This is a genomic window from Pectobacterium parmentieri, assembly GCF_001742145.1.
GTDB classification, from domain to species: domain Bacteria; phylum Pseudomonadota; class Gammaproteobacteria; order Enterobacterales; family Enterobacteriaceae; genus Pectobacterium; species Pectobacterium parmentieri.
In genome coordinates this window covers 1,384,113-1,499,455 of the sequence record NZ_CP015749.1, presented here as the reverse complement: position 1 = coordinate 1,499,455, position 115,343 = coordinate 1,384,113, and the positions used below count along the sequence as shown (strand labels likewise).

Genomic DNA, 115,343 nt, shown 5'->3' with positions numbered 1-115,343 from the left:
ATACGCATGCTGATACCCTTTTCGCTTATTTTTAACGAAGGTTATTATTCTCACCCTACTCTGTTATATGAGTTTGCCGAGACCTGCTGCACCCTGTATCCCCGCTTTCACGCGGTAGGAAGAGAGTCTACTCGTCTTCTTGCCACACGCTTTTTCGGGGCGTCTCACTGTAGGCGAACTCATTTATAACGTACTGAAAATGTGATCGATGATCCATAAATAAAATGAATTTCACAGAAAAGCCGAGTTATCACAGGTTCCTCCAGCCTTTTTTGGTCGAAAATCATGCTCTTCTCTGCCTTTTGTAGCATTATTACGGAAGTATTTTTCTGTGCTGTTTCACAAAAACGATGTGTTACAGGGTTGTTAATACGATAAATCATATAAATATCCCTTATGATGGCAAAACAATCATTAACCGTTATTATTAGCACTTTTCTTGTTTCTGGCCGAAGCATTACGGCTTTTCAGCACCATTGAAAATGCTAAAGCACAAGAACTTATTCCGTGCGATAATCAGCCCCATTCCGTTACAGGTTGATTGCTATACCTTAAATAATTCGAGTTGCAGGAAGGCGAAAGGATTTTTTATGAAGCTGAAGACTACTGTTATTGCATCCACATTATTGTTATCACTCTCGGCATTTTCAGCGCAGGCGGCACAGGAACTGACACCTGAGCAGGCAGAATCCCTGCAACCTTTTGAGCGAATTACGTTTAAAGGACGTTTTAACGCAATCAATGAAGCGGTTGCCGCAGCATCAAAACGCGCCGACAAGGCGGGTGCAGCGTCGTTTTATGTGCAATCTATGGATGACGCGAATTCGAGCGGGAACTGGAACGTGACTGTCGACCTGTATCGCAAAGATGCACCAAAAGCGAATCAGGACACCCAATTCCGCACTTTCTACGGTGTAAAAGAACTGCCGAAAGATGTAGCTTACGGGCTGGAACCGTATGACACAGTAACCGTAGGCGGATTTTTCCGTAGCCAGCCTGACGTGAATGATGCCATTGCGAAAGTGGCAAAAGAGAAAAATGCAGATTCGTTCTACATCGTCCGTCAGATTGATGTGAATTCGAATAGTGCCAACCAGAAAGTCACTGCCTACATTTATAAAGCCGATGCTCCGAAGCGCCAGACCCAGAGCACGGACGTCATTCCAGCAGATTCTGATGCGGGTCGCGCTGCGCTTGCTGCGGGTGGTGCAGAGGCCGCTAAGGTAGAAATTCCTGGTGTCGCTAACTCAGGTAGCCTAAGCCGTAACGTAGGTAACTTCTTTGAAACGCAATCATCAAAAGGTGGACGTTACACGGTAACGTTAATGGATGGTTCCAAAATTCAGGAACTGAACAATGCCACAGCGGCTCAGATGGTGCCTTTCGATTCGATTAAGTTCCGCGGTAACTACACTAATATGACACAGGTGTCTGAAGCCGTTGCCAAGCGCGCAGGCGAAAAAGGTGCCAAGTACTACCACATCACCAGACAGTGGGAAGGTAAAGGCAACAACCTCACGATTAGCGCCGATCTCTATAAATAACGGCTGTCGTGTAACCGCTAAAGCTTATAAAAAAACCCGCGATATCGCGGGTTTTTTACTATCAGTAATCAATACGACAGATTATTTGCTGGTATCCAATTCTGGGAAGTTTTTAACCAGATCGTCAATCGCTTTTATTTGTTGCAGGAATGGTTCTAGTTTATCCAGCGGCAGCGCGGATGGGCCATCACACTTCGCGTTAGCAGGATCGGGGTGAGCTTCAATAAACAGTCCCGCCAAACCTACCGCCATACCAGCGCGCGCCAGTTCGGTCACTTGCCCACGACGGCCACCGGATGCTGCACCAAACGGGTCGCGGCACTGTAGCGCATGCGTAACGTCAAAAATTACCGGGGCACCGTTGGAAGCCTGCTTCATAACATTGAAGCCCAGCATATCAACAACCAGATTGTCGTAACCAAAGTTGCTGCCGCGGTCACACAGGATCACCTGATCGTTACCGCCCTCGATAAATTTATCGACGATATTACCCATTTGACCTGGGCTGACGAACTGCGGTTTTTTTACGTTGATCACCGCACCGGTTTTCGCCATCGCTTCTACCAGATCGGTTTGGCGTGCTAAAAACGCAGGAAGCTGGATCACATCAACCACATCCGCAACGGGCTGCGCCTGATGTGCTTCATGCACGTCAGTAATAATTTTTACGCCAAAGGTCTGTTTCAGTTCCTGAAAGATTTTCATCCCTTCTTCCAGACCAGGACCACGGTAAGAGTGAATCGAGGAGCGGTTAGCCTTATCGAATGACGCCTTGAACACGTAAGGAATACCTAACTTCTGCGTGACCGTGACGTAATGCTCACAAATGCGCATTGCCAGATCGCGTGATTCAAGAACATTCATGCCGCCAAACAGTACAAAAGGCAGATCGTTGGCAACGGGGATATCCCCTATCTTGACCACTTTATTCGTCATGCTTTTACCTTTATGTCGGGAAATAAATTAACGCAGCATTACTGCAAAACGGTTTCTTAATGTAAGACTGTTTTTCTAGTGCAAGACAATCTGTTTTTGCTCTATCGAGTGAATCTGTACTTTTATCATTTCACTCACCGGATCTTCCGGGCACTGTTCAACAAAATAGTTGAGATCAGACAGTGCAATATGGTCACAATCCAGTTGAGCATAAATCAGGCCGCGATCGCGGATTTCATAGGGATCGTCCGGGTCAAATTGCAGCACCGCTTCGCTGGCTCGCAACGCCAATTCCATCTGTTTTTCTTCCATCAGCGCGACTTTCAACGTATCGAGCATTTTACGCACGATCATGACATTCTCCGCTTCATCCAGATCTTCATCCAGCAAACGGGTTGACGGGCCGATGTTACCTTTCAGCCAAACTTCCAGCACATGCTCACTCAGCGTATCGCCATTAAGTGGATTGATCAGCCACATTTCTTCGTCGAGCCAGTCGGCACGCAGAATCAACTGCGTCGGGAAAATCACCGGCATTAGCGGCAGGCCAAGTTCGTTTGCGATATGCAGGAAGATGATGCCAAGTGACACGGGCATGCCCTGACGAGATTCCAGTACCTGATCCAACCATAGTGCATCAGACAAGCGATAAACACCGCCGGCACCGCCAAATCCCCAGGTGTGATAAAACAGCTCAATCAGTTTTTCAAGCTGAAGATCTTGCTCAAGGTCGTCAGGAATAACAGTTCGGGCGCTCTCAACCAACTGTTGCAGATTTTGCCGCACATCCTGAGCGGGAAAGTCGCGGCGAATAGCCTGTGAAACCAACACGACACCATCACTTAGCAGTGACTGGTTGAATTCAAAATCAGCAATAGCACTCATAATTATTCCATCAGCAACGGTGATTGGGTCAGTGCTAGCAGCACGACCACACCAAAGCATATTAAAGCAGATACAAACGCTAGCCAGCGAATTTTCTGGCTACGGGGGCGTTTCCCCAAGGCGATAGCGCCAAGAAGGATATAAATGATAACGCCAAACAGTTTTTCCGTCAGCCAGCTTTGCTCAGGCGTAAACGGATAAGTGTGACTCTGAATGATTAAACCAATACCGCTGATCAATAACAAGGTATCGTTAATATGCGGCAGAATTTTAACCCAGCGCTGTTGCAGTAGGGGGGATTGCCGACACAGCCAGAAAAAACGGATGACAAACAGGGAAATACTGATGCCAATCGTTGCCAGATGCAGATATATCGTGGCTGGGTAAAGAGTTATCACGTCCATTGCTCCTAATAATTGATGGTATTCAACCAGCGCCCTAACGACACCCGGTCATTGCCACCATAGTCCTGACAAGTTTCTAGTTGTGTAAATCCTCGCGCCTGCAATAGCTGGCGCACCGCATCACCCTGCTGCCAGCCATGTTCCAACAGCAGCCAGCCACCAACCTCTAAATAGTGCGGAGCAGATTCAATAATGATGCGTAAATCCGCTAACCCGTTGTCGGCAGCAACCAGAGCACTGGCAGGTTCAAAGCGAACATCCCCCTGCGACAAATGCACATCATCGGCATCGATATACGGTGGGTTGCTGGCGATAAGCGCAAAACGCCTGTGTTCAAGTGGAGAGTACCAACTTCCGGGCAAGAAACGGGCGTTGTCGAGCCTCAATTGCTGGGCATTTTTCGTCGCTAACGCCACAGCCTCCGGTTGCAGGTCGACACCCATCACCTGGCAATCGTGTCGTTCACTGGCAATCGCTAACGCGATCGCGCCGGTTCCAGTGCCTAAATCCAACACATCACACGGCGTTTTAGGCAGACGCAACAACGCTTGCTCAACCAGACATTCGGTATCAGGGCGAGGAATCAGCGTAGCAGGCGAAACAACCAGAGGTAGCGACCAGAATTCGCGCACGCCGATCAAATAGGCGATCGGTTCCCCCAGCTCACGACGCGCCAGCAGTTCGGTTAGCTGCTGCTGTTCTGCGGCGCGTAGCTCAGTTTCACCAAACGCCAACACGAATGTACGAGACTTACCGGTTACAAAGCCCAGCAAAATTTCCGCATCTCGCTTTGGGCTTTCTCCCGCCGCGAGTTGCGCCGTCGCAAAAGCTAGCCAATCCTGATAGGTCATTATTCCTGCTCGGACAACGCGGCAAGCTGATCGGCCTGATATTCCTGCACGACCGGTTGGATCAGCGTATCCAGTTTTCCTTCCATCACCTCATCCAGACGGTAAAGCGTCAGGTTAATGCGGTGATCGGTCACCCTTCCCTGCGGGAAGTTATAGGTACGGATACGGTCTGAACGATCGCCGCTGCCAAGCAGATTGCGACGGGTTGACGCTTCTTCCTGCTGACGTTTATGGATTTCTGCCGCACGAATACGTGCGCCTAACACAGACAACGCTTTAGCTTTGTTCTTGTGCTGTGAGCGTTCATCCTGACACTCCACGACAATACCGGTTGGCAAGTGAGTAATACGGATGGCGGAGTCGGTGGTGTTAACGTGCTGACCGCCCGCGCCAGAAGAGCGGAAGGTATCGATGCGTAAATCAGCAGGATTAATGTCCGGTAATTCGGCTTCCGGCACTTCCGCCATGACGGCGACGGTACAAGCTGACGTATGAATACGTCCCTGAGATTCCGTAGCAGGAACGCGTTGCACGCGATGGCCGCCAGATTCAAACTTAAGTTGGCCATACACACCATCGCCGGAGATTTTGGCAATGACTTCTTTGTAACCGCCATGCTCACCCTCGCTGGCGCTTACAACCTCGACGCGCCAGCGGCGTGATTCGGCATACCGGCTGTACATACGGAACAGGTCGCCAGCAAAGATCGCCGCTTCGTCACCACCGGTTCCCGCGCGCACTTCAAGAAAACAACCGCGCTCATCGTCAGGATCTTTCGGCAACAATAGGACTTGAAGCTGCTGCTCCAGTGCTTCAATCGTCGCTTTGCCCTCTTTCAATTCTTCCTGCGCCATATCGCGCATTTCTGGATCGTCCAACATCATTTCTGCGGTCTGTTGATCCTCTTGCGCCTGCTGCCATTGCTGGAAACAACGGGTAATGTCCGTAAGCTGCGCATATTCTCGCGACAACGCGCGAAAGCGATCCATATCAGCGATGACGCTGGGCTCACCGAGTAACGCCTGGACTTCTTCATGGCGTTCTTGTAACGCTTCCAGTTTAGCAACAATAGAAGGCTTCATGCGGGCGGTTAAATCCTGTAATAGAGATGAATGCTAGTCCAGCCCAAGGCTGTCACGTAAAATTTGTAACCGGTTTTGGTCGCCGTCACGAGCGGCTTGCTGAAGGGATTTGGTCGGCGCGTGAATCAGACGATTGGTTAAACGGTGTGTCAATTCTTGAATCACCGCTTCAACGTCATTGCCTTGTTGGATGGCAGCCAATGCCTTAGCTGTCATTTCTGCGCGCAGCTCATCGGCCTGAGCGCGATAATCGCGGATCGTTTCCACCGCTGACTGCGCACGCAGCCACGCCATGAAATCGGAGCTTTCTTGCTGCACGATGGATTCAGCCTGCACCGCCGCCGCTTTGCGCTGCGCGAGATTATGCTGAATGATCGCGTGCAAATCGTCCACACTGTAGAGATAAACGTTCGGCAATTTACCGACTTCCGGCTCAATATCACGTGGAACCGCGATATCTACCATCAGCATTGGCTGATTCCGCCTCGCTTTCAGCGTCCGTTCCATCATTCCTTTTCCGATAATCGGTAGCGTACTCGCCGTTGAACTGATCACGATATCGGCATGAACAAGTTGTTCATCCAGCTCTGCCAGCGTGATGACCTCAGCCCCTACTTCCGTTGCCAGCACCTGTGCGCGTTCACGGGTACGGTTCGCTATCAACATCTTTTGTACGTTGTGCTCACGAAGATAACGAGCCACCAATTCAATGGTCTCTCCGGCGCCTACCAACAGCACAGTGACATCCGACAGTGACTCAAAAATCTGCCGCGCTAGCGTACATGCAGCGAACGCCACCGACACCGCGCTGGCACCGATATCCGTTTCTGTACGAACACGCTTGGCCACGGTAAAGGACTTCTGGAACAGCCGCTCCAGCTCGCTGGACAGAGAATGTCCACGCTGTGATTCGGCAAACGCCTTCTTAACCTGCCCTAAAATCTGTGGTTCGCCTAACACCAAAGAATCCAGACCGCTGGCAACGCGCATGAGATGGCTGACCGCTGCGTTACCCTGATGCCAATACAGGCTGTCGTTAACCTCTTCCGGGCGCAATTGATGGTATTCACACAGCCAACGAATCAACTGCTCGCGCTGGTTTTCCTGTTCGTCAACGCTGAGATAGAGTTCCGTGCGATTGCAGGTAGACAGCACAACGCCGCCCTGCACCAGCGGTTGCTGTAACAGACTGTCGAGGGCCACTCCGAGTTTATCTTGTGAGAACACAACGCGTTCACGCAGAGAAACGGGGGCGGTTTTGTGATTAATACCAAGCGCAAGCAGGGTCATTAGGCTGTTTCTGAGTAATACCGGTCTTAGTATGGATTTCGTTTGAGTCGCATTCTACTTGATGCAGGGGTGCAAGAAAAGCGACAGCACGTGATACACCTCGTCTGAGGTATACACTTTTTGACAAAAAACAATAAACACCATTAACGAATAACAATCATTGACGCTGAGCGGTAAGCCCGTTAGCGTGACGTATTTCACGAATGTCTTCATTTACAGGATACGATCGACATGCCAACCAAAACCGTCCGATGCCTGCGTTTACTGCCTTTAGCCAGCGTATTGCTCGCCGCCTGTAGCATTAATCAACCTACCCAAACGGGGACAAGCGCGACGTCGCCAGAGTGGCAACAGCATCAGCAAAAGGTACAGCAACTCAGCCAATATCAGACACGTGGCGCTTTTGCCTATATCTCCGATAGCAAAAGAGTATCGGCTAACTTTTTCTGGCAGGACACACCGCCACAGCGTTATCGACTGCTGCTGACCAACCCACTCGGCAGCACTGAATTAGAACTGAGAGCCCAACCTGACGGCGTGCAAATCACCGACAATCAGGGCAAGCGTTATGTGGGTGAAGATGCCGAATATATGATCCAGCAACTGACCGGTATGGCGATCCCACTGAATAATCTGCGCCAATGGATACGTGGTATACCGGGCGATGCCACTGAATTCACACTAGATGAACGCTATCTGCTGAAAACCATCACCTATCGACAGGGCAATCAAAACTGGAATGTCAGCTATCAGAGTTACAACACCGAGCTAACGCCCCCTCTCCCAACCAGCCTGGAATTAGTTCAGGGTGAACAGCGTATTAAGTTGAAAATGAATAACTGGATGGTTAAATAAGCAATGCAACCGACGGTTACCGAGACATGGCCTGCCCCCGCCAAACTGAATCTATTTCTTTATATTACGGGCCAGAGACAGGACGGGTATCACCTGCTGCAAACGCTATTTCAGTTTCTGGATTACGGCGACACTCTGACGATTCGGCCGCGTGATGACGATCAGATTAACCTGCTTACCCCCGTGGACGGTGTCGATAACGAGCAAAACCTGATCGTTCGCGCCGCACGCTTACTACAGCAGCAGCACGGCGATCGCCCTACCCATTTTGGCGCAGACATCAGCATCGATAAGCGCCTGCCGATGGGCGGTGGGCTAGGCGGAGGGTCATCCAATGCGGCCACCGTCTTGGTCGCCCTTAATCATTTGTGGCAAAGCGGCCTGAGCGTTGATTCGTTGGCCGAATTGGGGCTACAACTGGGGGCGGATGTTCCCGTGTTTGTTCGTGGACATGCCGCCTTTGCCGAAGGTATCGGCGAACAGTTAACGCCAGCAAATCCACCAGAAAAATGGTATCTGGTGGCGCACCCTGGCGTGAGTATCGCCACCCCGTTGATTTTCGGCGATCCGGAGTTGACGCGAAATTCGCCAATTCGTGATTTAGAGTCTTTATTAAACCAGACCTTCGTCAATGATTGTGAAGCTATCGCAAGAAAACGTTTTCGTGAGGTTGAACAGCTACTTTCATGGCTGCTAGAATACGCCCCGGCGCGCCTGACTGGAACGGGGGCTTGTGTGTTTGCAGAGTTTGACACCGAGTTCGCAGCCCGTCAGGTGCTTGACCAGGCCCCGGAATGGTTAAACGGTTTTGTCGCGCGAGGCGTTAACGTCTCTCCGCTACAACGTAAGCTTTCTGGGCAACGTTAGGTTTTGCTACACACCGGCTGCCGTGCGGCCAGTCTGTAGCAAACTTAATTCATACACCCGTATGCATATTGTACCTGTTGCTCTTCCCTGCCTGACAGGTACAATATTTCTCTGGACGCAAGCCTGAGGTTCTTCTCGTGCCTGATATGAAGCTTTTTGCTGGTAACGCCATCCCGGAACTAGCACAACGTATTGCCAACCGTTTGTACACTAGCCTTGGCGACGCCGCTGTCGGTCGTTTTAGCGATGGCGAAGTCAGCGTGCAAATCAATGAAAATGTACGCGGTGGTGATATTTTCATCATCCAGTCCACCTGCGCACCCACCAATGACAACCTGATGGAATTGGTTGTCATGGTTGATGCTCTGCGTCGCGCGTCTGCGGGACGTATTACCGCCGTTATTCCCTACTTCGGCTATGCCCGTCAGGATCGTCGCGTGCGTTCCGCACGTGTGCCAATCACCGCGAAAGTTGTTGCTGACTTCCTATCCAGCGTCGGTGTTGACCGTGTTCTGACCGTTGATCTGCACGCTGAGCAGATTCAAGGGTTCTTCGATGTGCCAGTAGATAACGTCTTCGGTAGCCCGATCCTGCTGGAAGATATGCTGCAACAGAATCTGGAAAACCCAATCGTGGTTTCTCCTGACATCGGTGGCGTTGTACGTGCCCGTGCAATCGCTAAACTACTGAACGATACCGACATGGCGATCATTGACAAGCGCCGTCCACGTGCCAACGTTTCTCAGGTGATGCACATCATCGGGGATGTCGCGGGTCGTGACTGTGTGCTGGTTGACGATATGATCGACACTGGCGGCACGCTGTGCAAAGCGGCGGAAGCGCTGAAAGAACGTGGGGCTAAACGTGTATTCGCTTATGCCACACACCCAATTTTCTCAGGCAATGCTTACGAGAACATCAAGAACTCTGTTATTGATGAAGTGATTGTCTGCGATACCATTCCGCTGGCAGAAAACATTCGTGCACTGCCGAATGTTCGTACATTGACGCTGTCTGGTATGTTGGCCGAAGCGATTCGTCGTATCAGCAACGAAGAATCCATTTCTGCGATGTTTGAACATTAATCGCTGCTGATCGGGTAGCCGATCGCAGAAGATGATGATGGAGCCACCTGTAATAAGGTGGCTTTCTTATTTCTACCGTTTTTATCGCTATAAAAAACAAAAAACCGCCATAGCAAGACTATAGCGGCTCTACTGTTCAATGTTTATTAACACCGATGACTTGATTAACGGTTATGGGTGGCGTTGACTGCGGCAGCGCTTATCAAAGTGTTTAATCCACCAGTAACGGTCTGCGATTTCCTCTCGCCCGCTAACACGCGCCCCCACCAACCAAAATATTGCGCCAGAAAAAATACCGACCAGATCGATATAAGTCATATATTCAGGGACATTCAGTTTCGGGAACTGACTGGCGATAGTGAAGGCAAAACCGCCAACCATCAGAACCATACCGAGCCCCATCAGCACATTACCCAATGTTGTCACGTTTTTACGTTTCATCTGCCACCTCCAGATTAATTCTGTGGATGAACCGGAGCGTCATTACCGTTCACTGTCTTATTATTGATGTAATTATAGACAATGATGCGTTTAGGTGGTTGCGGTAGGGATCACAGATAAAAGGAATGATTAATATTTTTTTACGTTTAAATAAGTAAACAGACAAAAGACACAATAATCACCAAACTAAACAAATAACAATATTTTTACATTCCAACATCGCAATTTTGCTATCTATCACGCGGTGTGTAAACTAGCGCCTCATTATCACGCGACTCTGTGTCAGTTTAAGCACGTAATCTGGAATATACCGTGAGCAGCATTAAATTAATTGTCGGCCTGGCGAATCCCGGCGCTGAATATGCCGCCACCCGCCATAATGCGGGCGCCTGGTTTGTCGACTGTCTGGCTGAGTCTTACCGTCAGTCGCTAAAAGAAGAAAACAAATTTTTCGGTTACACCGCCCGTCTAAATCTGGCGGGGCAAGATGTGCGCCTGCTGGTTCCCACTACATTCATGAACCTGAGTGGAAAAGCTGTTGCGGCAATGGCCACTTTCTACCGCATCCAGCCTGATGAGATCCTGGTCGCACATGATGAACTGGATTTATTACCGGGGATTGCCAAACTTAAACTGGGCGGTGGACACGGCGGTCACAACGGACTGAAAGACATCATCAGTAAATTAGGTAATAACCCGAATTTCCATCGTTTACGCATCGGCATTGGCCATCCAGGTGATAAAAGCAAAGTGACAGGTTTTGTGTTGGGCAAGCCACCGATGAGCGAGCAGACGTTGATCGACGGCGCCATTGACGAAGCCGTGCGCTGCACTGAAATTCTGATGAAAGAAGACATGATCAAAGCGATGAACCGTTTGCATGCTTTCAAAGCGGTATAATCTGGTCAGAATGCGGATGGCAGATCGAGATAAATCGCCATTCCGTGTATAATCGGCCGAAATATTTCCATTCTGACAGGCAAAAGAAAGTAATTGCCTGATTAATAAGTTATTTAAGGTGATATAAACATGGGATTCAAATGCGGTATCGTTGGGCTGCCTAACGTCGGTAAATCCACTCTGTTCAATGCGTTGACCAAAGCCGGCATCGAAGCGGCCAACTTCCCGTTTTGTACCATCGAGCCGAACACTGGCGTAGTACCGATGCCCGATCCACGTCTGGACAAACTGGCTGAAATCGTTAAGCCACAGCGTATCCTTCCTACCACTATGGAATTTGTGGATATCGCCGGTTTGGTAAAAGGCGCGTCCAAAGGTGAAGGATTGGGTAACCAGTTCCTGACCAACATCCGTGAAACAGAAGCCATTGGCCACGTTGTTCGCTGCTTTGAAAACGACAACATCATCCACGTCAATAATAAAGTTGATCCGGCTGATGACATCGAAGTCATCAACACTGAATTGGCATTGTCTGACCTCGACACCTGTGAACGCGCCATTCATCGCGTGCAAAAAAGAGCCAAAGGTGGTGATAAAGATGCTAAAGCTGAGCTGGCCGCGCTGGAGAAATGCCTACCACAGTTAGAAAATGCGGGCATGCTGCGCTCGCTGGATTTAAGCGATGATGATAAAGCAGCCATCCGCTACCTGAGTTTCCTGACGCTGAAGCCAACGATGTACATCGCCAACGTTAACGAAGATGGCTTCGAGAATAACCCGTATCTCGATAAAGTACGTGAAATAGCTGCTGCTGAGGGTTCTGTCGTCGTAGCCGTCTGTGCCGCCGTTGAATCAGACATTGCAGAGCTGGATGATGCTGACCGTGAAGAATTTATGGCTGAGTTAGGTCTGGAAGAACCCGGTTTGAACCGCGTTATTCGCGCTGGCTATGAACTGCTGAACCTGCAAACCTACTTCACCGCTGGCGTGAAAGAAGTTCGTGCATGGACAATCCCTGTCGGCGCGACTGCCCCACAAGCCGCAGGAAAAATTCACACCGACTTCGAAAAAGGCTTCATCCGCGCACAAACTATCGCCTACGACGACTTCATCACCTACAAAGGTGAACAAGGTGCAAAAGAAGCTGGGAAAATGCGTTCAGAAGGCAAAGAGTACATCGTAAAAGATGGCGATGTAATGAACTTCCTGTTCAACGTCTAATTTGACTTTGTTGTCTCATGCGATTTCAAAGCATCTCGTAAAGACTAACAAACCCTTTAAAATCCACGCAGTTGCGTGGATTTTTGTGTTCATAGCATCTCACATGACCTCATGGTGTATTACTAAAATGAGTTATGACACTTCTGGACGTCAAAAATATCGAGGCTGTGATTAAATCGTGTGATTGTCTGTAGTAGATTAATAAAAAAGGTAAGCACCCAGTCAGCATCGTCTGGTTTACATCACTTTCCCGGCGGCCTTGAATGCAGGCACGCCAGACACCTTCTCAATCAGTTTCAGTTCGTCACCTGCGCCGCACTAGTTACAGAACCACGTTCCTCCTCCCCTTCTCGCCAAAGTGGAAACGGTCACATCCGCCGCACACCGGGCAGGGCTTCACTGGATGATAACTACTAAAAACGCTCCCTAGCACTAAAACCTGTTTCTCAAGCAATCGCCAGCTCAATCATCTCGAAGACTTTTTTCGCACCGGCGTTGGATTGGGTCAGCGTGATTTTCTGTTTTTTCCCATCTTTTAGCCAGAGAGTGATTTGCTTATTCAACGCACCTGAAAAAGTGACCCTCTCAATATTACTGAACCGTGTGAAGAATTTCTCTTCATCCTCAAACATGCCCGGTAAACAATAGATAGCTCCATCGGTTAACACTACGCCACGATCGCCCTTTCCTATCAGTGTTTCATCAAAGTAAACAAGGACATCTTCTTTCTTAAGAGGCGGCAATTTTCCTGTGGTGGCAACAGCCTGAATAAAATTACCGATTTTTTTATCATTCAGTCCATCGTAACGATAAAAGTGGTGATCTTTGTGCGTTGCGTAGCGCTGTTCTTTTTCATGATTCAACCGGTTGACGAGCTGTTCATCAGCAGTGGTGCTTAATTTAGCCAGTGAACCGGTTAACGATGCCCCCACAGCTCCAGCTCCGGGAACGATCGTGGAAGTGACCACCGTTTGGGTAACGTTGCGCGTGTAGTCGGCAACGACGGTTCCTCGCGCGGTGGTGTATCCGCTCACCGATTGGGGAAGTTTCGCGGTCGTTTTTACTAAGCTCATCTGGAATGCAGCACGCAGCGAGGCGACAATTGACGCAAACAACAGCACAATCATCGGTACAGATAGCAACATAACGGAGAAGAGAAACAGACTATGTTTTGGCGTATCCGAACGATCGTTGATACGCACGGAACATCCCACTGCCGCGAAAAAGTAGACAATTCCGCATCCTATAGTCAGCAACATATTGTTGTTGCCGTAATAATTAGACTGATAGATGACAGGAATTAAGAGGCTTGCATATAGGGCAGCGCTCAACAGAGCATCCGGCAGCAAATTCCGAATGCTCTCAAATGCCCTCGCGATGTTGTAAAATATCCAGCATACTAGGATTATCCAGCCAATAACGGGGATTGCAGCGGCGATTGCCATCAAAATGACGCTTACAACGATCCCGCCCAGAATACCCGCAAGGTGCCCTTCCGATGCCAGATAGTAAATAAAAAACAGAAGTGCAAAACCAATCATCCCGGGCACAACAAGAAAAATAGCTTCCGGTATGAAAAACACGCCAGCCCAAACAGCTAACAACAACAAAAAGCAGAGGCCTGGTCCGGCATTCTGCGCTTTCACCGTTACATCCGTATAATTGGTCATACCGCCGTTCACCCTATTGTTTACTCGCGTTTATACGCTATTGCTATCACCATGAGTTGTTTTATTTAACTGTAAGACGCAGTAACTCCCCACAAGGAATTCCCCTCAAGGGTAATAACCCTCAAATTGTCTTTGTAGGATTCCGATGAGAATTTCTGTCGAAGATGCCGTCTTAAACGGTTGCTTGCAGCCGTAACGATAAGATTCATAACCGGTTCACTGGCTGTGAGCATTCGAAAAAATATCCATCATCTCAACCCTGTTTAGATCATCAAGGTGTGCAACCTGCTCATCTAGAAAGAAGGAACCACCAAGTGTTCAGGTTCTCGGCCGGGCAATATCCTGATGCAGGGTAGAAATTTATGCTTCACGTTCTTCATCGGTTTCAGGACGCCTCGAGCGTCTTGCCTTTGACATCTACTTGTCATCCTGCTGCGGCATCAGCATTTTTCACGACATCATATAAGGAATGGTAAGAGTCCACAATTTTTGTCAGGCCCTTAATATTGACCCAGCACATAATGCGATATAAAAAAGGCCACATTCCCCTTTGTGCCGACGCACCTTCACGTTACGCATTGAGTTCTAGGTAACTCTACGGACAGGTTGCGTTTGAATATGTGGCAGTACATATCAGGTAAATGGCTACGGCAACGCAGTCATGTCGGCGACATTAGTCCAAAATGGATAATCAGGTGTTGTGGTAGCTAGCCTTAGATGAACACGTAAGTCAAAGTAAGTACACTGATGAGTATAAAAATGAAAAATAAATAAACTATTTATCAAATAATTAAATACGAAGTTACGACTAAAGGTCTAATTTTTTTCTGCTGTCTCATGCGATCTCATGAAAACTAATAAACCTCATGAAATCCACGCAGTTGCGTGGATTTTTCTTTGAAAAATCACCGGTTATGCCGGAGAATATTTTTTAGCGAATGAATAAACAATTTGTAGCCATGTTTTTACCCTAACAATGGCGTGCGTGTTTCTTTTGGTAGTTCCGGTTTCAATCGTTCTGGCGCTATTTGGCAAACCATACCTGCGATAAGTCCCATCATTGACTCTTTATGAAATGCTTCCCACTGCCCTATTTCATCCACAATTGCTATTACATCACCAAGTGCATAAGGCTGCGAAAAATAGACCCGCTCGAATACCGCTCTTTCAAGAGAGTCGCAATTGATGACGTTAATAGCACGGGAGCTCGTAATATAAATATCGGGGTTTTTACTGATTTTTTTACTTTCAGTATAATTATTGATCGTATACAACCGACGAAGACGGTTATTACCTTGATAGGATGAGACATTACGCAAGTCCGCAAAGGTCAGAACTTGCTCATCGCTCATAATTTTTATCACTCCTGCCGGAGGATTACTTACATTTTCTTTCTTCAGTTGGCTGGTGCAGCCAGCCAGTAAGGCTAATACAGCAAATAGCCCAAAAGACTTAATCATTTCTCGCTCCCTATCAGGTCAGGGCGCAGAGACAGTAAAATTTCATCAGTCACATTACCTTGTACCGAGCATAGTAATTGCGCTTTATCTCCGCTGTCGCTTAACAAAGCAAGTTTCTCCACACTTCCCTTCGCTGGCGCAATACCGCTTGCAGCCCCAGAATTAAGTTTCCACATCTGGTCTCCGGGACGTTTTATCATAGGATTAGCGAAATACTCATCCCCCGCTTTTTGCCAATTTACTTTGGATAACGCAGCAGCAACCTCTGCGGCTGAACTGTCAATAATCAAACCCCAGAAGTAGTATTTGCCCATTGCTTCTAAATCATTCTGGCGCATGAAATAGCCAGAAAGCACTAAGTTGCCAGATTTTACTGGTTGGGAGAACCAGGTAACGTCGCCTCCATTTTTTGGAGGGGCAAACCAGGCTCGATGTTGGCTATCAGTCTTTAGCAGAGCAGATCCGATGAATGCTTTTTGCTGGACATAAAGTTCGCTGAAGAAACGATTATCACAATGCAATAAACTTTCCTGAAGAGATTCTGCCTGCACTGACCCCATCACGCTTAATGTCAGCAAGGTGAGCGGAAAAACCACACGTTTCATAAAGTATCCTTACCATTTAAATAAAATCATAACATTAGACCGATTTTCAGATTATTTTAAATATCAGAAAACACAAGCAAGTTGACAGGGATCGTGAAAAACGAGCATATAATAACATTACAGTTGCTATTTTCGGAAAAACGCCAGAAATTGACTGTAATTTATACTGCACAGTTTCTCGATGCTAACGTTCCCTCTGAAAGCACCATTCTCAGGATCGATATCAACCCGTTTCCTAGTGGTGCCAAGAAGCGACAGAACGCCCTCATCTGCAAGAATGATGAGCCCGTAGTCATTCTTTGTATTTACGTTGAGGTTGATGATAACAGTTTATTGCTCGAGCAGTGTTTTCGTGGACTTCTTCTTAACGAAAATAAGATTGCATTATTGTATGGTCAGCATGTTCACCTATTCGACACCATATCGCATGAAGTAAAAAGCATATATTTTCACGATTATGTTGGTCATCTGTCCCCCATTCCAGACATCGATTCTGGCGTGTGGGAACCATTCCGACTGTCACTCAACACAGGCCATGTTATTCATCCAATCGAATAATAAAACGCCACATTATGTGTCTGCTGTCTGGTACTTGTACCCACCAACTACTCATGCAGTAAAACGAATACGCGTAGACCTTCAGCACATCTATTCCCGCTAATACACTTAAAGGGCGCAGGCTTGAGGAGTCGAGCTTTATGACCGAGATGCCGATTACCGTGACCGTGGAGCGCGGGAGACTGGTGATTGAGACCGAGATTAATCTCTGACGACGCACACGATAAACAGCAGATAAAATAAAACCGGAAGGATCGTTGGGATGTTTCCGGTTTATTATTATTTCTGGCTAAATCTGTTTATCCATCCATCTTCCGTAAATAGCTCACCAGATAATCCATCGCTTATTTCACCAACATTAACATCTGACACAAGTATATTTTTATCTTCATCCTCTTCAAACATAAATAGAAAGTTAAATATTGTATTATCAATACTCTCGGCAACTAAATATTTAATTATGTTTTTTTGTTCTTCGTCAAACCCTGACAATAAATCATGTAACTCTATGCCTTTTTGTGACTTCAGTGTACCTAATTGAATTTTTTCGAACTTATCAAGCGAACGGTCACGAACCATACGCATGGTTGCAGAACCAAAATCATCCAATATATCTTTATCAGTCATAGCTGTACCCTATTTGTACCAAGAAATAGCAGAAAAGATCATTAAGATCACTTTTATTTTAGTAACTAACATAAAAATCCGGAGGCACTTACGAAAAAATAAATCATTCGTATTTCGCACATTCCGCAAGCAAATCTTTCAAAACATTTTTTGCGGTTAGTGTAGGGGAATTTATTTCATTTGGAGACATAAATATAGCAAGGTCTACTGCATCTTCGATCAGTTGTGGTAACAATTCGTCAAGTATCTCGTCAAGAGATATTTCTTTTAATTGCAGACCATCCCAATTACCCTCGGCACTAATTCGAGCATATTCTTTTGCTGGCCAGAGTGGAAGGTAGGTTCTACCATTGTCATCCTCACTGGTGACATAGCCATCGTCATCACCTAAAGTCCATACTGACTCCCAATCGGCTACACGCTTAATGAAATAGATATACCGATCTTTCGCAGGCTTACTGGACATAACTTCAATTTCTTTAGCCGAAACTTTCATTTTAATTCCTTAGCAATCTAACCCACGTTTGTTTTACATTTATTACTAACTCTGAGTTTATTTTTTCTTCCTCCCCCATCGTAACAATGCTGAGAACAATGTTGTTCACGAATCTGAGGCTCAGAATAATTGTAACCACATCCTTTTGCTGGTTCATATCCTCTCCGGTGTGCTAAATCATATCGGAGAAAATTTCGAATTGTTTTTCGACGCCCACTAGCAATCATATTCATATCCTGCGTGACCCAGCCTCTAATATGACCAGGCTGTTTAGGATCACTCGCCAATGCCCTCGAACGTGCTTGTTTGCCAGCCGTGTAAAGGATCAACCCACCCTAGCGGATTCGGCGCATACTGATAAAGATTCAGTCCCCCAGCCAGCCCTATCGGGTCTTGTGCAACAATCCAACCGTCTGGTGAATCGTACTATCTTTTTCAGCCGTAAGTGACTTTCATCCAGTCGTCATAAAAGAGTTGGGATTTATGACCGGCATGCCGATAACCGTTACCGTTGAGCGGGGCAGGCTGGTGATTGAGACCGAGATTAATCTCTGATCGTTGTAATAAACAACAAGTAAGAAATAGCCGGAAGGATCACGAAGATCGCTTTCGGTTTTGTCATAAGAGCGTTATAAAAAAGTGAATCCGAAAAAATTATGTGGATCTAAACATAAGTGTCTATCAATGAGTCCTTCTCGATAGTTCAACGTTAGAATTCCGAATGATTCAGATTGATTAGTCACCGAAACAACCGTTATTTCTTGCTCTGTTTTAAACAATTGAGCGTAGATAGACATCAAAGAAAACTTGTCATCTTCATCAAGATCAAACCATATTTCTATTTCAGTAACACTATTCGCATGAATAAATCCAAAATCATCAATGCACACCTCAAATTTCATGTTATTGAAAATAAAATACACACGACCGTACATGGGATGAAATACTGAAGGGCTTTCGGAGTCAACATACCCAGAGACAATAACATCAATAATCGGCTCATTAGTAAGAGAATTAATAAAATTTTTCATGTAATGCCCTCTCTATGGAGATAATATAACCCCAAGATCCATACCTTTTCTTGACTCAATGAGCGTTACGAACTCTTCTACTCCATCAGATAATTTTTTGGATATATATGTCATCCATTCACCTCTATATATTTCCATAAGAGGCTGTCCCTTTTTAATAGTATCCTGACCGACATGAATTAACTTACCGCTATCATTTATTTTTAATCATTATCCATAGCAAAATCAAAGGCCTCTTTAACGCGAGGGGTTTTTTTATTTACTGAAAGAAAATCAGGATCATTTAATAATTCCTCTAATTTATTTTTCCCAATAACATCTTTGATGTCGGATAGCATAATATCAAGATCTGAAACAGGATCCTTTATATGATTTGAAAGATCTAAAGATAGATACCAATCTTTTAAAGTCCCCAATGCTCTATCAGGTGATACATGAAGCATTATTTCAAATGCGTTTAATTGAAAGACCCTGATTTTTATCAAATTTTCAAGAATAGAGATATATTCGTCAGTTATGTTATTTAAGATAAAGAGATCTTTTTCATTCTGATCTCTTATATCTTTCCATAAATTATTATATGCACGTTCAAACTCACGTAATGAATCAATTAACATTTTCCTACCCTACCTCTATTTTTTATATCTTGTGGGCTAACATTATCCTTGATCTTCCAATCCATTACCCCGCCTTTAGTCTTTCCTTTTAGCTCTACATTTTTATTTTTAGTATCAGCATAGTAATCAGCCCCCAAAGCCCCTGTGCTGCGTTTTATTGCATCAGGGTTTTTAGTATCCACTTTTACAGAAGTCACACTTATCCCACCACGGGTATCTATAGGATCAAACTTAAAACCATTTTTGATAAAATCTTTATATTCGGCCTTCGACATGAAACGCCGAACTATCCCTGGATTTTTAGGAACTCCATTAACGACTCCACTTCCATTAAGCCCCAGCGGATCGATCCATGTAAGCGGGTTCGGCGCATACTGATAAAGATTAATCCCCCCGCCAGCCCTATCGGGTCTTGTGCAACAATCCAACCGTCTGATGAGTCGTACTATCTATTTCAGCCGTAAGTGACTTTCATCCAGTCGTCATAATGTAAGAAATCACTCATGCTACATGGCTAAGGCACATTCTAAGTCAGATGTCACCGTAAATAAAGCAACTAAAACAGAACGTTACTATACCATGGGATACGCGCCGCATAATGGCAGGCCAACCCGCCGTCCGCCATCAACCTCAAGGGCCGCTGGCTGGCTGGAGGAGTCAGAGTTTATGACTGGGATGCCGATCACGGTTGAGCGCGGGAGACTGGTGATTGAGACCGAGATTAATCTCTGACGCCTTGAACTAAACAGCAGGTAAAAAATAGCCGGAAGGATCGTTAAGATTACTTCCGGTTTTTTATTTAGTAAATATAAGTAGTACCAACAGATGCCTTACTCTGCTTGACCATTTTTATAATTAATCCCCAACCATCATTTGTTTTTTTTCTTCCCGCAAATGTATATAAAACATCATCAGTGTATAATTTATTCCCCATCATTTCATTATCAATAAATTCAACCTGAGATATAAATATCATAGGTTCTTCATTGATGAACCTCCAACTTGCATCATACAGCCAAATCGGTGGTTCTTTCATATAGTGAAACTCGTTATCAAGAACAGTTTTCATCCACTTCTTTACATTTGCAGGTACTTTATCTATCCAATCAATATTAGGCGTAGGTAATCCTGATTCCTTGTAAAGATTGAATATTTTATTTACAAATTGCCCAGCCTCTTCATGAGCCACGCCAGCAGCGTAGTTCTTTTCTGCCACATCAGATAATGCAGAACTGAAAACAATATATTCTTGATTCATAAAATCACCATGAGTTTACGCCTTTAATTACTTCTAATAGCTCCATCCCCGGGTGCCTATAGGGATCCATATCTACGTGTTACCAAGGATCAACCTCAGACAGATTACTCTTATTGTGGACATTAGGGCCACCAACTCGCTGAGGGATATTGGTATGATGTAATTCATAAGGAATATCTCTAGTCTCTGTGGCTCCAGTTTTATTTATTCTAACTTTTGCAGTTATCTTCGGGGCATTACCCCGAGCCATTTCCGCTATATTTCTTGGAGAATATATTCCTGAAGGATTTTTTAACTCACTCTTTGCAACGTCCTTCCAATAATCCTTTTTAGCTGCACTCCAACACTTTAATCCTAACGGGTCGATCCACGACAATGGATTAGGCGCGTAAGCATACAGGTTATCTCCCCCCGCTATCCCTATCGGGTCTTGTGCAACAATCCAACCGTCTGATGAGTCGTACTATCTATTTCAGCCGTAAGTGACTTTCATCCAGTCGTCATAATGTAAGAAATCACTCATGCTACCGCCTATCCACGTGGTAGTTAATCATGGCTAAGGCACATTCTAAGTCAGGCGTCACCGTTAATAAAGCAACCAAAGCAGAACGTTACTACACAGTGGGATACGCCCCGCATAACGGCAAGCCCAATCCGCCGTCCGCCATCAACCTCAAGGGCCGCTGGCTGGCTGGAGGAGTCAGGGTTTATGACTGGGATGCCGATCACGGTGACGGTTGAGCGCGGGAGACTGGTGATTGAGACGGAGATTAATCTCTGACGCCGCACATCAAGGAATAAACAGCGGATAAAATAAAGCCGGAAGGATCGTTGGGATAACTTCCGGCTTTTTTGATTAAATTAATATATCATCCACGCACTCTAGTATCTCTTCAGTTGAGGTCGATAAATTATTCTTCCCCCTCCATTCTTTCAACAAGTCTAAATTCAAATTTATGTTTTTCCTTTTTGAATAAATATAAATATCACTCATGGAAAATATTGCATCGAATTTATTTTCATAAGAAATGCTTTCACAAAAAACGTTAAACAACGTGCTCCATAGCTCTTCAATTACTTCAGTATTAGCTATTAGCTTGTTATTATAACTTGATGAAAATAAGTCTCGAATCGAGCCTATCAGTTCATACATGTTCGGTTCTTCATTCAACAAAGAGATTTTTATCTCCTTTGTTTTTTCTATTAAAAAACAATCATATTTCAGTGACATTAGGGAACCCCCGGAAAACTCGTTGGTTTATTAATTGGTATATGGACATCATTGATTATTGATGGATTGTAATGAGGACTGCTGGGATTAAAAATTCCGGGAGGATGATAAGCTCCATTTATATCCATACTCCTCTTGCCATCAAATACCCTAACAACCCAACCTTGACTGGCATTTGATCCAGCCGGGGCTGAAGAATCGATTCCATGAATACGAACCCTTGAGGTACTCCCTCCAGAATTTGTCCACTTATATTCATATCCATAATCACCAGAATAACCTTCTGGAGGAGTCAATTTACGGACTCTAGCATTCTCAGGAATTGCTATAAGATCTGTTCCATCTGGCTTTTTAATTGTATTGCCAGACAATGAACACTTACTTAAACCCAGCGGGTCGATCCATGTGATTGGATTCGGCGCATACTGATAAAGATTAATCCCCCCCGCTAGCCCTATCGGGTCCTGACTGACAAACCGGCCCGCGTCTGGATCATAGTATCTAAACCGGTTGTAGTGCAAGCCTGTTTCCGCGTCAAAATACTGCCCTTGATAGCGCAACGGTTGGTGTATCGGCTCAGAATGCGGCACTTCAACCTGCTCCACCCGCACTGTGTTGCCCCACACCCGGTATTCTGCACGCCAGACCAGGCCCCCGTCCTGACCCGTCATCTCACGCGGCAGGCCGGAAACGTCGTTGTGATACCAGTATACCTGCGCCTCGTGCTCCGTTTCCCCCTGCTGTAGGCTCACCTGCGCCAGCGGCGCAAAGCCCTCATCTCCGTAAATCCACAGATGATGACGCGAGCCACAAATTTCACTCAGCAGACGGTTCCCGTCCCAGATGAAGTGCGTTATACCGAAGGTATCGCGCTTCCAACTGCGGCGGCCAAAGGCGTCGTAACCGTAAGTCGTGCGCTGAGCCGTACCGTTGCGTGTGCTGATCGCTTCCGCCAGTTGGTGCTCCGCGTTCCAACTGAACTGCTGCACTGTATGTCGGCCAATATGCTTTTCGGCAACGTTGCCAAAATTGTCATACTTCCAGCGCTTGTCCTCAAACACCTGCAATCTGTTATCCGGCAACGGCTGTGCCTGAGCGCTGCTCAGCAGATTATGCGCCGGGTCAAAGGCGAATCGCTCATCGCCTGACCGTGTCAGACGCCCCAGTGCGTCGTACTCGTAACGGTGGTCGCCAGTGTATTTGTCCACCATCTGCATCAGTTGCCCGTCGCGCCGCCAGACGTAATCGCGTGCCACCGTAGTCTTCCCCTCGCCTCCGGCACGCTGGCTCACCAATCTCCCCATCTCATCGTGCACGTAGTCGCTAGTGATGGCACCTTGCGTTCGACGCACCTCCCGGTGCAACGTGTCACGTTCGCTTTCGCTGATGACCCGACTGCCGAGATTGACCTGAAGACGATGGCCGCTGCCGTAATAGAAGTGCTTCAGCTCGTGGCCGTCCGGCAACCGGGTGTGTGTGCAATTGCCCAGTTCATCGTACTGATAGCTCAGTTCATGGCTGACGCCACGCGTCAGGGTGCGCTCAGCCGTCAACTGCCCAGCATCGTCCCACTCCAGCTCTACCCGGCCACCGTGGTTAACGCCAGCGATGAGACGACCGAGCGCATCATAGCCATAGCGGGTCCGTTGCCAACGGGCATCACCGCTGCGTGCCGTCAATTTTTCCAGCAGTCGTCCGGCGGCATCTCGCTGGTAACGGGTGCGGATACCCGGCCCACGGCCGTCACCGTCCTCCGTGCGAGCCTGTAGATAGCCGCCGTCATCGAATTCATAGCGTGTCGTGTTGCCGTCAAAACCACGTTCGCACACTAGATTATCCCGCGCATCGTAACTGAAGGTGTGGCGGGCACCGTTTTCATTGATGAGCGCCGTCAGGCGGCGCGCGTGGTCGTACTCGTAACCGACCTGGTGCCCCAGTGCATCCGTGCGTGTCAGCGGCAGACCATCAGCCGCTAGTGTCCATCGCGTAATCTGTCCCTGGGCATCATGCCAGGCTGTCAGCCGCTGCCAGCGGTCAAACTCTGCCCGCTCGGTGCTGCCGTCTGCGTACACGACGCGCTGTGGCTGGCCATCACGACCGTGATACAGGGTGGTATGATGACCTGCGGCATCGGTTTGTTGCTTCAGCCAGCCGTATTTATCGTACTCAAACGTGGTGATGCGCCCAGAACAGTCAGTATGACTGACCAGAAAATCAGCACTATTCCAGCACAGTTGCTGCACGCCCGCCGCAGCGTCGCGGATGCGCACCAGATTGCCCCGATCATCATGGTTGTATTCTGTGATGCGGCCTATCTCATCCATCATGCGGATAAGATTACCCGCGATGTCATAGTGATATTCGCGCGTTCCGCCCAGCATATCGGTAACACGTACCGGAAGATTCCAGCGTTCGTGATAGTCGAAACGCGTGGTCTGCCCGTCTGGCTCGCTCACCGCCGTGCAGTTACCCCGCTCGTCGTAGCGGTAACGCGTTATGCGCCCAGCTTGATCGGTGAGTTGTATCATCTGGCCGCGCATGTTGCGCCGAATGCGGATATAACCGCCCATCGCGTCCCGGTAGCCGATCAGTTCCTGATGATCATCAACGTCGTAATGCGTCACGCGCCCCAGCACATCCGTGACGGTGGTACTGTTGCGACCATATTCGAAGCGCCATTCACCACCGAGACTGTCGCGATGCGCCAGCACCTTGCCGTCGGGGGTATGTTTGTCGTAATGATAGAAGCACGCTATTTCGCCCGCGCGACGGTGTGCCACCATCATGTGATTGCGATAGCGGAACTCGCGCAGCACGTCACCCTGTTCATTGCGTACCGCAATGAGGTCGCCCTGCGGCGAGTAGTCATAGCTACAGAGTTTTTCTACGTTGAGAGGCTCGGACGGATGGCATACGCTGACGCCGGTAATACGATCCACCGCGCTGCCATCGGCCAGACTGATCTGGGTAATGTGGATGTGGAAGTTGCGACCGGCGCTGTCTTCAACCTGGACGGGCAGATGCTGTGCATTGTAGTACAGCGTCAGGCGATTGTTGTGGCGGTCACCGATCGCTGAGAGCAGCCAGCGTCCCGTGCCGACCCGATGGGCAAAGTGCCAGTGCTGCCCACCGTCAGCGCTGGAAATACAGAATTCACCCGGTTGAGGTTGGGATAATTCAAGCTGTTCGTAGCGATGCAACTGCGGCTCATGACCGAGTTGCGGATAGGGGAAAGCAATCTCGCGCCCCTGCTCATCAATGAGCACCAACTGCTGATTGTGTTGACGCACTTCCTGAGAAAATGGCAGCGACCAGCCCTGCCCCAGCCAGCCATTGCCGATCTCGTCGGAGAAGTAGTAACGCTGCCAGTTGAGCGGCACAGATGCCGGGAAGGAGAAATCGTTGTCTTCCATCTCAAACAACAGCTTGATACCCAGCAATGGATTGACCGGACTACCAATCGCCATATCCACCTGCGGCAACGGGCTTTGTGGGATTTTGCACGGCTCGGTATTTTTCTGCGTATGGCCTTTATCGCTACCGCCTTTTTCACTGCCGGCTTTCTTGGCCTTAATGGCCCCACCGGTTTCTTTTTTTATCGCCTTGCTTTCCGCTTTCGCAGCCGCCTTTTCTGCCTGCGTTACACCTTCGTTTACCACTTTTTTACCCGCTTTCGCCGCGTCTAGCGCTTTACCCGCTTTCGCCGCCAGCTTGCCCGCTTTGAAAGCCGCTCCCCCGCCCGGAACAAAGTTAGCGGCAGCGGATGCCGCCGACAGCGCCGCATTGCCGTAATCACCTTCGGCGGTATAAATGGCAGCATTGGCCCCATCCGCAACGGCACCGATAATCGGCACCGCACCTAATACATCCAGGCCGGTATGCACCCAATCACCATAGCGACTCCACCAGGTTTTCTGTTTCGGCGGGTTGGCACTACCCGCCGAAACATGGCCCTGTGGTGCAGGTGCATACTGTAATTTACCAATCGTGTTTCCTGTTGCCATTGGCACTCCATGCGAAAAAGTCGCTTATTAATAAGGTTAAAAATTTATGACTGAGATTTTTAAATACGGAGTGACGGCCGTGGTATAAATGCGTGAAAGAGAATTTAATTATTCATTTGTTTTTTAATAGCGAGTGTTATGGTGACATGCAATGAATAAATTCATTGCATGTCACCATAATTATGCTTAAGGAAACTATTGAATCCGTGAAGTGAAATATTTATCACTATTGATATTTATCGTTAATGATGAGGATGACCACCTTTTTGTTTAGCTAACTGAAGGATCTCCATCAATTTCTTGTGAGTCGCACCGGTATCACCATTATTTCGCGTTATGACATAATCAAGCTGTCGCATAAATGACCAACCTGTATTGGTCTCAACAATATTAGGATTAGCACCATGATTTAATAACCACTCGACAGTATCTAATTGCATTCCATCCAGTGCATACATAAGTACCGATCTTCCTAAACTATCACCTTGATTGATATCACCGCCTCTCTCCACCATCAACTTGAGCGTTGATAAAGTATTATCAGAAGCAGCACGATAGAATACTGGACGTCCCATAATTTTTGCATTTGCACTCATTCCACCATCCAACAGTGCTTGCATGTAAATTGGGTATGGCGATGTTGCCAAGACTTCAGCAACACTTCCCATATTGGGGACCTGCTGCAATGGATCTGCACCGTCTTTTATCAATTGGGTAATGATCAATAGCTGGTAGGTTTTTCGACTTTTCGCAATCTGTAGGGCATAAAAAAGCAGAGTCATATCTTGCTTTCCAGCTTGGTTAAGATTGGTGTAAAAAGCAAGAGAAGTCACTGCCGTTAAGTCACCTTTCTCGATGGCTTGCGCAAGTGTAAGTTGCTCTCCTGAGAAGAAACTCTCCGGCGGATAAAATCTCATTGCTGATCCCGATGAGGAAAACAAATAACAAAGAGTGACAATAATAAATTTGGATAAATTTCTCTTCATTTTCTATCCTATAAAAAACCTCGTACAATACCTGTATTATAATTAATTTTATTTTTTTAAGATTAATAATCTGATGGAGGCCATGTCATACCTTTATTAATCGCCAGATTTTTAATCTGTTCTAACTTAGCAGAATTTTTAGCATTCGATTGGCGTTCAATAATTTTACTAAGCATGTTATTGAAACCCCAGCCATTGTCAGTTATCACCCGAGGATCGGCACCATGATTCAATAACCAGATAACACTGTCGAGCTGAAAGCCTGACAAAGATTCAATCAAAACCGTTTGACCTAATGAATCCTTTCTATTAACGTCAGCACCTTTGCTAACTAAATAAGCCATGACTTTTTGACTATGTTCGGAAGCTGAACTGAAAATAATTGGGGTGCCTTCTATTTCAACATTTGGGCTCATACCACCATCAATTAATGCTGCAATGAATATAGGATCATCCGACTTTGCGGTAGCTTCAGCTACGCTGCGCATACTTGGAACTTTCTGTAATGGACTTGCTCCGGCACTAACCAAATATGAGACTATCGACAAATGTTTGGCTTGTTTGTCATAACTATTTTGCATCGCGAAGAATAGTAAAGTCATATCTTGGGCACCCGGGCGATTTAGGTCCGTATGAGCTGAAAGTTTTTTGACTTCTGATTCATCGTTTTTTTCAATTGCCTGAGCCAGCGATAGTTGCGTTCCTGAAAAGAAATTCTCAGCGGGATATTTTTTCATTGCGTGACATCCAAAAACCAGAAAAGGTAATAATAAAAAAACGGAAGATATTTTCTTCAGTCGGATATTTTTAAGTAACCTAAGCATAATTTCTCCTGTTAAAGTCCTAATAATATTAACTCATCATGCTCTTTCTCATTCTCGATGCAAGGTAACACCTGGTCCATACCATGCCTAGTAATAGGATCCCCTTTACCACCATCCATTTCGTGTCGAGTTCCTACGGATGAAGCGGTAAGGGTGACTAAAGCACCTCCCAGTAATGCTCCGCCAATCCCACCGTAGATCCCTCCCATTTTGGTTCCCGCATAGGTGGTTGCTCCTATGGCTGCAAGTCCCCCCCAAAATCCAGGCTCTTGTATTGCCGTCAGCACTTCACCTTTAACACGATAAGCATTGATATTTTCTTTATTTGGTGTTTTTCCTAAACCACCATATTTTTCCACTGTCTTACTATTTAATCCGGCCGAATTATATGTCCACCCCGAGCGACCACTAGCACGAGAACATGCGGAAGCCATACCACCGCCTAATGAATGCCCGGTGCAATCAATTGGTAACTCACTCATCATGATTTTGTTGCCAATTCTGACTGACTGCTCGTAATAATCGGAATGCAGATTCATACCTTGCTTAGCATTATTTGTCCAATCTTCGATTGAAGTCGGGCGTGTACCTCGAAATACCACGGAAGCAGACATATCATCACCAAATACTTTCTTGTCAGGCTCATAAATTCGTGCTTTGAACCCATCATTCTCATCGATTTTTAAATCTTGGGGCTTTAACCCATATTTTTTTAGCCTGGCTGAATCATCACTAATGTCATCCCAGCCATCCAAAATATCTTTACCAGACTTAGGGTTAGTATCGTAAACCTGCTTAGCCAATCTGGCCTTTTCCATGCCAGTATTATTTTGCTCAAGCCGTTGCGCGGCCTCGACAACTTTCGGGTCCTTGCTCTGCTTGCCTTTCGCAATCAGTTCCTTACGTCGTTCCCAGGTCTCTTTCTTCGTCAGATTACCGCCGCGCCCTCCTTTAGCTTTGCCATTCATGGCAAAGATGTCCTGTACCCGATTGATAGGGAAACCACCAATATAAGTATCCGGGCTGTGTTCTATCGACCAGCAATCGCCCTCTACCGTGCCGCTGACTACGCCTTTATTACGCCCAGCGGTATCGCCGATGGTAGTGGGAACAAAGCTGATGTTATACACAAACGCTGGATGGCCATTTAAGCGCACGCTATCTACCGTGCTCTTCGATGACGCAAGTGTAGCCGTTACCGGATACGGTACTGGCGGCTGAATACCCGGCGTGAAACACAAGTCCGGTAGTAATCCCACCACTTTATACACACCGTCTCTGCGGGCGGCATAATTGTCAGCCATGACGTTGCTCCTGTGAAATAAGTGCAGCGAGTGACGGCGGTAGCGGGGTGAAACTGTCGTCTTGAGCGTTGGTAAGCTGGTGTTGTGCACGCTGTACCATCGCGTTGCGTTCATCAACTGCAATAAAGCGCAACTCCGTCATTGCCACTTCTAACTGCTCGGAGAAGACCGCACGATAGCTGCAATGCACTTTCCGGCTCGGCAGATCGATCACCAACGTATCGAGCTGTAGATCAAAGGTCACGCCAGCCCCTTGCTGTGTGGTAACAAATGCAAACAGCGTCTCTACTGGCACAGCAAAGTTGATCTCCTGCCCGGCTTTCTCCTGATGTGATATCAGGTTCTTTAGCATCACCGGCACATGCGACAATGGTTTAGGCAGCGGGAACTGCATCCATGGATGCGCACCGCACCAGTAATCAAAGCGAAAGTCTTCAGGCAGAAACGGGTGACGTTGCTGCTTCCAGGCGTCGTCATGAGTACCGGCGAAGCCAATACGCGGTGTCCAGCCCCGACCATAAAACCCAAATCCGGCAGGCAGCGTTTCATCATCAATGTGTTTAATCGGCTGCGGTAACAGTTCAAACTGCGGCGCGTCCACACGCTGCAACTTAAGCTGTTTCTGTGCCTTCGCCGGTAACCAACCGATGCCCACACTATTTGATGCAGAGGCCAGCACTTCCCCCTTATCTAGACGGTAGCAACCACCCTGCGCATATTCGTAGCGTAAATCGAGGTTGGTGATCGGCTTAGCCTCGGTCAACTGCCAACTGGCGACCATGTTGCGCCACTCGCGCGGACCATAGACATTCAGCAAACGCATGAAATCACCGATGCGTACACCAACGGTGAACTGGCGCACGGCTTTGTCTTCCGGAACCCACGCCGTTCCGTTGATCACGACATCCAACCGTGGCTTATAGGGAGCGAGATCGCTCTCAAAACGCACGCTGCTGCTGCCCGGTTCATCATAGTATTCATCCTGTTCGACCAGCTCACCTTGATCTTCACTCAGGGTAAGCTTGCCGCTGATGATATCGAGATCGTAACTAACACGCGCCACCAACACGCTAAAGCCGTGATCGTGTTGATCGAACGATTCAAACAGTTGCGCTGGGAACGCGCTGTAGTTAGCAAAATTTTCCATAATCAATTGATATCTATCTGCGTTCCGTCAATGTCGATCACCTTCTCACCTACCAGCTTGATGTTGTTCGCGCTGAGGGTGATGGTGCCATTCTTTTCCAGCACAGCAGGCTCTGCGTCGGCAGTGTGAACGTGACCGGCTGGCCCAGCAGCGAATGTCGGTCAATCCGTGCGTCGGTGGCAAGCAGGTCGGCGGTCAGCACAAATGAGTGGGACAACGTCTCGGTGCCCGAGAGTTTCCAGAACAGCAGACCGTCCATCGGCAACTGCGCGGTGATGCGTGAGAACATAGATTCATCCCTGTCAGTAAAAGGATTAGCGTGAGAAAGTCATGCGTTAAGGTGCCAGCATTAGTACTTTGAACTGGCTTGGAACGATGCGCATGCCAATAGTGTTGGTTGAGTTTGTTACCGTCGCCATGTTATGTGCAGGCATGCCCATAAACAGAATGTTGAGTGCATTTGGGATAGCGGTTGGTCCCAGTGCGATATCCGGATAGGGAACCGGCACAGGCGTCAGGTAAACATCAGGGAAAGTTAGGTGGGCTATCTTCGTTATGCTTGACGATAATCCCCATTCCTTTTTTATTTTGTGAATATTATTTGCCTGTGTATATTTTATCTCCTCATTGAAATCAACAGGAAAATAAAAATTATAAAATAGTCGCTCCCATATTTAGTTTCATTTTGTTATCAGGGCTTTATTTCAACCATTACAATCATGCCTTGAAATTTATCTCGCGTTTTTCAGCTCTTGATTTCTAGCAATTCATTTTTATTCGATTGAATAAAAAAATTATGATAAAAAAACCAAAAAAAGTCATTACAATTCGACAATGAACGGTGTTTTCAGTTAAAAGTCACCTTCACCTTTACATATAAACTTATCGAACTAATAACGTGATTTTTAGTTTACTGTTGATTCACGCTAAGTCGCGATGAACCTAAAATATTACCCCTCCCGATATTGCAGCTTTATCTCCGCCATCAAAATTACGATAAAGAATTCACAATATTGATGCTCGATAGAATAATATCCATACAGCGTTTATTGGCCTCAAAGTGATAATCACGGTGATTGCGGTGTCTGCCGACCAGCTCAACATAGCACCAGATCTTTCCCGCGCTGAAAATATAGCACTGATAAATAGCGCGCATTTTTTCCTCAGTGCTGAAAATGTCCCCGCGGCAGGTCAAGAGGGTTTCTCCGAGCGATGAATTAAATTCGTTCGGAATAGAGCTCAGCTCATCGGTCGTCAGCGTGACGGCTGGTTCGTGATCGTGGAACCGTTTTGTTGAAACGCTAAAGACATCCTGCGCTGTAAACAGCATCTCCTGAGAATAGAAGCAAAGATTAATCACGCCGAAATTAACGCCTTCAAACGTATGCTCAACTACCAACCGCGTTTCCGTCAGCGGCTTCACCTGCCAGGACTCGGGTACTTTAAAGCTGCTGCCATGTTTATTGCTGAGATTCACTGTCTTCAGCAGTTCAGCCAGAGCCAGGTTACTGCGATGCATCAAATCCCAGTTTACCACCGTAAAGTGAATATCGTTGGCCAGCACCGGATAATCGCGTGCTGCACAGGCGGCTTTAATCAGGAAATAGTTTCCGCCTCCCTCTTCCGGATTGTAGTCCTTCTGCACGGTATAGCGTGAAATAACCTCATCCCCGGAGGAGTGAATTTTAAGGGTCAGTACATCTGCAAACAGACCGCTACCGGATGGATGTACAATCAATCGCTGGTTCAGCACTTTCTCGCCCATCAACTCCAGCTTATTAAACAACCAGTCTGCGGGATTCATCTCCCACTGACAACGTTCATAAGCAGCCCAGACTTCCATATAAGGTTGCGCATCATCTGTTACGTAGCGGCCAAGATTAGTCAGACCAACTTCGGCAATGTGTTGTGGAGTCAGCTCTGCGGGCTTGGCGCGCTTTGGCAAAATCACCCAGTATTGAAGCATTTTCTTATCAGTGGAGGTGTACAAGCACTTCCAGTAGTTCGCCTCAATGTCTTCGATGTTTGTAGTTAAGGCTATGGGAAAAGCATAGTTATGCTCGGTGTTCATAAAACCTCTTCAATTTAGACTGTGCTGCCAAACCAGATGCCATAGAACATAAGGATACAGCCAAACGATGCCAGACATTTTGCCAGCATACGCAATCTTGGCCCATATTTATTAAACAATGACGACAACTTTGAATAGTTCTCAGCAGTATTATAACGCTCATGAAAACGTATGATAATATCAAAGATGGTATTTAGCATAATGACGAAAAATTTTGAAAGTAATACCGTAACAAATGATGCAGGTATAATTACGGTTAACGTTCGCGCTGTTTCTTTAGTTATCAAAGGGATAAACTTTGATATTCCCACCAGAAAAAAAACCAAAAAAAATGCACCGAGCAGCACAGCAATAAACTTTATCCCAAAAGCACGCCACTCTTTTTTTTCAAACAGATCTGTCCCATTCCAAATATAAATCAATGTAAATCCTATAAATAGAGTAAAACCTACCCATTTCATTTCGCCACAATCTCCATGAACCTTTTAATCGCCAATTAAAACAGTAACACACCCGGTAATAATTTTCCCATTTCCGCTATCTACCAAAATAGGGGCTGCAATTGATTCATCATCATATAAGTAGTCAAAGAAGTCGAGGATGGGTTTAAATGCCACTTTTAAACTTGCATCACCCTTCAAACCAACTAGCGCTGCAACCCCTCCTGTCACCCTTAGGTTGGCTGAATAGTCAGTCGTGTCCCAGAAAGCATTCCCACCCAAAGTTCCACCCACTGAACCCAGACTTGCATCGGCTTTCGCATCCGCAACCAGAATACCCAGGAGATCTATATTACCCACAACTTCGCCTTTTATCCCTTTCGCTTCCGCACCAACATCGGCAGTAAAACCGTATCGCCCATTATTGCCGGTATACACTTCACCAACGGCTTTGGCTTCTGCCGTGCCGATGGTAACGTCTCCCCCAACGCCGCCATACAACGTACCTTCTTTACCTGCAGCCGCGGAACCACCGTACTGTATACCTGTCGCGGTAGCATTAGTATTCAGGCCATAAATACTATTACCACCGCCGTACAATGAACCGGTAACATTGGCAACTGCGACCTTGTTGCGCATCTCCCCTCGCAGTAAATCTTTACTTTTCATATTGCCAATGGTGATATCTGATAGCGCAAAACCGGCCGAAGCGGTATCAAAGTCACCGTTGAGGTTCTTATCCTCCAAGCTAGCATAGGCACCGAGTACGCGGGTATCATAGACATCACCGTGCACCATTCCATCTTCACCCGCTTTTTTCGCTAGTGAACTTCCCCAGTACTGGGGCACCGCAGGTTTTGGCCTGACAGGCGCAGGCGAGCCGCTGGCATTGCACTGTGTCTTATCCCCTTTGCGGGCGAGCGGCATACCGTTCACGAAAACCGTACTGGAACCACCGACAATCACGCCGCTACCGTGGCTTGAACATGATAACGTATCGCTTTTTCGGGCGGCAGGAAAACCACCGATAATCACATCGGGGCTTCCGGATTGTATTGGACCGGTATGCGCGCTGGTATCTATGGTCGCTCTGGCGGCAGGCTGTCCCATAATCACTATCCTTTTGCTAAAAATTAGCTATTAATTTTAACGACAGCACCTTTGATATCCGTCAGGTTGGTTCCGCTGATATTTACCGCCTCATTAGCTTTGAAATCGGCATTTATTCCACCACCCAGTGTTGTCATTTCTATGCCTTTAAAGGATGCTTCGGTGATACTTTCCGCCTTCAGATTCCCTTCAGAAACAATAATTTCTATGGTCGATGGTGTAATGAGAATATAGTTATCATTCACCTTGAACTTGATAGAATTTGTCGCTTCCAGCAGGGCATTACCCTCTTTATCCATGGTCAATACGGTTTGATTTTTACCGACGTTAATCTTGTGCTGGTTTCCTGTATTACTGGTTGAATTTACACCCACGTTAACGTCCAGGTTGCGCTTAACCGTAATGTGTTCATCCTGACCGATAGTTTTTTGACGATCGACACCGACGTTATGTGTCTCACTGTGCTCAATCTCTGTATCCATATTTTTTTCAGCATGGATCCAGATTTGCTCTTGCCCTGCCTTATCCTCAAAACGAAGGGCGTTGGCATTATCTTTGTGCCCATCCTTGCTACGACTCATAAATCCCATCTGCGTCGCCGCCGCTGGCAGCGACCACGGTGGCATGCTCGCCTCGTTGTACACCCGGCCGATGATCAGCGGGCGGTCCGGGTCGCCGTTGATGAAGTCCACCACCACTTCATCGCCCACGCGCGGGATCTGCACCCCGCCAAATCCCTGACCCGCCCAGGCGCTCGATACACGTACCCAGCACGAGCTGGTGTCGTCGCCCTTCGCCAGTCGATCCCAGTGGAACTTTACCTTCACCCGGCCGTACCGGTCCGTCCAGATAGATTCTCCCTGCGGGCCCACCACCTTCGCCGTCTGCGGGCCGTGCGTCTTCGGCCACGCCGTCGTCGGGGGCGCCCGGAACGTTACCGACGCAGGCAGCACCGTGAACGCAATGTTGTGCTTCGAGCCTCCGCTATCACCGCTGGCGTAGCTGTTTTCCTCAAACACATACGTCGCCGATGTCACCAGATACTCACCGTTGTCGCTAAAATGTGGCGCGTTAAGGAGACCAAAGGTAAACCCCGGTGCAATGCCCGTCGCTGTGCCCGACCCGCTCACGCTGTGGTGCTCTACCTGCCACACCTCCTGACGGATACGCGTGTAAAACTCGCCGTGGCTGTGGTCCACAAAATGACCCGGCCAGTCGTACACGTCCACCGAGCCCGGCGTCGGCGACGCCGGATTCTGCCGCGCCTGAAGCATCCACGCGTTTGGCTTGCGAAAATCGTAATCGTCCGTGCTGTACATTCCCGGCGTGACGCTCTCTGCCAGCGACCACTGGCTGATGCCCTCTTCCGTCACGCTGCCACCCGACGGCGTTGCGTGATATGTCATCGTCTCGTAGCCGGGAAATGCCTTGTGCTGGTCTGTCGCGTCGCACAGCACCAGCGTGTGGTGCTCCTGCTCGTGGCGGAACCAGTAGTAAATCCCTTCCAGCTCCATCAACCGGCTGATAAAGTCCAGGCTGCTCTCCTGGTACTGCACACAGTACTCCCACACCCGGTAGCTGCCCGATAAACGCATCTCCACATTTACCCCGTACTCTTTCAGCAGCGTCTGCACTATCTGCGGCACCGTCTGACTCTGGAAGATGCGCAGGTTGCGGTCACGCCGCATCGGCCACAGGTCCGATTCCACCGTCAGCGTGTAGACCGCGTAGCGCGTGCCGCTCAGCTCTTCGCTGCGCACCGCGACCCGAGTGATTTTGCCGTTGAGGTAGCGCGGGCTCAGCAGGCTCTGCGTCGGCAGTGTGAACGTGACCGGCTGGCCCAGCAGCGCATGTCGGTCAATCCGTGCGTCGGTGGCAAGCAGGTCGGCGGTCAGCACAAATGAGTGGGACAACGTCTCGGTGCCCGAGAGTTTCCAGAACAGCAGACCGTCCATCGGCAACTGCGCGGTGATGCGTGAGAACATAGATTCATCCCTGTCAGTAAAAGGATTAGCGTGAGAAAGTCATGCGTTAAGGTGCCAGCATTAGTACTTTGAACTGGCTTGGAACGATACGCATGCCAATAGCGTTGGTTGAGTTTTGCAAGCTCATGCTAGTCAGACGGGTGGCGGGTGTCCCTTTAAGCAACACCGTGAATGAACCGGTAAGATGCCGGGATGGTCCCATCACAGTGCCTGATGCCACACCCGTTGCTACCCCAGGATTGTCACCGTTAGTCAGTGGCGTTACCGTCGCCATGTTATGTGCAGGCATGCCCATAAACAGAATGTTGAGTGCATTTGGGATAGCGGTTGGTCCCAGTGCGATATCCGGATAGGGAACCGGCACAGGCGCTGGCATAGGCGTCAAGCAAACATCAGGGAAAGCCAAGTCCATACCAAAAAGCTGGCAGTTCGCAAACATCGTTAATCCTTAACCCATGTGGATCTGTTCAGAGTCGACCTTAGTGATCGCTTTCGAGGTGATCACCATATTGTGCGCATGCAAACGCGCGTAATCATCTGCTTTCATATCGAGCTGTCCGGCACGCACCTGCTCCGTGTTGCGCGTGGTACGCAGCAGGTTGTGGCTGATCTGCGTAATGGTCTGCCACACAGATTCCGCACGTTTACCGACGACGCGTGAAAGGCTTACCCAGGCCGAGAACTTCTCGCCGCTGTAATTCATATCGCTGATATGGCAATCGCCCTGATCAGCGCTGACACGCAGCGCGGCACTACTCAGGCTCAGTTCACCCGCACTGTGAATGTGTAAATCACCAGGCACGCTCAGTTCTGCCTTTTGCGGATTAGCGCGCTCTAGCACCGCCAACAACCAGATCTGGTTTTCGGTGCAGGTGACTATCACCATGTCGCCAGTCTGTGGCGCAATAACGCAACTCGCCGCGCGACGGCAATGCCAGCCACGTCCTTCGCATTCAACGGTCAGACTGCCATCGGCGAAGCAGTGGGTCACAACGCCAGACGCTTGTACCGGCGGTAAGATGGCCTGCGCCAGTTTATGATTAACATTATTCATTGCTTATTCTCCTCAACTGCGGCTCTGGCGCTGTGCGCTCCAGGCCTCGGCTGCCAATAGTTCTTCATCAAATTCAAGGATGCCCTGACGACCTGAGAATTGCGCGTTCTCCTGACGTGCCCGATGCATACGCGTGCGGGAAAAAGTCGCACCGCGCAGATCGGCCATGCGTAAATCTGCCGCAGAAAAGTCACTGTAAGTGAGATCGCTGAGGGTGAAGAGCGCCTGCGAAGCGTTCACCTTTTGCAGGATGCTCTGGAAAAACCGACTCTGACTGAAATCAGTGCGCACCAGCGTTGCACCAACAAAGATTGCCTGATCGAATATGCCGCTCCTACACTGTGCACCGCTGAGATCGGCCTCCATAAACAGCGCCTGGCTGGCATTGACGTGGTTCAGTTGGGCGGCTTTCAGCGAAGCGCCTTTGAAATTGCACTGTGAAAGTTGCGCACCGTTAAACTGCGCCTCATCCAACGCACAGTCAGTAAACTGACAGCAGATAAATCGCTGTTGCGTATAGTTTTTACCGCGCTGGTCGCAATTGAAAAATACCGTGCGTTCAAATTCGCCCGCGTTCAAAGCGGTCTGGCGCAAATCAATACCGTAAAAGGTAGTGAAAAAACTTTTGCAACCATCAAATCGGCTGTCATCCAGTGGTGATTCAAAAAAAACGCTGCGATCGAGCTGAACCTGTGCAAACTGGCTCTGCGTGAGGGGGCAGCGCATAAACTGCGTGGTAAATAACGCGCTACGCGAGAAATCGCTGCCAGTGAGTTCACACTGGTTAAAAACGGATTCGTTTAACCGGGTGTCGTTGACGATTAACGATTTCATTTCGCACTGGTTAAACACCGTCTGCTCAAGCTTTGCGTTGCATAGGTTAGCCCGAGAAAACTGACATTCGGTAAACACCGACTCCTTCAGATTTGCGCCCTGTAAGTTGGCCCCCATTAACGACACTTCCTGAAAAACACCGCCCGAAAGATCGCATCCGTGTAAATCCAGTCCATCCAGCACCCATTCGCTGATCACTTCGCCTTGTTTAATTCGCTGCTGCAACTCTGCTGCGCTGAGCGCTGTCATACAATTTCTCCATCACGCTTTGGCAGGATTTTGATGCGTTTCGTCCAGGCCCCATCAAGCTGCGTGGTATTGCTGGTAAACGCTTGGGAAAGATCGGCGCGGAACAGATTGGCGCCGCGAAAGTTTGCCCCGCCTAACTGGCTCTTTTGCAATAGTGCCCCGATCAGATTTGCATCGGTGAAATTCGCCTCGCGGAAATCGGTACGCACAAACAAACTGCCAGCCAGATTGGCGCGCTGGAAATTCGTTTGCTGGCAATCAGCCTCACTCAGATCGCTATTCTCCAGTTTTGCCAGCGCAAATACTGCACCTATAAGCGAGGCCTGGCGCAGATTGCTTTGCCGCAACGTTGCTTGTGTAAAATCCGCGCTATTCATTGAACTGCCCGAAGCCACTGCACTGGTTAACCAGGTTGCCCCCGTAAAACGCGCTTCATTCGCCTGAGTCTCCACCCATGAGCAGCTATCCAGCAGGGCGCCGTTAAAGGTGGCCCGTTCAAGCGTAGATTTAAGAAACGTAGTTTTGGTGAGCTTCGCATCTGAAAAATCGAGACCGGGCAGGCTAAGTTCCATAAAAATGCAGGCATTAAGCGTGGCGCGGTGAAAGCCGCACTGGGTAAACCACGTCTCACGGAATAGCAATTCGGTAAAGGTCGCCTCGGCAAATGTGCAGTGATCAAACAATGCTTCTTGTAACTGCGTATCTTTAAAGTGCGCTCTGGAAAAATCGCTGTAACAGCACTGTGCCAGTGCGAGGCTGGCATTTTCAAAATTACAGCCACAAAGTGACGTATTATGCAGTTCGGTACGCGCCAGCATCGCACTATGGAAGTTAGCTCCGTCCAGTTTGCAATTGCTCAAATCTGCACACTCCAGCAGCGCTTTGCTGAAATCTGCGCCGCGCAGATCCATACCAGAGAAATCAGCACCGGTCAGGTCCATACCGCTGAAGCTGCCCCCCTGCGCTAGCGTACGTTCAGCGCGCTGGCGGATAATCTGTGCCAGATCGCCTTTGAGACGGCGAGCCGGTGGTTGACGGTTAACGGACATCAGGTACATCTGGTGCAGCGCATCGCGGCTTTGCGCCAGCTTTTTATCACTCAGGCTATCTTTATTGCGGTGCAGTATTTCCTGCATGCTAAACATCGTTTCCGGACCACGAGGCTGATGCTCATCATTTTTTATCTGAGGATATTTTTCTTCCAGATCGCGTTTATGTTGCTCCGCCTGCTCTTGCATTTCCTGTGCCTGCTGTTCCATTTTTTCGATAAACTCCGGCAGACTTTCCAACTTCGGCAACTCAGGTTCATCAAAATCTTTAAGCAGATCGCCAACCTCTTCGCCTGTCGCCTCCAGGCGCGCCCGGTGCTGCTCACGCAACAGCGTTGCGCGATTTTGCATGTTTTCTCGCATCGGGCTTGGCGTTTGTTGCACTTCGCTATCAATCCAAGGACCGATTGTCTCTTCCGGGATCAAATCTTTTTCGCGGAAAGAGAACAGCGCGCCCTTCTCTTTATCCATACGCTGCGTGAGCACGGTGTGATAGTGATTTACCGATCTCGGAGCGCCCTGTATTTCCAGGGCGGGTACAAGTTGCAAGACATCTGCGGCATCGTCTTCGTTGATGCGAGTATTTCCCTGCCAGAGCAACAACATCTGCTCCAGATGGGGGAAAAACCATACCGTAGTGGCGCGCAATGCAATCTCTTCAAACAACGTTTCATCACTACGCTGGCGGTTAATAAAGCAGCGTGCCTGCCACGGTGGCAATTTGCCTTCCTGCCGCGTTTTTTCCGGATGCATATTCCAGATACGCCATGCAGCCTGTTGCGGTAACGCGTCACGTTCCGGCCACCATTGATCGGGGCTAGCGGCATTGAAGACTTTCCAGTCAATATCACGCGCAAAACCAGGGAAATCATTCTGCAACCAACTGGTATCATATTTTTTCCCCATGCGACTAAAGCGTCGCGGCCAACTGATATCCAACGGACCGAAACCTGCTGGCTCAGGTATTTGTTTAGGCCGGGTGAAACGCCCAGTCATTGCTTCTACATTAGGTAAGCGGATGAATTCATGTCCCTGATGTACTTCAGGGTGAATACCGATGCCATAAGGGTTTTCCTCATGTCCCTCTCCGCCAAAAGCGCGACTCCAGTCGAGGCGCATTTGTTCAAACGGCTGCGGCTGAGTTATCTGATTCCTCACCCAATAACGATCGCCAAATACCGCTAGTGATTTGCTCAGCGTGTCAATTTCAATCCGCGCCGCACAGGCGGTTTTGTCACGTTGATGATGGGTATAGGCATGACCGGTCGCCAGAAACTCCGCACACACTTTGGGAATAGCCAGATCGATAACGCCACCGCTGGTTTGCAATTCATTGGCTGCCAACTGCCACAATTCCATTTCTGGACGAAGTTGTGGGTTTTCCCCCATATCTGTCAGCGCCAGCACCGTAACGCCTAAATGATTTTTTCCCTGCCAGCGAAATGGCCGATTAAGTACGCTCAGGCGCAGTGGTTTAATGATTTTCATGCCTGGGTTCCTTTTTAAACAACAGATAAAACAAACGCCGGGTCTGATCCTGGCCCAGTATTAAGAAAGGTGTGATTGAGAATAACTTCGGTAAGTATTTTTAATTATCAAATTCGACACTCAGCACCGCAATATTTTCAGGAGGAATCTCCTGATGTTTTATTTTCAAAGGAACACCTTTTTTTAGTTTAATCACCTCTGATGCGTTAAGTACTATCACTGCACTATAATTTCTTGGTGTTCCACCGAAAGAAAATTCAAATGTCAGAATATAATAATGATTATAGTTATTCGTTGTGGTGGTTTGCTTCCATGTCTTTAACTTACCCTGTGCAGTTCCCCCTTCCCAGGACTCTCGACTAAGCCATTGTTGAATCTGTATGCTATCCTCTTTTTGTCCCTTTAACCCCTTGAGAGAAACAAAGACAATCAATATTTTCACACCAACTGCGAATAAGGATAAGTTGTCAGAAAAAATATTCATAATATCTCTTTTATATAAAAGCATGGAGCAAGGCGATAGTAACATTTTGAGACAAAGACTTACCTCCAAGGTAATGAATAATTCGTTTAAATATATAAAACTGATTAGCAATTATGAGTAAATAATACACGCAGCATTAATGAAAACTTACACCCACCGTAACCAACACCACCTAACTAATTTAAAATAAAGATAAAATCATTGTTTTTAACAAAATAAAACACCTAACCACAACATCCCCCCTCCCAATACTCATGCGTTTTTAAATATAACGAATATAGATTTATTTCTCTACTTCAATTGGCCAACCATTTCTATTTTTAATAAAAATAATAAAATCAGTATTTTCATCTTTTTTCGCCATATATATTTTCCCAACTTGATATTTGTCAATAGAAATCAATAACACGGTTTCTTGATGTTTTTCAACAAGCCATGTTTTTCCTGTAGAGTCAGCTAATCTTAAGTTCATATCCACTACAGGATTGTTATTTAAAAACAATCCACTCTGTTTCATTGACAATATGGTGACAACCACATCAGTACCAGTTTCAATAAGAGTCGGATCGCGCCGCTGTGAATTCTTTACAATCCTATTCGCAAAATAAAAGGAGACAGCAATGATAGAAAAAGTCAAAATGACATTTACGATACCGAATGTAGACATAAACCCTTCTATAGTTTTCTTGAGAAAAAACAGTGCCATTCTCACATAGTCACTATCTAATCCATAAATCCTCTAAAATAACATGAAACGAATAAATAGACGAATATTACAATGAAGATTTTATTACACACATTTAAAACACAACATTAGAAATTTTAGCCAGTGAAATTCACAAACCTCATTCAAATTTATTTAATATTCGCCATATCACCGCTCAAATCTAAAATAATGAATAGCATCTAAGAAACGTTATGGCAGGAAAATAAATAAACAGTAAAATTCCGAAACTATGAAGTTATACTTATTTATATATCACATCAATAACAGCAACTTTAGGTGGGCTATCTTCGTTATATTTGACGATAATTCCCATTCCTTTTCTTAGTTTGTGGATATCATTCGGCCCGACCAATCCTTTAGCTGTATAAAGTTTTTTCTTTCCATTTAAATCAATAGGAAAGTCAAAATTATAAAAAAAATCATTCCCATATTTAGTTTCAGTTTGTGACCAGGACTTTATTTCAGTTGTAACAATTGTGCCTTGCCATTTATCTCGCGTTTTCCAATTTTTTATTCCTAACAGTTCATTTTTATTCGGTTTAAATAAAGATATTACGATAAAAAAACTTAGAAAAGTCATTGCAATGCCGACAATGAACGGCGTTTCAGTTAAAAAATTCATTTTTACCTTCATATAAATAAATGTATTGCACTAATAACTAAATTTTGAAGAGAGTCTTCAATTTTAGTGATTGAGCGCCTATTATCAATGGTTTTTATCGAATAACTAACCAACGCACTTGAGTTACTTAAGGCGGTAAGGCTATTACTGACTGTGGTGAACGAAGAACTTACTCCTGCCCCACTGATACTATTTCCAGTAAATGAAACACTATTTCCAGTAACACTTTCATTAAATCCAGTCATTGAAAAAGAATGAAGCGCAGTTTTCACCCAACTCGAAGGCGCTTCTATGCTTACTTTTTTACCACTCTTAATACAAATCTCATTAGGGCTAAAAATATTAATTTTTCCCGACACGACGGTCTGATCCCAGTTACCATTAATGTTAACAACAACGTCACCTTCAACTCCCTCGTTTAAACTACCTGAAAGTTCACGTTTTTCATCACCTTTAATTCGAGTTTTTTTATCACCATTAATTGATATTTCGTCTCCACCGCTTGTTATTTTTAAAGTACGTCCATTTTTTATAGTTGTAAATTCACCATTATTAAATGTATTAATCTCAGCATCATCAACTGTTGTCGTCCGCTTTTGCTTGTAATGGAATGTGGCATCACCGGTTACTTTATCGCTCTGTTCTTTGCCGATAGTGGTCGTGCGGCAACCTTCAATGGCGATGGTCTTGTCATTCTCCACTGAGATGCTCATGTCCTTCTCAGCATGCATATTGAGCAGTTCATCCCCCGACTTATCCTCAAAAAACAGGAAGCTGGAGTTGTCATGATGCCCGTCTTTGCTGCGGCTCATAAAACCCATACGTGTCGCATCCTCGGGGAGATTCCACGGCGGCATGCTCGCCTCGTTGTACACCCGGCCGATGATCAGCGGGCGGTCCGGGTCGCCGTTGATGAAGTCCACCACTACTTCATCGCCCACGCGCGGGATCTGCACCCCGCCAAATCCCTGACCCGCCCAGGCGCTCGATACACGTACCCAGCACGAGCTGCTGTCGTCGCCCTTCGCCAGTCGATCCCAGTGGAACTTTACCTTCACCCGGCCGTACCGGTCCGTCCAGATAGATTCTCCCTGCGGGCCCACCACCTTCGCCGTCTGCGGGCCGTGCGTCTTCGGCCACGCCGTCGTCGGCTCCGCCCGGAACGTTACCGACGCAGGCAGCACCGTGAACGCAATGTTGTGTTTCGAGCCTCCGCTATCACCGCTGGCGTAGCTGTTTTCCTCAAACACATACGTCGCCGATGTCACCAGATACTCACCGTTGTCGCTAAAATGCGGCGCGTTAAGGAGACCAAAGGTAAACCCCGGTGCAATGCCCGTCACCGTACCCGACCCGCTCACGCTGTGGTGCTCTACCTGCCACACCTCCTGACGGATACGCGTGTAAAACTCGCCGTGGCTGTGGTCCACAAAATGACCCGGCCAGTCGTACACGTCCACCGAGCCCGGCGTCGGCGACGCCGGATTCTGCCGCGCCTGAAGCATCCACGCGTTTGGCTTGCGAAAATCGTAATCGTCCGTGCTGTACATTCCCGGCGTGACGCTCTCTGCCAGCGACCACTGGCTGATGCCCTCTTCCGTCACGCTGCCACCCGACGGCGTTGCGTGATATGTCATCGTCTCGTAGCCGGGAAATGCCTTGTGCTGGCCCGTGGCGTCGCACAATACCAGCGTGTGGCGCTCCTGCTCGTGGCGGAACCAGTAGTAAATCCCTTCCAGCTCCATCAACCGGCTGATAAAGTCCAGGCTGCTCTCCTGATACTGCACACAGTACTCCCACATCCGGTAGCTGCCCGATAAACACATCTCCACATTTACTCCGTACTCTTTCAGCAGCGTCTGCACTATCTGCGGCACCGTCTGACTCTGGAAGATGCGCAGGTTGCGGTCACGCCGCATCGGCCACAGGTCCGATTCCACCGTCAGCGTGTAGACCGCGTAGCGCGTGCCGCTCAGCTCTTCGCTGCGCACCGCGACCCGAGTGATTTTGCCGTTGAGGTAGCGCGGGCTCAGCAGGCTCTGCGTCGGCAGTGTGAACGTGACCGGCTGGCCCAGCAGCGCATGTCGGTCAATCCGTGCGTCGGTGGCAAGCAGGTCGGCGGTCAGCACAAATGAGTGGGACAACGTCTCGGTGCCCGAGAGTTTCCAGAACAGCAGGCCGTCCATCGGCAGCTGCGCGGTGATGCGTGAGAACATAAGTAGATTCCTGACGATTAACTGTGGGGATCGAGCAACCAGACGCCTTCCTGACTAATCTGCAAGGTTTGCTCACGCGTGCCGCCTTGACCGCTGACAGCGAAAGTGTAGTTGCCCGGGGCCAGTTGTAGCGCAGCGAAGCCATTCATGGCAGGAACCAGCGCCTGCGGCTTGCCGTTAACCTCAACACGTTCTCCCTGCTGTAGCTTGATGTACACCTGCGCAACCCATACTGGCTCGGGTTCGCGCTGCGTAATCTGAGCTTGCACGGGTGCAACAGGTTGTTCTGCCGGCGCCTGGGGTTCAGGGGGGGCCACAGGCGCGCTGTTTTGCACGGTTTCCGGCGGAGCCACCTGCTCAGCACCGCCCGACATCAGCATACCGACGCCCAGGCCAACCAACACGCCCACCGCGACCAGCCCAGGAAGCGCAAAGCGATGGTGCAGCAGCGATGTCACTCGCGATATCGGCTCGGCGTCTACTACGTTGTCTACCAGCACCAACATGGTGCCCGGTTCGCTGATTTCGGTGTCAAACAGCTCGGGTTCGCGCTCCGGTAACGCGATGAGTTTGGCAAAAGTATCGATGCTTTGCGTTCGATCCTCCGGCTTCAGCGCCAACGCGCAATCCACCGCTGTCAACAGCGCAACGGAGTAGCCTGACACACCGCGCTGCGCCAACGGCAAATAGTTGTCTTCGATGCTGCGTACCACGCTAACCGGCGGCGGAGCACCGGTGATCAACGCATGCAACACGGCTCCCAGCGCGTAGATATCGGTCCACGCGCCCTGTTCACTCTCGTCATTGTCGCTGTACTGCTCAATCGGCGCATAGCCGGGACGCAGCATGGTTTCACTTTCATCCGACAGGTTGCCGATGGTTTTACGCGCCGAGCCGAAGTCCAGCAGCACCGGCTCGCCATTGTTCTGAATCTGGATGTTATCCAGCGAAATATCACGATGCAGATAGCCCGCTTCGTGGATGGTTTTGATGGCACCCAGCAACGGCGGCAGCAGGCGACGGATCCAAGCCTCATCCACCCACTGCGGATTACGCTCGCGCAGCGTGGAGAGCGTGGTACCACTGTAGAGCACCGTGCCCATATAGGCGGTGTCGTTTTGCACCCAGAAGCGCAGCACATGCAAGAGGTTGGGATGGTTGAAGCGGGCCAGCAGACGCGCTTCCTGGATAAAGCTGTTCAACCCGGCGTAGAAGGTTTTACTAAAGCGTTCACTGCGTAGTACCAGATTGAGATCATCACTGCGCACCGCCAGCGAGGCCGGCATGAACTCTTTGATCGCAATATCACGCTCTAACTGATGATCCCAGGCACGATAGACAATGCCAAAGCCACCACCACCGATAACTTCTTTAATTTCAAACTCATTGAAACGGTAACCCAGCGGCAAGGCATTGGGGACGTTCAGGGGATTATCGTGTTCCGACATTTTCGAGAACTCTCTGATTACTAACGGCTTTAGATATCGAATTGGCAAACAAATTCGCCCTGTTCACAGCGCACATATATACGGCGATAGTGTTCATCGCGGGCATGGGCGCTGAGCAACATCTGGCTCATTTGCGGCAACAGGGTATTGGTGAGGATGGCATCGACCATACGGCCACCGGATTCAACTTCGGTGCAGCGCTGTACGATCAGGTGTACCACGGAGGCATCGATCTCAGTCTCAATGCCGTGGTTGTCCGCCAAACGGCGAACAATGCGTGCCAGTTGTAACTGCACAATCTTCGCCAGCATGGCATCGCTCAGCGGGTAATATGGCACGACCAATAAACGCCCCAGCAGCGCGGCCGGGAACACCTCCAACAACGGTTTACGCAGCGCGGCACTGAGCGAATCAGGGTCAGGCATCAGTTCCGGATCGGCGCACAACGCACTAATTACCTGCGTACCGACATTGGAGGTTAGAATGATGATGGTGTTACGGAAATCGATATGCCGACCTTCGCCATCCTCCATCCAGCCTTTGTCGAACACCTGAAAGAAAAGTTCATGTACGTCTGGATGCGCTTTCTCAATCTCATCCAGCAAGACTACGCTGTATGGACGACGACGCACGGCTTCGGTCAGCACACCCCCCTCGCCGTAACCCACGTAGCCCGGAGGCGCACCTTTCAACGTGGAAACGGTGTGCGATTCCTGAAATTCGCTCATGTTGATGGTGATGACGTTCTGCTCACCACCATACAGTGACTCCGCCAGAGCCAACGCCGTTTCCGTTTTGCCGACGCCCGACGGACCGCACAGCATAAACACGCCGACCGGTTTGTTAGGGTTGTCGAGGCGCGCGCGCGCGGTGCGCACACGTTTGGCGATCAAATCCAGGCCGTGACGCTGACCAATCACGCGTTGATTCAGGGTGTCAGCAAGGTTGAGTACTGCATCAATCTCGTTCTTTACCATGCGACCCAGAGGAATGCCGGTCCAGTCAGACACAACCGCCGCAACCACGCCAGCATCAACCGCCGCGAACAGCAGCGGTGTTTCGCTCTGTATCTCGCGCAAGCGCTGCCGAGCGATACCCAATTCGTCACGCAATGCCGCTTCACCTTCCACCACGCAACGCCCACACAACGCAATCAGTTGATTAACCAGCTCGCGTTCCTTCTGCCAACGCTGCTGCAACGCATCACGTTCGGCTTCCAGTTCCGTGCGCTGAGCGGCAATCGCCTGCTGCCGCCCAGCGTCACCAAGGCCGACTTTGGTTTCACGCGCGGTAATTTCTGCTTCAATCTCCAGTGCATTCAAGCGATGTAAACAATCTTCCAGTGCCGCAGGCTGCGCGCTCTGGCTTACCGCCACCCGCGCGCAAGCGGTATCAAGCAGGGCAACGGCTTTGTCTGGCAACTGCCGTGCGGGAATATAGCGATGCGACAGTTTCACCGCCGCACTGACCGCTTCATCCAGCAGCAGCACCTGATGATGCTTTTCCAGTGCGCTAACAGTACCGCGCAACATCAGAATCGCTTTGTCTTCATCCGGTTCCTGTATCTGTACAGTCTGGAAGCGGCGTGTCAGTGCAGGATCTTTCTCGATATATTTTTTGTATTCAGCCCATGTGGTCGCGCCGATAGTGCGTAACTGACCGCGCGCCAACGCCGGTTTAAGCAGGTTAGCGGCATCGCCCGTGCCCTGCTGTCCACCCGCGCCGACCAGCGTGTGGATCTCATCAACAAACAGCACAATGGGCGTTGGACTGGACTGCACTTCATTGATTAGTGCCTGTAAACGCGCTTCGAATTCACCTTTCATCCCAGCACCGGCCTGTAGTATGCCGATATCCAGCAGCCACAACTGCACATCGCGCAACGGTGCTGGCACAGCGCCTGTAGCAATCCGTAGCGCCAGTCCTTCTACTACCGCCGTTTTACCGACGCCAGCCTCACCGGTCAGCAGCGGATTATTCTGGCGGCGACGCATCAGAATATCCACCATCTGGCGAATCTCTTCGTCTCGTCCGGTGACCGGATCAATATGCCCTTCACGCGCCCGCGCGGTGAGATCCTGTGCGTACTGTGCCAGCGTGCTATCGGTGGCTATCGGGGCGGCACCGTCTACGCCCGGCGGTGTGATTAGCGCCTGCTGCGCTTCTTTGCTGCTGCCGAGTACCGTATCGAACTGCTCCAACAGCGCATCGGCGTTAATATGGGCAAACTGGCTGGAAATGCCTTTCAGCACGTTGGCGAGATTGAAGGTTTTCAGCATGCCGATCAGTAGATGGCCACCACGGATCCGTGTGGCACCATACTTAAGCGAGGCGTAAACCCAGGCGCGCTCCACAGCACTATCAATGTGTTCAGCGAGGTCGGAGACTGCACTCGCTCCACGTGGCAGGCGGTCAAGGGCAGCAACGATATCTCGCGTCAGTGTGTTTTCATCCAGCGAAAAATGGCTGATGACCCGCTGCAAGTCACCCTCTTGTTGCTGCATCAACTGATGCAGCCAATGCACCAGTTCAACATAGGGATTGCCGCGCAGTTTACAAAAGGCGGTGGCGCTTTCCAGCGAGGTAAATAACAACGTATCTAGCTTGCCGAATAACACGGCACGGCTGATTTCTGACATATCGAGTCTCTTAAATGAAAGAAGCTGGTGGTGTAACAGGGAAAAAGCGATTGGACTAGCGTGCCGCTGCCTCAACCTCAAACATGAAATCCTCGCGATCCTGCAACTGTGGCATTTGCCCCAGCCAACTGGTGTAACCGAGCCGAGCATTACCGCTCAGCGTCACGCTCTGCACGTCATCAGCCGCCAAAATCAGGCTGAGATCCCACTGCATTTCAATACCGAGGTAGTGGCGCACCCAGTCACGCACTTCGCGTGCGCCCGGCGCATCCGGCAGGAAGTGTGCATACTGTTCAATATTGAGCGGGCCAAAGCGCAGGCGAAAACGGTGCTGCACATCACGCACCGAAATACCGAGAAATGACGATGCGCCAAGGCGCGGCATCTGACGGCCCGCCCCTAATCGCGCCCGATCGCGCTTATCCAGCGCCAGCCATTGCGGTACGTTCTGTTCCATCTGTACCGGCACGCCAAAGTAGTGGCGCAAAATACGCACCAGTCCTTCAGCATCGTGACCGTGACGGCTGAGGTGGCCGACCAACATCAGACGCGCATGCAAACTCAGTGAAGTGGCCTGCTGCTGAGCGGGTAATCCAATACCGGACAAACACGCCAGATAGTTGAGAAACCGGCAGTCATCGCTGCGATCCAGAGACACCGTGGGCTGTGCATCGGCCCAGGCGCGATAAAACAGCAACGTGGCGCGGTGGTGAAATAGATCAGCAAAGGCGGCGAAACTGTGGTCCTGATGATGCACGATACGCTCGCGTACATATTCGGTCAGGTGCGTAGGGAGTGGCCCATTAGGGCCAAACAAGCCGAAGCTATAAATGGAAATCTCATGGCGATCATCCTCCTCACGTCGGCTCACCTCCGCTACCGCGGCGGGTGCAAAAGCCAACGACGGCGTTTGACCAATCCGCACCGCTTCAAATTTCGGCAATGGCGCACGGCCCAACGCATAACCCTGCCCACACTGCGCATCCAACTTGCGCAGCAACTGGAAGAGATCGTAGCGCCACGGTGCTGCCATCACCCCCTGCCAGAAATTATCCGGTAGACGTGTAGCCCGCTGCAGCGCAATCACTTGCGCCGACTCACTCATATCAACGCCTTCTTGCCCATTCGAGGCGGCCAGTAACCGACTTCGCCACGCTGCTGACTGTTCAGGGTGAATTCAGTGAAACTGTTTAGCGCAACCAGTCGAGAGAAAACGCGTTCCAAGACGCTGCCAAATAGCCACGGGCTTGCACCGGAAAACGCCTGTTCATCGACCTCCAGCGTGATGCTGACACCCCGAGCAAACACTACGGGCCCCGGTTCAGGTACACGGCGGTTGACGGTGCTGAGCTGGCAATGGCGGATGGCTTCTATTTGGCGTGACACTGGCGCATCGGCTAAGTTGGCGTACAGACTAAGTAGCTGGCGCAATGCTGCAGCGCCTTCACCGCCGGCGCAGTCCATCAGACTGAGGTAATTCATTTGCAGATGGCTAATCAGCCGCCAGGATGAGAGGCCTTCTGCTAGCGCCGGACGCGGTGGCGTTGGGCCTTTGCACAACGTCAACGGCCCCACCGGGATCGAATCTGGCATCACGAAGTTGCCCTGATCCTGCTGTAATAGCATGAGTGGTAAATCACGGCTGGTACACATCACGTCTGCCGATAGATAACGCAGGTCATCACGCCACGGCGTATGGTGCTCATCGACCAGCGACAGGAAAACTTCCGAACCGATGTAGCCAGTGCGTGTGCCATAGCGCTGCGCCTGTTCGGACAGCGTGCGCTGCTCGCGCCGCAGCGAAAAATAGGCACCGTAATCGCTTCCATCGCCACTGAAGGTGCTCCAGAAAGAGCGGAAAATCTGCTCCTCTCGTTTCCCTTCCACCGTGGCAAATAGTCGCTGAACCGAATGCACTTCATAATCCAGTGGACGGATATTATCGACCACCAAGTGGTACTCGTGTTGGCTGTCGCTGATCTTTAAACGTTCAGCGGTTTTCGGGAACAGATTAATGACGGGGGTGCAATGTAATGCCAGATGACTGGCATCCACCACACTCTCTAGTGCGCTGTCGGCTTTATCCAGCAAGATAATAATTTCAAAGATTCGGGCGTTGCCACAGCAGCGAATGAACGGCGCTAACTGCCTTAAACTGATGAACTGGAAACGGGCAGGAAAAGCAAAATACTCCTGCAACAGGCGATAGCCATCGAAGTTACGCAGGTCGTCTGGCAGCAGCGCCTGCTCTGGTGCAAACCCTTCCTGCTGTAGCGCATCATCGCTTAACACCCGGCGCAGCGGCTTTTCTTCCACGGATTGCAACAGGATGCCGACACGATGCTGCATCAATAATTCCAACAGCTTCAGCGCCTGGATATCCGGGCCACTCAGGTACAGTATTACATCATCCAGCTTAAGCTGGTCTAACGACGGAACACCTTCACATTCAATACGGATCCGCAATGCACTGGCGGCACCGAGGCCGCTCAGTTTTAGTTCACCCAAAGGGATATCAGCCGGTACACCGCCGAGCGAGACATCGCTGATGCATAACGGTTGCAGCATCACGTCATGTGCCGTGGTGTAGCTACAGGTGACGCCGCTTTTTTTCAGATTTTGGTTTTCCATCATGGTGCCGCGTGGCACGAGGAAACCATTGCTGATGTCGCCTTTTTGCGTATCTGGCGTCAGTTTGGCAATGGCCATTGACGGCGTTGGCGATAAGTAACCAGGCGCGATCATTTCCAGCATACGCTGCGAAAAACGCGGAAATTCAGCGTCCATTTTCAGTTGAACGCGCGAAGTGAGGAAGGCAAAACCTTCCAGCATTCGTTCAACGTAAGGGTCGGCGACATCGATCCCTCGCATGCCCAGACGCCCTGCCACTTTGGGATAGTGTGCGGCAAATTCCGCGCCCATTTCATGCAAATAAGCGAGCTCACGGTTGTAGTAATCGAGCAGTTTGCTGTCCATGATTAACCGGCATCCTGTAGTTCGAAATGACCGCTCTCCAGCTCAATCTGGGTACGGAACAAAAACTCCAATGGATAAGGCACGCACCACAGGCGGCCCTTAATCTCAATCGACAACACGTTATGCAGGCTGAGTGATGTCATGTCGCTGACGCAGCGCACCTGCAAGCCCTGCGGCAGAATGCGCGGCTCAAAGTGCAGGATGGCATCAGTCATTTTGCGCTGTATATCCTGCCATTCGATGTCTGAGATGTTCTGCCCGGACAGCGGTGCCACACCGAAATTCCACACCGAACGCTGCACTTCGCCGAATTCGCTGAGATCCTGCTGCGCCTCATTGTTGATGGTGTTGAACAGCCACTGCAGGTCTCGCAGCACATGCCGACGCAGTGCGCTGTGCGAGATCAACGTGTTGCTGCTGGCTTCGTTACGTTTGTCCGGCGCATTATCGGTCAGGCGATCGAGCAGCGACGATTGCAGCTTGTCGCGCGCGGTTAACGCATCGCGATTTTTACGTGCGCGGAAACCGCCATACAACTGTGCATGACCGTCGTTGTGCGAGCGGTTATCACTGCTCATCGTCAGCCTCGATCGCGTTAAAGGTGATCTGTTGCAGCGTCAGCAGCGGGAATTCAGCACTGTCGCTCAGCCACACTTTCTGACCGTTGCCGATGAACTGGCCACCCTCTTTGCCCAGCGTCTGCCATTCGGTAACGCTGGCGCGCAGATAGCGCTCATCCGTACCTTGCTGCAAGGGGTAACGCACTGGGATCTGGCAAATCTGTTCGCTGCCATCCACCAGTTGTACGCGGGTGTGACGCCAAATGAGGTCGGTGACGCTGGTTGGAGCCTGAAACACCATCTCGCGAATAGCGGCAAACGGGATCCAGTAATAACGACCGTTGGTGATGGCTTCGCATACCGGACCGAAACGGCTGTCGCCGTCCATCAGCCAAGCGAAATTCGTTGTCTCATCCTGCTGTTGCAGTTGACCAGGATTGGCGTCAGCCTGATCCAGCGCCTCGGCACGCCACTCAGCGCCGCGCACGTAATCACCGGTGATATCAGCACGCAGTGCAGCCAGCAGGGTTTCACACCAGCGCCAGGCGCAGCCCGGCAACTGCGGTTCCGCCTCGCCGCGCAGCACCGCTTCACGCTGTTGTTCACCGGCAATTGCCTGCTGCAGTAAGGTTACCGTGGGCTGCGCCAGTGGCGTTAAGGCTAGCCAAGATTGCAGTTGAGTTTGCGCGCGCGTCCAATTGCCAGCCAAACACAGCAGTTGCACAAAGGCGGCTCGTAAATCGGCATTGGCCGGGGCGGCCTGAATCTGGCGCATGATCTCAGCAAGATTATCGGCCAATGAACCTCTCGTCAGACGCTGTTGTAACGACTCCATGCAAGCTCCTTTTGCATTAATTAATGGTGCGGTAAACCGCAACGGCAGGATCTTGCAGCTCCGGATGCAGTTGTTCGACCAGTTGTACCCCGATCGGTGCATTCCCGCTCAACCACGGCGCCCACACAATGCTCACTTCCCGCAGACGCGCCTGCAGCACGCTCTCATTTTCAGCATCGCGGGCAGGCATCTGTACGACGACCTGGTTCGGTGCCTGCCAACCGTTGAACTGATTATTGAATGGCAGCACCAGCCAACTGTCCGGTGATTTATGGTTGCTCAGCACCATGCGTTCGCGGTTAACGGTGGTAATGTTGAGCTCGCCAGTTTGCGATTTGCTATTCAGGCCCGTAATCGGGAAGCCCTTCAGGAAGGTGACATCCACGGTTTTCGCCGTGCCGTTACCTATCAGCGTCAGGCTGCTGTAGCCGCTCAGCCAGCCATCCTGACCGCAGATCAGTCCCTGTTTTGATGGCACAAACAGCGCGTTGGCTTGCGCCGGATGCTGCCACCAGGTACGGAAGTGGCAACCATCGGGCAGACTGAATTGCAGCCACGGTGTGGTATCGGCCTGCGGTGAATTCAGCACCGGCACAGCAGGTTCAGCCACGGCGGCTGGCGGCGGTTCCACCGAAGGAGGCGGCAGCGTGACCACCGTTTGCCACTGCTGCGCTTTGACGGCACTACCGGTGGCGATTTCGCTGCCATCAGCATCGGTCAGTTGCCAATGTAACTGCTGCAACGGTTTACACTGTGACGCCATGAGCCCGGCAACGCGCGGCAGAAAATCGTCCAACACCGCGGCATTTTTTTCGCCCGTACTGACAATGCGTAGATCCACGCGGCTCTTACACCAGCTCGCCAACTGGTTATCTTTTACATCGTCGATCCAGACATCCAGCTTCTGTGTCGGCGACTGCACAATGCGGTAGTTATCAGCAAAGGCGTATGTGCTGAGCAGCAGCGTAGCCAGCCCCAGTAATCTATATTTCATGTTGGCGTTCTCAATCTCGAAGGGGGGAAAACTGCGCCATTTCGGATAGCGAGTGCAGTAAGGTGATGTCTTGCGGTGATCCAACCCAGACTGCTAGCGCACTGAAGTTATCCTGCTGGTCATTATCTAACTGGCCGTTTTTGATGATTTGCTGCATCAGCGTCATCCACTCTTCCGGCGTATTCACCATGTGCAGCGACTGCTGCATTTGTTCCTGCGCCACCCCGTGCCAGAAACCATCGGTGCACAGCAAAAAGGCATCACCGTCCTCGATCTCCACCACATCGCTGTAGCTGACATCGCGCTGCTCATCACCCATACCAAGCGCGAAATAGAGCAGGTTGTTGTTAATGCCGTCGGTCTGGTGCCCGGCATCTTTCATCTGCTGCACCAGGCTATGGTCGGTGGTGACATGATAGAGATAGCCGCGTCGGAACAGATACAGCCGGCTGTCACCAGCATGCGCCCAGTAGGCCAACTCAAAGTCGCGGTCGATAAACAGGCTCACCAGCGTGGTGCCCATGCGGCTGTGTTCGCGGCAGGCTTTCTGCTGCTGGCGAATCGAATGGTTAGCGTGATTGACGTAGTTGCGAATCGACTGCGCATTAAGGTGCGCATTGCCGTCGAATGCGTCCATCAGGCTGTTACGAGCGATATCTGCCGCAACATCACCACCAGGAAACCCTGCCACGCCGTCGCACACCACGAAGCAGGCTGAGCGCTCACCGATGACATCACCAGTTTGATCCTGATTGCTGGCGCGATCGCCCTGATTCGACATGGAAGCAATTGTGATCTTCATGTGGCATCCGTGTGGGTTTGTGAGTCTTTGTACTGATTAACTTCCAGGTCATAGGCATGCAGGAACGCTTCACCAAACAGGGTGTGAAAATCGTCTTCGATCTCGCCTGCCGTCTCACTGTAGCGCTCCACGAAATGCTCCCACAGCGCCGCTTTACGGCTACCGGGTAAACCCAGACGTGAGACTGCGCCCGCCTGACGCGCCTCTTCTTCTAGCTGGTCCGGATTAAAGGATTGCAACATTGAGGCGATGATGGCGCGGATCCCGGCAATCATCCCCAACTGGTGTGCCTGTAGATCGATCAGCGCATCACGTACCGCCTGACGCGGCGGCATAAAGCCTGGCATACGACTGCCAAACATCTGCATCAACACGGTTTTGCCGGAAGGCAGTAGCTTAAATGGGTTGTTGGCGTCATCGAGGATCATCGTCATATCTGCTTTTACGCCGCGTTTGAGGATCGAACGCGACGACAGCAGCGCCACCGTGCCCTGCGAGAACATGCTGAGCATCTGACCAAACTGCAACATCTGCTCACGGTCTAACTGTGGCGTCGGCTGCAGATCGCGCAGACCCATGCCTTCCAGCAGTGCATCCAGCAGTTCGCCTTTCAGCCGTTCGCCGCTGCTTTGGCTGGCTATGCTGCTCGCTGTAGGCGCACTGGCCTGGCTGCCAGAGGCTACCGGGTCGATACGCAAGCGCCCTTTCGGCGTTGGCAATGGCGTGCGCTGTACCGCCTGCGGCGTCGGCAGCGTGATACCGCCATAATCGATTGGCGAATTGGTTGTGTCAGGCTGCTTCAACTCAGGTTCACTGCTCGACAGCGATTCGCTGGTGGCTTGTGTGTCGATGTTATCAAACAGCGGTGAGCTACAGAGATCCGCGAGTTCAACCGGTACGCTTCCAGGCTGCGCTTCGGCGATAGGTTCCGGCTGTTCAGGCTTAGCAACCAGAATCTCGGGCTGTGCCAGCGGCACCGCATTGCCCATCATCAGACCGAGCGGATCGTCGTGACTGCGCGCATCTGTAGCGCTCTGGCTACCGAACAGGCTCAGTGGTTCGATCTCGGTTGAGATGGTTTCCACCTGCGGCTGCGCTGCCGCATTTTGCTGCGCGGAGAGTGTGCTCGGTGTACGGTCGTCAAAGATGCTTTCCTGAGCAAAAAGCGCATCAGCTTCATCGAATAGACTGGTGTTTTGCGGTTGTTGTCCGATATTCAGCGGCGTATCGCTGAGTAACTGTGCTAAAGGATCTTCCGGGTTGCGTTCAACACCTGCAGGCGCTGTCAACGGATGCGCCATCGGCTGCTCAGGCATGGTGTTCTTACGCTTCGACAAATCATCAGAGATCGAAAATTCTTTGGTGAGGCTATCCCAGATTTCACTGGGGATCGTCGCCGTGTTGCTGGCTTTTTCCGCTGATGGTTCATCGGCGATAATAATAGGTTTGACCGCAGGAAGTGGCTCGATAAGTGCAGCCTGCGACTGCGGCGCGTTATTGAAATCGTTGACTAACAGTTGGTAATCACCAATACCCAGCACATCGCCATCCTGTAATTCAACCTGACGGCCCCGTTCCAGCGGGATATCGTTGAGCTGTACACGCGTCACGTTGCCACGGTTGGTCAGGCGGCATTCACCCGTCGCAGTGATGTGCACAATCGCCTGCAGGCGAGAGATAGTGCGATCGTCATCGGGTAATACCAGATTGTTATCAACCCCACGACCAATGGTGCCACCGGGCGGAAGGAAGTCACAACGGATTTGCGGTGGCTGGTGGCCAGGTTTAGTCGTTACTATCGTAAAGCGCATAACGGGTTCCTGCGGTTAGCGGTTCGACATCTATCCCCCACTTCTCGCGGGAAAAGGGACGGGGTATAGAGAGCAGATGCATCTAATAGTACGGTTGGGTTTTAGTTTTATTTGAATGACTGTAATGGCCGGATTTGATCAAGCGTAATACGGTTTAATTTCCTCAATAAGTAGCGCGGTTGGATATCCTATTTAAGCTGATGGCATGGCGTTGAATAAAATGCGTTTAATTAACTAGTTAGGTGGCGTTATTTTTTAAGTTAGTTAAGGGGATCAAGATGTTTTAATCTCACATAGCCCTTTTTTGAGCCGATAAGGTCTTTTTGGGATGCATCATACTCAGCAACATAAATCCAATCAGAGTTAGCCGTTTTAATTTTAACGAGGGCGTGCTGGCTGTCGATTTCATAAATTATCTTTCCAGTATCGTTAGGCTTATCAAATAGACTTACATTATCCACATCACTTTTTAATTGATAAATAATAACATATGGTAATGGATTACAGGAATCTGAGTTATCATCTATTTTAAAATTTGCATCTTTTTGTAAAAAAGAAATAAATTCAGCCTGCCAAATGGCCGAATCGCACTCTTTATAATTGATAAGTTTCCTGAGTGTCACTGTACCATTTTGTTCCATATGACCTTCCTTATTGATAAAAAAGTCATCCGGTATGGTTTTGAAATTCTTTTTGACGAACGCCTCATTTGAATGAGTACCTTTAATATCAATGACTTCTTTTTGCTTACCTTCATTGGAAAAAACAAAAAATCGTAACTTTAGCTCTGGGTCATTTATCCCGTTATTCCACTGTGGGAGCCAATAAAATTGCAATACACCATCTTTTACAGTATCAGCTAAAGAAGGCAAGGGAGAAAGAAGGAAAATTATTATGCAGATAAAAATATTTCTTTTCATGTCCTATTCCTTTAAATTATTCTCTACATCCTGTGTAGCAGGATGTAATGGTTATTGTGAAATTCTCAATATCTTCATCTTTTATGAATTTTTTTAGTTCTATTAACTTAAGCACGCTTCCTCCTACAATGTCTATTCCTTTAGAGCTACCAATGAGCAAGCATCCTTTGCTATGAATAGGTAAATTACCATTATGAATAAGAATATAACGAGAAAGAGGAACTGAAGAGTTATATAGAATGGGAACTGGATTATGTGGAATGACACCAGAAATAGATGAATTATGCCATTTTATTTTATATTCCCCCTCCGGAATTCTTTTGTTTTGGTTAGATTGAGTCGTATCTGGTCCAGGCCTTTCCAAAAAATACCCTTTAATACTGCTGTCAGAAACATTAAAAACACTAATGGTTGATTTATTAGTTTGCCACATCCGTCTGATATAGATCACATGACTTGCCATTACTTCCCTCCTTAAATTAGTGACCCCGTAGGGCCACTAATTTTACTAAAACGATTACGCCTCTTTATTCTCTTTGATATTCCATCCCGCACTGCTTTCAGCACCTTTACTGCCGGATGAAGTTTGTTCCCAGTACTGCTGTTTCACTTTTGAGGCCTGGAAGGCATAGGTAATGCCAACAGTATCACCACTGTCAGAGCCAGTGTAGTTAACGGAAGTTACGAGCACATCTTCTAAAGTGATACGAGCATATTCCACTTGTTGACCGCCCGCTTTACAAACCGAAAGTTCAATTTTGGAAAGGTGCTTACCACTTGCGCAATATTTAAGGATTGCGGTAGTTGATTTGTCGATCAACGCATTGACACTCAGGTCGACAAAATTAACCTTACCGGCCCCGCCGCCACCACCTACGGACATATTACCAGGTTGGTTAGCGCCCCAGTAAAAGGAATTGATATCCGTCCAGCCGGTGTGGTTAGCGTCTTTAGACTCACCCGTCACACCATCAACTTTTAAAAACATATCAATAGCCATAATTATCTTCTCTTGCTTGGTTTATATTCTGCTTTGATAAAGCATCGTTATGGCAAACAGGAAAGCATGGGGCTGAATAAAACAGTCCATATTTTACCTCTGCCTCGTTTTCTGAATATCGCTACATGTGTTATTCAGAGGGATTTTTTATTACCCCACTTTGTGGATTAATAAAAAAAGTGAATAATTTTTCTCATCGGCATAATAAACAAGACCGATTAAGAACATTGATTCTATTTTTAATAAATCAAAAGACGATATTTACCCATATATTATGGCATTCCATAAAATGCCCTTACATTCAACTATCAATTTTCATTCGATTTCAGCGATGGCAGTTTCGATACTAGGCGCAGCGAAACCGTCAGGCCTTCTAGCTGATAATGCGGGCGCAGGAAGAATTTCGCTGCGTAATAGCCTGGATTATCTTCCTGCTCCTCTACGGTTACCTCGGCTGCGGCCAGTGGTTTACGCGATTTGGTTTCCTGCGAGGAATTAGCAGGATCGCCATCAACGTAGTTCATTACCCAATCGTTCAACCAGCGCTCCATTTCATCACGCTCGCGGAAAGAACCGATCTTGTCGCGCACAATGCATTTCAGGTAATGCGCGAAGCGGCAGCAGGCGAACAGATAGGGCAAACGGGCGGCCAGGCGGGCGTTGGCGCTGGCATCAGCATCGTGATACTCGGTTGGCTTCTGCAGCGACTGTGCACCGATAAAGGCGGCAAAGTCAGAGTTTTTACGATGCACCAGCGGCATAAAGCCGTTTTTCGCCAGCTCGGCTTCGCGTCTGTCGCTGATGGCGATTTCGGTCGGACACTTCATATCCACGCCACCGTCATCACTTGGGAAAGTGTGGCACGGCAGGTTTTCGACTGCGCCACCCGATTCCACGCCGCGAATCGCGGTACACCAGCCGTATTCTTTAAACGAGCGGTTGATGTTGGCTGCCATCGCGTAAGCCGCATTGCTCCATGCATAATTGCTGTGGTCAGAGCCGTCGGTCTGCTCTTCAAAATCAAAGTTATCAACCGGATTGGTGCGAATACCGTAAGGCAGACGCGCGAGGAAACGCGGCATCATCATACCGAGGTAGCGGGCATCTTCCGATTCACGCAGGCTACGCCATGCAGCATATTCGGTGTTTTGGAAAATCTTGGTCAGATCGCGTGGGTTAGCCAGTTCCTGCCAGGATTCCATCTGCATCACACCCGGTGCAGTACCGGTGATGAACGGACAGTGTGCGGCCGCACCGATGCGTGCCATTTCACCCAGAAGTTCGACATCCTGTGGGCTGTGGTCGAAGTAATAATCGCCCACCAGACAGCCAAACGGTTCACCACCGAACTGACCATACTCCTGCTCGTAGATTTTTTTGAACAGCGGGCTTTGATCCCACCCCGCCCCTTTGAAACGTTTCAGGCTACGGCCCAACTCCTTCTTGGAGATGCTCATGAAACGAATTTTCAGCATCTCGTCAGTTTCGGTGTTTTTCACCAGATAATTCAGACCGCGCCACGCGCTTTCCAGCGTCTGAAAATCATCGTGGTGAATGATCTGATTCACCTGCTGCGACAGCTTTTCATCGATCTCAGCGATCAGCGCCTGAATGGTGCGGTACGCATCACTCGATACGGTAATGGCGTTTTCCAATGCCTGCTGCGCCAACGTTTTCACCGCGCGCTCTACTGCTTCACGCGCCTGATCGCTCTTCGGACGGAACTCTTTGTTCAGCAGCGCGCTGAACTCATCCTGACTAAAACGGGTTTCGCCCTGCGGTTGCTGCGGTTGTGAAGTCTGGGTCATTATTGATCTTCCTTACCTTCAGCGGCATCGTCCTGCTTCGGCAGATGCGTCAACGCCTGCAGCAGCGTGGGGTCTTGCAAAATTTTACCGACCAGTTCTTCCGCACCGTTTTTACCGTCCATATAGGTCAGTAGGTTAGCCAACTGGGTACGTGCATCCAACAGCTTGCTCAGTGGCTCAACGTTGCGCGCGATGGCGTCAGGCGAGAAGTCGTCCATGCTTTCGAAAGTCAGGTCGATGTTCAATTTACCTTCGCCGTTCAACGTGTTATCCACCTGAAAGGCAGCGCGCGGCTTCAACGCTTTCATGCGCTCATCAAAGTTATCGATGTCGATTTCGAGGAATTTACGTTCATCGAGGGCCACCTGCGGCTCCAGCGGTTTGCCCACCAGATCCGCCAATACCCCCATGACGAACGGCAACTGAATTTTGCGTTCCGCGCCATAAATTTCCACGTCATATTCGATCTGAACGCGAGGTGCGCGATTGCGGGCAATGAACTTTTGCCCACTGGATTTCGTTGATGCCATGGGTTTCTCCATTAATAATGCGCGGATAACGTCCCGCAGGAAGCGCGCAGGTTTCGCTGCGTTGAGTGGTTACGCTCGCTTAGTCGCGGCGTCCAAAAATGTTTTCCATCTGATGCACACCATCCGGCGCGAGATCGCGGATAATGTCCATAAAGTCGAGTTCGATCAGACGCTGCACGCGGTCAATCATCAGCGGAGCCGGATGGCTTGGCTCATGCTGAGTGAAATACTGCTTCACTTTCTCCAGCATCAGTTGCGCATCGGCACGTGAATTGAGCGGTAAACTACGCCAGTCAGCGGTAACACGCATCGGGGTAAGTGCAACCGGTGCGACAGTTTCGGCGGGTTGTGCAGTGGTAACCTTGGGCCGTAGGGCGTTGAGATCGGTGGCCTGACAACGTTCGGCGATTATCGCAATCTGTTTACGCAGTTGTACCAACTCTGGTACCGCCGATTCACCCAAGCGCTCAGCAAGGGTTTCACTAATAGTTTGTAAATATCCCGCTATTTGCAGAACCGCTTCTGTGCCGGGCTGTTCGCCGCGCGCCAGTTCATCAGTCAGGCGTGGCAAACCGCCGGGATACTCGGCAACGTCCGTTTTGCTACCATCACATAGCGCCACGGCATCGCGCAGCGTGATGCCGTCCGAGGCATAACGCAGCAGCCAGGACTGGCGCACCGCACCGCTTAGTGCCGATTTATCCCCCAGCAGCGCCACAGCATTGATGCGATAAAACGGATCTTCTTCGCTGAACTCGTTCAGACGCGGCCACAGTGGCTCCCAGTACAGCAGCAGTGCCTGCTCAATCAGTTTCAACCCTTGAGCGTAACCCGGCAGGCCTTTCAATTCGGTCCATGCATGCGTCAGCGCTAATATCACGCGCAGGTCTTTACTGCGACTCAGTAAGTCAATCGCCAGCTTTTCAACTTTATTCCAGTCCGCCGGTTCCGCCGGGATAATGGTGTTACCGAACTGCTGCTCGGCTTTGCCCGTGCTAGCCTGTTCCATCGCCTGAAAATCCGCGTGATACTCCAGGTTGTCGCCGCAGGGATTGTCACGGCTAACCGGTGCCAGCAAGGCATCTACATTTATCGTCATGCGCATTGGCCTCAGGATTCAAACATCGGTGGATAAAGTCCGTTTCGTCCGGGTTTTGCTCCACCGGCTGGGTCGAACAACAACGAAAACAACTGCGCGGTGAAATTGCCGCTATGTACCTGCGTATAAAGTGGGAAACCGTCGCTCTGATTGGTCCACCAGAAACTGGTGTAGAACTGTGGGTCAAAACTGTCACCCGGTCGTTTCCAGTTCAGCGTTGACGGGTAGTCACCCGCATCAATCACGTCGAGAATACCCGACTGTTCGCCAAGCCCCTGTGGCTGCGGGATGCGAAGCAACGCCTGATCCAGTTGTTCTGGCGTGCCGCCGCTCCGGACCTCGCGCAACAGCATATTACCAACCTGCTGATACCACTCGCCGGAGCATGCCAGCAGCGCTGGCGACCACTCTGCTGGCGTGAAATGGCGCAGTGCGCACAGCGGATAGTTGCGCCCGACGCTGTCGCACGCGGCGATCAGGCAGCCCATCTGAATCAACTGGCTACCGAGCATCGGCGGTACGACAAAATTCCACACTGGCGCGTTGAGAAAGGCACGCGACGGTGCGTTATCCCCCTCATCACTGGTTTTCCAGTGATGCAGTCCGACCTGAAACCAGTTGGACCACTGCCGATAGAGCGCATCGGGAAAACGTCGCTTCACAAAGTCACCCGAGCTGGGCAATTTTCCGTACCAGCCGGGGGCAGCGTAATGAGTCATTATCAGCTCCTGTTTCAGGGGCAGCCAAAGCTGGGAAGCTGGAATGGGTTGCGAATACTGCCAGGCGTGAACGATAGCGTGACCTGATGACCATCGACGTCGAAACGGGCTTCGCGGGTTAAACCGCCGGTTGAGGTCAGCCGGGCGCGATCGAAGAAGCGATTAAGCGCCCACGGGCCGCTGGTGACCAGTGTCGAGGTAGTGCCATTAGTCAGGCCGAGCTGCATGCGCACCTGGCTGGTGCCGCCTGAACCGGGCCAGTTCACCATCTGCACCGCCTGCGGGCCGTGGCTGTAACGCAGAATCTGACCGTCAACATCCAGCGTCAGGTTGAGGATCGCGTTATCCATCTTCACCGTGCGCAGCGTGATGCGGAACGACGATGTGGTGGCTCCGTTGGCAAAGAAGGCATCACGAATCGACTGCGCCTGCTGGAACGGACGCAGCAGTGCTTCGCCCCCCGGCAGCGTTTTACCGTCGATACCCGGCGTAAAGCGCCACGCGGCATTAGTGGTGTCTACTTTACTGGCCAGATTGTCACGGAAGAAGCTATCCATCAGGCCGCTGCCCGGTGCGAACATGCGCGCCAGATCGTCTGGCGTCACTTCACTGCGTGCGTTGCGTACCAGTGGATAACGACCGGCGATCGCCTGACGACAGAAGCTGCCAACTTCCATGGTGATGCGCTTGCGCACGTTATCCATGTCACGGCGTTGTGCATCGCTGCTGGCACCAACCGCCATACTGGAGACCATATTCTGCAGCGAACCCGGCAGACGGCCAGCACTGGCCTGCAGGCGGCTGATGGCATCGTTCGATGGTGGCGGCATGCCGCTGTTGGCCGCATCCTGCACCGCGGTGAGATAACGATAGAGATCGTCAATCTGATGTAGAAAATCGTCCACCGCCAGCACGTTACCGCCCGGCTGTAACGGCTGCGCCAACTCGATAATCGGGGCGAAATGCACAGCAACGGCCTGCTCCGGTGACTGCTGCGTCGCCCCCTGCCCCTGCGTTGCATTAGTATCCATCGAGTTGAACAGCGCTTCCAGCGTGCGCGTCGCGTTGTTGCCGGATGACGACTGCGCCTGTGCCGTTTTTTCATCCGCCGACTCGCGCGTCAGCGTCAGCAATTTTCCCAGATTGATCACCCATTGGCGTAACGGTGAATGGTTGCCGGACAGCAAACGCGCGGTGTTGATGCGCTGCGGTAAATCAGCACTAGTGTTGAGTTGGATATCGCTAAGGAACTGTTCCCACTGACGAATGTAATCCTGTACATACCATTGGCGTACTGCGAGATCGGTTTGTTGGCTGTTTTCCTGCGGCGTGATGCCGCCCAACACCCAGATATCATCCTGATACAGTGCCTGCGTCACTGGCGCAATTTGCTTATCAACGCGCTGCCAGTAACCATCCGGTGTAAACAGGCCTGACACACCATCATTAACCGACTTACCACTTTTACGAGAGAACACCAGTTCACTCTGTGGCCCGCCCAGCGCCGAGAGCGTCACCGATTTCAGGCTGCCATCGCGTTGCAGCAGGCGCTTCAGACGCCCATAGACGCGTTGTGACAGCGGCATTTGGTTAATCAGCACCTGCCCGCGCTTTATCAACGCATCATCCTTTGCGTATGGCGAAGACTGGATGTGCGTCTCCAGCAGTTGTTGTAGATGCCACGCCAGTTGTTTAACTTCCTGCTGAGTGACGTTCTGCGGCAGTTCGCGCGAGATATTTAGCATCAGCCATGCCTGCAGGAACTTACCGTCGTAGTGCTTCGGCTGATACAGCATCTGATACGCCTTTAGCGCTTCGTAGCTGTAGTCGGCATCGCTGCCGTTGTCGTTGCGCAACCAGCGCGTAATATTTTGCGCCACCTGCGGCAACAGCAACTGTTTTAGCGCTTTGCCATACAACGCCTGAGTGGCATCGTTGATTTCAGTCCCGCGATAGAGCCCCATACGGCGCGTCTGCGGCGGCGCGTCCAGTGAGAAATCAGCGCTTTTAGGCAACTGCAGCAGGGTATTGAGATACGGCACCAGAGCGAACAAGTCACCGTGGCCTTCACGCTGTAGTTGCTGGCCGAGTTGCTCAACCTGCGGCGTTTTGCCCGCGATTTCCTGCAGGTAAGATTTATTTTGACTGTAGCTGGTAACCCACAGCCCCCCGGCAATCAGTATCAGCACCAGCAATGCCAGATAGCCAGACCACAAACCAGCACGGTTACGCAGTTCCCACCAACGGTTGCTACCCGCAAGCCCCGATTCCTGAAAGATAACGTTTTCCAGTACATCTTTCAGGAAGAAGCTTTGCCCTTTATTCGGTGGGATCGGCGCGTTTTTATCCACCTGATCCCAGCGTCTGGATCCACCTTCTCGCTGGCTCGGCAGATGCAGAGCACGGTTCAACTCCCCCATCACGCGGTCAAACGGCAGACCTTCCTGTGTACCGCTGGCAAAATAGATGCCACGTGGTGCGAACTGGGTTTCAAAATCCGAACGCGCGAACAACGTGTCAAGCGCATCCGCTAGCATTGGGCGCAACGCGGCAAACTCCTGCGGGAACAGATAGACCTCTGCGCGCGACTGTCCATCTCTCTCTGCCAGCAACGTATCGGCCATGCCAGCATCAAGACGCTGTTGTAACAGCGAATATTCCTTTTGGAACTGGCTGTTGAGTTCGAAGTCAGCGGTGGAGGCCTGTGCCCACGGGAAGGTGAACCCCCAGATCTGTTCGCGTTGCGCTTTATCCAGCGAACCGAAGTAGCTGCGGAAACCTTTGAGCAGGTCGGTTTTGGTCACCAGCACATACACCGGGAAGCGAATGCCGAGGCGGTCATGCAACTCCATCAGGCGCTGGCGTAGCGCGATGGCCTGATTACGCATCGCTTCCGGTGATTGTGTCAGCAGATCCGACACGCTCAGCGTGACGATCACGCCATTAATCGGCTGGCGACCGCGATACTTACGCAACAGGTCGAGGAAGTGATGCCATTCGCTGGCATCGCGCTCCTGCTGACTCTCTTGGGTGGCGTAACGTCCGGCGGTATCCAGCAGCACCGCTTCGTTGGTGAACCACCAGTCGCAGTTACGCGTACCACCAATACCGCGCAGCGCCGCTTTACCAAATTTATCCGCTAACGGGAATTGCAGGCCCGAGTTAACCAGCGCTGTGGTTTTACCCGCCCCCGGCGCACCGATAATCATGCACCACGGTAACTGATAGAGATATTGATGGCTGAAGCGCTGCGCCCAGAACGGGGCGCCTTTACTGCTATTGCGCTGGAAGTGTGCTTTTTTCAGGATACCCGTCGCTTCAGAAAAACGGCTCGCCAAGGCCTGCTCTTCGTTGGTCAGGCGTTCCGGTGCATCGGTTTTGCCAGTTTCCAGACTCGACATCAACTTGCGGTTAAGCCAGAAGTTGTACAGGCGCGGGATCGCCTGACTCAGTCCCCACACCAGATAGAGCAGCGCGATACTGATGATGCGATTATGCTCTGGTGCAAGCGGGCGTGAATCGGCAATGGAAAACACCGGGCCAATCACCCAGATGATAAAGGCAAGCGCAGTAATACCAACAAAGCCCCAAGCGAGACGGCTGGTCAGCACAGCAAAAAGTATATTCAGCATGGATTACTCCCCTCTCGCCAAGCCGTTGAGTTCCGCTTGCGTCGCGTCTGGCGCGACCAGCAGCGTAATCTCTACGCGGCGGTTACGAGCGCGATTCTCTGCGTTGGTATTCGGCACCAGCGGGTGGTTTTCGCCACGCCCTGCGGCTGTAACGCGTGACGGCTGCGTCAACTGCTGCTGCAACAGGGTTTGCACCGACTGCGCACGCGCCAGCGAGAGTTCATAGTTGGAGGCAAAACGGGCGCTGCGAATAGGCACGTTATCGCTGTAGCCAATCACCAAAACCTTGCCGCGCACGTTGTTCATCGCTTCCGCAACGCGCTTAATCACGACGTCGTAGCGTCCACGCACGTCGGTTGATGCCGAAGCAAATAGCCCATCGCCTTTCAGCGTTACCACGCTTTGGTCAGCTTCATCGCGTACCGCGACCAGACCGGCATCGATCTCCGGTCTCAGGAAGGATTTCAGGTTCAACGAGGCAGGCGGAGGTGGTGCAGGATTGCGGATTTTCACTTCCGGCAGCGTCGTCTGATAGATGCTGGCCAGCACTGGCGAGGTGTAATCACCGAGACGCCAGTTAAGGCCAATATAGAACAAGCAGGCAGCAAAACCGGCAACGGCGGCGCAGGCCCACAACGGGATCATTGGACGCCACCGCTTACGCAGCACCGGCTGATCGGTCGGATGGGGAGAGAGTGCCGCAAAGTAGCTGCCGCGCACGCTTTTGATCATCTGCAGCAGACGCTGCTTGATGGTTTCCAACTGTGAACGGCCATTATCCAACACGCGGTAGCGCCCTTCAAAGCCCAGCAGCAGGCAGAAGTAGATCAGCTCCAGCAGCAGAATGTGCTGACGCGGACTCTGTGACAGCTTCGCCAGTAGTTGGAAAAACTTCTCGCCCCCCCAGGTTTCATTGTGAAATGTCACCAGCAGGCTGTTACTGGTCCACACTCCACGGCTACCCCACGGCGTCAGCGCAGCGGCTTCATCCAGCGCGGTGCATAGACAATAACGGGCACCAACAATCACTTCGTAACTCAGGCCAGACTGCTGGCAGTTCAGCTCGAAGAGTCGAACCTGGTCGATCAGTTGCTGACGTAGGCGTGCCGGATCGTCATGGGAGACGGAGTGTCGAATCTGAGGAATAGCGTTAATCAGCGGGTTGGCAGCCGCCACCAACATATTCTGGTGGTTGATATCCTGCTGCGTGGCATCATGGTTCGGTTTCTGTTGTTCCTGCATCATGCGGCGTGCTCAGCGTTGATTATTCTGATGAACTACGAATGGCCCAGAACTCCATGTCCAGGCCCGGAAACTCACCGGCTAGATGAAGTGCAAACGCACCGGAGCGTTCCATCTCTTTCCACAGCTCGCCGTTCTTATCCAGCTCGAAGTAGCTGTAACCGGCATGCCATGGAATTTGCGGCGGTGCACCCGGCATGGCTTTCAACACCAGGCCGGGTAGTTGCAGTTGAACCAGATCGCGGATTTTGGTAACTGGTGCGACTTTCATTTGTGCTGGGAAGTGGGTTTTCAGGGCTTCGGCAGGCACACTGGCTTTTACTGCCAGCACAAAGCCGAATTCGCGTACCATGCTGCTTTCCGGCACCGTGGCAACGTTGAGACCGTGTGAGCGCTGGGTGAGTGGAAGCTGAATCGCACTTTCTTCCATTACCTGAGATAGCCCCTGACGCAGCAGCAGCGTTAAACGGGTAAAACAGCCGTGCAGGTCATCGTGGTTGTAAAGCGGCAAGGGTTCAGGCGTGCGTGCTGGCATCCAGGTACAGAGTTCAGCAGCCAGTTGCAACCAATAGCGGTAGAGCGTTTCAGGATGCAATAGCGGCAAATGTTGCAGATGCGCATGCAGGCCGAGTTGGCGATTCAGCATGGCCAGTAGCATAAAATCGACCATGTCAGCACTGTTGAAGCGACCAGTACCTTGCGCACGCTGGCTTAGTTGCTGACTGCGCTGCTGCATCAGACCATGCAGATCGTTAAGCATGCTTTGCAGTGGCCGACTGCCGTTGAGCGCCAGCATCGGTGGGATGTAATCGGTATCAAGGCGCAGGTGGTTACCGCTGCGCTTCTCAATCACCTGCGCTACGCCCATTGCCGTCCATTCTGCGGTGAGATCTTGCTCCAGCATCAGACGCAAACGCAGTTTACCGAACTGTACTGTAGCCGCGCCGATCGCCTGCGCGTTGTCATCTTCCACTTCGGTTTCCCAAGCGAGATAGCGCGCCAGAGAATCTTGTGTCTCCTGAAACACCACCGCTTCTCGACCATTGCGGCGGGCTGGGATCGCCAGAACCACGTTAGCACGATCAACATTGGCAGGCAGTTCAAGCGGTGCTGGTCCATGTTGCGGCAGGCTGAAGGAAAAGAACGTGCCATCCGGCAGGCAACCGCTGGCGGCACTTAGCGCTAGTTTTCCCTGACGCAGCAGCGCTTCATCAAACTCCAGATCGAAGAATCCCCAGGTATAAGCGCGTTGCGACTGGCCCCAATCACGTAGTGTGCTGTGAAGATAATTTTCCGACTGCTGGAAATGGTGAGGACGCAGGAACATCCCTTCGGTCCAAACCACCTTTTCGGATCTGTTCATAGGCATCCTTTACTGCTTAACCACGCGAAGGCCGTTGATGTCCGCCATCATGTGGGCGTTCAACTCATCGTCGTTACTTTTCCAGAACGCCCAAAACGCGCTGTTCTCACCATCTGGGAACGGTAGCGCCAGCCGCCAGACTTTGCCGTCCAGCGCCTGATACTCCGCCATGATGCCAATGTAGCGCGCTTCTGGCAGACTTTTGGCGTTAAGCATTTTGCTCAGTTGACCTGACATCAGGAAAAACTGTTGGTTGTTGAGCAACGTGCTACCCAATGCATCTGCGGGCTGATTCTGCAGGGAGTAGAAGTCGGCGGACATGAATTCCGCGTCTGAAGTCAATAACATCACCCGCACCTTGAGCGGTGCGCCGCTGTTGATCTGCGGGTGCGCCTGGAAGTGCAAGTTATAACGCGCCACCGGAGTGGGACTGCTGCTGCACGCAATCAGTAGCAATGCCAGTAGCGGTAACAGCCAGCAGCGCAGTTGCATTATTGTCATCATTCAGCCCTCCCTGCTCAGCGCGATTAGTTGATGATCCAGGTACCGCTAGTTGTGTTTCGGCAGGCTTTACTGTCACTATCAACCGAAACGCAGGTCTTTTTCTTGCCGCCTGTGCGGCGTTTTGGCTGATCCGCTTTGATCGTCTGGTCATACAGTTCGCTCTTCACCACCGCGCGGAATGGCACATAACCAATCAGTTGGGTCGTGGGCTGTTCAGCGACTTTTTTATCATCCGTTTTAGCGGTGCCGGCCTCTGGTCTAACGGCAACCTGAACCTGCTCGCCCAACGCCAACCAGTTGTTCTCCACTTGACCAATTACCGTGTAGGTCTCACCACTTTTCAGAGAATTCACCACGTTGCCGCCAAAATCCGAGCGGGTCATGATCGAGGCGGGATAGAGCGCGCGATAGGCTTCATTAATCGGGCTGAACTGCGCCGGTGGTTTAACCGCATAACGGTGACTCAACGTGACGCCGTCAACGGTGCTGTTGACGATAGTGTCGTCAGTCATTTTTGGCGGAGCTTCACAGCCCGCGACAGCAAAAACAAACATCAGGCTTAACACAATGCGGTGGTTCACCATTCTCTTCATATGTCGTTCCATTAATGCCTAAAAAATGGCCGAAGGCCGGTTATGAACAAGGCGAGTCACAGAACTCTGGTCTGTCTGACGGCGAACTCGCGTTAGTTAATCAATCAACCATTGCATAAGAAAGGTTAATTAGTTTTGTTTTGATATAAATAACAAGCGGTTTAAATCAAGCATTCAAAATGCAACAGAAGCAACAGGGGCGTTTGTAAGAAAGGATTCTGAATAGGACACAAAAGCGCAGATTAATGATCAGTTTTTAATCAAAAAATCATGTTAATTTGTAAACTTTAAGCTTTTTTATGCCATATCCAGTTTAATAATCATCAAATCAAGTTAATTAAATTAATTAATTGAGTTTTATGGTTAAAAATAATCACTGCTGGCGTTTGTTTTATTTAAGAAAATATCAATATAAAACAATAAGATATTGAAATTAAATTATCAAAGCTACCGCACGAACCAGGAATTTCCGGTTCGAAATCGAAATTAACAATAAATTGTTTAATATATTTACGGAAGATTACAGAATACTGACAGAATTTCAACTCATCGCTAGCGGAGGAACTGCTTTCGGTAAATTTTAACAAAGGTTTTAAATACACATCTGTATTATAATTGTACAGTGGCCTAGGAGCAGTCTGAATAATTCATTAAAAATATGAAATAATCCCATTTGTAGATGAAATTTTCTCATGATTTTTATTAAAAATAATCATGAAGAAATTGATGCTTATCTTTCGCGAAATCATCAAAGCTGAGTGCCAAACACGGATTTAGCGGGAATAGAGGTCAATGCAATGCCATCCCCTGAGAAGTTACACGAGTCAACGCGATCAGCCCGACGGGGAACAGCAAGCCGAGAGTGAACCCACGTGTCAGCAACGCGGACAGAAAGGTCTTAAATGAATTGATGCGATGATGGATAAACAGGGCGGTGTTCCCTAAACGTCGGGCGTTCATTGACTGCCCGACGTTTAGGGGATAGGGGTAACCCATCAATGATAGCGGCAGGACGAACGTAACTCTGGTTCTTGCCCCACTACCACCACTGACTAAAGGTCTGCTGCGGGTTATCAACCTGAACGCGTTCACCAATACGGGGCGTCATCAACCGCCAGTCTTGATTTTCACTCGCCTGCGAAATCCGCTCTAGCGGATCGTTCCAGCGGTGGTGCGCCAGCTTAAATTTACTGTTGTGGCCCGGTAATACTGCTTTAGCCTGTAAATCGCTGGCTGCCTGTGCGCACTCTTCCGGCTTCATGTGAACATGGGGCCAGTTTTGATCGTATTGCCCACATTCCAGTATCGCGATATCGAATCCCCCCAGATGTTTGGCGATCTCTTTGTAATGTGGGCCATAGCCACTATCTCCACCGAGATACAGGCGATGCTGTGCTGTTATGAGCGCAAATGAGCCCCACAGCGTTTGATTATGCTTGAGGAGTCGACCGGAAAAATGCTGCGTAGGAAGCACATGAATGTCTACCCCGTCCTCTTTCAGGCAACTGAACCAGTCGCCTTCGGTAATGCTTTCCTGGGGAAAGCCCCATTTCACAAAATAGGAACCAACGCCGGTTAACGTGACAATACGGCGGATTTTTCCTCGTAACGCGTTCAGCGTGGGGTAATCCAAATGATCCCAATGGTCGTGAGTGATCAGCAGATAGTCGATTTCGGGAACGTCTTCCGGTGAATACACATTACTGCCTTCGAAAGCAATATTGGTGCGCGGCACCGGCGAGGCGTTGTCGCTAAATACCGGATCCAGCAGAAAGGTTTTCCCTTCCAGTTGAATAAAGTAGCTGGAGTGTCCCATCCAGATGATGACGTTCTCCGTTTTACTTAACTGATGTAGATCGGTTTTTTCCGACGGCAAGCGGATATCTGGTAACGCGCCAACATCTTTACCGAAAAGAAAATGATATAGCAGCGCAATTCGATTTTGGTTCCTCGTCGGGCGTGCGATCGGGTTATGAAACGCGCCATCGCGAAAGAGTGGATTTTCCGGTTGGGGTTTCACCTCTGGTGAAATATATTGCGGCTGTTTTAACCAGCTATAAATAGCTACAGCAATCACAGCCAAAACGAGTAACAAAAGCATAGCGTTTTTCCGGTGTCGTTTCGTAATGAATATTGTTTTGTAATGATAATTCCAGTCATTGACTCTCTGACTTTGGAAGTTATGCACGAACGTCGAAGGGATGGCAAGGAAGAATCGAGGGGTTTTTGGTGCAAAAAAAGCGAAGGCGCTTACCTTCGCTCAGCGTTTTGATGAGAAATAATAGCGATCGTTCGTTGATGACGCGCCTCTTTCCGCATCAACAATGCACTTCGAACACAGCGAATGCAGGACCTTGTTATTCAGAATCGTTTGTAAGCAACGAAAAGGCGTCACATCGTCAATCTTCCCCGCACGCTGGTCGGGCTTGATACGCTGGCGCAACATCTATCTCAGCTTTTGCAGTAAAAAGTGTCGTAGATATTTACATTCATTAATGTAATGTTATAACATTACAGCTATTGGCGCTGGAATGGAATATTACTGAGATGACGGATTTTGCAGTACAGATCGAAGAACTAGCCCTCGGTTACAATGGAAATCCAGCATTGAGCGCGGTCAGCGGTTCGGTAAACACTGGCTCCCTGACGGCGGTAGTCGGACCAAACGGTTCAGGTAAATCAACGCTACTGAAAGGGATTGCCGGAATACTACACCCCCTATCGGGCTTCTGCCGTATCGCATCGGGTGCACGCATCGCTTATCTACCACAGCTATCGGAACTGGATCGTAGCTTTCCTGCCAGCGTCCACGATCTGGTCTCGCTGGGGCTCTGGCAGGATCGCGGTTTGCTACGCTGGCATCGCCGTGACGATCGAGTGCGTATATCCCAAGCGCTTGCCGCCGTCGGGCTGGCTGGTTTTGATAATAAGCCACTCAGCGCCCTGTCGGGCGGGCAGTTTCAGCGTGCTCTGTTTGCGCGGGTGATCGTCCAGAATGCCAGCATCATTTTGCTCGACGAGCCCTTTAATGCCATTGATACAGCGACCACACAAGAGATGCTGGCGCTGATTAAAAGCTGGCACGCCCAACAACGTACGGTCATCGTGGTGATCCACGATCCTGAACTGGTACTTCGCCATTTTCCTGAGACATTGATGGTCAACGGCATGGTGGTCGCTTGGGGAGAAACCGACTGGGTGATGAAGCATAGCCTGCACTCGCCCGTTTTCTGTCAGCATAATACCGCACGGTACGCGACAGGGGCTCGATAATGCTCTGGCTTTACGATCTGCTCGTTAATCCGTTTGTTGAATTTGGCTTTATGCGCCGAGCGTTAGTGGGTGCATTGCTACTGTCGCTCAGCGCGTGTCCGGTGGGCGTATTCCTGACCCTGCGTCGTATGAGTCTGGTGGGCGATGCCATGTCCCACGCCGTGCTGCCCGGTGCCGCCATTGGTTTTCTGCTCTACGGATTGGAAATCATTCCGATGACACTCGGCGGCATGGTCGCCGGATTAATGGTAGCAATAGGTGCCGGAGCGGTATCTCGGCTGACGGTACAAAAGGAAGATGCCTCAATGGCGGCGTTTTACCTTATTTCGCTGGCGCTCGGGGTACTTATCGTCTCGCTACGCGGCTCAAGCGTTGACTTGATGCATGTTCTGTTTGGTTCCGTTTTGGCGCTGAATGTGGAAGCTCTGGTCCTGATCGCCTCGGTTTCCGTTGTTTCTTTGCTGATGCTGGTTCTGCTGTGGCGTGCGCTCATTGCCGAGTGTCTGGATCCGCTGTTCCTACGCGCCGTGTCTCGGCTCGGCTCACCGGTCCATTTTCTGTTTCTCACGCTGGTGGTGATAAACCTCGTGGCTGGCTATCAGGCGCTAGGCACGCTGCTGTCGGTGGGTTTGATGATCCTCCCAGCCGTCACCGCTCGCTTCTGGACTCGGCGCGTCATCACACTGTGTCTGGCTTCGGTGTTGATTGGCATGGTGGCCAGCATGTCCGGCCTGCTGTTCTCCTACCATTATTCGCTGCCATCAGGCCCAGCCATTATTCTCACCAACGGCGTTTTCTATCTGGCCTCAACCAGCGTCGCGATGATGAAAAACGCCCGACGCCGTCCTCACACTTCCTTAGTTAACTCGCGTCCTTCCCGCACGGAGTAAATCATCATGAGAATTATCACGACGCTTGGTGTCGCCGTTCTGCTTTCCCTGTCGCTACCGCTACAGGCCAGCGCCAGGCTTAACGTCATCGCCAGCTTTTCCATCCTTGGCGACATGGCGAAGAATATCGGTCAGGATCGTATTGAACTGCGAACCCTTGTGGGCCCCAACAGCGATGCGCATGTCTATGAGCCCTCCCCAGCGGATGCGATTGCCATGGCTAAAGCTGACGTGATCTTAATCAACGGATTACAGTTCGAGGGCTTTATCAACCGGCTCATTCAGGCCAGTGAGAGTAAAGCACCGGTCATTGAAGCGACAAATGGCGCAGAGATTATTCGCGATCCCGCAGGTGGCCATTACCATTTCTACAATGGCAAAGCCGTGTTTCACGCCGCACCTTTCGATCCCCACGCCTGGCAGTCGTTGCCCAATGCGCATATCTACGTGAAAAACATTACCGCCGCGTTTTGCGCAGCGGATAAAAGCGGCTGCGAAACTTATCAGGCGAATGCTAAAACCTATGAGGAAAAACTGACCAAACTTGGCGTAAACATTGATAACGCGCTAGCCCGTATCCCGGAATCGCGTCGTACCGTCGTGGTCGGCCACAATGCTTTCCGCTATTTCGAACACGAGCACGGCATTCACTTTTTATCCCCTCAGGGAGTCTCTACCGAGTCTGAAGCTTCTGCCGCAGATGTCGCCGGCATTCTGCGAGAGATAAAGAAAAATCATGCCGCAGCGGTCTTCGCGGAGAATATCTCAAACCCACGTCTGGTGGAGCAAATTGCCTCCGAAGCCGGTTTATCCATCGCGGGAGTGCTCTATTCCGACGCACTTTCCGACCCTTCAGGCCCAGCACCGACCTATATCGACATGATGCAGCACAACGTCAACACCATCGTGTCAGCACTGGCCGACAACAAGCACGTCCCCTGACCTCATCCTAATTCAGACTATTTTATAATGGAGAACCACATGAAAAAGCGTTTATTACCGCTGTCCATTTCAGCGCTTTTGCTCGGCTCAGTTGGCCCGGCAATGGCAGCAGAAGAGGACGTTACCGCCTGGCGTCTGTTCGTCGCCGATCACGATAAGTCCGTGGTGAATGTGATTGACGCCCTTGATGGCGACAAACTGACGTCCTTCGATCTGAAAGGGCCTGCGGCGCTCTATCGCAGTGAAAGTGGAGCTACGGTATATGCCGTTCAGGGCAGCGCAGGCACCGTATCGATGATCGGCTCTGGGATTTCGTTTCACGATCACGGCGATCACGCTGATATTGACATCGATGAACCCAACCTACTGAAAACTCAGCTAACTGGCGGCAAACCGGGTCACTTCGTTGAGCGTCAGGGTAAGGTCGCTCAGTGGTTTGACGGCGAACGTTACACGATGATCTATAGCGAAGCCGCCGCGCTGGATGGCGTCAATGACGCGAAACGCGTGTCCGTCAGCGCACCGCATCATGGTGTTGCCGTGCCGTATGACAACCATGCCGTTATCTCTGTCCCGAATCCAGAAGACGCGTCCAAACGCCCGATTGGTGCCCGAGTGATTAGCCTGGATAGTAAAACTGTCAGCGACAATGTGGCCTGCCCAGGTCTGCATGGATCCGCCGGTTCCGGTGACACTTACGCCCTGTCCTGCGAAACCGGTCTGCTGCTGATCACTCAGAAAGGCGATACGCCTGAAATACGCCATTTGCCTTACTCCAGCGCATTACCGAAAGGCAGCGTCTCCACACTTATCGGTGGCAAAGGTATGCAGTATTTCATCGGTAACTATGGTCCAGATCGCATTGTGCTTATCGACCCAACCGAAGATCAAAGTTTCCGTTTGGTGCAACTGCCGACCCGTCGCGTACATTTTGTCGTCGACCCGGTACGTCCGAAATTCGCCTACGTCTTTACGGAAGATGGCAAGTTAAATCAGGTTGATGTGCTGAAGGGGGAAATTACCAAGTCAGTGCGCGTCACGGAGCCATACTCTATGGACGGTCACTGGAACGATCCGCGTCCACGTATCGCGGTTGCGGCTGATAACATCTACATTACCGATCCTCTGAAGAGCAAAATTCACGTGCTGAACGCGGTGGATTTGAAAGAAACCAGTGCGATTACGGTACAGGGACATCCTTTCAATATTGTTGCCGTTGGCGGTTCAGGCAAAGTGCATGAACACGGTCACTCCCACGACCATCAGCATTAGGACCTAAACGTAACCCCCCAGCCTAGCAGGGGGTTTTCAGGGCACAAAAAAGCGAAGGCGCTTACCTTCGCTCAGCATTTTGATGAGAAATAATAGCGATCGTTCGTTGATGACGCGTCTCTTTCCGCATCAACAACGCACTATTTTTTAAGTGCCAACAGTGTTTTTCCCATCTCGATAACGAATTCATTCTGTTGTCCGATGACTTTATGCAGTTCGGCTTCATCCTGAATATTGGTGATCGTATTAATCGCCTGAACTTCCAGCACGCGTCCTTTAATCAGCGTCGAACACAGCGAATGCAGGACCTTGTTATTCAGAATCGTTTGTAAGCAGCGAAAAGGCGTCGCATCGTCAATCTTCCCCGCACGCTGGTCGGGTTTGATACGCTGGCGCAACATCTCTTTTTCCGTGCTGGCAATCACCGCATCGAGATCGCCAGGCGCGGAAGCAATCGGGACATTACCATCTTTATCTGGCGGCAACATAAATAGTGAAACTAGCGCCTTATTTCCCGTCGTAGGGTCAACATATTCAGTCTGAACCATATGATTTGGCACATCGACCACCTTGTCGCGCTGAACCATGTTTAACAACCGCGCAGGTAATGCTGCCGTGAGATCCTGCGTGGTATAGCCAGCGAACAAATCTGGATCCTTTGTTTCGGCAACCCCGTACAACGGCAGCACTAATAACAGGCCCGCAATCCCTTTCTTTATCACACTGATTTTCATTGTATTCCCCTACTCTTTATTGTGTGCATTACTCTATCTCACCACTCGCAATTCTTATCACGTTAACGTCGATGGTTTTATGGCTTTTTTATCACGTTTAAACGCAACAACGCATTCTATAACGATAGGAAATAATAGCATTTTTTATACAAAAGCTTGTTGCCGGAAGATTCCTTCGCTAGAATCGCGCCGTTTACTCACCCCTAATATGTTATTTGGAGCCCTAAAGTGCCCTGTACGTCAGCCCCCCACTAACCGCCGACGACTGCATTAAGCAGCCTCGATTCGGCGCAGTCTGCGCCAGCGTTGGCTGCGGTACGGGTTCCTTTCTCTTTCCCACCATTGCGCGGAGCAGAGAATGAATCTCCCGCTTCCTCCCCCGCGACTCTGACCTCTGGAATGCCAGTGGCCAGCCTATTGACTCGCGCCAGAACACGTTCGTCGGCCCTCTTTTTTATCCTGGATGGGTCTGGCTGCGCTAATAACGCAGTTGGCGAAAAACATGTATTTACATTCAATACCGTTATTAAAATATCCACGAACCCCTCATCTGGAAGGTTCACGTTTACAGCCCGGCGATGATGCGTCGGATCAAATTGCACTGAAAGCGTTAGCAGGCCGTTATGTCGTGATCGAAGAAAAGATCGACGGTGCGAACAGCGGTGTGTCCTTCAATGAAACAGCAGAACTGTTGCTCCAATCGCGCGGCCATTATTTGACTGGTGGCTCGCGGGAACGGCAGTTCAACCAGTTCAAGCTATGGGCCACAGCGCACGAAATGCGTTTTCTTGAACTGCTAGAAGATCGTTTCGTGATGTACGGCGAATGGGCCTACAGCAAGCATTCCGTATTTTATGACCGTTTGCCGCATTACTTTCACGAATTTGATCTTTACGATCGTCGTGACGGCATTTTTTTATCGACGGCACGCCGACATGCCATGCTGGCCGGTTCGCCCGTGTTATCCGTCCCGGTAATCTATGCCGGGGAGATGCCAACTAACCCGGCATTGCTGTGGAAGCTGGTGTACCGTTCGCTGGCAAAAAGCCCGAACTGGAAAACCACGTTTGAATCCACCGTCCAGCGTGCAGGTTTACCGCTCGCGCTGTGCTGGCAACAAACCGATAAATCGGACCGTTCGGAAGGCCTTTATCTAAAGGTTGAAGATGATAAACAGGTGTTGGCTCGTTACAAGTTGGTACGCCATGATTTTACCCAGACCATTTTGGACAGCGGATCGCATCATTCCCAACGCCCTATTTTACCGAATCAACTGGCTGAAGGCGTTGATCTGTACGCGCCTTGTCCACCCGTATCCTGGGAAATGCTGGGGCTGAATACGCTGCGTTCACTAGACGCACTCGCCACCGCCATGCCCGATAAGTAAGGAGTATGACTATCATGGATTGGAATACTATTAGGGGGTTGGTCCCCACCTCTGGCGCACAGCCAGATTTTACTCACTGCCTAGAGGCTTTTCCGGTGCTTCAACGTGCCAAAGAGACACCGCAGGAGCCACGCTATCACGGTGAAGGCGACGTCTGGACGCACACTATAATGGTTGTCGAGTCACTATTAGAGCTTCCCGATTACCAGACAGCCACGCACGAACAACAAGAAATCTTGTTTTTTGCCGCGTTGCTGCATGACGTTGCGAAATATCGAACGACGGTGATTGACCCGGTGACGGGCCAGATTGGTCAACCGGGGCATTCGCGTAAAGGTGCTATCGACGCTCGGGTGCTGTTGTGGGATGCAAACGTACCATTTGCGATTCGGGAGGCGGTTTGTCGGTTAATTTCGGTACATCAGGTTCCGTTTTACTGTCTTGAAGATGAACGCCGTCGGATGTCACCGCTCTTTACGATTCGTGAATTGTCTTGGCAGTTGAGCATTCCGCTGTTGGCCACGCTGGCGGAAGCCGATATGCGTGGGCGAATCTGTCAAGATCAAGCGCGCGTGATAGATAGCATCGAGCTGTTCCGCGAGTTGGCGCGGGAAGAAGGCTGTTACGGTCAGCCGAGAGCGTTTGTCGATGCCCACACACGCCTGAGTTATTTTCGCGGTGCCGATGTCCATCCCGACTATCCGTTGTTCCAGGAACCTGGCTCGAAAGTCACGGTGATGTGCGGTTTGCCAGCTTCAGGAAAAGACACCTGGGTACGAAAACATCGGCGTAACTTACCTGTAGTCTCTTTCGACGATGCACGCACAGAGTTAGGGCTGAAACACGGTGAAAATGAAGGAAAGGCGGTACACTGGGCGACCGATAAAGCACGTTCACTGTTGCGAACGCATGAGCCGTTTGTGTGGAATGCCACGCACCTGAGCCAGCAAATGCGCACCCGCACGTTAGATCTGTGCTACGCCTATGGCGCAGAAGTGGAGGTGGTGTATCTGGAGCGTCCGCGTCAGGAATTGCTGCGCCGCAACGGTAAACGAGATACCACGTTGAGCAATAAAACGCTGCAAGGGATGCTGACAAAATGGGAACTTCCCTCACAGACGGAAGCGCATGTTGTTAGCTATGAAAGCTAAGTGATTACTTTAAGGAGCTAAAAATGAAACAAGATTCAGGGAGCAATAAAGGTGTCTCACCGCTGCTTTCACCACACGACATCACCCGTCTTTTACAGATACCCGTATCGCAGTGTATTTCAGATGAATATCCCTGGATAAGCAATGATGAAGCGTTGATCGACAAGCATTTAAACGACGTATGCGCACACGTCATACAGCAGACTCACACCCAATCAAGAATTGAATGGGATCACTACGGTTCTGGCTATGCTTCCTTTGTCGACGCTTGGTTTTATAAAAATACACCGGATTTTAATGCTAAACACCCGATTCGTTATGGTGAAGAGCATACGGGGTTAACCGTTTTACTGAGCCGCCTGTCGCCCTATTTTGTATTGATGGAAAGCGAAAAGCGTTGGGATGTTCATGGCGGTGGAGCAGGAGAAAGTCCTGAACTGGGGAAAGTCGATAGGTTCGACACCCCCGTAGTGGAAGCATTAAGCCAGCAGGTGCAAGTAGTACTGGAGAAATGCGGGCTGATTCGCGTTTATAAGGAACAATTGGTATCGCCGCTGCCCACCAGCATTCATCTGCAGACACTGTTTACAGAGAGCGGTTTCACACAGTTCGATGCCCTATTCTATTGGGAAGATTGAGTTGTTAACGTAACCGTAGCGCACGCCAGCGAGGAAGATCGGTAAATCTGATTTCATATTCCGTGGCACCGTGTCTTCCTGCACTAAAATACCTTTTTTCATAGATTAGATTATCGTCCTCGAACCTCACGGGGACGATAAATCCCCCCGTCGCCTGAGAAACTTTGCATTGCCTTTCTTCTCGCACATCAATACACAGCAACACCGTTTGCGGGCCGTCGCGCTCCGCGGTAGAGAGCCACTCTTGTACCACAAGATAACGAGAATCAGGCGACCACAGCATCTCCTTGCCAAAAACGCGATCCGCCAATTCTTTGTCGTCAATCGATAGCGAAAAATAAGGCGGGCCAAACCGGATATCTCCAACACAAATCAGCATCGCGCTATGTTGTCGATCGCATGAGGATAGCTTGTGCAACATACAAAAATAACTCCCGAATCAGTCTGATGTTATCTCAATGAGATTACCATCAGGGTCGCTGACGATCGCTTCATAAAAGCCGTCCCCCGTCATACGAGGTGGAGCAACCAGAATACCGCGTTCCGCCGCTTTACTGGCTAACGCTTCCACATCCGCCTTGCTGCCAACTGAAATCGCCACATGCGCCCAGCCGCAGCCTTCTTTATTAGCTAAGGCTTCCGCTAGCACCGGTAGCGTCATCAACTCAATCGATGCCCCTTCACTCAGTTGAACGAAATGTGATTCAAATCCAGGACGATTCCGACTCACATATTTTTCCCCCACCTGAGCGGCGAAAAACGTTTGCCAAAATGCCGCCTGCGCCGCCAGATCGGCCGTCCATAATGCCACGTGTGTCACTTTCATCATGATCCCTTCTTAACCGTCGTCTTTCACATCGTCATGGTCGGTTAACGGTGATTATCGCGTTCCGTTCAGTATGGTTAAAACCTGCTGGTGCAGCGCTGGGCTACCGGTCGCGACCACCGTACCACCCGCTTCCGCTCGCTGCCCGTCGAGACCGGTGATAATGCCACCCGCCTGCTCAATAATCGGGATCAATGCGACAATGTCGTAGGGCTGCAATGCAAATTCCACGCAGATGTCAATCTGGCCTGCCGCCAGCATTGCCAGCGCGTAGCACTCACCGCCATAGCGCGTCATCAGAGTGCTTTCGGTCAGTTCTGCGAAACGAACCGTCGGGTGCATACTCAGCGCTTCCGGCGCGGTGGTGTGAAGGATTGCCTGTTCGAGCGACACACCTTTACGCGTACTTAAGCGCGTTTCTCCCTGCCGATCGCTCCGCCAGGCCTGCGAGCCATCGGCCCAGAAGCACTCTCCGGTAAACGGTTGGCTCATCATCCCCATCACGGCACGTTCATGATGCAACAGACCAATGAGCGTTCCCCACACGGGTAGCCCGCATAAGAAAGGTCGGGTTCCATCAACCGGATCCAAAACCCAGCGTACAGGCCCTTCCCCGCTCAAGCCAAATTCTTCTCCCATAATCGCGTGTTCGGGATAATGGCGTGCGATGTGTTCACGTATCACTCGTTCGGCCTCCCGATCGGCTTCCGTCACCGGATCAAAGCGGAAACCCTCTTTTGGCTTGGTTTCGATTTGATTGGCTTGGAGGGAACGAAAACGTGGCAATGTTTCCTGACTGGCCAGGGCGGCAAGTTCATGAAAAAAGGTAATGTCGGGAAGCGTCTGGCTCATCGTATTTTCCCTCCCTATCGCGTCATTTGGGAATTGAAGCTGAGAGAGCGCAATGCTCGATTTGGCTCGATTATGAATGACGAAACAAGTGCAAACAATCTCGCGTTCATCTATGGATAAAAAATAGCCCCCAAACGCTGTCATCAGGGGGCTATAGCAAGGATAGCTAAACGATATTACTTTATTTAGCTCAAATCGGAACCGTTGCTGGCAATCACCTTTTTATACCAGTAGAACGATTTCTTTTTCTTTCTGGCTAATGTCCCTTCGCCCCGATCGTCGCGATCGACATAGATGAAGCCATAACGTTTGCTCATCTCGCCGGTGGACGCGGCAACCAGATCGATACAGCCCCACGAGGTGTAGCCGATAACCGGGATACCGTCGCCGATAGCGTCCGCCATCGCGCTGATGTGCTCGCGCAGGTAACTGATGCGATAGTCATCATCAATCTCGCCCTGTGCGTTAACCTCGTCCTTCGCCCCCAACCCGTTCTCTACCAAAAACAGCGGCTTCTGGTAGCGGTCGTACATCATATTCATGGTGATGCGCAAGCCCAACGGGTCAATCCCCCAGCCCCATTCACTCGCCTTAATGTGCGGGTTTTTCAACGATTTAACGATGTTCGCGGCGCTGCTGTTGTGCTCGTTCATATCCGCTGACGCACAGCGGGAGGCGTAATAGCTGAAGGAAACAAAATCCACCGTGTTTTTGAGGATCTCATCATCGCTCGGCTCTGACGCGATCGTAATGCCCTTCTCTTTAAACAGTCGTCTGGTATACGCCGGATAGGTGCCACGCGCCTGCACATCAATAAAGAACAGGTTTTCACGATCTTTATTCAGCGCCGCCCAGACATCTTCCGGTTTACACGACCACGGGTAGAAGTTACCGCCAGCCAGCATACAGCCAACTTGATTGTCCGGATTAACTTCATGCGCAATCTTCGTCGCCAGCGCACTCGCCACCAATTCATGATGTGCAGCCTGATATTTTACCTGTTCCTGATTTTCCCCTTCGGCAAACACCAGACCCGCGCCGGAAAACGGGCTATGCAGTAAAATATTGATTTCATTGAATGTCAGCCAATATTTCACCAACCCGTCAAAGGCTTCAAAACAGGTGCGAGCGTAGCGGGCAAAAAACTCCACCATTTTCCGGTTACGCCATGAACCATATTCGGTGACCAAATGCATCGGCACATCGAAATGACACAGTGTTACCAGCGGTTCCATGTTGTACTTCTTGCACTCGGCAAACACATCACGATAAAACGCGATACCGTCCGCGTTGGGCGTCAGTTCATCTCCGTTCGGATAGAGTCGACTCCAGGCGATGGAGGTACGGAACACCGTAAACCCCATTTCCGCCATCAGCGCGATATCTTCCTTATACCGATGGTAGAAATCGATCGCCTGATGGCTGGGATAAAATTCATCCTCACGCAACGCGAAACGCGGCTCTTGCCCCAGTTTCACCGGCAGACGATTCACGCCGTGGGGGATCATATCCACCGTCGTCAGCCCTTTACCGGCCTCAAGGTATGCGCCTTCTGCCTGATTGGCCGCAATCGCGCCCCCCCATAAGAATCCAGTGGGAAATGTTGATGCAGACATACGCTGTTTCTCCTTCGTACTTCGTGTCATTAGTGCTTCATTTAATTCGTGTTCGATACGTGCGGGGTTACGGAAACGTCGTCACCCTGTGCATGTTTCTCTTCAGGCTTTTCTTCTACCGGAATGTCTTCAAAACCCAGCAGTAAAGTGACGAAGAAGGAGATCACGACAGACAGGATCATGACGCCAAATACCCAGGCAATACTCATCGGATTGGTCGGATCGAAGAACTGTACGCTAGTGAATAGCCCCGGCGACGCCATTGAATGGCTTGCCAACCCGCCGATACCTGCGACGGCACCACAGATAAAACCGGTGATTAAACAGGCAATTAGCGGACGTTTCAGGCGTAACGCGACACCGTACAGCGCAGGTTCTGAGATCCCGGCAACAATGGCCGATGCCGCTGCTGCCAGCGCAGTCTGGCGCAGTTCTGGGTTTTTGGTGCGCCAGGCTACAGCCAGTGACGATCCGCCCAACGACAGATTCGCACCGATTTCAGACGGCATGACCATACCTTCTTTGCCAGTTTCAGCGATGGTTTGAATAATGGTCGGCGTAAACACGCGGTGCATACCGGTCATCACCAGCAGCGGCCAGATAGCGCCCATGATGGCAACGGACAGCCAGCCCAGATAGTCATGCACGGTGTACACCACCGCAGAAATGCCGCTACCGATCCATATCCCAATTGGGCCGATAAGCATGATGGCAATCGGGGAGGCAATCAGCACGATCAACATCGGCTTGAGGAAGTTTTTGGTCACGGCTGGCGTAATACGGTCTACCCATTTTTCAATGTAAGACAGGATCCAGGTCATACACAGTGCCGGAATCACGGTATAGGTATATTTCACCGCCGTGACGGAAAGCCCCATAAACACCACCTGCTGTCCCTGTGCTGCTTTTGCCATCAGATCGATAAACGTCGGATGGACCAGCACCCCGGCGATAGCAATCGCCAGCGACATATTGGTTTTGAATTTTACCGCCGCAGACGCCGCTACCATGATCGGCAGGAAGAAGAACGCCCCGTCGCCAATCACGTTCAGGATCGTGATCGTCGATGCCCCCTTCTCAAACAGCCCGGTCATATCCAGGATCATGGCAAGCAGCTTCACCATCGAACCGCCGATAATCGCCGGAATAAGCGGTGACATCGTGCCAATCAGCGCATCCAAGATCCCTGCACCAATCCGTCGCAACGTAATTTTATTGTTTACCGGTACGGCTTTTTCAACCGCCGCGCCTTCTGGCAGCAGCTTCACTACCTCGGCGTAGGCCTGAGAAACAGTGTTGCCGATAATCACCTGGCACTGGTTATCGTTTTTCACCACACCCAACACGCCGCCGATCGCCTTCAATCCGGCCACATTCACAGCATCATTATCTTTAAGCACAAAGCGCAGGCGCGTCATGCAGTGGGTTACCGCAGCGATATTATCAGCACCACCGATAGCATCGACGATCGAACGGGATACAGCCGCATAATTCTTTGACATGGATAGACAATCTCTCGTAATCGCGCACGCTACCCCGTTTCAACAAACCGCTCAAATCGGAATCATTACTCGGTAACAGTGCATTTATTATTAAATTTCATGCAGTTATGAAAGCATTCATGCCGGTATCCCTGCTCCATGCAACGTGATGAAACGCCGATGGGTAACCGGTTCCACACAATAATGTTTATATATCGATGTAATTTCAATAGATGAATTACCAATATTTTACTTATGTGACTACGATCGCCATGAAAAAGGTAATTTCTCTCCTACCCACCCCGGTTCTGCACTTACTACCCTGCTTCTGTCAGCCTAATGTGTGTAAAATGATAAGCGTGTTCAACGTGTCAGGATGTCCCATGTCGACAATGCAGGAAGTGGCGAAGAAAGCAGGCGTATCAAAAGCGACAGTGTCACGCGTGCTATCAGGCAAAGGCTATACCAGTGAAGAAACCAAAGCGCTGGTCTATCAGGCCATTGAGGAGACCGGATATCAGCCAAATTTACTAGCGCGTAATCTGGCGACCAGCAAATCAGCCTGTATTGGTTTGGTGGTGACTAACACGCTCTATCACGGCAGCTATTTTAACGAACTGCTGTCACAGGCCGCCAAGAAGCTCGAAGACAACGGGCGTCAACTCATTCTGGTTGACGGCAAACACAGCGCCGATGAAGAACGCGCCGCGATTCAATTTCTGCTGGGTTTACGCTGCGATGCGATTATCATTTATCCTCGTTTTCTCAACGTGGATCAGATGGACGACATCATCGGACAACACAAGCAGCCGATCATGGTCGTCAACCGTAAGCTGCGTAAACACCAAAGCCACTGCATTTGCTGCGATCACAAGGGCTCTAGCTATAACGCTACGCAACATCTGATTGCGCGCGGTCATAAAGACATCGCGTTTATCACCGGCTCGCTGGATTCGCCAACCGCTATCGAACGCCTTTCCGGCTATAAAGACGCGCTGACAGCAGCCAACATCGCAGTACGGGATGAACTGATTGTGAGAGGGAAATGGACGCCGCGCTGCGGCTCACTCGCCATTGCTGCCCTACGCGATAGCCAGGTGTCGTTCAGTGCCGTTCTCGCCAGCAATGACGATATGGCGATTGGTGCGATGAAAGCGTTGGATGAGGCCGGCGTTGCAGTCCCGAGCGATGTCTCTGTGGTCGGGTTCGATGATATTCCCACTGCCCCGTTTTTGAAGCCGTCACTCTCCAGCGTAAAGGATCCGGTGAGCGATATGATCAACGAAGTGATTCACCGCCTGATCGCGATGCTGGACGGCGGCTATTTCTCGAAAGAGAACCTGTTTTTGTCTGAACTGCGGGTCAGGGACTCGATTCAGGACGGGCCGTATGGTAACCAGCCCGCCTGATCTCAATATAGGTTCGCGGTGTGTTCATAACCGCCCCGACCGTCAGTATCTCCGTTGCAGCTTGAAGTATGACGAGTATAAAAGCTTACACGTAAACGTTCAGTTGATTAGTGGCCGTTGGGCGATTAACCCCATCAGCTATAGGTGGCGTAAAGACTGGACCGCTATTTTCGTACCCGGATCGCGTTCGGGTGGAAGCATCCTGATTAGGGTAACCAGACAGGTGCGACGAGCGGGAAATGCCTTGGACATAATCAAGTTTGTCAGGCGTAGAGTAATATGACACGGGATAAACTAGGTTGAGACCAATCATTTTTCTTTCCCCCATTCATCTCATCAGTCGGTAAGGCTTACTTTGCTTACTTCTGAGTATAGAACAGTCTAACAGAGGGAATATGTAAGGTTTTGTCTGAAAAAACGCCGCAGATACAGCCGCCATAAAGGGAACGGTAAGGCCAAAAATCATTCTGATTTACTATCAGATCGTTATTTGTTTTTCTCCCATACACGCAGTCGCCCGGCCGCATTCTTATAAGGTGAGGCGGTATTAAACTGAATCATCCGACCACGCGTCCACTTGCCATACCAGCATTCGCCATAGAGTTGTTCATCAGTATAGCGTTCAACCAGTGCGATGAGTGCCAGTTTATTCGCGGCAAGCAGCGCGACCAGTTCTGCCCAATCGGTAATATGGGCATAGTCCTGATAAAATTTTTGTGCCAGCAGGCCGAGCTGATTCCATTTATAACCAGTCTCTGGGAAATCGATGGGGTTGCCCTGTGCTTCATCCTCATGCCATTTCAGCACCAAATTTCCCCACCCCAGCAGATATGCTACCAGATTTGCGGGACTCATCTGCGTTCCCTGCGCATGTCCCGCCATCTCCGGTGAGAAGGCACGTTCAGCGGATACAGCATCGATTTTCTTCATTAATAACGCAAACTGACTATTGATCGCCTTAATCAAGGCTTCCTTACTCTCCGGCACCGCCATCGCATAACCTCGGTTTTCTGTCCCAGATAGACCTAGATTACTACCTGTAATATGTCACGATGTTGTCATTGCTCACGCTTCTAGTCGTTGCTCAGCGTTGCGCCAACAGCCGTATCGAGGCCTCACGTTCACGGGGTGACGTCACGGGCGTGTGGATAATGAATTCATCGACCCCAAAGCGCTGATGATAGCTCTCCAAATGCTGATGTATATGTTCCGGCGTGCCATAAAGCACATGTCGTGGCTCCTGCTCGATACGGAAATCCGTCGCCCCCGACTGCCGAACGAAATTGTCTGCCAACTCCTGACTTCCTACCGTTAGCGGCGGTTTATTTTCAATATAAACTTTATAATTATGCTGCGTGCTGGCCAGCGCCTCTGCATCCTCATGACGTTCGGCGGCAATCACCGATAACGACAGCAGCGTCTGGGCACTGGCTGGCTTCAATTCCCGATAGCTCAAAAGTGATTCCGTTAGCTGTGCTTCGCTGGCATTAATGAATCCCGCAAATACAAAACTCCAGCCCAGCGATGCGGCTAACCGCGCACTCTCCTGACTGGCCCCCAACAGAAAGCGCTGTGGCGTATGTTCTGGCAACGGCGTCGCATTCAGGCGTTCAGCGGTATCATCATAACTATCGAGAAAACGATTTAACTGATGTAATTTCTCCGTGAAGGCAACTCGCTCGTTCTCGCCTATTTCCTGCTGAAGTGCGCGCGTCGCCAGCGGCAGCCCGCCAGGGGCTTTACCAATGCCTAAATCCACACGTCCGCCAGCCAACGCACTGATGACATGGAAATTCTCTGCAACCTTATACGGACTGTAGTGCTGTAACATCACGCCGCCGGAGCCGATGCGCAACGTTGTCGTGTGCGCTAATAGCCAGGTGATCAAGACTTCAGGAGACGAACCTGCCAATTCATCGGAATTATGGTGCTCGGAAACCCAAAAGCGGTAATAACCAAGCGCTTCCGCCACTTTTGCCAGCGACACGGTTTGCGCCAACGCCTGCGCCGTACTCATTCCTTCGGCAATCGGGCTTTGATCTAATAAACTGAGTTTATATCCCACGATGTTTCCTTATTTTAGTGACGCCATGCCAGCAATATTAAGAGTAAAAAACAATAGAAAGGATGTTGCATAAAGGCGTGGAAAATAAATATCAATAATGAATTTTGTTAGCAGAAATATTCATAATAAATGAATGCAAAAATCGCCATCATAAAAAGACATGAAATATAACCAGATGGTATTTATCCATTGAGTGGCTATCGGCTACCTTTATCATGTTTACGTTTTGTTAAGGAGGTGTATTGATATGGCTGAATCTATTCCCTGTGGTGATACGTCATTTGAGCAACAGTTAATTAACTGGCGACGGCACTTGCATCAGTACCCGGAATTATCCAATCAGGAACACCAAACCACCGCGCACATTACCCGCTGGTTACAAGAGAAAGGCATCCGTCTGTTACCTCTGGCGTTAACCACTGGCGTCGTTGCCGAAATCGGTCACGGTAGCGGCCCAACCATCGCGCTACGTGCCGATATTGATGCGCTGCCGATTGAAGAATTGGTTGATGTCGAATTTCGTTCTCAGCACGCTGGCGTCATGCATGCCTGTGGTCACGATTTCCACACCGCCGTCATGCTCGGCACCGCTTGCCTGTTGAAAAAACGTGAGCATGTCTTACCGGGTAAAGTCAGGCTATTTTTCCAACCGGCAGAAGAGGTTTCTACCGGTGCCAAACAGCTCATCCGTGCCGGGGCACTCGCCGGTGTTGCCGCCGTTTTCGGCCTGCACAATGCGCCGGAGCTGCCTGCGGGGACGTTCGCCACGCGCAGCGGCCCGTTTTATGCCAATGTGGATCGCTTCGCTATTCACATTACTGGCAAAGGCGCGCACGCGGCCAAACCGGAACAGGGTATCGACAGCATCGTCACCGCCTGTAATATCGTCAATGCGTTGCAAACCCTACCCAGCCGCAGCTTTAGTTCTCTGGAGTCGCTGGTGATTAGCGTCACGCGTATTCAAGGGGGCAACACCTGGAACGTACTACCGCAGACAGTAGAACTGGAAGGCACAGTACGAACCTACAATGCCGCGATCCGGGCGGAAATACCGGAGCGAATTGAGCAACTGATTGGCGGAATTGCCCTTGCGCTGGGCGCGAAAGCGGAGCTGAAGTGGTATCCCGGCCCGCCTGCTGTCGTGAACACCAGCGAATGGGCAGACTTCAGCAAGCAAATTGCCCGAGACGCAGGTTATCAGGTAGAAAACGCCGAACTGCAAATGAGCGGCGAGGATTTTGCCCTTTACCTTCAGGAAGTGCCGGGCACGTTTGTCAGCATTGGCTCAAACAGCGAATTTGGCCTGCACCACCCTCAGTTCAACCCAGATGAAAGTGCTATTGCGCCAGCATCACGCTACTTTGCACAGTTAGCGGAAGCCGCACTGCACCGCCTGCGCACCACGAAAAGCACCGTTCCACAGGCGGTACTGTCTCCATCGTAATATTTTGATCTGCAAATATAATCACCTCCGCCCAGTCGATTGGGTGGAGGTGTAGTGGTTACATAAATCCGATATTAGGAGAGACACGGGGATGAGGTTCCCGCAGGGACGCCTCACCCCGTGGTTGCTCCGGGTATCTCGATCGTCAAACGATCGGAGTTAGAAAGAAAGCGATACTCATTAACCGCGAACAGCGTGATAACCACGGGAAAAATACACCAGACCATCGGTACTTTGACCCTGCTTAATCGCTAACACTCGGCAAATAAAGATATCGTGCGTCGCCGCGCTCACCACTTCCTCAACCCGGCAATCAAATGCAACCAAAGCATCTTGCAACACGGGTGAACCCGTGTGTAGCACGTCCCACGCCGTGGCCGCAAACCGTTCTTCCGTCGATGACCGACTCCCAAACAGCGACGACAGCGCTTCGTGGTGTGCCGCTAGCGTATTGACGCACAAATGTTCATTCGCCTGAAAAGTGGGATACACCGACGAGCCCCGATTCAGACACACCAACAGCGTGCCGGGCGTATCACTGACACTGGACACGGCAGATGCCGTGAATCCGGCCTTACCAGCAGGGCCATCCGTTGTAACGATATTAACCGCCGCACTCAGCTTTGCCATTGCATCGCGAAACGCCTGTTGGTCAACGGTGGTCACCGCCGCAGAGGGAACCGCGTCATTCGCGGTTACGCGTCGTTCAACTGTCAAATCAGACATCAAATTTTATCCTTTAGATACGGCGAAAAACACAATCATTAACATCATACTAACAAAATAAGCCACACCATCATCTGAATTTTTTTGAATTTCATTATACATTTTTGTTGTTTTACATCATACCTCGCCTCATCAATAGTGAAAACACGCTATTAACGTCCCATTAACCTTTCATTGAATGCGTGAATACCTATTGATGGCTTATTGATTGGTAGCCGGTTTATTGATGGATTATTTTCACCTTCATGGAAGTGTGTTCAATTAATAAAAGGTTTCGAATAATGAGTGAAAAACAAATATCATCAAAACGGCAATTAAGACTGGGGTTAATATTACAGGGCGCCGCGGGAAATATGTCCGCGTGGCGACATAAAAACGTCGTCCCCGATGCCAGTATTAATTTTGGTTTTGTTCTGGACGCGGTGAAAAAAGCCGAACAGGGTAAATTCGACTTTGTCTTCGTAGCAGATGGATTGTATATCAATGAAAAATCCATCCCCCACTTTCTCAACCGTTTCGAGCCGTTAACGCTGCTCTCCGCACTGGCTACCGTCACCAGCCATATTGGCTTGGTCGGCACACTGTCGACATCGTATTCCGAGCCCTTTACCACCGCCCGGCAGTTTTCCAGCCTCGACCATCTCAGCAACGGCCGCGCGGGCTGGAATGTGGTGACATCACCACTGGAAGGGTCAGCAAAAAATTTTTCCCGCGCACAGCACCCAGAACACGCGCTGCGCTACCGCATCGCCGATGAATTTCTTCAGGTGGCGAAAGGCCTGTGGGATTCCTGGGAAGACGACGCCTTTATTCGTGACAAAGCCAGCGGAAAGTTCTTCGATCCTGAGAAACTGCACACGCTGAATCATCAGGGAGAATTCTTCTCGGTACAAGGCCCGCTGAATATTGGCCGCTCCGCGCAGGGTCGTCCAATCGTGTTCCAGGCGGGCGCGTCTGAAGACGGCCAAAAGCTGGCGGCGAAACACGCGGACGCTATCTTCACCCATCAACACACGTTGGAAGATTCACAGCGTTATTACCGCGAGGTAAAACAGAAGTTGGAAGAAAACGGTCGCCGCACCGATCAGCTACACGTCTTTCAGGGCGTCAGTGTAATTGTCGGCAACGACGCGGACGATGTGGAGCGCCAGTATCAGGAAACGGCACAACTGGTAACGATTGAGGACGCCCTCAATTATCTGGGTCGCTATTTTGAACACTACGACTTCTCACAGCATCCGCTGGATGCGCCCTTCCCTGATATCGGCGATCTGGGGAAAAACAGCTTCCGCAGCACCACCGATGAAATCAAACGCAACGCACAGGAAAAAGGCTTAACGCTGCGGCAGGTCGCGCTGGAAGCCGCATCACCGCGCCCGGTTTTCAGCGGTACGCCTGAACAGGTGGCAGATGGTTTACAACTCTGGTTTGAAAACGGTGCGGCAGACGGCTTCATTATTCAGGGTGGTACGCCGGACACGCTCAATCACTTTGTCGATCGCGTCATTCCCCTGTTACAGCAGCGCGGCCTGTTCCGTCAGGAGTATGCCGGTTACACGCTGCGGGAAAATCTGGCGCTGGACTATCCGGTGAATCAATTCACGCGCTAGTTCGCGTAACAGGAGATCCACCGTGAAACGTACCCCTTATATCACCGTGACCCGTCTGGCAGCGTTATTAAGCGCCACGCTGGCGATAAGTGTACAGGCGCAAGACGCGGGATTCGTCAGCCGTATCGATCTCAAGGCCAACCAGGCTCCCATTCATACTGAGAAAAACGCCGAGGCTATTGCGCAGATCCCGGCTCATTTCAAATTCGTGACGCCGGGTACGCTGACCGTTACCGTTTCGGCGCTCAGCTCACCGCCGCTGTCGTTGCTGGCTGACGACAACAAAACGATTGTCGGCAGCGATGCCGACATCGCGCGGTTGGTGGCCGACAGCCTCGGACTGGAACTCAAGTTGGTTCCTGCCTCTTGGGAAGACTGGCCGCTGGGCATCACGGCGGGGAAATACGATGCCGCTATCTTTAATATTGCCGTGACGAAACCGCGCAAAGAGAAGTTCGATTTCGCCACCTACCGCATTGATACGCTGGGTTTCTATGTGAAATCGACCAGCAAAATTACCGCAATTAACAAGCCGGAAGACGTGGCGGGCCTGAAGGTAATTGTCGGTTCCGGCACCAATCAGGAAAACATTCTGCTGGACTGGGATCGACAAAACCGCGCCAACGGCCTTCCCCCCGTACAGCCGGTCTACGTTACCGACGATGCCGCTGCCAACCTGAGCATTCAGTCTGGGCGCGTCGATGCGTTTTTCGGTCCACATTCCATCGGAGCCTATAAAGCAGCGTTAACGGGCAAGACTCGCATGGTCGGCAAAGGCCCGACGGTCGCTTACGTCGCGGTCACCACGCAGAAAGGCAACGGTCTGGCGCAGGCAATCAGCACCGCCATCAATGGCGCAATCCACAACGGTAGCTATGCACAGGTGCTGGATCGCTGGGGTGAAGACGATGAAAAGATCGCGCAGTCTGTAGTGAATCCGCCGGGTATCGGCGAGTAAGTAACAGTAACTACCAACCTTAAAAGTGACAATGTCACCATTATAAATAATAACCTGCAAGGGAAAGACAGATGCAAAAAGAGATTGCCCACACCATCGCACATTCGGTCGCAAACCCGCGCGTGCGCCCCTCATTTTTAACAACACTACTGGCAGGCTCGCTGCTGCTCGGCTCGCTTTCCCTCACGACTGGCGCACAGGCCGCCATCGACCTAAAAGCCAATCAGCAGCCAATCCATGCGCCGAAAAATGCAGAGGCCATCACGCAGATTCCAGCCGGTTTTAAATTTGTTACGCCGGGAAAATTCACTGTCGCTATTGCCACGTTGGGATCGTCACCGCCGCTGGCCTTTCTGGCTGACGACAACAAAACCGTGGTAGGCAGCGAGCCAGATATCGCCCGGCTGGTGGCAGATAGCCTTGGGCTGGAGCTGAACATCGTTCCCACCTCGTGGGAAGATTGGCCGCTCGGCGTGGCCTCCGGTAAATATGACGCCGCCATTATCAATATTACCGTCACCAAAGAGCGTAAAGAAAAGTTCGATTTCGCCACCTATCGCATCGACTCACTCGGCTTCTATGTGAAATCCACCAGTAAGATCCAATCCATCAACGAAGCGAAAGACATTGCCGGCCTCAAGATTATCGTCGGGTCAGGCACTAATCAGGAGGCCGTACTGCTGGCATGGGATAAACAGAATCGCGCCAACGGCCTGACTGCCTTTCAGCCGATCTATGTCACGGACGATGCCGCTGCCAACCTCAGCCTGCAATCCGGCCGTTCTGATGCCTATTTTGGTCCAAACGTGGTGGGGGCCTACAAGGCAGAGCTGACAGGCAAAGTTAAGCATGTGGGTACGGTAAACGGTGGTTACCCCAACGTCGCACATATCGCCGTCACCACGCGCAAAGGCAGCGGATTGGTACAGCCGATTAATACCGCGCTGAACGGCGTGATTAAAAGCGGCGAATACGATCGGGTGCTGAACCGTTGGGGAGAGAGTATTGAGCGTATCGACCGTTCAGAAATCAATCCACCTGGGCTGGGCGATTAATCCCGTCCTACAGCTATCGGGATCCCGATAGCCCGTAATACGCTAATGAATCAGGAGCACTTATGTCCGACGACATTTTCATCATTACCCAGCCCGAAGATCCTATCGTGGCTCCCATTATCGACGGCCTGTTCGCAGAATATGCGCAGCGTTACGGCGATTTTTTTGGTGAACGAGAAAGCGATCCGCCGGGGATCTACCAACAGCCGCACGGCATTTTTATTGCGCTGCTGCGTCAGGGCGTCCCCATTGCTACCGGCGCATTTAAACGCTACGACAGCACCACCGCTGAGATTAAACGCGTATGGACGGATAATTCGCTGCGCCGTCAGGGGTTAGCAGGAAAAGTGATGCAAGAGCTGGAGCAACACGCCCGGCGACTAGGCTATCAGCATTTTTTCCTGACGACGGGCTTCCGTCAGCCTGAAGCGGTGCGCTTATACCTGAGCCACGGCTATACCCCTCAGTTCGATACCACCGTCGATCCAGCGACTTACAGCATTCCACCTTACGATGGGCGTTTACCGTTTAAGAAAGCGCTGTTCAAAACGGCGACGCCACAGGCCGCGTGGCAAACAGAAGTCGAGATGATCACCCGCCATTTGAAAGTGTGTTGATCCTGACGCACCGCTAATAACTCAATGGATTAACCACAAAACGACATTTTTCAGCATCACCTTCAAATGGTATCGATCATGACGCAATCTCTACAAACGTCTTCTCAACAGCCACCGCTGAGCCAGGCGCAGGAACCACCATTGAACATTGTTCCGGCGCGTTATCCCTTTCGCTTTGCCGGTGCGCTGTTTTCGCTGTTTATTTTTGCCGGGATTATTCAATCCATCGCGCTGAACCCACGTTGGGAGTGGGCAGTCTTTGCCGAGTGGTTTTTTAATCCGGTCATCCTTACCGGATTAGCGCAAACGCTGCTGCTGACCGCGCTTGGCACCGTATTCAGTATTATTTTCGGCACAGCACTGGCGCTGGCCCGCCTTTCGCCGTCTTACCTGCTTTCCACGCTGTCATGGCTGTATATCTGGCTGTTCCGATCGCTGCCGCTGATTCTGGTGCTGATCATTTTGTATAATTTTTCGTATCTCTATGACGAGCTGGCGCTGGGGGTGCCGTTCACCTCCATCGTTTTCCTGCGCTATCCGACGATTGATCTGTTGGATCAGTTTTCTGTCGCCGTGCTTGGCCTGACGCTGGTGCAATCCGCGTATACGGCGGAGATTATTCGCGGCGGTATTCTCGGCGTGGACGCGGGTCAGTTTGAAGCTTCTGCGGCACTCGGCCTGCCCGGTGGTCGCCGCACGGTACGTATTATTCTGCCGCAGGCGTTGCGTTCCATTCTGCCCACCGGTTTCAACGAGATCATCAGTCTGGCGAAAGGCACCTCGATCGTTTACGTGCTGGCGCTGCCGGAGCTGTTTTACACCGTTCAGGTCATCTACAACCGGACACAACAGGTTATTCCGCTGCTGATGGTCGCTACCATTTGGTATTTGCTGATCACTACCGTGCTCTCCATCGTCCAATACTACGTGGAACGCTATGTGTCCCGCGGTGCCGTGCGTGAAATGCCGCCCACACCGCGCCAGAGGTTCGTCCGTTTCCTGACGCGCAAACGCGCACGTTCACTTACCTGATTCTGGAGATTCACCATGTCTGAAGCTATCGACTACTTTGCGCATGCACGCACCACCGCACAGCCACAGGCAGAAAGCGTGCGTGGGTTGATCGAGATCCGCAATGTGGCGAAACATTTTGGTCAGCATAAAGCGCTGGAGGATATCAATCTGACGCTAGCACCCGGCTCCGTCACGGTAATCCTCGGCCCGTCCGGTTCGGGGAAATCCACGCTGCTGCGCACCATTAACCATCTTGAGCGCGTGGATGAAGGCTTTATCCGCATCGACGGCGACTACATCGGCTATCGCCGCAAAGGGAATACGCTCTATGAATTGAAAGAAAAGGAGGTGTTACGCCAGCGTACTAACGTCGGCTATGTATTCCAGAACTTCAATCTGTTCCCCCACCTTTCGGTATTGGAAAACATCATTGAAGCCCCGCTGGCGCATAAACTGTATTCACGTCGGGAGGCCGAAGATGTCGCTTTTACCCTGCTGGAAAGCGTCGGTCTGCGTCACAAAGCACAGTCTTATCCACGCCATCTTTCCGGTGGTCAACAACAGCGCGTCGCCATCGCCCGTGCGCTGGCGCTCAAGCCCAAAGTGATGCTGTTTGATGAACCGACGTCCGCACTCGATCCCGAACTGGTCGGTGAAGTGCTGGATGTGATCAAATCGCTCGCCCGATCCGGCGTGACACTGGTTGTCGTCACACATGAAATCGGCTTCGCCCGCGAAGTCGCCGATCGCGTGGTGTTCATGGTAGAGGGAAAAATTGTCGAAAGTGGCGAATCCTGGCAGGTGCTGAACCATCCCCGTCATCCACGGACGATCAACTTTTTGAATAAGGTGCTGTGAGGGAAATAAAAAATAATTTGTTGATTAAAGATCAATCAGGCCCACCGTAGTGAGCCTGATTAAATGACGCTATCAGCCATATTTTCTGGCGAAATCTTCATCTGAATCGCACAGGTAAATAATGAATTCCACAAACGCAATAATGCTTGGAATAAACGTCCAGCAAAAAAGTAAATATAAAATCCCTTGTCCGACTTTTCCTAAGTAGAATTTATGAGCGCCAAATCCGCCCAGGAAAGCGGCAAACAATGCGGCAGATATTCTACTTTTCTCACCCTTACCACCTGCCTGCGTAGCCCCACACTGTGGGCATGCTTTGGCCGAGCTATGAATTTCCTTGCCGCATCCTCTGCAAAACACCATAGTAGACATAATAATTAGGCTCCTAATAATACATTATATTAATTTTAACTTAAGTTTACTTACTGCTATACCACCCCAAATAATTAGCAGCGTACTGCGCCATGTTTTATACACCACTGATTTTCAGTGTTCAATTTAAAACTACCGGGCTGGCGACAGAAATAGAATGACACAATCCTATTGCTATTCTTTAGCCGTCCCATTTTTATCTATCCTTGTCGACTATTTTCACTACGCTTATATACGTTCATGGTTCAACACGTAGAATCGATAAATTGAATACAACAATGGTTCAAAAAATAACGTTATCACACTCAGGCCAGGCAGCCCGACCTGAGTGATGCGGGTTAAATCGCGACCAGCTCCCGTATACCGTCCTGCTCCATCGTTTCGCCCCGCCCGCGTTGTATAATCTCTCCGCGAGACATCACCAGATAACTGTCGGCCAGGTCGGCGGCAAAGTCGTAAAACTGCTCGACCAGCAGAATCGCCATGTCACCGCGCTGCGCCAGTTGACGGATCACCGCCCCAATCTCTTTAATTACCGATGGCTGTATCCCTTCTGTCGGCTCATCCAGAATTAACAGTTGGGGTTTGCAGGCCAGCGCACGTCCAATCGCCAGTTGTTGCTGTTGCCCGCCGGACAAATCACCGCCGCGCCGCTGTTTCATCTCATCCAGTACCGGAAAAAGTTGGTAGATCTCATCTGGCACCTGTCGCGCTTGTTTGCCCGGAAAGCGCGATAGCCCCATCAACAGATTCTCCTCTACCGTCAGGCGCGGGAAAATCTCCCGCCCCTGCGGTACGTAGGCAATACCTGACTGCACACGCTGATAAGGTTTACGAGTGTTAATCGCGTCGCCCTGCCAGCGGATCGTGCCGGATTGCGCCGGAATCAGCCCCATCAGACATTTCAACAGCGTGGTTTTCCCCACGCCGTTGCGCCCTAACAGGCAAGTAATTTCGCCGGGTTTTACTTCAAAAGATAAGCCGCGCAGGATGTGGCTACCACCGTAATATTGATTCAATTCTGAAATTTCTAACATGTTAGCGCCCCAGATAAACGTCAATAACCTGCTCGTTAGCCTGTACCTCGCGCAGCGATCCTTCTGCCAGTACCTGTCCCTGATGTAATACCGTAACGTGGTCAGCAATGCTCTCGACAAAGCCCATATCGTGCTCCACCACCATCAGCGAGTGTTTTCCTGCCAGACTGCGGAACAGCTCGGCGGTATAGGCGGTTTCTGCATCGGTCATCCCAGCGGCGGGTTCATCGAGTAACAGCAGATGCGGTTCCTGAACTAGCAGCATGCCAATTTCTAAAAACTGCTTTTGCCCATGCGACAACAGTCCTGCTGGGCGCTGCCGTTCGTGACCGAGCCGCAACAGCGCCAGCGTGTCGTCAATCCGGTCACGTTGTTCGCCGTTCAGTCTGGCACGCAGGCTTGCCCACACCGATTTATCGGCTTTCAGTGCGATTTCGAGATTTTCAAACACCGTCAGTGCTTCAAACACCGTTGGTTTTTGGAATTTCCGCCCTATTCCCACACGAGCAATGTCCACTGACGATAGCGTCGTTAGGTCAGTGAACTGATCGTAAAACACCTTACCGTTATCCGGGCGCGTTTTACCGGTGATGACATCCATCAGCGTGGTTTTCCCCGCGCCATTAGGCCCGATGATGCAGCGCAACTCCCCCACACCAATCTGCAACGAGAGATCGGTAAGCGCCCGGAAACCGTCAAAACTCACGTTAATCTTATCGAGTTGCAGCACCGGATCGGTCTGGTGTCGATGGCGGTCTGATGGGTGTCTCTGGGCAAACTGGGTCTGTGAAGAAACCGTCGGTACAGACACAGGTTCAGTCATGTTTCTTCCTCCTCAATAATCCAATCACCCCACGCGGTAAAAATAGCGTGACGAGAATAAACATCAGCCCCAAAAAGAACAGCCAGTATTCGGGAAAGGCCACGGTAAACCAGCTTTTTGCTCCGTTGACGATCCCCGCGCCGAGCAGCGGCCCGATCAGCGTTCCACGCCCGCCCAGCGCAACCCAGATCGCTGCCTCAATGGAATTAGTCGGCGACATTTCGCTAGGATTGATAATACCAACCTGCGGCACATACAGCGCACCGGCCAGCCCGCACAGCACCGCGGAGAGCGTCCAGACAAACAGTTTGAAGCCTTTCGGATCGTAGCCGCAGAACATCAGACGATTTTCCGCATCGCGCACCGCCGTCAACACGCGGCCAAATTTGCTACGTGCCAGCGCAAATCCCACCAGCAGACTGGCAACCAGCAGCAGCACGGTGGCAACAAACAATCCAATGCGTGTCCCCGTAGCCGTAATGGGAAAGCCCAATAGCGTGGTAAAACCGGTAAACCCGTTATTGCCGCCAAAGCCGGTTTCGTTACGGAAGAACAGCAGCATCCCGGCATAGGTCAACGCCTGCGTCATGATCGAGAAATAGACGCCCTTAATTTTAGAACGGAATGCGAACCAGCCGAACACAAACGCCAGCACACCCGGCACCAGCACGATCAGGCACAGTACCCAGACAAAATACTGCGTTCCTGCCCAGAACCACGGCAATTCCGTCCACGACAGGAATGACATAAACGCGGGCATCCCTTCGCCAGCGGCCTGCCGCATCAGATACATGCCCATGGCGTAACCGCCCAGTGCGAAAAACAGGCCGTGGCCGAGCGACAGCAGCCCGGCATAGCCCCACACCAGATCCAATGCCACGGCAACAATGGCATAGCACAGAATTTTACCGATTAGCGTCAGCGTATAGGTGGAGATCGCCAGCGGGTTATCTGCGGGTAACAGGGCGAGGAACGGCAATACCAGCAAGGCCAATAGTAGAATCGAACCGAGGCAAAGTATGAGTCGCGGTGCGCGCTGCGCCAGGGTTATCGTCATCGGTTGCTTAATAGATTGCGTCATCAGTCAACCACCCGTCCTTTGAATGCAAACAGCCCCTGTGGCCGTTTCTGAATAAACAGCACGATCAGTAGCAGAATGACGATTTTGCCCAGTACCGCACCGATCTGCGGCTCCAGCACTTTGTTGAGAATACCGAGGCTGAACGCAGCCACTACCGTTCCCGCAAGTTGCCCGACACCACCCAGCACGACGACGAGGAATGAATCGATGATGTAACCCTGTCCCAGTTCCGGCCCGACATTGCCCAATTGCGACAGCGCTACGCCGCCCAGCCCAGCAATGCCAGAGCCCAAACCAAAGGCCAGCATATCAACGCGTCCGGTCGGCACACCGCAGCAGTCTGCCATCGCCCGGTTTTGCGTCACCGCCCGCACATTCATGCCAAGACGGGTTTTATTAAGTAGCAGCCAAGTGAGCAGCAGCACGCCGAGCACAAACAGAATCACCGCGATGCGGTTATACGGCAGTACCAGATTTGGCAACAAACGAAGTCCGCCAGATAACCATGCGGGATTTGCCACTTCCAGATTCTGCGTACCAAACAGCATCCGTACCAGTTGGATCAGCATCAGGCTAATCCCCCAGGTTGCCAGCAGCGTTTCCAGCGGACGACCATAAAGGTGACGAATCACCGTGCGCTCCAACGCCATGCCGACCCCCGCCGTGATAAAGAAAGCGACAGGCAATGCCAGCAGCGGATAATACGCCAACCAGGCGGGCGCAAACTGCTGGCATAGCGACTGCACCAGCCAGGTCGAGTACGCGCCCAACATCAGCATTTCACCGTGCGCCATGTTGATGACGCCCAGTAACCCGTAAGTGATCGCCAACCCCAATGCCGCCAGCAACAAAATCGAGCCGAGTGACAGCCCGGTAAATGCCTGCCCTAGCAAATCGCCAACGATCAAACTTTGCTTAATCTGATCCAGACTCTCTTGCGCTGCCGCACGCACACCGGTATCTGGCTCATTCTGCACCTGCGTCAACGGCTGTAACAGTGCCTGCATTTGCGGATCGCCGGTCTGCCCTAATCGTTTGACTGCATCAAGACGCACCAGCGGTTCGCCATCGCTTAGTTGCCGAGTGGCAATCGCAATATTCAGCGCATCGTGTACCTGTGCGTCTTTCTCTACCTCAAGGCGCTGCACCAATAGCGGCAATTGTTCCGCACGGCTGTCGCTTTGTAATTGCCGCACCGCATTCAGCCGAGTGGCCGCATCATCACTGACTAACTGGTGCGAGGCTAACGCCGTAGCAACTAGCACGCGCAGGCGGTTATTCATAAACAGTTTTTTGGTCGCCCCCACCGGTTGAGCATGCCCTTCCAGCGGCATTAACGTGCCTTGCACATCCCTAAACGGCTGCTGGTCCCGATCGAGCACCACCGATTCGTCGCGCAGCGCCTGTAGCAGTGGCAACCGCGCAGGTTCCGGCGCTGCGGCCCATTGCTGCAACAGTTCGGCCTGCTGTGTGCGGCTGGCGGCGGTGAAATCGGTCGCAGGCCCAGCTTGTGCCAACCAAGGAAGCATCAGACACAGCGACAGCACAAACGTAGATAATTGACGATTAATCATCGCAATGTCCGCCATATAAGAGAGGAAATATCTATTCGGCATCATTTATTTTGCCTTCTATATCCAACAGTCTCACAGCCATACCTTTATGCTGGCACTGTGAGCATTTCGTGCGCTATAACGCCGCCATTCATATGCATACCGCATACGCGCCCGACGCAGGGCGCTCAATCGCCGCCGCCCTGCGAACCCAGGCTTCCGGCTAAATTATGCCGCTACGCGGTGCCATCGATGTTTATGACCGCTAATCGAGCCGCCAGTGACGCGTTCCCGACGCGGCACTGACTCTCGCGGCATCCATGCCGCTCACTCGGCGGTCATACTCACCGATGCATAATTTTTTACGCCAGATAACAAAATGGTTAAGACCTGAAACTCAAATTTACTGTGCGGCTTTGATTGGATGATCGGGCTTCTTATCATTACCGGCGATGTACGGGCTCCACGGCTGGGCGCGCACCGGTTTATCAGTTTGCCAGACCACGTTGAATTGACCGTTTTCCTCAATTTCGCCAATCATCACGGGTTTATGCAAATGATGGTTGGTGCTGTCCATCGTCAGCGTAAAGCCATCCGGTGCGGCAAAAGTTTGACCCGCCATTGCAACGCGTACTTTATCCACGTCCGTGGTACCCGCTTTCTCTGCCGCCTGCGCCCACATGTGAATACCAACATAGGTCGCTTCCATCGGGTCATTAGTCACCACCGTCCCCGCATTCGGCAGGTTTTTCGCTTTGGCATAGGCTTTGTAGGCTTCTACGAAATCGGCATTGGTTGGGTTATCTACCGATTCAAAGTAGTTCCACGCGGCTAAATGACCGACCAGCGGTTTGGTATCAATACCGCGCAGTTCCTCTTCGCCGACCGAGAACGCGATAACAGGCACGTCGGTCGCTTTGATACCCTGATTAGCCAGCTCTTTATAGAACGGCACGTTGGAATCGCCGTTGATGGTAGAAACCACTGCGGTCTTACCGCCCGTTGAGAATTTCTTAATGTTGGAAACGATGGTCTGATAATCGCTATGGCCGAACGGTGTATAAACCTCCTCGATATCCTTGTCCTGCACGCCTTTGGAATGCAGGAACGCGCGCAGGATCTTGTTGGTGGTACGCGGATACACATAATCGGTCCCCAGCAGGAAGAAACGCTTCGCTGCCCCGCCGTCTTCGCTCATCAGGTATTCCACCGCTGGGATCGCCTGCTGATTGGGTGCCGCACCGGTATAGAACACGTTTGGCGACATCTCTTCTCCCTCATACTGCACCGGGTAGAACAGCAAACCGTTTAGCTCTTCAAACACGGGCAGCACCGACTTACGCGACACCGATGTCCAGCAGCCAAACACCACCGCCGCTTTATCCTGCGTCAGCAACTGACGCGCTTTTTCGGCAAACAGCGGCCAGTTTGACGCGGGATCGACCACGACCGGTTCTAGCTTTTTACCGAGCACGCCGCCTTTGGCGTTGATTTCATCAATAGCCATCAGCGCCACATCCTTCAGTGGCGTTTCCGAAATCGCCATTGTGCCGGACAGTGAATGCATAATGCCGACTTTGATGGTGTCCGCCGCCTGCACGCTCCAGGTTAGCCCCATACCCACTACCGTCGCGGAAAGCGCAAAAACTTTTAGCAATGAACGTCTTTTCATTTATTAGCCCTTAAGTCATGTTGAGTGAGAATGGAATCGTGTGATGCATCAGGTGAGGCGGATTGCGTTGAAGTAGATTGAGGCCGCGCCTGCTGTAGCATATGCAAGGTGATCTTCCTGACTTCGGCCTTACTAACGGCAATATGGTCGGTGAGAATGCGCTGCGCCTCCTCAGTGTGTTGCTGCAATATCGTCAGCAAAATCTGGGCGTGCTCTTTATAGGTCGCATCGATGCGATCCTCACGGGTGAAGTCAAGGCGGCGAATAATGCGAATTTTCTCCGTCAGTTCACCGTGAACGCGCGCCATTTCGCTATTGCCCGCCGCCGCAACTAGCCCCCGATGAAAGGCTTCGTCGTAACGGGATACGATCTTGCCGTCATCAAGACGTGATTCTTCAATCCAGAAGCGTTTCAGGTCAGCCAGTAACTCCGCGCAACGGCCTGGCGGCATCCCGCACAGCCGGCGAATGGCTTCGCGCTCCAGCACAATGCGGAAGTCATACAGTTCCTCAAAATAAGCGAAATCAAATGGGCGAACCTGCCAGCCGCTGCGGAAATACACTTCGACATATCCTTCCTGCTCCAGCCAGAACAGCGCCTGACGCACTGGCGTGCGGCTAACCGACATCCGCTCGGCAATCTCATTTTCACTAAAGCGATCGCCCGGCATGAGGCGAAAATCGAAAATGTCGTTTTTCAGCGTTTGATACACCCGTGCCGCCAGCGCTTCCGGGCGATCTTTGCTGCTTTTCTGTGTGCCTGTTCGCATCGTTTCTCCGTCCCGCCGTTTATTTCAGCCAGTCCTTTATTCAAGCCACAGTAAGGCATCACCGGGCCTGACTGGTCGCCCCGGCTGGCAGCCGATGCGTTTCACTCGGCCAGACTGCGGCGCGCTAATCGTCAGTTCCATTTTCATGGCTTCAACGATGATCAGCGGCTGTCCGGCTTCAATGGCATCGCCGACATTCACCAGTACTTTCCAGATATTGCCGTTCATGTCCGCACTGACCTGAAAAGCGTCTTCGTCGTTTTCTACAGGCGTGATTAAAATGTCCTCCTGCGGCGTGCTGTCCTCCTCCTGCTGCCACAGCGCCACTTCGGTTTCAAATGCAGATGCCTGACGCTGACGAAACGCGGCGATATCGTCGGCCTGTTCGGTCAGAAAACGCGTGTGTTCAGCGAAATCAAACGTGGTTTCTTCGATGTGGATCGCGGCGCGGCCTTCGCGGAAATCCTCACGCAGCGTCGTCAATTCGCCTTCGCTGACCGGATAAAACCGCACCTGATCGAAGAAGCGCAGCAGCCACGGTTCATCGGTGATGAACTGATCGTTTTTGAGGAATTTGTTCCAGATCGGCAGCGTGCGTCCCACTAATTGATAGCCGCCCGGCGAATCCATGCCATAGATGCACATGTACATACCACCGATGCCGACCGTGCCTTCGGCAGTGAAGGTGCGCGCAGGGTTGTATTTGGAACTCAGCAAACGGTGGCGTGGATCGACCGGCACCGCACAGGGCGCGCCGAGATAAACGTCGCCCAGTCCCAGAATCAGGTAGCTGGCATCAAAAATGATGTCGCGCACATCATCACGGCTCGATAAGCCGTTAATACGCTGAATGAAATCGACGTTATTCGGCAGCCAGGGCGCACGGGCGCGTACCGTTTCACGGTAGCGTTCAACCGCACCGAGCGTGGCGCTATCTTCAAACGCCATCGGCAAATGGACGATGCGCGACGGCACGGTCATCTGGCTGACGTCACCGAGCTGGCTTTCCAGATGCAGTAACACATCCAGTAGTGCACGCTGGCGGAGAATTCGGCTGTCATAACGCACCTGTAGCGAACGCACACCAGGTGACAGTTCCTCTATTCCTACCGTCTCAGAAGCACGAATGGCAACCATCAGCAAATGAATACGCAGCCGCAGCGCCAGATCCAACACGTTCTCACCGTATTCGATCAGAATGTAGTTATCACCTGCCTGACGGTAAACGGCGGCTGGCGTGGTCGTCGTGGCCTGCACGGCAGCCAGCACCGTGGCGGAACCATGTTCTGTCGTCGCCAACGAGGGAACATCAAAGGCAGGCGCGTGAGCTACGCCCAACGTGGACACGCAGGCAGACTGCGCCTGTTCCAGCGCCAGTGCCTCCTCTGCGCTGATGGGATGAAAACGGATACGATCGCCCGGTTTCACCTGACCGACTTTCCACAGTTCCGCTTTGGCAATCGTGACCGGGCAGACAAACCCGCCCAGACTCGGCCCATCTCGCGTGAGGATCACCGGGAAGTCGCCGGTAAAATTCACCGCGCCGATGGCGTACTCGCAATCGTGAACGTTAGAGGGATGTAAGCCAGCTTCGCCGCCGTTCGCCCGCGTCCAGCTTGGTTTTGGTCCCACCAGACGCACGCCCAATCGGTTCGAGTTGTAATGCACCTGCCATTCCGCCGCGAAAAATTCGTCGATCGCCGCGTGGGTAAAGAAATCCGGTGCACCATGCGGGCCGTAGAGCACGCCAATCCGCCAGTCGTTGCCATACTGTGGGATCAGCGCGGTATCCACGGCCTGCGGGGCGCTCACTGGCGCGGGCGTGGTGCAGGCTGGCAATGTGGGTTGCGAAATCGCCAGCATATCCGCCACGCGCAACGTTCTTCCTGCATGACCGCCAAATTCTCCGAGTGCGAAAGTCGAACGGCTGCCGAGATATTGCGGCACATCAATGCCGTTGCGTACCGCCAAATAAGTGCGGCAGCCAGACTGCGCACGCCCCAGCGTCAGCGTTTGCCCAGCCATGATCGTAACGGGCTGCCAATAGGGTACGATGTCACCATCCAACATGGCCGGGCAGTCAGCCCCCGTCAGCGCAATCACCGCTGTACTGTGGAAACGCAGCGTCGGCCCTTGTAGCGTAAATTCCAGCCCTGCCGCTGCCGCATCGTTACCTACGATGCGATTCGCCAACCGGAACGCGAAATCATCCATCGGACCGGACGGTGGCACGCCGATATCCCAATAGCCGAGCCGCCCAGGATAATCCTGCACGCTGCTCCAGGTACCGGGGTGAATCACTTCAATCACTGACGCAGACGGCGTAAAGCTATCGAGCATCCGCGTCCATACCGTTCCACTACGGAACGCGTCGGTGGTGATAATCTGGCGCAGATAATCCAGATTGGTGGCAATACCGTGCAAGCGTGTAGCGTTCAGCGCCTGCTGCATCTTCTCCAGCGCCAGTTCACGGGTTTCCTCATGAACGATCAGTTTGGCGATCATCGGATCGTAATATGTCGACACCTCGGTGCCGGTGCTCACCCAGCCGTCAACCCGCACGTCATCAGGAAACGCCACTTCGGTCAGTACGCCGGGACTGGGCTGGAAGTTTTTCAGCGGATCTTCCGCATAAATACGCACTTCAATCGCCGCGCCACGCCGGAGTTGTGCGAACTGCGCCCAATCCAGCGGTTCATCTGCCGCAACGCGCAGCATGCATTCGACCAAATCCAGCCCGGTAACACACTCCGTCACCGGATGTTCAACCTGTAAACGGGTATTCACTTCGAGGAAAAAGAATGCATCCCGTTCGGCGTCGTAGATAAATTCCACCGTCCCCGCGCTGCGGTAGTTGACCAGTTCACCAAGTTTTACCGCCGAAGCCAGTAGCGCCGCGCGTGTAGCGTCCGGCAAATGCGGTGCGGGCGTTTCTTCCACCACTTTCTGGTTACGCCGCTGCAATGAACAATCACGTTCGCCCAGCGCTACCACGCGGCCTTTGCCATCGCCAAAAATCTGTACTTCTACATGCCGGGCCCGATCGATGCAGCGTTCGAGAAATACGCCGGAATCGCTAAAGAACTGCTCGCCCAACCGGCGCACGCTCTCCCACGCCGCGTGAAGTGCGGCGGTATCCGCACAGCGCGTCAGGCCAATCCCCCCGCCACCGGCGGTACTTTTCAGCATGACCGGATAGCCGATCTCCTCTGCCGCGACCCGTGCTTCCTCCAGTGAGGCCAACAGCGGCGTTCCCGGTGTCATCGGCACACCAGCGGCGGCAGCCAATTCACGAGCGCGGTGCTTCAGGCCAAACTCGCCAATTTGCTGCGCCGTTGGCCCAACAAACGCGATACCCGCTTTTTCACACGCGGCGGCAAACGGCAGGCTTTCGGATAGAAAACCGTAGCCCGGCCAGATCGCTTCGGCCCCCGTCTGTTGTGCTGCCGAAAGCACTTTATCGATACACAGATAGCTGTCGCTGGCCTTTTCCCCGCCAATCGATACGGCGATATCGGCGTCTTTCACATGCTGCGCGTTTTTATCCGCATCGGAATATATCGCCACGCTGGTAATCCCCAAGCGCTTCAGCGTGCGAATCGCGCGGCAGGCGATCTCACCGCGGTTAGCAATCAGTACGGTCTTAAACATGAGACGCCTCCTGACGGGTAAGCCAGTTGCGCCAGCCACCGAACTCCGTGATATCCACGGCGTCGCTCAGCGCAGTCGGTTCACAGATAAAACCTTTAACCTGTCGCCCGTCCGCTAACGTCAGCGTGCCAATTCCCAACGGCGCGGGAATCTCTGCGACAAACTCACCAAAACGTGCCAGCGGGATGTCCCACAGTTCGACGACAATCGCCGCGCCATCGGCGCTTTTCGCTAAACCGGGCTTAGCCGGTTGCGTATTCGCCAACGCATAAAGACGATAGTTTCCCGCCGTATGCGTCTCTTCTATCCATACCGCATCCCGGTTGATCAGTTGATGGTTCAGCGGCATGCCCGTTAGATGTGCGCCGACAACGGCGAGACGAACGTGCAATGCGGAAGGTAGTAATGTGGCCGGTCTGGCAGGCAGCGGTTTTCCGGTTGCGCCCAGCGTGAGCGCCAGTTGTGCCTGCCAGCGCAGACCAAAACTCGCTAACGCACGGTCGTGCCAGGCGGGTGCAATCAGTGTGATACCTGCGGGCAAGCCGTCGGCACGGAAAGGGGCAGGCAATGCCAGCGCCGAGAGGTCGGCCAGATTGGTAAAGTTGGTGTAGGTTCCCAACTGAGAGTTGTAGCGCACCGGTTCCTGCTTCATCGCCTCAAGCGTGTGGATGGTCGGCGAGGTCGGTACAACTAACGCATCGAACGCGGCCAGCGTCTGTTGGATTTGACGTGCCAGTTCAGCCCGTAGGTATTCGGCTTTGAAAGCCTCTACCGCACTGAAACGCTCGCCGCTCGCCACAATACCGTGCACCACCGGATCCATACTTTCTGGCTGCCGTAGCATGTCACCAACAGCCACCGTGCGCTCTGCCACCCAAGGGCCTTGGTAAAGTTGCTCTGCCAACTGCGTGAATACACTGAAATCGATAGGGTGCAGCGTCGCACCCGTCGCTTCAACTTCGGCCAGCGCGTGCTGCCAGGCTGCCTGTGCGGTGGCATCGGCAAAAAAGGTCGGATCGCTGGGGATAGCAAAACGCGGTGCGGTTGGCAGTGCGGCAGGCGCACTCCCCGGATGGCGGCGCGAGTAAGCATCTGTTGCATCGTATCCGCCAGCCAGTTCCGCGACGGTAAACGCATCTTCGACCGTTAACGCGAACACGGAGATGGTGTCATTCAGACGACAAGCCGGTACAACGCCGCTTGCCGATAGCCACCCTTTGGTCGGCTTCAGACCGACGATATTGTTAAAACCTGCGGGAACACGCCCCGATCCGGCGGTGTCGGTACCCAACGCAAACGCCACCAGTCCACGCGCGACTACCGAAGCCGATCCTGAACTGGAACCGCCGCTGATATAGTCCGTATTAAAGGTGTTCGGCACTGCGCCAAACGGTGAGCGCGTACCGACTAGCCCAGTGGCAAACTGGTCGAGATTGGTTTTACCAATGACAATGGCCCCTGCCGCTTTTAATTTGGCAACGGCAATCGCATCCTTGTCGGCCAGATAGGTGAATGCCGGACACGCCGCGCTCGTCGGCCAGCCTGCAACATCAATATTGTCTTTGACAGCGAAGGGAACGCCAAACAGCGGCAGCGCGTCTGGGTTTTCACGATATCGCGGTAATAGCGCCGCGATCTGCACCTCAATCAGCTCAGGTGTCGCCAGCACGATCCACGCCGGATCGTCCGCCGACAGGCTAGCAAGCAGTGAACTTAACGTCTCGCCAACGCTATCGGCCTGCTGTTGGTAATGCTGTTTCCATTCCTGAAGCGTGAATCCCGTCATTCTTGGCATAGTGTGAATCCCATCTGGTATACAAGATTGAATTCACTAAAGCGAAAACTATGCCAGTTTTTACTCTATTGATTTATATGTAATTAAATGAGTTCATTTCATTAGCATGCACAGAAAAGGAACAATCGTGCGCCATCACAGAGCACGGTTGTTATGGCTTAACTCGCGGAAAATACGCGACTGCCGCGTTTATCTCTGACGTGATTTATTCAACATCTCGGATTTCATCCGCCTGATAATCGAAGAAATCAAACGCAGCAGTATGCTGATGCAACACGCTGTCTACACAGGCGATCCCAACAAACGTCCCCGTAAACTCGCCATGTTGGCTGTATTCATCCGAAAACTTGATCGTTTCGTAAACATTCCCGACCGATTGATAATGTACATCGTCATACGACCAGCCGAAGGAAATCGACCGCCCTTCAATCGTCAGCCGTAAATACACCGCGTCGGCATTAAGCCGAGCGCTGGCATGCCAGTCTTCCCGCTTCGCGCCATTTTCCATGTGAATAACGGAAAGTGCCGCACACCGATGTTCTTCGTCATAGTGCTTTTGTAAATAGAGGTAGTTCATATTGTCGTAGTACAACACCAGTCCTGCACTATGCTGGAACACCTCTGGGGTAAAGCACATTTTAGTTTTCACTGTCGTATAAACAGAGGTTAACTTTCTGGCCAGTAAGCTGACTTTATTCGTGGAACTGAGCGATTCCTGCCCGCGTAAACAAACATAGCTGGCCCGGTTTGTCAGGTCGGTAAATGAATTAGGATGAATTCGCGGAGCGTAGTAATGCAGTGCGAGCGTATCATCATTAAAGTCGTCGCGCGCAGGCGTTACGACTGACGGCGATTCAGGTAAGGCGCTCGGTTCGACCACGGCTTTCGCCATGTTGTCATCCCCTTCCAACCGCATCCACCCCTCTGTCGTCCAGCGCATTTTCTGTATTGCCGATTCGCGCCCTAAGGGGCAGCATAACTCTGGACGAAAAGGCCGCGCGCAGAGATGGACCAAATACACCTCTCCTTCTGGCGTTTCGACATAGCTACCATGACCCGCCTTTTGTATTTTCACCTCTGGGTTAAAACACTCCGGCCGCAGATAGTCTTTCACGCCTAAAATCGAAAAATCGGGCTTCTCATATTCCGCGTTATTTTTTTCAAATAGCGCCGGATTCACCGACGTGAGAATTGGGTTACCCGCATCGCTTTCATAAGGCCCCCAGACCTGTTCCGCTCGCGCCATCGTCACACAATGCCCGTAGCCCGTGCCGCCCTCCGCACACATCAGATAATAATAATGGCCTCGTTTTGTCAGATGCGGTCCTTCTGCACCAATCCCCGTCATACCCGACCAGATCCTTTTCGGATAACCGATGATGGCTTGCGTTTCTGGCGAATATTCCACCAGAGAAATCGCGCCATTGTAGCCATCACGCGTTTCCCAATCGACAGCGACAATCCATTTCCGCCCGTCATCGTCATGCAAAATGGAGGCATCATAACCACCAGAATGCAAATAGACAGGCTCGCTCCAGGGACCCGTAATGTCCGGTGCCGTAATCAGATAATTGTCTACATCGAAATATCGACCATGCATCGAGTTCATAACGCCGTAAATGACGTAAAAAAGCTGTTCTTCTTCACACCAGGTGAGGCATGGTGCCCAAATTCCCTTTGCTGAAGGCAGTCGAGTTAAATCAACTTTCTTTTCATCATTTAAAATATGGGTATGCAACGTCCAGTTTTTTAAGTCGGTAGAATGGTAAATCGGTATTCCGGGAAACCATTCAAAAGAAGAAACAGCAACGTAATAATCATTATTACAGCGACAAATAGACGGATCGGGATTGAATCCTTTAAAAATGGGATTTTTGATCATAAAGCACTCCGTTATAATCTATTCTTAAATCACATAGTATCAGGTAGCATTATCTGCATAGCTAATATTGCTTGTGGATTTGCATTTTCGGTAAGATTTACTTTCAGGGCTTCGTTATTGCCTCAAGTCTGGCGTCATTCAAGGTATAATGATTCATAATAATCACCAGACTAAAAACCAGTATCGCCGGATAAACAGAGAACAGAAGCGCAATGGTATTAACAGCGTTTCCCGACTGAACGTCAGCCCCACCGATATAACCACTCCATGACAATAGCCAGCCAATAAATGCGCCGCCCAGTGCGATACCTAACTTAATAGCAAATAGGTTGGTGGAAAATACAATGCCACTTAATTTCCTGCCACTCTCTTTTTCCAATACGTCAACCACGTCCGATATCATTCCCCATTGCAATGGCGTCGCCGCCCCTTGAATGATATTCACCAGTATCACAGTGAAAAATATCAGCCACAGCATATCGGGAGTGATGATATAGATGGCAATCAGTAAAATAGCTTCCAGGAACATCGCATATTTAAATCCTCTCACCTTATCAATATTTTTAAAAACGTGTGGTGATATGAATGCACCGATGGTTCCAGAAATGATCGCCGTGGTTAATAAATACGTACTGATATCCGGGCGATTTAATACATAGTTACAATAATAGATCGCACTACCGCCCTTGAATAACACCGCAATCAGGTTGACGACGTTTAACGTGAACATGCTACGCCAGTCACGATTCCCACACAGCGTTTTAAAATCACGCCAGACAGACCCAGAATTTTGTTCTATCGGGGAAATATATCGCTCATGAATGTTGGAGAAACAGAGATAAAAGAAAACAACGCTCAATGCACCGAATACCATCATGGTGTAGAAATAGCCTTCCTGGATATTGCCTTTGCCAATGTATTTTACCAGCGGCAACGCGGAGATAGAGACGATTAACCCGCCGATGGCGCTGAGCGAAAACCGCCATGACTGGAGAGAAACCCGCTGGCGGGAGTCGTTGCTGATGTTGTTAATCATCGCACAGTACGGCACATTAATCGCGCTGTAGACGATGGACAGCAGCAGGTAAGACGTATAAGCGTAAATAAGTTTCCCGGTGTAGCTAAAATCAGGCGTATAAAACGTCAGCGTGCAAACCACGCCAAACGGAATGGCGAACCAGAGAATATAAGGCCTGAACTGCCCAAACCGCGTTCTCGTTCTATCCGCCATGGCACCAATACCAACGTCAATGACCGCATCAATCGCCCGAACCACGAGAAACATGGTCCCCATATGGGCAGGCGATAAACCAAAAACATCCGTATAAAAGTAAGCCATAAACAGCATCACAGTCTGCCAGACTAAATTACAGGCCGTGTCCCCTAATCCATACCCTATTTTTTCTTTAATACTTATTGCAGAATCAGACATAACTCCCCCACATCAATTTGACAGAGCTCAACCTTTTTGGGGATTCAGAGTAGGCTTACTCTCTCATCCTCAAAATCAGGTTATTGATTTTCATCCGGGATGATATGTATAAAAAAAAGATAAAAATATAATGAAAGTGAACCTTATGAGTGACGAACATCCCATTTACGAAATCATTCCTGTTTTAACGGGGGAACTTTATACGCTGGTAGAGGATGACGTTCTGCAATTTAACGGCTGCGATGTTATCCCACACTATCACTTCATGAATGAAATTATGTGGTTCAGAAGATCGGATGGGCTATTTTCCATTAACGACAACCAGTATAAAATTAAAGATAACACGCTCATCTTTGTGCCAGCCCTCGTCATTCATGATATGTTTTTATCGCCTCAACCCAATCATTTGCGTTATTTGTTCCAATTTGAAAACGATTTCATCAATGAAACCAACGCCTCAATTCCCTCACTAAAAAAATCAAAACCCCTTGTCTTCCATGTTGACGAAAGAAATGCAGCACGTATTGATACACTACTATCCTGGTGCAATGAATTGTTTACCCATAACAGGTCATCACTATTGATAACGAAATTATTAGCGTCATTTATTGAACTGGTGTTTTCTTTTGAAAGTCAGGAAGAAAATGAAAGTAACCACGATGTTACGTCTAGTGCATCAAGCCTGATAAAATATCTGTACAGCTTGGAAAACAACACAGTGTCTGAGATCACAACGGCGGAGGCTTCCGCTGCCTGCAACTGGTCTAAATCCTATTTTTCTCGGCTATTTAAAAGTTACTTTGGCATGACGTTTAAACAATATATGTTATTAAAAAAAATAAAGCATGCTATCCGGTTGCTTTCCTCGACAGAGTTAAAAATTGTCGATATTGCTGAAAATGCGGGTTTTACGGACAGCGCGTATTTTTGTATGAAATTTAAAATTGTCATGGGCTGTAGCCCAGCCACCTTCAGACACAGGATCTGGGCATCACAAAATTTAGCGGCCCCGGTTCAGATAATCCCCAGTCTGCCGGATTGACGGATAGTGGTCGTGCAATCGTCAGGCAATCTTCTTCGCAGCCTGCTGCGCCAGAATCGACAGCTCTGTTGCCTTGAAGATATGCGACTGCGACATCGCGTTTTCGGTGCGTTCACGGCAGTCCCGCAAAAAATCCGGGAAAAAGGGGCGTTCGACGCTGCCTGCGGGGGTAAATCGCTGTTCCCCCTCACCATTCACCAGATAAACGACGTTGTTTTCGCCGCGCGTGAGATCGACATATTTCCTGATTTCGATATAGCCTTCCGTGCCCAGTATCGTCAAGCGACCATCGCCCCAGACACTCAAGCCATCCGGCGTAAACCAGTCACAGCGGAAATAGCCCGTTGCCCCATTCTCGCCAAGCAGCATCGCATCGCCAAAATCTTCAAATTCGGGATGATGCGGATGGTGATAATTCGCCGTCTGGCTGGTCACCACACGCGCATCGGTGTTGCCGGTAAAATAGAGAAACTGTTCGATTTGATGGATACCGATATCACAGAGGATCCCGCCATACTGGCGCTTTTGATAAAACCAGTCAGGCCGCGCGCCGCGTTCACGATGTGGACCGACGCCAATTGTCTGAATCACTCGCCCAATCTCACCCCGTTGTACCAGTTCACCGGCAAATAACGCACTATCCACATTGATGCGTTCATTAAAGTACACGGCAAACTTACGACCCGTTTCCGCCACCCGACGTTGGACGGCATCCAACTGTACCAACGAGGTCAGCGGCGGCTTGGCCGTGAAAAAATCCTTGCCCGCATCCAGCGTGCGCAATGCCAGTTCTGCCCTGTCACTGGGAATTACCGCGCAGGCGATGAGATCGATCGACGCATCACTAATCAACTGTTCCGCCGAGGACGCAAAAGGAACGAAGGGGAAAAGCGAGATGAATTTTTCCCGGTTATTGGGATCGGGATCGAACACGCCAACCAGTTCCGCACCGGCATCAACCAGTTGACGACACATGTCGTAAATGTGGTTGTGTGCTAACCCAATCGCTGCAAATCGAATATTTTTCATCCTCACCTCGCCACTCTCGCTATGTCGAATCACTACAATAGAGTGGAAACCGAGCCGGCTAAAGACAAAAGCCACGCAACGCGTTAGAATTTTTCCTGTTTTGTAACATACACACATTTTTTGCAACGCAACCACGAAAAATAACCATGAAAAGAAAACGCATACTGATCCCTCTCCTCATTCTGATCCTGTTTGTGCTCTATCTGAATCGCGATGCGCTGAATCCTTTTACTCCAGACTGTAAAAACCTACCAGCGAATCAGCCAAAACCTGAAGAGTGTAAAAAACCGGTGAAAGAAGTCGCTCCAGGTTTCGAGATCTGATCTATTGCCAAGCAGTAAGGTGTGGAAATATTGCTCGGTTCCAACACGTGAGTGACCGTGTGGAAAACGCTTCCTGCCGA

108 protein-coding genes and 6 pseudogenes (1 of these 114 only partly in view) are annotated in these 115,343 nt (G+C 50.9%); 28 read left to right on the top strand and 86 right to left on the bottom strand.

Going from position 1 to position 115,343, the window contains the following annotated elements; translation table 11 throughout:
* Positions 1-8: the 5' portion of a Re/Si-specific NAD(P)(+) transhydrogenase subunit alpha gene (pntA, locus tag A8F97_RS06635; RefSeq protein WP_014700047.1), read on the bottom strand. 1,522 nt of this gene lie to the left of the window's left edge; 8 of the gene's 1,530 nt are visible here — the first part of the coding sequence; its start codon is at positions 6-8; its stop codon lies off the left edge, out of view.
* 582 nt (positions 9-590) lie between these two features.
* Between pntA and ydgH the strand changes: the two genes are divergently transcribed.
* Positions 591-1,544, top strand: a complete 954-nt coding sequence (ydgH, locus tag A8F97_RS06630; protein ID WP_033071522.1) for a DUF1471 family protein YdgH — start codon at positions 591-593, stop codon at positions 1,542-1,544.
* 81 nt (positions 1,545-1,625) lie between these two features.
* Here the strand turns inward: ydgH and kdsA are convergent, their stop codons facing one another.
* From kdsA to hemA, 6 genes are all read right to left on the bottom strand, one after another.
* Positions 1,626-2,480 (bottom strand): 3-deoxy-8-phosphooctulonate synthase, encoded by an 855-nt coding sequence (gene kdsA, locus A8F97_RS06625; RefSeq protein WP_005968483.1) that lies wholly within the window; start codon positions 2,478-2,480, stop codon positions 1,626-1,628.
* 75 nt (positions 2,481-2,555) lie between these two features.
* Entirely contained in the window at positions 2,556-3,365 is an 810-nt protein-coding gene (sirB1, locus tag A8F97_RS06620) for an invasion regulator SirB1 (RefSeq protein WP_014700049.1), read from the bottom strand.
* A gap of 2 nt (positions 3,366-3,367) precedes the next feature.
* Positions 3,368-3,769: a SirB2 family protein gene (locus A8F97_RS06615; protein ID WP_033071523.1), complete on the bottom strand. Its 402-nt coding sequence runs from the start codon at positions 3,767-3,769 to the stop codon at positions 3,368-3,370.
* Between the two features lie 5 nt (positions 3,770-3,774).
* Positions 3,775-4,620: a peptide chain release factor N(5)-glutamine methyltransferase gene (gene prmC, locus A8F97_RS06610; RefSeq protein ID WP_033071524.1), complete on the bottom strand. Its 846-nt coding sequence runs from the start codon at positions 4,618-4,620 to the stop codon at positions 3,775-3,777.
* Positions 4,620-5,702, bottom strand: coding sequence for a peptide chain release factor 1 (prfA, locus tag A8F97_RS06605; RefSeq protein WP_014700051.1), 1,083 nt, complete (start codon positions 5,700-5,702; stop codon positions 4,620-4,622). The genes prmC and prfA overlap by 1 nt, the downstream gene beginning before the upstream one ends.
* Before the next feature lie 33 nt (positions 5,703-5,735).
* Positions 5,736-6,992, bottom strand: a complete 1,257-nt coding sequence (gene hemA, locus A8F97_RS06600; protein WP_014700052.1) for a glutamyl-tRNA reductase — start codon at positions 6,990-6,992, stop codon at positions 5,736-5,738.
* A gap of 231 nt (positions 6,993-7,223) precedes the next feature.
* On the opposite strand from hemA, the gene lolB reads away from it, so the two are divergent.
* The 3 genes from lolB to prs all read left to right on the top strand — a co-directional run bounded on the left by lolB (position 7,224) and on the right by prs (position 9,799).
* Positions 7,224-7,847, top strand: a complete 624-nt coding sequence (gene lolB, locus A8F97_RS06595; RefSeq protein WP_033071525.1) for a lipoprotein insertase outer membrane protein LolB — start codon at positions 7,224-7,226, stop codon at positions 7,845-7,847.
* Between the two features lie 3 nt (positions 7,848-7,850).
* Positions 7,851-8,714, top strand: a complete 864-nt coding sequence (ispE, locus tag A8F97_RS06590; RefSeq protein WP_025920419.1) for a 4-(cytidine 5'-diphospho)-2-C-methyl-D-erythritol kinase — start codon at positions 7,851-7,853, stop codon at positions 8,712-8,714.
* Between the two features lie 137 nt (positions 8,715-8,851).
* Positions 8,852-9,799 (top strand): ribose-phosphate diphosphokinase, encoded by a 948-nt coding sequence (prs, locus tag A8F97_RS06585; RefSeq protein WP_005968468.1) that lies wholly within the window; start codon positions 8,852-8,854, stop codon positions 9,797-9,799.
* A 171-nt stretch (positions 9,800-9,970) separates the two neighbouring features.
* Here the strand turns inward: prs and ychH are convergent, their stop codons facing one another.
* The gene (gene ychH / locus A8F97_RS06580) at positions 9,971-10,240 is read right to left on the bottom strand and encodes a stress-induced protein YchH (protein WP_014700055.1); all 270 of its coding nucleotides are present in this window, start codon (positions 10,238-10,240) and stop codon (positions 9,971-9,973) included.
* Positions 10,241-10,552: 312 nt separating this feature from the next.
* Here ychH and pth point away from each other — a divergent pair, with 312 nt between their 5' ends.
* Both pth and ychF read left to right on the top strand, forming a co-directional pair.
* The gene (pth, locus tag A8F97_RS06575; protein WP_014700056.1) at positions 10,553-11,140 is read left to right on the top strand and encodes an aminoacyl-tRNA hydrolase; all 588 of its coding nucleotides are present in this window, start codon (positions 10,553-10,555) and stop codon (positions 11,138-11,140) included.
* Positions 11,141-11,269: 129 nt separating this feature from the next.
* The gene (gene ychF / locus A8F97_RS06570) at positions 11,270-12,361 is read left to right on the top strand and encodes a redox-regulated ATPase YchF (RefSeq protein WP_005968457.1); all 1,092 of its coding nucleotides are present in this window, start codon (positions 11,270-11,272) and stop codon (positions 12,359-12,361) included.
* A gap of 243 nt (positions 12,362-12,604) precedes the next feature.
* On the opposite strand, the pseudogene A8F97_RS25015 reads toward ychF, so the two are convergent.
* The 4 genes and pseudogenes from A8F97_RS25015 to A8F97_RS06555 all read right to left on the bottom strand — a co-directional run.
* A pseudogene (locus A8F97_RS25015) lies at positions 12,605-12,752 on the bottom strand (primase-helicase zinc-binding domain-containing protein); the annotation flags it as partial.
* A 55-nt stretch (positions 12,753-12,807) separates the two neighbouring features.
* A complete protein-coding gene (locus A8F97_RS06565) occupies positions 12,808-14,031 on the bottom strand; it encodes a hypothetical protein (RefSeq protein ID WP_033071526.1) in 1,224 nt (407 codons plus the stop codon).
* A gap of 965 nt (positions 14,032-14,996) precedes the next feature.
* Complete coding sequence (locus A8F97_RS06560) at positions 14,997-15,491, bottom strand: surface-adhesin E family protein (protein ID WP_014700058.1); 495 nt, start codon at positions 15,489-15,491, stop codon at positions 14,997-14,999.
* The gene (locus tag A8F97_RS06555) at positions 15,488-16,096 is read right to left on the bottom strand and encodes a hypothetical protein (protein WP_014700059.1); all 609 of its coding nucleotides are present in this window, start codon (positions 16,094-16,096) and stop codon (positions 15,488-15,490) included. The genes A8F97_RS06560 and A8F97_RS06555 overlap by 4 nt, the downstream gene beginning before the upstream one ends.
* A gap of 93 nt (positions 16,097-16,189) precedes the next feature.
* Between A8F97_RS06555 and A8F97_RS06550 the strand changes: the two genes are divergently transcribed.
* The gene (locus A8F97_RS06550; RefSeq protein WP_014700060.1) at positions 16,190-16,654 is read left to right on the top strand and encodes a hypothetical protein; all 465 of its coding nucleotides are present in this window, start codon (positions 16,190-16,192) and stop codon (positions 16,652-16,654) included.
* Between the two features lie 140 nt (positions 16,655-16,794).
* Positions 16,795-16,866 carry a type I toxin-antitoxin system SymE family toxin gene (locus A8F97_RS25135; protein WP_230856863.1) on the top strand — a complete coding sequence of 24 codons (72 nt, stop codon included), beginning with the start codon at positions 16,795-16,797 and terminating at the stop codon, positions 16,864-16,866.
* A gap of 67 nt (positions 16,867-16,933) precedes the next feature.
* Here A8F97_RS25135 and A8F97_RS06545 read toward each other — a convergent pair whose 3' ends face one another.
* From A8F97_RS06545 to A8F97_RS25125, 4 genes and pseudogenes are all read right to left on the bottom strand, one after another.
* A complete protein-coding gene (locus A8F97_RS06545; RefSeq protein WP_015730525.1) occupies positions 16,934-17,281 on the bottom strand; it encodes a hypothetical protein in 348 nt (115 codons plus the stop codon).
* A gap of 103 nt (positions 17,282-17,384) precedes the next feature.
* Positions 17,385-17,777: a DUF2750 domain-containing protein gene (locus tag A8F97_RS06540; protein WP_015730526.1), complete on the bottom strand. Its 393-nt coding sequence runs from the start codon at positions 17,775-17,777 to the stop codon at positions 17,385-17,387.
* Positions 17,778-17,794: 17 nt separating this feature from the next.
* Positions 17,795-18,064: a polymorphic toxin type 8 domain-containing protein gene (locus tag A8F97_RS25130; RefSeq protein ID WP_157985456.1), complete on the bottom strand. Its 270-nt coding sequence runs from the start codon at positions 18,062-18,064 to the stop codon at positions 17,795-17,797.
* Between the two features lie 31 nt (positions 18,065-18,095).
* A pseudogene (locus A8F97_RS25125) lies at positions 18,096-18,179 on the bottom strand (RHS repeat-associated core domain-containing protein); the annotation flags it as partial.
* 81 nt (positions 18,180-18,260) lie between these two features.
* On the opposite strand from A8F97_RS25125, the gene A8F97_RS25010 reads away from it, so the two are divergent.
* Entirely contained in the window at positions 18,261-18,332 is a 72-nt protein-coding gene (locus A8F97_RS25010; RefSeq protein ID WP_081440031.1) for a SymE family type I addiction module toxin, read from the top strand.
* Positions 18,333-18,406: 74 nt separating this feature from the next.
* Here A8F97_RS25010 and A8F97_RS06535 read toward each other — a convergent pair whose 3' ends face one another.
* From A8F97_RS06535 to A8F97_RS25120, 4 genes and pseudogenes are all read right to left on the bottom strand, one after another.
* The gene (locus A8F97_RS06535) at positions 18,407-18,808 is read right to left on the bottom strand and encodes a hypothetical protein (RefSeq protein WP_050512660.1); all 402 of its coding nucleotides are present in this window, start codon (positions 18,806-18,808) and stop codon (positions 18,407-18,409) included.
* A 203-nt stretch (positions 18,809-19,011) separates the two neighbouring features.
* Positions 19,012-19,425 (bottom strand): hypothetical protein, encoded by a 414-nt coding sequence (locus A8F97_RS24565; RefSeq protein WP_227001591.1) that lies wholly within the window; start codon positions 19,423-19,425, stop codon positions 19,012-19,014.
* Positions 19,419-19,700, bottom strand: a complete 282-nt coding sequence (locus A8F97_RS06525; protein ID WP_033071527.1) for a hypothetical protein — start codon at positions 19,698-19,700, stop codon at positions 19,419-19,421. Before A8F97_RS06525 ends, A8F97_RS24565 begins: the two co-directional genes overlap by 7 nt.
* Positions 19,701-19,754: 54 nt before the next feature.
* Positions 19,755-19,846, bottom strand: a pseudogene (locus tag A8F97_RS25120) (RHS repeat-associated core domain-containing protein); the annotation flags it as partial.
* 89 nt (positions 19,847-19,935) lie between these two features.
* On the opposite strand from A8F97_RS25120, the gene A8F97_RS23045 reads away from it, so the two are divergent.
* The gene (locus tag A8F97_RS23045; RefSeq protein WP_083255953.1) at positions 19,936-20,157 is read left to right on the top strand and encodes a SymE family type I addiction module toxin; all 222 of its coding nucleotides are present in this window, start codon (positions 19,936-19,938) and stop codon (positions 20,155-20,157) included.
* A gap of 67 nt (positions 20,158-20,224) precedes the next feature.
* Here the strand turns inward: A8F97_RS23045 and A8F97_RS06520 are convergent, their stop codons facing one another.
* Positions 20,225-20,683, bottom strand: a complete 459-nt coding sequence (locus A8F97_RS06520) for a hypothetical protein (protein ID WP_069704172.1) — start codon at positions 20,681-20,683, stop codon at positions 20,225-20,227.
* A gap of 343 nt (positions 20,684-21,026) precedes the next feature.
* Positions 21,027-21,125, bottom strand: a pseudogene (locus A8F97_RS25115) (RHS repeat-associated core domain-containing protein); the annotation flags it as partial.
* Between the two features lie 110 nt (positions 21,126-21,235).
* Between A8F97_RS25115 and A8F97_RS06515 the strand changes: the two are divergent.
* Positions 21,236-21,464, top strand: a pseudogene (locus A8F97_RS06515) (SymE family type I addiction module toxin).
* Positions 21,465-21,539: 75 nt separating this feature from the next.
* Here A8F97_RS06515 and A8F97_RS06510 read toward each other — a convergent pair.
* The 43 genes and pseudogenes from A8F97_RS06510 to A8F97_RS06310 form a co-directional block, all read right to left on the bottom strand.
* Complete coding sequence (locus A8F97_RS06510) at positions 21,540-21,914, bottom strand: hypothetical protein (RefSeq protein WP_033071528.1); 375 nt, start codon at positions 21,912-21,914, stop codon at positions 21,540-21,542.
* Positions 21,914-25,918, bottom strand: coding sequence for an RHS repeat-associated core domain-containing protein (locus tag A8F97_RS06505; RefSeq protein WP_082218626.1), 4,005 nt, complete (start codon positions 25,916-25,918; stop codon positions 21,914-21,916). The genes A8F97_RS06510 and A8F97_RS06505 overlap by 1 nt, the downstream gene beginning before the upstream one ends.
* A 242-nt stretch (positions 25,919-26,160) precedes the next feature.
* Positions 26,161-26,904, bottom strand: coding sequence for an ankyrin repeat domain-containing protein (locus A8F97_RS06500; RefSeq protein ID WP_015730532.1), 744 nt, complete (start codon positions 26,902-26,904; stop codon positions 26,161-26,163).
* A 62-nt stretch (positions 26,905-26,966) separates the two neighbouring features.
* Positions 26,967-27,728: an ankyrin repeat domain-containing protein gene (locus tag A8F97_RS06495; RefSeq protein ID WP_015730533.1), complete on the bottom strand. Its 762-nt coding sequence runs from the start codon at positions 27,726-27,728 to the stop codon at positions 26,967-26,969.
* Between the two features lie 11 nt (positions 27,729-27,739).
* Complete coding sequence (locus A8F97_RS06490) at positions 27,740-29,032, bottom strand: Tle-like phospholipase domain-containing protein (RefSeq protein ID WP_033071530.1); 1,293 nt, start codon at positions 29,030-29,032, stop codon at positions 27,740-27,742.
* Positions 29,025-30,179, bottom strand: coding sequence for a DUF2169 family type VI secretion system accessory protein (locus A8F97_RS06485; protein ID WP_033071531.1), 1,155 nt, complete (start codon positions 30,177-30,179; stop codon positions 29,025-29,027). The genes A8F97_RS06490 and A8F97_RS06485 overlap by 8 nt, the downstream gene beginning before the upstream one ends.
* 103 nt (positions 30,180-30,282) lie before the next feature.
* Positions 30,283-30,468: pseudogene (locus A8F97_RS24045) on the bottom strand (hypothetical protein); the annotation flags it as partial.
* Positions 30,469-30,514: 46 nt separating this feature from the next.
* A complete protein-coding gene (locus tag A8F97_RS23035) occupies positions 30,515-30,736 on the bottom strand; it encodes a PAAR-like domain-containing protein (protein WP_083255952.1) in 222 nt (73 codons plus the stop codon).
* Between the two features lie 434 nt (positions 30,737-31,170).
* Complete coding sequence (locus A8F97_RS06475; RefSeq protein ID WP_033071534.1) at positions 31,171-32,250, bottom strand: hypothetical protein; 1,080 nt, start codon at positions 32,248-32,250, stop codon at positions 31,171-31,173.
* Between the two features lie 14 nt (positions 32,251-32,264).
* Positions 32,265-32,711, bottom strand: a complete 447-nt coding sequence (locus A8F97_RS06470; protein ID WP_033071535.1) for a hypothetical protein — start codon at positions 32,709-32,711, stop codon at positions 32,265-32,267.
* Positions 32,712-32,735: 24 nt separating this feature from the next.
* Entirely contained in the window at positions 32,736-33,800 is a 1,065-nt protein-coding gene (locus A8F97_RS06465) for a PAAR domain-containing protein (protein ID WP_033071536.1), read from the bottom strand.
* 23 nt (positions 33,801-33,823) lie between these two features.
* Positions 33,824-35,785 (bottom strand): type VI secretion system Vgr family protein, encoded by a 1,962-nt coding sequence (locus A8F97_RS06460; RefSeq protein ID WP_069704170.1) that lies wholly within the window; start codon positions 35,783-35,785, stop codon positions 33,824-33,826.
* Between the two features lie 46 nt (positions 35,786-35,831).
* Positions 35,832-36,224, bottom strand: a complete 393-nt coding sequence (locus tag A8F97_RS06455) for a DUF4150 domain-containing protein (protein WP_014700072.1) — start codon at positions 36,222-36,224, stop codon at positions 35,832-35,834.
* 9 nt (positions 36,225-36,233) lie between these two features.
* Complete coding sequence (locus A8F97_RS06450) at positions 36,234-36,839, bottom strand: DUF3540 domain-containing protein (protein ID WP_014700073.1); 606 nt, start codon at positions 36,837-36,839, stop codon at positions 36,234-36,236.
* A 12-nt stretch (positions 36,840-36,851) separates the two neighbouring features.
* Positions 36,852-37,922, bottom strand: coding sequence for a pentapeptide repeat-containing protein (locus A8F97_RS06445; RefSeq protein WP_033071538.1), 1,071 nt, complete (start codon positions 37,920-37,922; stop codon positions 36,852-36,854).
* Positions 37,919-40,459: a DUF2169 family type VI secretion system accessory protein gene (locus A8F97_RS06440; RefSeq protein WP_033071539.1), complete on the bottom strand. Its 2,541-nt coding sequence runs from the start codon at positions 40,457-40,459 to the stop codon at positions 37,919-37,921. Before A8F97_RS06440 ends, A8F97_RS06445 begins: the two co-directional genes overlap by 4 nt.
* Positions 40,460-40,559: 100 nt before the next feature.
* Complete coding sequence (locus A8F97_RS06435) at positions 40,560-40,943, bottom strand: hypothetical protein (RefSeq protein WP_033071540.1); 384 nt, start codon at positions 40,941-40,943, stop codon at positions 40,560-40,562.
* A gap of 283 nt (positions 40,944-41,226) precedes the next feature.
* Positions 41,227-41,610: a hypothetical protein gene (locus A8F97_RS06430; RefSeq protein WP_033072041.1), complete on the bottom strand. Its 384-nt coding sequence runs from the start codon at positions 41,608-41,610 to the stop codon at positions 41,227-41,229.
* Positions 41,611-41,911: 301 nt separating this feature from the next.
* On the bottom strand, positions 41,912-42,292 hold the full coding sequence (locus A8F97_RS06425; RefSeq protein ID WP_033071541.1) for a hypothetical protein: 381 nt from the start codon (positions 42,290-42,292) through the stop codon (positions 41,912-41,914).
* Between the two features lie 8 nt (positions 42,293-42,300).
* Positions 42,301-44,508 carry a type VI secretion system Vgr family protein gene (locus A8F97_RS06420; RefSeq protein WP_033071542.1) on the bottom strand — a complete coding sequence of 736 codons (2,208 nt, stop codon included), beginning with the start codon at positions 44,506-44,508 and terminating at the stop codon, positions 42,301-42,303.
* A 17-nt stretch (positions 44,509-44,525) separates the two neighbouring features.
* Positions 44,526-45,956 (bottom strand): serine/threonine protein kinase, encoded by a 1,431-nt coding sequence (locus tag A8F97_RS06415; RefSeq protein WP_033071543.1) that lies wholly within the window; start codon positions 45,954-45,956, stop codon positions 44,526-44,528.
* A gap of 29 nt (positions 45,957-45,985) precedes the next feature.
* The gene (tssH, locus tag A8F97_RS06410) at positions 45,986-48,595 is read right to left on the bottom strand and encodes a type VI secretion system ATPase TssH (RefSeq protein ID WP_033071544.1); all 2,610 of its coding nucleotides are present in this window, start codon (positions 48,593-48,595) and stop codon (positions 45,986-45,988) included.
* Positions 48,596-48,650: 55 nt separating this feature from the next.
* On the bottom strand, positions 48,651-49,700 hold the full coding sequence (gene tssG, locus A8F97_RS06405) for a type VI secretion system baseplate subunit TssG (protein WP_014700085.1): 1,050 nt from the start codon (positions 49,698-49,700) through the stop codon (positions 48,651-48,653).
* Positions 49,697-51,571 carry a type VI secretion system baseplate subunit TssF gene (gene tssF / locus A8F97_RS06400; protein WP_033071545.1) on the bottom strand — a complete coding sequence of 625 codons (1,875 nt, stop codon included), beginning with the start codon at positions 51,569-51,571 and terminating at the stop codon, positions 49,697-49,699. Before tssF ends, tssG begins: the two co-directional genes overlap by 4 nt.
* Before the next feature lie 2 nt (positions 51,572-51,573).
* Positions 51,574-52,149, bottom strand: coding sequence for a type VI secretion system baseplate subunit TssE (gene tssE, locus A8F97_RS06395; RefSeq protein WP_014700087.1), 576 nt, complete (start codon positions 52,147-52,149; stop codon positions 51,574-51,576).
* Entirely contained in the window at positions 52,139-52,966 is an 828-nt protein-coding gene (locus A8F97_RS06390) for a type VI secretion system accessory protein TagJ (RefSeq protein ID WP_025920236.1), read from the bottom strand. The genes tssE and A8F97_RS06390 overlap by 11 nt, the downstream gene beginning before the upstream one ends.
* Before the next feature lie 16 nt (positions 52,967-52,982).
* Positions 52,983-53,960, bottom strand: a complete 978-nt coding sequence (locus A8F97_RS06385; RefSeq protein ID WP_033071546.1) for a hypothetical protein — start codon at positions 53,958-53,960, stop codon at positions 52,983-52,985.
* 10 nt (positions 53,961-53,970) lie between these two features.
* Positions 53,971-54,762, bottom strand: a complete 792-nt coding sequence (locus A8F97_RS06380) for a PP2C family protein-serine/threonine phosphatase (protein WP_025920238.1) — start codon at positions 54,760-54,762, stop codon at positions 53,971-53,973.
* Complete coding sequence (tagH, locus tag A8F97_RS06375; RefSeq protein WP_033071547.1) at positions 54,759-56,573, bottom strand: type VI secretion system-associated FHA domain protein TagH; 1,815 nt, start codon at positions 56,571-56,573, stop codon at positions 54,759-54,761. Before tagH ends, A8F97_RS06380 begins: the two co-directional genes overlap by 4 nt.
* A 260-nt stretch (positions 56,574-56,833) precedes the next feature.
* Positions 56,834-57,493: a hypothetical protein gene (locus tag A8F97_RS06370; protein ID WP_014700092.1), complete on the bottom strand. Its 660-nt coding sequence runs from the start codon at positions 57,491-57,493 to the stop codon at positions 56,834-56,836.
* A 16-nt stretch (positions 57,494-57,509) separates the two neighbouring features.
* Complete coding sequence (locus tag A8F97_RS06365; protein WP_014700093.1) at positions 57,510-57,956, bottom strand: DUF5675 family protein; 447 nt, start codon at positions 57,954-57,956, stop codon at positions 57,510-57,512.
* 54 nt (positions 57,957-58,010) lie between these two features.
* A complete protein-coding gene (locus tag A8F97_RS06360) occupies positions 58,011-58,493 on the bottom strand; it encodes an Hcp family type VI secretion system effector (RefSeq protein ID WP_014700094.1) in 483 nt (160 codons plus the stop codon).
* Positions 58,494-58,801: 308 nt separating this feature from the next.
* Positions 58,802-60,301, bottom strand: coding sequence for a type VI secretion system contractile sheath large subunit (tssC, locus tag A8F97_RS06355; RefSeq protein WP_033071548.1), 1,500 nt, complete (start codon positions 60,299-60,301; stop codon positions 58,802-58,804).
* A complete protein-coding gene (gene tssB / locus A8F97_RS06350) occupies positions 60,301-60,831 on the bottom strand; it encodes a type VI secretion system contractile sheath small subunit (protein ID WP_014700096.1) in 531 nt (176 codons plus the stop codon). The genes tssC and tssB overlap by 1 nt, the downstream gene beginning before the upstream one ends.
* Positions 60,832-60,910: 79 nt before the next feature.
* Positions 60,911-61,930 carry a type VI secretion system protein TssA gene (gene tssA / locus A8F97_RS06345; protein ID WP_014700097.1) on the bottom strand — a complete coding sequence of 340 codons (1,020 nt, stop codon included), beginning with the start codon at positions 61,928-61,930 and terminating at the stop codon, positions 60,911-60,913.
* An 11-nt stretch (positions 61,931-61,941) separates the two neighbouring features.
* The gene (gene tagF / locus A8F97_RS06340; RefSeq protein ID WP_014700098.1) at positions 61,942-62,649 is read right to left on the bottom strand and encodes a type VI secretion system-associated protein TagF; all 708 of its coding nucleotides are present in this window, start codon (positions 62,647-62,649) and stop codon (positions 61,942-61,944) included.
* Between the two features lie 14 nt (positions 62,650-62,663).
* Positions 62,664-66,281, bottom strand: coding sequence for a type VI secretion system membrane subunit TssM (gene tssM, locus A8F97_RS06335; protein WP_033071549.1), 3,618 nt, complete (start codon positions 66,279-66,281; stop codon positions 62,664-62,666).
* Positions 66,282-66,284: 3 nt separating this feature from the next.
* Positions 66,285-67,526, bottom strand: coding sequence for a DotU family type VI secretion system protein (locus A8F97_RS06330; RefSeq protein ID WP_033071550.1), 1,242 nt, complete (start codon positions 67,524-67,526; stop codon positions 66,285-66,287).
* A 19-nt stretch (positions 67,527-67,545) separates the two neighbouring features.
* Positions 67,546-68,886, bottom strand: coding sequence for a type VI secretion system baseplate subunit TssK (gene tssK, locus A8F97_RS06325; protein ID WP_014700101.1), 1,341 nt, complete (start codon positions 68,884-68,886; stop codon positions 67,546-67,548).
* 9 nt (positions 68,887-68,895) lie between these two features.
* Entirely contained in the window at positions 68,896-69,390 is a 495-nt protein-coding gene (tssJ, locus tag A8F97_RS06320) for a type VI secretion system lipoprotein TssJ (RefSeq protein ID WP_033071551.1), read from the bottom strand.
* A 23-nt stretch (positions 69,391-69,413) separates the two neighbouring features.
* Positions 69,414-69,995: a hypothetical protein gene (locus tag A8F97_RS06315; protein ID WP_033071552.1), complete on the bottom strand. Its 582-nt coding sequence runs from the start codon at positions 69,993-69,995 to the stop codon at positions 69,414-69,416.
* 777 nt (positions 69,996-70,772) lie between these two features.
* Positions 70,773-70,943, bottom strand: a complete 171-nt coding sequence (locus A8F97_RS24325) for a hypothetical protein (RefSeq protein ID WP_154665131.1) — start codon at positions 70,941-70,943, stop codon at positions 70,773-70,775.
* Between the two features lie 79 nt (positions 70,944-71,022).
* The gene (locus A8F97_RS06310) at positions 71,023-72,084 is read right to left on the bottom strand and encodes an MBL fold metallo-hydrolase (RefSeq protein ID WP_014700104.1); all 1,062 of its coding nucleotides are present in this window, start codon (positions 72,082-72,084) and stop codon (positions 71,023-71,025) included.
* 446 nt (positions 72,085-72,530) lie between these two features.
* Between A8F97_RS06310 and aztA the strand changes: the two genes are divergently transcribed.
* Genes aztA through aztD form a run of 4 tightly spaced genes read left to right on the top strand, consistent with a single transcriptional unit; the run spans position 72,531 to position 76,360 of the window.
* A complete protein-coding gene (gene aztA / locus A8F97_RS06300) occupies positions 72,531-73,256 on the top strand; it encodes a zinc ABC transporter ATP-binding protein AztA (protein WP_033071554.1) in 726 nt (241 codons plus the stop codon).
* Entirely contained in the window at positions 73,256-74,146 is an 891-nt protein-coding gene (aztB, locus tag A8F97_RS06295) for a zinc ABC transporter permease AztB (protein ID WP_033071555.1), read from the top strand. Before aztA ends, aztB begins: the two co-directional genes overlap by 1 nt.
* Before the next feature lie 6 nt (positions 74,147-74,152).
* Positions 74,153-75,088, top strand: a complete 936-nt coding sequence (gene aztC, locus A8F97_RS06290) for a zinc ABC transporter substrate-binding protein AztC (RefSeq protein WP_025920248.1) — start codon at positions 74,153-74,155, stop codon at positions 75,086-75,088.
* 39 nt (positions 75,089-75,127) lie between these two features.
* The gene (gene aztD / locus A8F97_RS06285; RefSeq protein ID WP_033071556.1) at positions 75,128-76,360 is read left to right on the top strand and encodes a zinc metallochaperone AztD; all 1,233 of its coding nucleotides are present in this window, start codon (positions 75,128-75,130) and stop codon (positions 76,358-76,360) included.
* A 140-nt stretch (positions 76,361-76,500) separates the two neighbouring features.
* Here the strand turns inward: aztD and A8F97_RS06280 are convergent, their stop codons facing one another.
* Positions 76,501-77,094 carry a hypothetical protein gene (locus A8F97_RS06280; RefSeq protein ID WP_015730557.1) on the bottom strand — a complete coding sequence of 198 codons (594 nt, stop codon included), beginning with the start codon at positions 77,092-77,094 and terminating at the stop codon, positions 76,501-76,503.
* Positions 77,095-77,596: 502 nt separating this feature from the next.
* Here A8F97_RS06280 and A8F97_RS06275 point away from each other — a divergent pair.
* Genes A8F97_RS06275 through A8F97_RS06265 form a run of 3 tightly spaced genes read left to right on the top strand, consistent with a single transcriptional unit; the run spans position 77,597 to position 80,270 of the window.
* Positions 77,597-78,481, top strand: a complete 885-nt coding sequence (locus A8F97_RS06275; RefSeq protein ID WP_033072042.1) for an RNA ligase family protein — start codon at positions 77,597-77,599, stop codon at positions 78,479-78,481.
* A 5-nt stretch (positions 78,482-78,486) separates the two neighbouring features.
* The gene (locus tag A8F97_RS06270) at positions 78,487-79,632 is read left to right on the top strand and encodes an AAA family ATPase (RefSeq protein WP_082218627.1); all 1,146 of its coding nucleotides are present in this window, start codon (positions 78,487-78,489) and stop codon (positions 79,630-79,632) included.
* A gap of 23 nt (positions 79,633-79,655) precedes the next feature.
* Positions 79,656-80,270, top strand: coding sequence for a hypothetical protein (locus A8F97_RS06265; RefSeq protein WP_033071558.1), 615 nt, complete (start codon positions 79,656-79,658; stop codon positions 80,268-80,270).
* Positions 80,271-80,274: 4 nt separating this feature from the next.
* Here the strand turns inward: A8F97_RS06265 and A8F97_RS06260 are convergent, their stop codons facing one another.
* The 5 genes from A8F97_RS06260 to ascF form a co-directional block, all read right to left on the bottom strand.
* Complete coding sequence (locus A8F97_RS06260; RefSeq protein ID WP_033071559.1) at positions 80,275-80,691, bottom strand: hypothetical protein; 417 nt, start codon at positions 80,689-80,691, stop codon at positions 80,275-80,277.
* 18 nt (positions 80,692-80,709) lie between these two features.
* Positions 80,710-81,096 carry a VOC family protein gene (locus A8F97_RS06255; protein WP_033071560.1) on the bottom strand — a complete coding sequence of 129 codons (387 nt, stop codon included), beginning with the start codon at positions 81,094-81,096 and terminating at the stop codon, positions 80,710-80,712.
* Positions 81,097-81,150: 54 nt separating this feature from the next.
* A complete protein-coding gene (gene hisN, locus A8F97_RS06250; RefSeq protein ID WP_033071561.1) occupies positions 81,151-81,948 on the bottom strand; it encodes a histidinol-phosphatase in 798 nt (265 codons plus the stop codon).
* 185 nt (positions 81,949-82,133) lie between these two features.
* Positions 82,134-83,564 (bottom strand): 6-phospho-beta-glucosidase, encoded by a 1,431-nt coding sequence (locus tag A8F97_RS06245; RefSeq protein ID WP_014700117.1) that lies wholly within the window; start codon positions 83,562-83,564, stop codon positions 82,134-82,136.
* Between the two features lie 41 nt (positions 83,565-83,605).
* Complete coding sequence (ascF, locus tag A8F97_RS06240) at positions 83,606-85,066, bottom strand: PTS cellobiose/arbutin/salicin transporter subunit IIBC (protein ID WP_014700118.1); 1,461 nt, start codon at positions 85,064-85,066, stop codon at positions 83,606-83,608.
* A 362-nt stretch (positions 85,067-85,428) separates the two neighbouring features.
* Here ascF and A8F97_RS06235 point away from each other — a divergent pair, with 362 nt between their 5' ends.
* Positions 85,429-86,454: a LacI family DNA-binding transcriptional regulator gene (locus tag A8F97_RS06235; RefSeq protein WP_014700119.1), complete on the top strand. Its 1,026-nt coding sequence runs from the start codon at positions 85,429-85,431 to the stop codon at positions 86,452-86,454.
* A gap of 486 nt (positions 86,455-86,940) precedes the next feature.
* Here the strand turns inward: A8F97_RS06235 and A8F97_RS06230 are convergent, their stop codons facing one another.
* Both A8F97_RS06230 and A8F97_RS06225 read right to left on the bottom strand, forming a co-directional pair.
* Positions 86,941-87,447: a ClbS/DfsB family four-helix bundle protein gene (locus tag A8F97_RS06230; protein ID WP_033071562.1), complete on the bottom strand. Its 507-nt coding sequence runs from the start codon at positions 87,445-87,447 to the stop codon at positions 86,941-86,943.
* 91 nt (positions 87,448-87,538) lie between these two features.
* The gene (locus A8F97_RS06225; protein ID WP_014700122.1) at positions 87,539-88,519 is read right to left on the bottom strand and encodes an LLM class flavin-dependent oxidoreductase; all 981 of its coding nucleotides are present in this window, start codon (positions 88,517-88,519) and stop codon (positions 87,539-87,541) included.
* A 247-nt stretch (positions 88,520-88,766) separates the two neighbouring features.
* On the opposite strand from A8F97_RS06225, the gene A8F97_RS06220 reads away from it, so the two are divergent.
* A complete protein-coding gene (locus A8F97_RS06220) occupies positions 88,767-89,963 on the top strand; it encodes a M20 peptidase aminoacylase family protein (RefSeq protein WP_050512661.1) in 1,197 nt (398 codons plus the stop codon).
* A gap of 180 nt (positions 89,964-90,143) precedes the next feature.
* On the opposite strand, the gene A8F97_RS06215 is transcribed toward A8F97_RS06220, so the two are convergent.
* Positions 90,144-90,689: a flavin reductase gene (locus A8F97_RS06215; RefSeq protein WP_025920256.1), complete on the bottom strand. Its 546-nt coding sequence runs from the start codon at positions 90,687-90,689 to the stop codon at positions 90,144-90,146.
* Positions 90,690-90,970: 281 nt separating this feature from the next.
* On the opposite strand from A8F97_RS06215, the gene A8F97_RS06210 reads away from it, so the two are divergent.
* The 6 genes from A8F97_RS06210 to A8F97_RS06185 all read left to right on the top strand — a co-directional run bounded on the left by A8F97_RS06210 (position 90,971) and on the right by A8F97_RS06185 (position 96,801).
* On the top strand, positions 90,971-92,299 hold the full coding sequence (locus tag A8F97_RS06210; protein ID WP_033071563.1) for an LLM class flavin-dependent oxidoreductase: 1,329 nt from the start codon (positions 90,971-90,973) through the stop codon (positions 92,297-92,299).
* 22 nt (positions 92,300-92,321) lie between these two features.
* Entirely contained in the window at positions 92,322-93,257 is a 936-nt protein-coding gene (locus A8F97_RS06205; RefSeq protein ID WP_033071564.1) for an ABC transporter substrate-binding protein, read from the top strand.
* A 71-nt stretch (positions 93,258-93,328) separates the two neighbouring features.
* Complete coding sequence (locus A8F97_RS06200; protein WP_033071565.1) at positions 93,329-94,312, top strand: ABC transporter substrate-binding protein; 984 nt, start codon at positions 93,329-93,331, stop codon at positions 94,310-94,312.
* Between the two features lie 62 nt (positions 94,313-94,374).
* Positions 94,375-94,929, top strand: a complete 555-nt coding sequence (locus A8F97_RS06195; RefSeq protein WP_033071566.1) for a GNAT family N-acetyltransferase — start codon at positions 94,375-94,377, stop codon at positions 94,927-94,929.
* 78 nt (positions 94,930-95,007) lie between these two features.
* The gene (locus A8F97_RS06190) at positions 95,008-95,961 is read left to right on the top strand and encodes an amino acid ABC transporter permease (protein ID WP_033071567.1); all 954 of its coding nucleotides are present in this window, start codon (positions 95,008-95,010) and stop codon (positions 95,959-95,961) included.
* Between the two features lie 15 nt (positions 95,962-95,976).
* Positions 95,977-96,801, top strand: coding sequence for an amino acid ABC transporter ATP-binding protein (locus A8F97_RS06185; protein WP_033071568.1), 825 nt, complete (start codon positions 95,977-95,979; stop codon positions 96,799-96,801).
* 72 nt (positions 96,802-96,873) lie between these two features.
* Here A8F97_RS06185 and A8F97_RS06180 read toward each other — a convergent pair whose 3' ends face one another.
* The 11 genes from A8F97_RS06180 to A8F97_RS06130 form a co-directional block, all read right to left on the bottom strand.
* Positions 96,874-97,173 (bottom strand): TM2 domain-containing protein, encoded by a 300-nt coding sequence (locus A8F97_RS06180; RefSeq protein ID WP_005974249.1) that lies wholly within the window; start codon positions 97,171-97,173, stop codon positions 96,874-96,876.
* Positions 97,174-97,511: 338 nt separating this feature from the next.
* Positions 97,512-98,210 (bottom strand): urea ABC transporter ATP-binding subunit UrtE, encoded by a 699-nt coding sequence (gene urtE / locus A8F97_RS06175; RefSeq protein ID WP_033071569.1) that lies wholly within the window; start codon positions 98,208-98,210, stop codon positions 97,512-97,514.
* A 1-nt stretch (position 98,211) separates the two neighbouring features.
* The gene (urtD, locus tag A8F97_RS06170) at positions 98,212-99,033 is read right to left on the bottom strand and encodes an urea ABC transporter ATP-binding protein UrtD (protein WP_033071570.1); all 822 of its coding nucleotides are present in this window, start codon (positions 99,031-99,033) and stop codon (positions 98,212-98,214) included.
* A complete protein-coding gene (gene urtC / locus A8F97_RS06165) occupies positions 99,026-100,102 on the bottom strand; it encodes an urea ABC transporter permease subunit UrtC (RefSeq protein ID WP_025920263.1) in 1,077 nt (358 codons plus the stop codon). Before urtC ends, urtD begins: the two co-directional genes overlap by 8 nt.
* Positions 100,103-100,113: 11 nt before the next feature.
* Positions 100,114-101,703: an urea ABC transporter permease subunit UrtB gene (gene urtB / locus A8F97_RS06160; protein WP_050512683.1), complete on the bottom strand. Its 1,590-nt coding sequence runs from the start codon at positions 101,701-101,703 to the stop codon at positions 100,114-100,116.
* A gap of 367 nt (positions 101,704-102,070) precedes the next feature.
* Positions 102,071-103,339 (bottom strand): urea ABC transporter substrate-binding protein, encoded by a 1,269-nt coding sequence (urtA, locus tag A8F97_RS06155; RefSeq protein WP_015730574.1) that lies wholly within the window; start codon positions 103,337-103,339, stop codon positions 102,071-102,073.
* Positions 103,336-104,109: a GntR family transcriptional regulator gene (locus A8F97_RS06150; RefSeq protein WP_033071571.1), complete on the bottom strand. Its 774-nt coding sequence runs from the start codon at positions 104,107-104,109 to the stop codon at positions 103,336-103,338. Before A8F97_RS06150 ends, urtA begins: the two co-directional genes overlap by 4 nt.
* 36 nt (positions 104,110-104,145) lie before the next feature.
* Positions 104,146-107,760, bottom strand: coding sequence for an urea carboxylase (uca, locus tag A8F97_RS06145; protein ID WP_033071572.1), 3,615 nt, complete (start codon positions 107,758-107,760; stop codon positions 104,146-104,148).
* The gene (gene atzF / locus A8F97_RS06140) at positions 107,753-109,555 is read right to left on the bottom strand and encodes an allophanate hydrolase (RefSeq protein ID WP_033071573.1); all 1,803 of its coding nucleotides are present in this window, start codon (positions 109,553-109,555) and stop codon (positions 107,753-107,755) included. Before atzF ends, uca begins: the two co-directional genes overlap by 8 nt.
* 205 nt (positions 109,556-109,760) lie before the next feature.
* Positions 109,761-111,437: a glycoside hydrolase family 43 protein gene (locus tag A8F97_RS06135; protein WP_033071574.1), complete on the bottom strand. Its 1,677-nt coding sequence runs from the start codon at positions 111,435-111,437 to the stop codon at positions 109,761-109,763.
* Positions 111,438-111,540: 103 nt separating this feature from the next.
* The gene (locus tag A8F97_RS06130; protein ID WP_033071575.1) at positions 111,541-112,869 is read right to left on the bottom strand and encodes an MFS transporter; all 1,329 of its coding nucleotides are present in this window, start codon (positions 112,867-112,869) and stop codon (positions 111,541-111,543) included.
* 145 nt (positions 112,870-113,014) lie between these two features.
* On the opposite strand from A8F97_RS06130, the gene A8F97_RS06125 reads away from it, so the two are divergent.
* Positions 113,015-113,911, top strand: a complete 897-nt coding sequence (locus A8F97_RS06125; protein ID WP_033072045.1) for an AraC family transcriptional regulator — start codon at positions 113,015-113,017, stop codon at positions 113,909-113,911.
* 21 nt (positions 113,912-113,932) lie between these two features.
* On the opposite strand, the gene A8F97_RS06120 is transcribed toward A8F97_RS06125, so the two are convergent.
* Positions 113,933-114,940 carry a Gfo/Idh/MocA family protein gene (locus A8F97_RS06120; RefSeq protein WP_015730581.1) on the bottom strand — a complete coding sequence of 336 codons (1,008 nt, stop codon included), beginning with the start codon at positions 114,938-114,940 and terminating at the stop codon, positions 113,933-113,935.
* A 146-nt stretch (positions 114,941-115,086) separates the two neighbouring features.
* Between A8F97_RS06120 and A8F97_RS24415 the strand changes: the two genes are divergently transcribed.
* Complete coding sequence (locus A8F97_RS24415; protein ID WP_015730582.1) at positions 115,087-115,263, top strand: hypothetical protein; 177 nt, start codon at positions 115,087-115,089, stop codon at positions 115,261-115,263.
* Positions 115,264-115,343: the final 80 nt, after the last annotated feature.

Excerpts from the sequence above, each read along its gene's own strand:
- A8F97_RS06390 (WP_025920236.1), bottom strand. The coding sequence starts at position 52,966 with ATGGAGTCGTTACAACAGCGTCTGACGAGAGGTTCATTGGCCGATAAT.
- urtD (WP_033071570.1), bottom strand. The coding sequence starts at position 99,033 with ATGACTGAACCTGTGTCTGTACCGACGGTTTCTTCACAGACCCAGTTT.
- A8F97_RS06255 (WP_033071560.1), bottom strand. The coding sequence starts at position 81,096 with ATGAAAGTGACACACGTGGCATTATGGACGGCCGATCTGGCGGCGCAG.
- A8F97_RS06450 (WP_014700073.1), bottom strand. The coding sequence starts at position 36,839 with ATGAATAATGTTAATCATAAACTGGCGCAGGCCATCTTACCGCCGGTA.
- A8F97_RS06500 (WP_015730532.1), bottom strand. The coding sequence starts at position 26,904 with ATGAAGAGAAATTTATCCAAATTTATTATTGTCACTCTTTGTTATTTG.
- lolB (WP_033071525.1), top strand. The coding sequence starts at position 7,224 with ATGCCAACCAAAACCGTCCGATGCCTGCGTTTACTGCCTTTAGCCAGC.
- A8F97_RS06525 (WP_033071527.1), bottom strand. The coding sequence starts at position 19,700 with ATGTCGAAGGCCGAATATAAAGATTTTATCAAAAATGGTTTTAAGTTT.
- A8F97_RS06425 (WP_033071541.1), bottom strand. The coding sequence starts at position 42,292 with ATGAATTTTTTAACTGAAACGCCGTTCATTGTCGGCATTGCAATGACT.
- A8F97_RS06125 (WP_033072045.1), top strand. The coding sequence starts at position 113,015 with ATGAGTGACGAACATCCCATTTACGAAATCATTCCTGTTTTAACGGGG.
- aztD (WP_033071556.1), top strand. The coding sequence starts at position 75,128 with ATGAAAAAGCGTTTATTACCGCTGTCCATTTCAGCGCTTTTGCTCGGC.
- aztC (WP_025920248.1), top strand. The coding sequence starts at position 74,153 with ATGAGAATTATCACGACGCTTGGTGTCGCCGTTCTGCTTTCCCTGTCG.
- A8F97_RS06365 (WP_014700093.1), bottom strand. The coding sequence starts at position 57,956 with ATGGCAAGTCATGTGATCTATATCAGACGGATGTGGCAAACTAATAAA.
- A8F97_RS06560 (WP_014700058.1), bottom strand. The coding sequence starts at position 15,491 with ATGATTAAGTCTTTTGGGCTATTTGCTGTATTAGCCTTACTGGCTGGC.
- A8F97_RS06190 (WP_033071567.1), top strand. The coding sequence starts at position 95,008 with ATGACGCAATCTCTACAAACGTCTTCTCAACAGCCACCGCTGAGCCAG.
- A8F97_RS24415 (WP_015730582.1), top strand. The coding sequence starts at position 115,087 with ATGAAAAGAAAACGCATACTGATCCCTCTCCTCATTCTGATCCTGTTT.
- A8F97_RS06445 (WP_033071538.1), bottom strand. The coding sequence starts at position 37,922 with ATGACAGCGCTCAGCGCAGCAGAGTTGCAGCAGCGAATTAAACAAGGC.
- A8F97_RS06540 (WP_015730526.1), bottom strand. The coding sequence starts at position 17,777 with ATGAAAGTTTCGGCTAAAGAAATTGAAGTTATGTCCAGTAAGCCTGCG.
- A8F97_RS06520 (WP_069704172.1), bottom strand. The coding sequence starts at position 20,683 with ATGAATCAAGAATATATTGTTTTCAGTTCTGCATTATCTGATGTGGCA.
- ascF (WP_014700118.1), bottom strand. The coding sequence starts at position 85,066 with ATGTCAAAGAATTATGCGGCTGTATCCCGTTCGATCGTCGATGCTATC.
- A8F97_RS06370 (WP_014700092.1), bottom strand. The coding sequence starts at position 57,493 with ATGAAAAGAAATATTTTTATCTGCATAATAATTTTCCTTCTTTCTCCC.
- ychH (WP_014700055.1), bottom strand. The coding sequence starts at position 10,240 with ATGAAACGTAAAAACGTGACAACATTGGGTAATGTGCTGATGGGGCTC.
- tssK (WP_014700101.1), bottom strand. The coding sequence starts at position 68,886 with ATGAACAGATCCGAAAAGGTGGTTTGGACCGAAGGGATGTTCCTGCGT.
- A8F97_RS06280 (WP_015730557.1), bottom strand. The coding sequence starts at position 77,094 with ATGAAAATCAGTGTGATAAAGAAAGGGATTGCGGGCCTGTTATTAGTG.
- A8F97_RS06195 (WP_033071566.1), top strand. The coding sequence starts at position 94,375 with ATGTCCGACGACATTTTCATCATTACCCAGCCCGAAGATCCTATCGTG.
- tssF (WP_033071545.1), bottom strand. The coding sequence starts at position 51,571 with ATGGACAGCAAACTGCTCGATTACTACAACCGTGAGCTCGCTTATTTG.
- tssC (WP_033071548.1), bottom strand. The coding sequence starts at position 60,301 with ATGACCCAGACTTCACAACCGCAGCAACCGCAGGGCGAAACCCGTTTT.
- aztB (WP_033071555.1), top strand. The coding sequence starts at position 73,256 with ATGCTCTGGCTTTACGATCTGCTCGTTAATCCGTTTGTTGAATTTGGC.
- A8F97_RS06265 (WP_033071558.1), top strand. The coding sequence starts at position 79,656 with ATGAAACAAGATTCAGGGAGCAATAAAGGTGTCTCACCGCTGCTTTCA.
- A8F97_RS06565 (WP_033071526.1), bottom strand. The coding sequence starts at position 14,031 with ATGACCAATTATACGGATGTAACGGTGAAAGCGCAGAATGCCGGACCA.
- ydgH (WP_033071522.1), top strand. The coding sequence starts at position 591 with ATGAAGCTGAAGACTACTGTTATTGCATCCACATTATTGTTATCACTC.
- A8F97_RS06485 (WP_033071531.1), bottom strand. The coding sequence starts at position 30,179 with ATGGAAAATTTTGCTAACTACAGCGCGTTCCCAGCGCAACTGTTTGAA.
- tssM (WP_033071549.1), bottom strand. The coding sequence starts at position 66,281 with ATGCTGAATATACTTTTTGCTGTGCTGACCAGCCGTCTCGCTTGGGGC.
- A8F97_RS23045 (WP_083255953.1), top strand. The coding sequence starts at position 19,936 with ATGGCTAAGGCACATTCTAAGTCAGATGTCACCGTAAATAAAGCAACT.
- A8F97_RS06495 (WP_015730533.1), bottom strand. The coding sequence starts at position 27,728 with ATGCTTAGGTTACTTAAAAATATCCGACTGAAGAAAATATCTTCCGTT.
- A8F97_RS06470 (WP_033071535.1), bottom strand. The coding sequence starts at position 32,711 with ATGAAATGGGTAGGTTTTACTCTATTTATAGGATTTACATTGATTTAT.
- prfA (WP_014700051.1), bottom strand. The coding sequence starts at position 5,702 with ATGAAGCCTTCTATTGTTGCTAAACTGGAAGCGTTACAAGAACGCCAT.
- A8F97_RS06215 (WP_025920256.1), bottom strand. The coding sequence starts at position 90,689 with ATGTCTGATTTGACAGTTGAACGACGCGTAACCGCGAATGACGCGGTT.
- A8F97_RS06475 (WP_033071534.1), bottom strand. The coding sequence starts at position 32,250 with ATGAACACCGAGCATAACTATGCTTTTCCCATAGCCTTAACTACAAAC.
- A8F97_RS06310 (WP_014700104.1), bottom strand. The coding sequence starts at position 72,084 with ATGCTTTTGTTACTCGTTTTGGCTGTGATTGCTGTAGCTATTTATAGC.
- A8F97_RS06260 (WP_033071559.1), bottom strand. The coding sequence starts at position 80,691 with ATGTTGCACAAGCTATCCTCATGCGATCGACAACATAGCGCGATGCTG.
- ychF (WP_005968457.1), top strand. The coding sequence starts at position 11,270 with ATGGGATTCAAATGCGGTATCGTTGGGCTGCCTAACGTCGGTAAATCC.
- A8F97_RS06415 (WP_033071543.1), bottom strand. The coding sequence starts at position 45,956 with ATGTCGGAACACGATAATCCCCTGAACGTCCCCAATGCCTTGCCGCTG.
- ispE (WP_025920419.1), top strand. The coding sequence starts at position 7,851 with ATGCAACCGACGGTTACCGAGACATGGCCTGCCCCCGCCAAACTGAAT.
- A8F97_RS06430 (WP_033072041.1), bottom strand. The coding sequence starts at position 41,610 with ATGTCTACATTCGGTATCGTAAATGTCATTTTGACTTTTTCTATCATT.
- A8F97_RS06490 (WP_033071530.1), bottom strand. The coding sequence starts at position 29,032 with ATGGCTGACAATTATGCCGCCCGCAGAGACGGTGTGTATAAAGTGGTG.
- hisN (WP_033071561.1), bottom strand. The coding sequence starts at position 81,948 with ATGAGCCAGACGCTTCCCGACATTACCTTTTTTCATGAACTTGCCGCC.
- A8F97_RS06615 (WP_033071523.1), bottom strand. The coding sequence starts at position 3,769 with ATGGACGTGATAACTCTTTACCCAGCCACGATATATCTGCATCTGGCA.
- A8F97_RS06465 (WP_033071536.1), bottom strand. The coding sequence starts at position 33,800 with ATGGGACAGCCTGCCGCCAGAGCGACCATAGATACCAGCGCGCATACC.
- tssJ (WP_033071551.1), bottom strand. The coding sequence starts at position 69,390 with ATGATGACAATAATGCAACTGCGCTGCTGGCTGTTACCGCTACTGGCA.
- A8F97_RS06235 (WP_014700119.1), top strand. The coding sequence starts at position 85,429 with ATGTCGACAATGCAGGAAGTGGCGAAGAAAGCAGGCGTATCAAAAGCG.
- tssE (WP_014700087.1), bottom strand. The coding sequence starts at position 52,149 with ATGAGCAGTGATAACCGCTCGCACAACGACGGTCATGCACAGTTGTAT.
- urtE (WP_033071569.1), bottom strand. The coding sequence starts at position 98,210 with ATGTTAGAAATTTCAGAATTGAATCAATATTACGGTGGTAGCCACATC.
- A8F97_RS06275 (WP_033072042.1), top strand. The coding sequence starts at position 77,597 with ATGTATTTACATTCAATACCGTTATTAAAATATCCACGAACCCCTCAT.
- A8F97_RS06380 (WP_025920238.1), bottom strand. The coding sequence starts at position 54,762 with ATGAAGATCACAATTGCTTCCATGTCGAATCAGGGCGATCGCGCCAGC.
- A8F97_RS06210 (WP_033071563.1), top strand. The coding sequence starts at position 90,971 with ATGAGTGAAAAACAAATATCATCAAAACGGCAATTAAGACTGGGGTTA.
- A8F97_RS06150 (WP_033071571.1), bottom strand. The coding sequence starts at position 104,109 with ATGCGAACAGGCACACAGAAAAGCAGCAAAGATCGCCCGGAAGCGCTG.
- urtA (WP_015730574.1), bottom strand. The coding sequence starts at position 103,339 with ATGAAAAGACGTTCATTGCTAAAAGTTTTTGCGCTTTCCGCGACGGTA.
- A8F97_RS06315 (WP_033071552.1), bottom strand. The coding sequence starts at position 69,995 with ATGGAACGACATATGAAGAGAATGGTGAACCACCGCATTGTGTTAAGC.
- tssG (WP_014700085.1), bottom strand. The coding sequence starts at position 49,700 with ATGAGTGAGTCGGCGCAAGTGATTGCGCTGCAGCGGGCTACACGTCTA.
- A8F97_RS06510 (WP_033071528.1), bottom strand. The coding sequence starts at position 21,914 with ATGTCACTGAAATATGATTGTTTTTTAATAGAAAAAACAAAGGAGATA.
- A8F97_RS06270 (WP_082218627.1), top strand. The coding sequence starts at position 78,487 with ATGACTATCATGGATTGGAATACTATTAGGGGGTTGGTCCCCACCTCT.
- kdsA (WP_005968483.1), bottom strand. The coding sequence starts at position 2,480 with ATGACGAATAAAGTGGTCAAGATAGGGGATATCCCCGTTGCCAACGAT.
- A8F97_RS06120 (WP_015730581.1), bottom strand. The coding sequence starts at position 114,940 with ATGAAAAATATTCGATTTGCAGCGATTGGGTTAGCACACAACCACATT.
- A8F97_RS06200 (WP_033071565.1), top strand. The coding sequence starts at position 93,329 with ATGCAAAAAGAGATTGCCCACACCATCGCACATTCGGTCGCAAACCCG.
- A8F97_RS06535 (WP_050512660.1), bottom strand. The coding sequence starts at position 18,808 with ATGAAAAATTTTATTAATTCTCTTACTAATGAGCCGATTATTGATGTT.
- hemA (WP_014700052.1), bottom strand. The coding sequence starts at position 6,992 with ATGACCCTGCTTGCGCTTGGTATTAATCACAAAACCGCCCCCGTTTCT.
- A8F97_RS06545 (WP_015730525.1), bottom strand. The coding sequence starts at position 17,281 with ATGACTGATAAAGATATATTGGATGATTTTGGTTCTGCAACCATGCGT.
- A8F97_RS06220 (WP_050512661.1), top strand. The coding sequence starts at position 88,767 with ATGGCTGAATCTATTCCCTGTGGTGATACGTCATTTGAGCAACAGTTA.
- uca (WP_033071572.1), bottom strand. The coding sequence starts at position 107,760 with ATGTTTAAGACCGTACTGATTGCTAACCGCGGTGAGATCGCCTGCCGC.
- A8F97_RS06180 (WP_005974249.1), bottom strand. The coding sequence starts at position 97,173 with ATGTCTACTATGGTGTTTTGCAGAGGATGCGGCAAGGAAATTCATAGC.
- A8F97_RS06185 (WP_033071568.1), top strand. The coding sequence starts at position 95,977 with ATGTCTGAAGCTATCGACTACTTTGCGCATGCACGCACCACCGCACAG.
- A8F97_RS06245 (WP_014700117.1), bottom strand. The coding sequence starts at position 83,564 with ATGTCTGCATCAACATTTCCCACTGGATTCTTATGGGGGGGCGCGATT.
- A8F97_RS06330 (WP_033071550.1), bottom strand. The coding sequence starts at position 67,526 with ATGATGCAGGAACAACAGAAACCGAACCATGATGCCACGCAGCAGGAT.
- A8F97_RS06440 (WP_033071539.1), bottom strand. The coding sequence starts at position 40,459 with ATGAAAATCATTAAACCACTGCGCCTGAGCGTACTTAATCGGCCATTT.
- A8F97_RS06360 (WP_014700094.1), bottom strand. The coding sequence starts at position 58,493 with ATGGCTATTGATATGTTTTTAAAAGTTGATGGTGTGACGGGTGAGTCT.
- sirB1 (WP_014700049.1), bottom strand. The coding sequence starts at position 3,365 with ATGAGTGCTATTGCTGATTTTGAATTCAACCAGTCACTGCTAAGTGAT.
- A8F97_RS06460 (WP_069704170.1), bottom strand. The coding sequence starts at position 35,785 with ATGTTCTCACGCATCACCGCGCAGTTGCCGATGGACGGTCTGCTGTTC.
- prmC (WP_033071524.1), bottom strand. The coding sequence starts at position 4,620 with ATGACCTATCAGGATTGGCTAGCTTTTGCGACGGCGCAACTCGCGGCG.
- A8F97_RS06435 (WP_033071540.1), bottom strand. The coding sequence starts at position 40,943 with ATGAATATTTTTTCTGACAACTTATCCTTATTCGCAGTTGGTGTGAAA.
- A8F97_RS06135 (WP_033071574.1), bottom strand. The coding sequence starts at position 111,437 with ATGATCAAAAATCCCATTTTTAAAGGATTCAATCCCGATCCGTCTATT.
- tagH (WP_033071547.1), bottom strand. The coding sequence starts at position 56,573 with ATGCGCTTTACGATAGTAACGACTAAACCTGGCCACCAGCCACCGCAA.
- A8F97_RS06420 (WP_033071542.1), bottom strand. The coding sequence starts at position 44,508 with ATGTTCTCACGCATCACCGCGCAGCTGCCGATGGACGGCCTGCTGTTC.
- A8F97_RS06385 (WP_033071546.1), bottom strand. The coding sequence starts at position 53,960 with ATGAAATATAGATTACTGGGGCTGGCTACGCTGCTGCTCAGCACATAC.
- tssA (WP_014700097.1), bottom strand. The coding sequence starts at position 61,930 with ATGACGATAAATGTAGATGCCTTGCTGGCACCGGTTAGCCGTGACAAT.
- A8F97_RS24325 (WP_154665131.1), bottom strand. The coding sequence starts at position 70,943 with ATGAACGCCCGACGTTTAGGGAACACCGCCCTGTTTATCCATCATCGC.
- tssH (WP_033071544.1), bottom strand. The coding sequence starts at position 48,595 with ATGTCAGAAATCAGCCGTGCCGTGTTATTCGGCAAGCTAGATACGTTG.
- A8F97_RS06130 (WP_033071575.1), bottom strand. The coding sequence starts at position 112,869 with ATGTCTGATTCTGCAATAAGTATTAAAGAAAAAATAGGGTATGGATTA.
- tssB (WP_014700096.1), bottom strand. The coding sequence starts at position 60,831 with ATGGCATCAACGAAATCCAGTGGGCAAAAGTTCATTGCCCGCAATCGC.
- A8F97_RS24565 (WP_227001591.1), bottom strand. The coding sequence starts at position 19,425 with ATGTTAATTGATTCATTACGTGAGTTTGAACGTGCATATAATAATTTA.
- aztA (WP_033071554.1), top strand. The coding sequence starts at position 72,531 with ATGACGGATTTTGCAGTACAGATCGAAGAACTAGCCCTCGGTTACAAT.
- A8F97_RS06455 (WP_014700072.1), bottom strand. The coding sequence starts at position 36,224 with ATGTTTGCGAACTGCCAGCTTTTTGGTATGGACTTGGCTTTCCCTGAT.
- urtB (WP_050512683.1), bottom strand. The coding sequence starts at position 101,703 with ATGGCGGACATTGCGATGATTAATCGTCAATTATCTACGTTTGTGCTG.
- A8F97_RS06505 (WP_082218626.1), bottom strand. The coding sequence starts at position 25,918 with ATGGCAACAGGAAACACGATTGGTAAATTACAGTATGCACCTGCACCA.
- atzF (WP_033071573.1), bottom strand. The coding sequence starts at position 109,555 with ATGCCAAGAATGACGGGATTCACGCTTCAGGAATGGAAACAGCATTAC.
- A8F97_RS06555 (WP_014700059.1), bottom strand. The coding sequence starts at position 16,096 with ATGAAACGTGTGGTTTTTCCGCTCACCTTGCTGACATTAAGCGTGATG.
- tagF (WP_014700098.1), bottom strand. The coding sequence starts at position 62,649 with ATGACTCATTACGCTGCCCCCGGCTGGTACGGAAAATTGCCCAGCTCG.
- A8F97_RS06230 (WP_033071562.1), bottom strand. The coding sequence starts at position 87,447 with ATGGCGGTGCCGGAGAGTAAGGAAGCCTTGATTAAGGCGATCAATAGT.